Origin of the sequence: Pleomorphomonas carboxyditropha, assembly GCF_002770725.1 — a bacterium.
Classification (GTDB): Bacteria; Pseudomonadota; Alphaproteobacteria; order Rhizobiales; family Pleomorphomonadaceae; genus Pleomorphomonas; species Pleomorphomonas carboxyditropha.
In genome coordinates, this window is sequence record NZ_NQVN01000020.1 from 1 (window position 1) to 103575 (window position 103575).

The 103575-nt window shown below is 65.8% G+C and carries 80 protein-coding genes, 1 tRNA gene and 1 pseudogene; 40 read left to right on the top strand and 42 right to left on the bottom strand.

Going from position 1 to position 103575, the window contains the following annotated elements; genetic code table 11:
- From CJ014_RS21305 to CJ014_RS21325, 6 genes are all read left to right on the top strand, one after another.
- Window positions 1-406 (top strand): NAD-dependent epimerase/dehydratase family protein (locus CJ014_RS21305; RefSeq protein ID WP_118847938.1); only part of this gene is annotated, 406 nt, incomplete at its 5' end.
- Between the two features lie 173 nt (window positions 407-579).
- Entirely contained in the window at window positions 580-1725 is a 1146-nt protein-coding gene (locus CJ014_RS21310) for a glycosyltransferase (protein WP_100082521.1), read from the top strand.
- 3 nt (window positions 1726-1728) lie between these two features.
- A complete protein-coding gene (locus tag CJ014_RS21315) occupies window positions 1729-2826 on the top strand; it encodes a glycosyltransferase family 4 protein (protein WP_100082522.1) in 1098 nt (365 codons plus the stop codon).
- Window positions 2826-3884, top strand: a complete 1059-nt coding sequence (locus tag CJ014_RS21320) for a glycosyltransferase family 4 protein (protein ID WP_165790930.1) — start codon at window positions 2826-2828, stop codon at window positions 3882-3884. Before CJ014_RS21315 ends, CJ014_RS21320 begins: the two co-directional genes overlap by 1 nt.
- A gap of 1 nt (window position 3885) precedes the next feature.
- Window positions 3886-5157 carry an MATE family efflux transporter gene (locus CJ014_RS27615; RefSeq protein WP_133121902.1) on the top strand — a complete coding sequence of 424 codons (1272 nt, stop codon included), beginning with the start codon at window positions 3886-3888 and terminating at the stop codon, window positions 5155-5157.
- 132 nt (window positions 5158-5289) lie between these two features.
- Window positions 5290-6489 carry an O-antigen ligase family protein gene (locus CJ014_RS21325; RefSeq protein ID WP_165790931.1) on the top strand — a complete coding sequence of 400 codons (1200 nt, stop codon included), beginning with the start codon at window positions 5290-5292 and terminating at the stop codon, window positions 6487-6489.
- A gap of 642 nt (window positions 6490-7131) precedes the next feature.
- Here the strand turns inward: CJ014_RS21325 and CJ014_RS21330 are convergent.
- Complete coding sequence (locus CJ014_RS21330; protein WP_100082525.1) at window positions 7132-9843, bottom strand: tetratricopeptide repeat protein; 2712 nt, start codon at window positions 9841-9843, stop codon at window positions 7132-7134.
- Window positions 9844-10993: 1150 nt separating this feature from the next.
- On the opposite strand from CJ014_RS21330, the gene CJ014_RS21335 reads away from it, so the two are divergent.
- From CJ014_RS21335 to CJ014_RS21365, 7 genes are all read left to right on the top strand, one after another.
- Window positions 10994-12136, top strand: coding sequence for a transporter substrate-binding domain-containing protein (locus CJ014_RS21335; RefSeq protein ID WP_100082526.1), 1143 nt, complete (start codon window positions 10994-10996; stop codon window positions 12134-12136).
- Window positions 12133-12717 carry an ANTAR domain-containing response regulator gene (locus CJ014_RS21340; RefSeq protein WP_100082527.1) on the top strand — a complete coding sequence of 195 codons (585 nt, stop codon included), beginning with the start codon at window positions 12133-12135 and terminating at the stop codon, window positions 12715-12717. Before CJ014_RS21335 ends, CJ014_RS21340 begins: the two co-directional genes overlap by 4 nt.
- Window positions 12717-13565 carry an ABC transporter permease gene (locus CJ014_RS21345; RefSeq protein WP_100082528.1) on the top strand — a complete coding sequence of 283 codons (849 nt, stop codon included), beginning with the start codon at window positions 12717-12719 and terminating at the stop codon, window positions 13563-13565. Before CJ014_RS21340 ends, CJ014_RS21345 begins: the two co-directional genes overlap by 1 nt.
- Window position 13566: 1 nt before the next feature.
- Window positions 13567-14487, top strand: a complete 921-nt coding sequence (locus tag CJ014_RS21350; protein ID WP_100082529.1) for an ABC transporter permease — start codon at window positions 13567-13569, stop codon at window positions 14485-14487.
- Between the two features lie 104 nt (window positions 14488-14591).
- Entirely contained in the window at window positions 14592-16208 is a 1617-nt protein-coding gene (locus CJ014_RS21355; protein ID WP_100082530.1) for an ABC transporter substrate-binding protein, read from the top strand.
- 82 nt (window positions 16209-16290) lie between these two features.
- Window positions 16291-17235 carry an acetamidase/formamidase family protein gene (locus CJ014_RS21360; protein ID WP_100082531.1) on the top strand — a complete coding sequence of 315 codons (945 nt, stop codon included), beginning with the start codon at window positions 16291-16293 and terminating at the stop codon, window positions 17233-17235.
- Window positions 17232-18938, top strand: coding sequence for an ABC transporter ATP-binding protein (locus CJ014_RS21365; protein WP_100082532.1), 1707 nt, complete (start codon window positions 17232-17234; stop codon window positions 18936-18938). Before CJ014_RS21360 ends, CJ014_RS21365 begins: the two co-directional genes overlap by 4 nt.
- 33 nt (window positions 18939-18971) lie before the next feature.
- Here CJ014_RS21365 and CJ014_RS21370 read toward each other — a convergent pair whose 3' ends face one another.
- Window positions 18972-19841 carry a MurR/RpiR family transcriptional regulator gene (locus CJ014_RS21370; protein ID WP_100082533.1) on the bottom strand — a complete coding sequence of 290 codons (870 nt, stop codon included), beginning with the start codon at window positions 19839-19841 and terminating at the stop codon, window positions 18972-18974.
- 155 nt (window positions 19842-19996) lie between these two features.
- Here CJ014_RS21370 and CJ014_RS21375 point away from each other — a divergent pair, with 155 nt between their 5' ends.
- The 6 genes from CJ014_RS21375 (at window position 19997) to CJ014_RS21400 (ending at window position 28371) form a co-directional block, all read left to right on the top strand.
- Window positions 19997-20935, top strand: coding sequence for an ABC transporter substrate-binding protein (locus tag CJ014_RS21375; RefSeq protein ID WP_100082534.1), 939 nt, complete (start codon window positions 19997-19999; stop codon window positions 20933-20935).
- 237 nt (window positions 20936-21172) lie between these two features.
- Entirely contained in the window at window positions 21173-22063 is an 891-nt protein-coding gene (locus CJ014_RS21380; RefSeq protein ID WP_165790932.1) for a class II fructose-bisphosphate aldolase, read from the top strand.
- The gene (locus CJ014_RS21385; protein ID WP_100082536.1) at window positions 22060-23577 is read left to right on the top strand and encodes an FGGY-family carbohydrate kinase; all 1518 of its coding nucleotides are present in this window, start codon (window positions 22060-22062) and stop codon (window positions 23575-23577) included. Before CJ014_RS21380 ends, CJ014_RS21385 begins: the two co-directional genes overlap by 4 nt.
- Entirely contained in the window at window positions 23574-25103 is a 1530-nt protein-coding gene (locus CJ014_RS21390) for a sugar ABC transporter ATP-binding protein (protein WP_207765831.1), read from the top strand. Before CJ014_RS21385 ends, CJ014_RS21390 begins: the two co-directional genes overlap by 4 nt.
- On the top strand, window positions 25103-26110 hold the full coding sequence (locus CJ014_RS21395; RefSeq protein ID WP_100082537.1) for an ABC transporter permease subunit: 1008 nt from the start codon (window positions 25103-25105) through the stop codon (window positions 26108-26110). Before CJ014_RS21390 ends, CJ014_RS21395 begins: the two co-directional genes overlap by 1 nt.
- 377 nt (window positions 26111-26487) lie before the next feature.
- Window positions 26488-28371 carry a putative bifunctional diguanylate cyclase/phosphodiesterase gene (locus CJ014_RS21400; RefSeq protein WP_100082538.1) on the top strand — a complete coding sequence of 628 codons (1884 nt, stop codon included), beginning with the start codon at window positions 26488-26490 and terminating at the stop codon, window positions 28369-28371.
- 53 nt (window positions 28372-28424) lie between these two features.
- Here CJ014_RS21400 and CJ014_RS21405 read toward each other — a convergent pair whose 3' ends face one another.
- From CJ014_RS21405 to CJ014_RS21425, 5 genes are all read right to left on the bottom strand, one after another.
- Window positions 28425-29447, bottom strand: a complete 1023-nt coding sequence (locus tag CJ014_RS21405; RefSeq protein ID WP_425351948.1) for an ABC transporter permease — start codon at window positions 29445-29447, stop codon at window positions 28425-28427.
- Window positions 29431-31011 carry a sugar ABC transporter ATP-binding protein gene (locus CJ014_RS21410; RefSeq protein WP_100082539.1) on the bottom strand — a complete coding sequence of 527 codons (1581 nt, stop codon included), beginning with the start codon at window positions 31009-31011 and terminating at the stop codon, window positions 29431-29433. Before CJ014_RS21410 ends, CJ014_RS21405 begins: the two co-directional genes overlap by 17 nt.
- 89 nt (window positions 31012-31100) lie before the next feature.
- Entirely contained in the window at window positions 31101-32081 is a 981-nt protein-coding gene (locus CJ014_RS21415) for a sugar ABC transporter substrate-binding protein (RefSeq protein ID WP_100082540.1), read from the bottom strand.
- 204 nt (window positions 32082-32285) lie between these two features.
- Entirely contained in the window at window positions 32286-33287 is a 1002-nt protein-coding gene (locus CJ014_RS21420) for a LacI family DNA-binding transcriptional regulator (RefSeq protein WP_100082541.1), read from the bottom strand.
- Window positions 33288-33414: 127 nt separating this feature from the next.
- Window positions 33415-36510 (bottom strand): UvrD-helicase domain-containing protein, encoded by a 3096-nt coding sequence (locus CJ014_RS21425; RefSeq protein ID WP_100082542.1) that lies wholly within the window; start codon window positions 36508-36510, stop codon window positions 33415-33417.
- Window positions 36511-36790: 280 nt separating this feature from the next.
- On the opposite strand from CJ014_RS21425, the gene CJ014_RS21430 reads away from it, so the two are divergent.
- A complete protein-coding gene (locus tag CJ014_RS21430) occupies window positions 36791-37243 on the top strand; it encodes a DUF1801 domain-containing protein (protein ID WP_100082543.1) in 453 nt (150 codons plus the stop codon).
- Window positions 37240-37666 (top strand): annotated as a pseudogene (locus CJ014_RS21435) (SRPBCC family protein). The gene CJ014_RS21430 and the pseudogene CJ014_RS21435 overlap by 4 nt, the downstream one beginning before the upstream one ends.
- Before the next feature lie 419 nt (window positions 37667-38085).
- Here CJ014_RS21435 and CJ014_RS21440 read toward each other — a convergent pair.
- Window positions 38086-39048, bottom strand: a complete 963-nt coding sequence (locus CJ014_RS21440; RefSeq protein ID WP_100082544.1) for an AraC family transcriptional regulator — start codon at window positions 39046-39048, stop codon at window positions 38086-38088.
- A 95-nt stretch (window positions 39049-39143) separates the two neighbouring features.
- Here CJ014_RS21440 and CJ014_RS21445 point away from each other — a divergent pair, with 95 nt between their 5' ends.
- Both CJ014_RS21445 and CJ014_RS21450 read left to right on the top strand, forming a co-directional pair.
- Window positions 39144-40148, top strand: coding sequence for an SDR family NAD(P)-dependent oxidoreductase (locus CJ014_RS21445; protein WP_100082545.1), 1005 nt, complete (start codon window positions 39144-39146; stop codon window positions 40146-40148).
- Between the two features lie 68 nt (window positions 40149-40216).
- The gene (locus CJ014_RS21450; RefSeq protein WP_100082546.1) at window positions 40217-41230 is read left to right on the top strand and encodes an SDR family NAD(P)-dependent oxidoreductase; all 1014 of its coding nucleotides are present in this window, start codon (window positions 40217-40219) and stop codon (window positions 41228-41230) included.
- A gap of 721 nt (window positions 41231-41951) precedes the next feature.
- Here the strand turns inward: CJ014_RS21450 and CJ014_RS21460 are convergent.
- The 12 genes from CJ014_RS21460 to CJ014_RS21515 all read right to left on the bottom strand — a co-directional run bounded on the left by CJ014_RS21460 (window position 41952) and on the right by CJ014_RS21515 (window position 54545).
- Window positions 41952-42041 (bottom strand) — tRNA-Ser (locus CJ014_RS21460).
- 234 nt (window positions 42042-42275) lie between these two features.
- Complete coding sequence (locus tag CJ014_RS21465) at window positions 42276-42764, bottom strand: arsenate reductase/protein-tyrosine-phosphatase family protein (protein WP_165790933.1); 489 nt, start codon at window positions 42762-42764, stop codon at window positions 42276-42278.
- A 438-nt stretch (window positions 42765-43202) separates the two neighbouring features.
- Window positions 43203-43355 carry a hypothetical protein gene (locus tag CJ014_RS27900; RefSeq protein WP_165790934.1) on the bottom strand — a complete coding sequence of 51 codons (153 nt, stop codon included), beginning with the start codon at window positions 43353-43355 and terminating at the stop codon, window positions 43203-43205.
- A gap of 184 nt (window positions 43356-43539) precedes the next feature.
- A complete protein-coding gene (locus CJ014_RS21470) occupies window positions 43540-44319 on the bottom strand; it encodes a succinate dehydrogenase iron-sulfur subunit (protein ID WP_100082548.1) in 780 nt (259 codons plus the stop codon).
- A gap of 41 nt (window positions 44320-44360) precedes the next feature.
- Window positions 44361-44858, bottom strand: coding sequence for a hypothetical protein (locus CJ014_RS21475; RefSeq protein ID WP_133121903.1), 498 nt, complete (start codon window positions 44856-44858; stop codon window positions 44361-44363).
- Between the two features lie 435 nt (window positions 44859-45293).
- Window positions 45294-47135, bottom strand: coding sequence for a succinate dehydrogenase flavoprotein subunit (gene sdhA, locus CJ014_RS21485; protein ID WP_100082551.1), 1842 nt, complete (start codon window positions 47133-47135; stop codon window positions 45294-45296).
- 2 nt (window positions 47136-47137) lie between these two features.
- Complete coding sequence (sdhD, locus tag CJ014_RS21490; RefSeq protein ID WP_100082552.1) at window positions 47138-47530, bottom strand: succinate dehydrogenase, hydrophobic membrane anchor protein; 393 nt, start codon at window positions 47528-47530, stop codon at window positions 47138-47140.
- 8 nt (window positions 47531-47538) lie between these two features.
- Window positions 47539-47937: a succinate dehydrogenase, cytochrome b556 subunit gene (sdhC, locus tag CJ014_RS21495; protein ID WP_100082553.1), complete on the bottom strand. Its 399-nt coding sequence runs from the start codon at window positions 47935-47937 to the stop codon at window positions 47539-47541.
- Window positions 47938-48267: 330 nt separating this feature from the next.
- The gene (locus CJ014_RS21500; RefSeq protein ID WP_100082554.1) at window positions 48268-49056 is read right to left on the bottom strand and encodes an alpha/beta hydrolase; all 789 of its coding nucleotides are present in this window, start codon (window positions 49054-49056) and stop codon (window positions 48268-48270) included.
- Window positions 49053-50321: a glucoamylase family protein gene (locus tag CJ014_RS21505; protein ID WP_100082555.1), complete on the bottom strand. Its 1269-nt coding sequence runs from the start codon at window positions 50319-50321 to the stop codon at window positions 49053-49055. Before CJ014_RS21505 ends, CJ014_RS21500 begins: the two co-directional genes overlap by 4 nt.
- On the bottom strand, window positions 50318-52603 hold the full coding sequence (gene bglX / locus CJ014_RS21510) for a beta-glucosidase BglX (RefSeq protein ID WP_100082556.1): 2286 nt from the start codon (window positions 52601-52603) through the stop codon (window positions 50318-50320). Before bglX ends, CJ014_RS21505 begins: the two co-directional genes overlap by 4 nt.
- 37 nt (window positions 52604-52640) lie before the next feature.
- Window positions 52641-54545 carry an ABC transporter ATP-binding protein/permease gene (locus CJ014_RS21515; protein WP_245427526.1) on the bottom strand — a complete coding sequence of 635 codons (1905 nt, stop codon included), beginning with the start codon at window positions 54543-54545 and terminating at the stop codon, window positions 52641-52643.
- Window positions 54546-54767: 222 nt separating this feature from the next.
- On the opposite strand from CJ014_RS21515, the gene CJ014_RS21520 reads away from it, so the two are divergent.
- Window positions 54768-54974, top strand: a complete 207-nt coding sequence (locus CJ014_RS21520; RefSeq protein ID WP_100082558.1) for a DUF1737 domain-containing protein — start codon at window positions 54768-54770, stop codon at window positions 54972-54974.
- Between the two features lies 1 nt (window position 54975).
- A complete protein-coding gene (locus CJ014_RS21525) occupies window positions 54976-55434 on the top strand; it encodes a YbaK/EbsC family protein (protein WP_100082559.1) in 459 nt (152 codons plus the stop codon).
- A gap of 20 nt (window positions 55435-55454) precedes the next feature.
- Here CJ014_RS21525 and fhuB read toward each other — a convergent pair whose 3' ends face one another.
- The 5 genes from fhuB to CJ014_RS21550 form a co-directional block, all read right to left on the bottom strand.
- Window positions 55455-57407, bottom strand: coding sequence for a Fe(3+)-hydroxamate ABC transporter permease FhuB (gene fhuB / locus CJ014_RS21530; RefSeq protein ID WP_100082560.1), 1953 nt, complete (start codon window positions 57405-57407; stop codon window positions 55455-55457).
- The gene (locus tag CJ014_RS21535; RefSeq protein WP_100082561.1) at window positions 57404-58252 is read right to left on the bottom strand and encodes an ABC transporter substrate-binding protein; all 849 of its coding nucleotides are present in this window, start codon (window positions 58250-58252) and stop codon (window positions 57404-57406) included. The genes fhuB and CJ014_RS21535 overlap by 4 nt, the downstream gene beginning before the upstream one ends.
- 7 nt (window positions 58253-58259) lie before the next feature.
- Window positions 58260-59045 (bottom strand): ABC transporter ATP-binding protein, encoded by a 786-nt coding sequence (locus CJ014_RS21540; protein ID WP_245427529.1) that lies wholly within the window; start codon window positions 59043-59045, stop codon window positions 58260-58262.
- A 92-nt stretch (window positions 59046-59137) separates the two neighbouring features.
- Window positions 59138-61273, bottom strand: a complete 2136-nt coding sequence (locus CJ014_RS21545) for a TonB-dependent siderophore receptor (protein WP_100082563.1) — start codon at window positions 61271-61273, stop codon at window positions 59138-59140.
- Window positions 61274-61362: 89 nt separating this feature from the next.
- Window positions 61363-62346, bottom strand: coding sequence for a helix-turn-helix transcriptional regulator (locus tag CJ014_RS21550; RefSeq protein WP_100082564.1), 984 nt, complete (start codon window positions 62344-62346; stop codon window positions 61363-61365).
- 331 nt (window positions 62347-62677) lie between these two features.
- On the opposite strand from CJ014_RS21550, the gene CJ014_RS21555 reads away from it, so the two are divergent.
- The 9 genes from CJ014_RS21555 to CJ014_RS21595 all read left to right on the top strand — a co-directional run bounded on the left by CJ014_RS21555 (window position 62678) and on the right by CJ014_RS21595 (window position 73161).
- Window positions 62678-63106: a pseudoazurin gene (locus tag CJ014_RS21555; protein WP_100082565.1), complete on the top strand. Its 429-nt coding sequence runs from the start codon at window positions 62678-62680 to the stop codon at window positions 63104-63106.
- 1 nt (window position 63107) lies between these two features.
- Window positions 63108-64286, top strand: a complete 1179-nt coding sequence (locus tag CJ014_RS21560; RefSeq protein ID WP_100082566.1) for an NnrS family protein — start codon at window positions 63108-63110, stop codon at window positions 64284-64286.
- A gap of 100 nt (window positions 64287-64386) precedes the next feature.
- Window positions 64387-66636, top strand: coding sequence for a NosR/NirI family protein (locus CJ014_RS21565; protein WP_207765832.1), 2250 nt, complete (start codon window positions 64387-64389; stop codon window positions 66634-66636).
- A gap of 23 nt (window positions 66637-66659) precedes the next feature.
- Window positions 66660-68573 carry a TAT-dependent nitrous-oxide reductase gene (nosZ, locus tag CJ014_RS21570; RefSeq protein WP_100082568.1) on the top strand — a complete coding sequence of 638 codons (1914 nt, stop codon included), beginning with the start codon at window positions 66660-66662 and terminating at the stop codon, window positions 68571-68573.
- 9 nt (window positions 68574-68582) lie between these two features.
- The gene (locus tag CJ014_RS21575) at window positions 68583-69905 is read left to right on the top strand and encodes a nitrous oxide reductase family maturation protein NosD (RefSeq protein WP_100082569.1); all 1323 of its coding nucleotides are present in this window, start codon (window positions 68583-68585) and stop codon (window positions 69903-69905) included.
- Window position 69906: 1 nt separating this feature from the next.
- Window positions 69907-70821 carry an ABC transporter ATP-binding protein gene (locus tag CJ014_RS21580; RefSeq protein WP_207765833.1) on the top strand — a complete coding sequence of 305 codons (915 nt, stop codon included), beginning with the start codon at window positions 69907-69909 and terminating at the stop codon, window positions 70819-70821.
- Window positions 70818-71654, top strand: a complete 837-nt coding sequence (locus CJ014_RS21585) for an ABC transporter permease (protein WP_100082570.1) — start codon at window positions 70818-70820, stop codon at window positions 71652-71654. Before CJ014_RS21580 ends, CJ014_RS21585 begins: the two co-directional genes overlap by 4 nt.
- Window positions 71651-72190 (top strand): nitrous oxide reductase accessory protein NosL, encoded by a 540-nt coding sequence (locus CJ014_RS21590; RefSeq protein ID WP_100082571.1) that lies wholly within the window; start codon window positions 71651-71653, stop codon window positions 72188-72190. Before CJ014_RS21585 ends, CJ014_RS21590 begins: the two co-directional genes overlap by 4 nt.
- A gap of 8 nt (window positions 72191-72198) precedes the next feature.
- On the top strand, window positions 72199-73161 hold the full coding sequence (locus CJ014_RS21595) for an FAD:protein FMN transferase (protein WP_100082572.1): 963 nt from the start codon (window positions 72199-72201) through the stop codon (window positions 73159-73161).
- An 11-nt stretch (window positions 73162-73172) separates the two neighbouring features.
- On the opposite strand, the gene CJ014_RS21600 is transcribed toward CJ014_RS21595, so the two are convergent.
- Window positions 73173-73883, bottom strand: coding sequence for a class II aldolase/adducin family protein (locus tag CJ014_RS21600; RefSeq protein WP_100082573.1), 711 nt, complete (start codon window positions 73881-73883; stop codon window positions 73173-73175).
- A 147-nt stretch (window positions 73884-74030) separates the two neighbouring features.
- Between CJ014_RS21600 and CJ014_RS21605 the strand changes: the two genes are divergently transcribed.
- Complete coding sequence (locus CJ014_RS21605; protein WP_100082574.1) at window positions 74031-75053, top strand: sugar-binding transcriptional regulator; 1023 nt, start codon at window positions 74031-74033, stop codon at window positions 75051-75053.
- Between the two features lie 125 nt (window positions 75054-75178).
- On the opposite strand, the gene mtnA is transcribed toward CJ014_RS21605, so the two are convergent.
- Together mtnA and mtnK are read right to left on the bottom strand one after the other, a co-directional pair.
- Window positions 75179-76279 (bottom strand): S-methyl-5-thioribose-1-phosphate isomerase, encoded by a 1101-nt coding sequence (gene mtnA / locus CJ014_RS21610; RefSeq protein ID WP_100082575.1) that lies wholly within the window; start codon window positions 76277-76279, stop codon window positions 75179-75181.
- Between the two features lie 105 nt (window positions 76280-76384).
- On the bottom strand, window positions 76385-77674 hold the full coding sequence (mtnK, locus tag CJ014_RS21615) for an S-methyl-5-thioribose kinase (RefSeq protein ID WP_165790935.1): 1290 nt from the start codon (window positions 77672-77674) through the stop codon (window positions 76385-76387).
- Between the two features lie 205 nt (window positions 77675-77879).
- On the opposite strand from mtnK, the gene CJ014_RS21620 reads away from it, so the two are divergent.
- From CJ014_RS21620 to CJ014_RS21630, 3 genes are all read left to right on the top strand, one after another.
- Window positions 77880-79397 (top strand): sugar ABC transporter ATP-binding protein, encoded by a 1518-nt coding sequence (locus CJ014_RS21620; protein ID WP_100082597.1) that lies wholly within the window; start codon window positions 77880-77882, stop codon window positions 79395-79397.
- A gap of 27 nt (window positions 79398-79424) precedes the next feature.
- On the top strand, window positions 79425-80489 hold the full coding sequence (locus tag CJ014_RS21625) for an ABC transporter permease (RefSeq protein WP_100082577.1): 1065 nt from the start codon (window positions 79425-79427) through the stop codon (window positions 80487-80489).
- 101 nt (window positions 80490-80590) lie between these two features.
- On the top strand, window positions 80591-81652 hold the full coding sequence (locus CJ014_RS21630; RefSeq protein WP_100082578.1) for a substrate-binding domain-containing protein: 1062 nt from the start codon (window positions 80591-80593) through the stop codon (window positions 81650-81652).
- 304 nt (window positions 81653-81956) lie between these two features.
- Here the strand turns inward: CJ014_RS21630 and CJ014_RS21635 are convergent, their stop codons facing one another.
- On the bottom strand, window positions 81957-82220 hold the full coding sequence (locus tag CJ014_RS21635; protein ID WP_165790936.1) for a DUF3861 family protein: 264 nt from the start codon (window positions 82218-82220) through the stop codon (window positions 81957-81959).
- 219 nt (window positions 82221-82439) lie between these two features.
- Between CJ014_RS21635 and CJ014_RS21640 the strand changes: the two genes are divergently transcribed.
- Both CJ014_RS21640 and dmeF read left to right on the top strand, forming a co-directional pair.
- Window positions 82440-82712, top strand: coding sequence for a metal/formaldehyde-sensitive transcriptional repressor (locus CJ014_RS21640; RefSeq protein WP_100082580.1), 273 nt, complete (start codon window positions 82440-82442; stop codon window positions 82710-82712).
- A gap of 9 nt (window positions 82713-82721) precedes the next feature.
- Window positions 82722-83660 (top strand): CDF family Co(II)/Ni(II) efflux transporter DmeF, encoded by a 939-nt coding sequence (gene dmeF / locus CJ014_RS21645; RefSeq protein ID WP_100082581.1) that lies wholly within the window; start codon window positions 82722-82724, stop codon window positions 83658-83660.
- On the opposite strand, the gene CJ014_RS21650 is transcribed toward dmeF, so the two are convergent.
- The 13 genes from CJ014_RS21650 to CJ014_RS21710 all read right to left on the bottom strand — a co-directional run.
- On the bottom strand, window positions 83642-85351 hold the full coding sequence (locus CJ014_RS21650; RefSeq protein WP_100082582.1) for an ABC transporter ATP-binding protein: 1710 nt from the start codon (window positions 85349-85351) through the stop codon (window positions 83642-83644). The genes dmeF and CJ014_RS21650 overlap by 19 nt on opposite strands.
- Window positions 85352-85469: 118 nt before the next feature.
- Window positions 85470-86321 (bottom strand): aldo/keto reductase, encoded by an 852-nt coding sequence (locus tag CJ014_RS21655; RefSeq protein ID WP_100082583.1) that lies wholly within the window; start codon window positions 86319-86321, stop codon window positions 85470-85472.
- A 67-nt stretch (window positions 86322-86388) separates the two neighbouring features.
- On the bottom strand, window positions 86389-87318 hold the full coding sequence (locus CJ014_RS21660) for an aldo/keto reductase (RefSeq protein ID WP_100082584.1): 930 nt from the start codon (window positions 87316-87318) through the stop codon (window positions 86389-86391).
- 192 nt (window positions 87319-87510) lie between these two features.
- Entirely contained in the window at window positions 87511-91431 is a 3921-nt protein-coding gene (locus tag CJ014_RS21665) for a translocation/assembly module TamB domain-containing protein (protein ID WP_100082585.1), read from the bottom strand.
- Between the two features lie 12 nt (window positions 91432-91443).
- The gene (locus CJ014_RS21670; protein WP_100082586.1) at window positions 91444-93372 is read right to left on the bottom strand and encodes an autotransporter assembly complex protein TamA; all 1929 of its coding nucleotides are present in this window, start codon (window positions 93370-93372) and stop codon (window positions 91444-91446) included.
- Between the two features lie 203 nt (window positions 93373-93575).
- Window positions 93576-94643 carry an ABC transporter ATP-binding protein gene (locus CJ014_RS21675; protein WP_100082598.1) on the bottom strand — a complete coding sequence of 356 codons (1068 nt, stop codon included), beginning with the start codon at window positions 94641-94643 and terminating at the stop codon, window positions 93576-93578.
- Between the two features lie 5 nt (window positions 94644-94648).
- Complete coding sequence (locus CJ014_RS21680; RefSeq protein WP_100082587.1) at window positions 94649-96616, bottom strand: glycoside hydrolase family 127 protein; 1968 nt, start codon at window positions 96614-96616, stop codon at window positions 94649-94651.
- A 26-nt stretch (window positions 96617-96642) separates the two neighbouring features.
- Window positions 96643-97506: a carbohydrate ABC transporter permease gene (locus CJ014_RS21685; protein WP_100082588.1), complete on the bottom strand. Its 864-nt coding sequence runs from the start codon at window positions 97504-97506 to the stop codon at window positions 96643-96645.
- The gene (locus CJ014_RS21690; protein WP_100082589.1) at window positions 97503-98435 is read right to left on the bottom strand and encodes a carbohydrate ABC transporter permease; all 933 of its coding nucleotides are present in this window, start codon (window positions 98433-98435) and stop codon (window positions 97503-97505) included. The genes CJ014_RS21685 and CJ014_RS21690 overlap by 4 nt, the downstream gene beginning before the upstream one ends.
- A gap of 114 nt (window positions 98436-98549) precedes the next feature.
- Window positions 98550-99791 carry an ABC transporter substrate-binding protein gene (locus CJ014_RS21695; RefSeq protein ID WP_100082590.1) on the bottom strand — a complete coding sequence of 414 codons (1242 nt, stop codon included), beginning with the start codon at window positions 99789-99791 and terminating at the stop codon, window positions 98550-98552.
- Window positions 99792-99838: 47 nt separating this feature from the next.
- Entirely contained in the window at window positions 99839-100861 is a 1023-nt protein-coding gene (locus CJ014_RS21700) for a LacI family DNA-binding transcriptional regulator (RefSeq protein ID WP_100082591.1), read from the bottom strand.
- 332 nt (window positions 100862-101193) lie between these two features.
- Window positions 101194-102660 (bottom strand): FGGY family carbohydrate kinase, encoded by a 1467-nt coding sequence (locus CJ014_RS21705; protein WP_245427530.1) that lies wholly within the window; start codon window positions 102658-102660, stop codon window positions 101194-101196.
- A partial coding sequence (locus CJ014_RS21710; RefSeq protein WP_100082593.1) for a transketolase family protein occupies window positions 102657-103575 on the bottom strand: 919 nt, incomplete at its 5' end. The genes CJ014_RS21710 and CJ014_RS21705, both read right to left, overlap by 4 nt.

Genomic DNA, 103575 nt, shown 5'->3' on the forward strand with positions numbered 1-103575 from the left:
CCGGGGCGAGCCGATCGACGTCTACGGCGAAGGCCACATGCGGCGCGACTTCACCTATGTCGACGACCTCATCGAGGCGATCGTCCGGCTGGTGCCCGTCGCCCCGGGCGAGGACAACCGCGTCACCACCGAGGGCGTCACCGACACGCTGTCGCGCCAGGCGCCGTTCCGTGTCGTCAACATCGGCGGCGGCCAGCCGGTGGGGCTGCTCGACTTCATCGCGGCGATCGAGGCGGCGCTCGGCAAGCCGGCGGTCCGCAACCTGCTGCCGATGCAGAAGGGCGACGTGCCGCAGACCTATGCCGCCCCCGCCCTCCTCGAGGCCCTCACCGGCTACGTGCCCCAAACCGACGTGCCGACAGGCGTTAAAAACTTCGTCGAATGGTACAGGACCTGGAAGGACTGAAGGACGACGGGCAAGCGACCCGAAACGTGTCGCTTGCCCGTGAGTCGAGCCACCAATTCAGCCGGTCTCCAGCCTACTCGGCCATGTCTCAGGCGCGCTGGTAGATATCCACTCAAGCCTGCAATCAATTTGGCAGGAATGATGTAAATGTTTTCTGCTTGGATGATTATATCATGAAGGTTGCCATTGTACATTACTGGTTAGTCGGCATGCGGGGCGGCGAGCGTGTACTTGAAGTACTCGGCGATCTATATCCACAGGCGGTGATCATTACCCATGTTGTCGATCGAGAAAATCTGTCAGAAAGGATTTTGCGACATGAAATCCGGGAGACTTTTATATCCCGTCTCCCCGGAGCTAAAAAACATTATCAGAAGTATCTTCCGTTAATGCCTTTGGCACTTGAAATGATGGATATGCAGGAGTTCGACTTAGTGATTTCTAGCGAATCTGGACCTGCTAAAGGAATTATCCCGCGTCCGGATGCCCTGCATGTTTGCTACTGTCATTCGCCAATGCGCTACATCTGGGATCACTTCCATGTCTATCGCAATCGGGCGGGACTATTGACGCGCCTAATAATGCCGCTAATAGCACATTTACTACGCATTTGGGATGTGAGTAGTGCCGCTCGAGTTGATGCCTTTATCGCTAATTCTAATTTCGTTGCACAACGTATCAAGACCTATTATCGACGTGAAGCCCAAGTGATCGCTCCTCCCGTTGCCGTGCAAGAGTTTCTACCTATTCCGGTAGTAGAGGTAGGCGATCACTATTTGCTAGCAGGTGAACTGGTTAGCTATAAGCGTCCGGATTTAGCGATTTTAGCATTTACTCGTTCAGGACGTGAACTGCGGGTAATTGGAGATGGCGACCAACGCAAAGAGTTAGAAGCCATGGCCGGACCTAATGTGAAATTTTTAGGCAAACTGTCTTTTGAGCATCTCAGAGCTGAGTTTGCTCATGCTAAAGCACTAATTTTCCCCGGGGAGGAGGATTTTGGCATCATACCCGTTGAGGTCATGGCTGCTGGTCGGCCAGTAATTGCTTACGGCCGTGGCGGGATTCTCGATAGCGTGCTGCCGCAAGTCACAGGTCTCTTCTTTCACGAGCAAACTCCTGAGGCGTTGGAAGCAGCGGTAAAAGAGCTCGAAATTGATCTTCTACCTCGACTTAATGGAGTAAAACTCCGTGTCCATGCCGAGGGTTTCTCTCCGCAAATATTTGCAGAGAGGATGAAAGCTGCAGTTGAGGCTGCATGGAAGAATAGCGGCAAGTTTCGAGTAGTACAGCCCACCCTTGACGGACAAGAGGGCTAAGTTATGAGTAAAATTGCATTCGTGACAACCGAATACATACCTTATCCTGGTGGGGTGGCTACCTATGTTTTTAATGCCGCAAAAGCATTGCGTATACTTGGCCATGATGCGCAGGTTTACGTATTTGGGAGTCAAGGACCGGGAGAAGATCACAACTCCGAAGTGCCGTGCCATCAGTTAAGTCTACGAAAATATTCACCTAAAATGCTTCCGATTATGGCGCTAGAATTATTCAGGCTTATGGTACGCGAACAAATAGATCTATGGATCGCAGCTGATGTCCGTTGTGCCACTGTCATGGGACTGTTGCCTTCACATGCAAAAAAGGCGGCGATCCTTCACGGAACGGATGTAGTGGGTCGGCTCTTAGAAGGGCTAGATCGATTGTGGATCTATCGACCTTTGCGTCATTTCGATCTGCTAATCGCAAATTCGGAATTCACCAAGCGTCTTGCGATAGATAACCATCCCTATTTAGTAGGGCGGAATATTAGAACCTCACTGCTGGGCGTCAAAGAACAAAGGCTTCCTTGCAGATCCCGCCCACTAGGAGGAATGGTTTCAATCATTTCGGTTGGCCGGAAGGAGCCTCGCAAGGGATTGGAGTATGCAATCGCCGCAATGGATCTTCTCCCGGATAATTTACGAACGCGTGTAACCTATAGGATTATTGGTCGAACTGTGGATAAGGACTACTCCGATCTACTTGAACGTATGGCCGCCACTTCGAAGGCACGAGTTGAGATTATGGGTGCAGTTTCTGAGGCGGACTTATCCGCACTCTATGACACGGCTGATATTTTTCTTCACCCGTCAGTTCCAACGCCCCGTGCAATTGAAGGTTTTGGCCTCGTACTGCTAGAGGCGTCTGCGGCGGGGCTGACGGTGATTAGCACTTTAACGGATGCCATACCCGAGGTAGTCGCACATGGAAAGACCGGGCTTCTTGTCCCTCCGGCGGACCCTGAGGCTATTGCGGCTGCGTTGACCAATCTTCTTAACGACTCCAATTTAATGCGAAACATGGCTGCGGCTGGTGTCGAGCATGCATCCTGTTTTACGTGGGAAAACCACGTGCGTCCTCTCTTGGAGCTTCTATAGTGCGTGTTCTACATGTCATTCCGGACGGAACCTTGGGTGGAGGTAACGTAAATGTGGCTCGGCTAGCTAGCGTGCTGCCAGATAGTATCGAAAACCATTTCTTGATCCCCTCTGATAGTACTGAGGCGGTAAGAACGTTGTTTCCTTCAGAATTTATCCACGTAGGCGCCTATAATAGCCGAGGTAACCCATTAGCTATCGCTCGTGCAATAAGAGTTGAAGGAGCGGATCGGTTCCAACTAATCCACGCTCACGGTACGAGAGCGGCAACCGGCACGATGCTGGCAAGATATCTGGGAGTGAAAGCCTCGATCCTTTACACGGTAAGAGGGTACCACGGACTCTATAATCCTGGGTGCTTTGGGTTGAGGATTTATCTCGAGAGTTTACTCAGCCAGTACTTCGATATGGTTATCTTTGTTTCCGAGGCCGATCGAGCGATCGGTGAGGTGCGCCGGCTAAAATATCGTCAGACACGATTAATTCCCAACGGCATAAATCTAGGTGAAATCACTTCGAATTTGAGAGACATAGATGTGATTTTTGTTGGACGGCTGGTCTATCAGAAGAATCCAGAAGCTTTTATTGAGTCCGTTGCCATACTGGGTCCCATGAGTACGGTTCATCTGGTTGGCGATGGCGAGCTAGAGGAGCAGGTCGAGGCGCTGATTGAGGCAAAAGCATTGAGAGTTACTCGGCATGGTCAGCTTTCCCACCATGATACCATTGCTTTGATGGCACGAGCCCGAGTTTTGGTAATGACCTCACGTTGGGAGGGATTACCGACCACAGCGATAGAGGCGCCTTTGGCGGGGGCAGCTGTCGTGGGATTTGATATTCCTTCACTACGGGAAGTTTTGGGCGAGACGGCGAATGAGAGTCTAGTGCCGGGACGAGATACTGCAGCATTGGGTGAAAAAATTGCAAAACTGCTAAAAGGCCAGTTTGCTGAAAGGTTGGGAGAACTACAGAAAAAACGTATGGCCCAGGAATATAATCCCCGCCTGATGGCGGATCGATATGAAGATGCTTATATCACTTTAGCGGGCCAAGTATAGAATGAGCCTTTTACGTCATTCCAGCTATGCGGCGATAGGGTCTCTGATTTTCGGGCTGTCGCAATGGGTAATCACATTGATCATTGGACGAATACTTGGAGTTGAGGCGCTTGGACAATATGCTTATGCTATGGCAATTGTAATACCAACCTTTACTTTTGCTATGCTTGGCCTTCGGCCAATGTACATTAGCGAGAAAAAGGTTAATTTTGGTTCCTATTTCTCAGCTCGACTTTGGCTTATGCTGCTAGCACTGATGGGCGTGGCTATTTACGCCTTTTTTTTGGCTGACAGAAAAGCTATTTTCATGACTATCGTCGCGGCAGGTCTGGTTAAGCTAGTGGACGGTTTATCTGATGTAGTTTACGGTGGACAACAGCGCAGATTTGAATTTGGTTGGATCTTGTCGTCGCAAGTTACGCGCTCAGGGTTAATACTAATTGCAACTTTGTTTACAGCTCTTTTCGCCCCGAGCCTTCCAGTGGTGGTTTGGATCCAGGCTGGGGCCTCTTTCCTCGGATTTTTGCTGATTGATCGCTGCACACCTTCGATGCGTCTGGCTGGAGAGCCAGCTGGAAGCAGTTTAATTTGTCTCCCTAGTCGGAATACGGCATCGTTGATCCTGCAATCTCTGCCGCTCGGAATGTCGGCTGCCCTGATTGCGTTGATTGCATCCATTCCACGTCTATTTGCCTCGAATGCAGAGAAGGAACTTGGGGTTTTCTCCGCTGTCATTTATATCATACAAATCGGGGGGCTTATTGTCTTGAGTGTCGGGCAGGCTTTAAACCCGAGATTGGCAGAAGCTTGGCGCGAAGACCGCGCCGCGAAGTTTCTTAAGTTGATGGGTCAAGGCCTTGCGGTGGCTCTGGTAGTTGGGCTCGTCGCATGTTTTCTATGTGCATTGGCAGGTCCGCAGTTGCTAATGTTGCTTTACGGCGATGAATTTATTGTGGAGCGCGGGGTACTAATGCTTTTAGTTATCGGAGGCGGGGTATCTTATGTCAGCTATATTTTAGGTTACGCACTCACAAGCACGCAAATATATAAGCCGCAAGTGCCGCTCTTTGCCCTAATAGTACTAGCGACGCTTTTCTTGTCTTGGCTTTGGATTGGTCTTGCGGGTAAAATTCTGGTTATCTCATTGGCTTGGGTCTATTTAGCGTCAAATATCCTAACACTACTCCTTTCGGCAGCAACGCTGCTGTTTTTACGCGGAAAATGGCTGCGTTTAGAAGCTTTGCGCTACACAACACCAAGAGATGACAAGTAAATGCAAACAAAAAGCCGCAACTCAAAATTTTTTATATATACACTCATAACAATGAGTGTATATCAAATTTATATATTGAATATTGGTGATTATACACTTTCTGTATATCTGATACTATCGTTATTTTCTTTGATGTTGGCTGTTTCGATGGTGGACGTAAGGAATGTTCCTGCTACCGGTGTTCTTATTCCCTTCATCGTCATTATTATTATGAATGTGGTGTATATATTTCTCTCTCCAGACGTGGCGGAGGGGGGGAGGTCTTTAGTTTTCTCGCTTCCATTTGGTGCTATTTTTTATATCTCATATGTTTACATGAGTAAAAATCCAAATTTAATTGAAAACTTATTTACTTTTTATGCCTTGATGAGCGTGGTGCAGTCCATACTTACAATTTTATTTATAATTTCTCCAGATTTGGAAATGAAGTTTCTCTATTCCCAGATGGCCGGTATTTTTGTCAATCCAAATACACTTGCCCACCTCGCACTGACCGGATCCGGCAACGTGCTAGATGTTTATAAGGCGGGTGGATTTTTTGACAACGGAAATTTAGCCGCTGTTTATAATGAGATATCTGCCAGCACTGCAATTTGTGCGATGGCTATGGCGAGGAATAGAGGAAAGAAATTGAGGTCAACGCTTTTATTTATTCTTTTTCTTGTCCACTACGTATCCATATTTGCTACCGGTTCAAAATCTGGAGCGGTCATGGCGGTTAGTATGCCGTTTATGTGGATGATCGTAAGGTTCTTTATTCGAAATCAAAGACGGTTAGATAAGTTAGCGCTCGCAAGTTTGGCTCTATTTCTATTTTGTTTTGTAGTATATTATTTCTCTTCAGAAATTCTTACGAATGAAATTATAGATAATGGAGAAAGAAATGCTGCTAGGCGAATCGTTATATGGGACGCAGCACTAAAACTTTTCTTACAAAACCCGATCTCTGGTCTTGGTTATGGTGGATGGTATGAGAATTTTAAGGACTACGGAGCCAGCTTCTCATATATGCAGGTTTATGGGGATATGCCCGCGCATAATATGTTGATAATTATCTGGGCAGAAACAGGTCTTATACCTGCACTCATGATTCTTCTGTTGATGAAAGCCGTATTTACATACTCGAAAAAATTCGCGCAGATAGGGCGCGTTGAACTATTTATGGCTTCTGTGATCAGTTCAGTTTTTATTTGTATTTTCCTTCACTCGATGATCGATAACTTTATATTTTATCGGGAGGCTCGCTTACAGTTACCAAGCGCACTTCTTATCGCCTGGATGGCTTCATGGCAGTCAAGGCACATTTTTCTTAAAGCCGAGAAAGGTAACTAGAGTCGTCTTTTTTATCGAGTTCATATCCTGCGCTTGCGAAGTAGTTGGCGCATTCTTCGGACTGAAGAGCGGAATGGTGGCTCAGACGGCGTCTCACAGCGCCGTGCTGACGGTTCGTTCCAACTTACCCACCCCGCAGGGACTGCCTTCAGCTTGGCGAAGGCCTCTCCCTACGGGACTGAAGTCCGGGCGCAGTAGGGCGGCAAGTGGTGCAACTCGGGGCGGCGCTAGCTGTTCAATGGCCAGGCGGACACCTTCGGCTTTGTGAGCGAGCAGATTGTCCATCACGACGAGGTCGTTGGACGATTGTGTCAGAACGAGTAGTACTCGCTCGACGTAGGCAGGGCGATTTATGGTGCCATCAAGAAACCAGTGAGTGCCCGGGACGAACCGAGCTGTACTATCCGATTGTTTAGATAAGCGAGGTTGGTTCTGTCCGATCAGCTGCAAAGCACGGTGCTATTACATATTTTAAAATCTACTATGATAGGATGAGCCTAGTAAATCTATAGAATCCGACAACGCGTATGTATCGCCATTCAGTTTTAATTTGGGCCGACGCTAATGATGGCGCCGGCCCAATCCATTTGCTAACCGAACTCTTCCCGAGATAGAAGAGTCAAATTTCACCAGATAAAATTTTCACATACCTGCCGCTTGGATCGAAAGTACTCTAACCGCCGCTCCGTTTAGTGGACCTAGTCTGCAGCGATCACTAGCTGGTCCTTGATTGCAAAGAGCGGCTAGGGATCTAATAGTTGCAGAAGTTAGCAAGCCATTGAGCGGCCCTTTGTACAGGCCCGCAGCTTTCATTTTGTCTTGGAGTGCGTAAACGAACGCATTTTCATTAGCTGAGCGCATTCCAGTTAATAGACCAAACTGCAGCGAAACTGGAGCTTCCCATAAAAGTTTTGATACTCTGTGATAGTTTGCCGGGGTAGTTGCTGCGGAAGCCTCGATCAGAATCCTCTCCTGCAATAAGCTATTGGGATCGTAAAAAGCAGAATAGCGCTCCAGTAAGCGGGCAGCTATCGCGGGTGATTTTCGGATTAAATCGCCGCGCCCGCTCCGATAAATTGCAACCAAGGTTTGGGCCGCTTGACGATTTCCAGATTCTGCGGCGTCTTTTAAAATCTTAACGCCCTTTTGGGGAGCTTTCTCAAGTCCTCCTCGGCCGTAAATGTAAACATTAGCGAGAGCTGGCGCCGCTCCTTCGATTCCAAGTGTTTCAGCTTTGCGGAGCGATACTAGGCCGAGCTTCGCGTTGGACGCCGAGCCAAACCTCCCACTAAGATGTCCATCCGCCAAGGCTAGCAGGCTTTGGCCATGACCAGCTTTGGAGTTTTGCTCAAGCAGTGTAATGGCTTGTTTGGGATTCTTCGCAATTCCCTGCCCGCCGTCACGATATATCAAAGCCAATCGATAGCGCGCCGTTGTGTTCCCCTGATCGGCAGCTTGTTGATAAAGCTGCAACGCGCGTTTCGGATCAGTTTCTACATATTCTCCATTGTAAAGAACATCGGCGAGCTTCAGGATCGCCCCCATGTCTCCATGGGCTACGCCACTCTCCAACAGCGCTATAGCTTTGCTGGTATCCCGCGGTTGACCGATTCCTTGAAACGCTGCATCTGCAAGATTGACTAATGATGCCTTTGATCCCGCATCGGCTGCCTTCTGAAAATAGTTGGCCGCCTTTACGCCGTCGGCGGGCACCACTGCGCCGTCGCGATAAAGCTCTCCGAGACGAATATAGGCCGTCGCATTGCCGGCGTCGGCTGACTTCTGGAGGAGATCGACCGCCTTTGGTCCATCGATCGGAACCGGACCGCCACGGGTATAAAGATCACCCAGTTGATAAAGCGCATTGGCGTTACCGGTATCGGCGATCTGCTGAACGAAGGAGAGACCCTTCTCTACATCGGCAGAAATTCCCTGACCTTTTGCCAGCAACAAACCAAGGCTGAGCTTGCCTGATGGATTACCCGCATCGGCTGCCTTCTGAAAATAGTTGGCCGCCTTTACGCCGTCGGCGGGCACCACTGCGCCGTCGCGATAAAGCTCTCCGAGACGAATATAGGCCGTCGCATTGCCGGCGTCGGCTGACTTCTGGAGGAGATCGACCGCCTTTGGTCCATCGATCGGAACCGGACCGCCACGGGTATAGAGATCACCCAGTTGATAAAGCGCATTGGCGTTACCGGTATCGGCGATCTGCTGAACGAGGGAGAGACCCTTCTCTACATCGGCAGGGACGCCCTGACTTTTTGCCAGCAACAAACCGAGGCTGAGCTTGCCTGATGGATTACCCGCATCGGCTGCCTTCTGAAAATAGTCGGCCGCCTTTACGCCGTCGGCGGTCACCACTGCGCCGTCGCGATAAAGCTCTCCGAGACGAATATAGGCCGTCGCATTGCCGGCATCAGCTGACTTCTGGAGGAGATCGACCGCCTTTGGTCCATCGATCGGAACCGGACCGCCACGGGTATAGAGATCACCCAGTTGATAAAGCGCATTGGCGTTACCGGTATCGGCGATCTGCTGAACGAGGGAGAGACCCTTCTCTACATCGGCAGGGACACCCTGACCCCTAATCAACATTAGGCCCAGATTGAGCTTGCCAGATGTTTGTCCCGCATCGGCCGCCTTCTGAAAATAGTCGGCCGCCTTTACGCTATCGCCGGGCACCACTGCGCCATCGCGATAGAGTTCTCCGAGACGATTGAGTGCCCAAGCATTGCCGGCATCAGCTGACTTCTGGAGGAGATCGACCGCCTTTGGTCCATCGATCGGAACCGGACCGCCACGGGTATAGAGATCACCCAGTTGATAAAGCGCACTGGCGTCACCGGTATCGGCGATCTGCTGAACGAGGGAGAGGCCCTTCTCTACATCGGCAGGGACACCCTGACCCCTAATCAACATTAGGCCCAGATTGAGCTTGCCAGATGTTTGTCCCACATCGGCCGCCTTCTGAAAATAGTCGGCCGCCTTTACGCTATCGCCGGGCACTATTGCGCCATCGCGATAAAGCTCTCCAAGACGATTGAGTGCCCAAGCATTGCCGGCGTCGGCCGACTTCTGGAGGAGATCGACCGCCTTTGGTCCATCGATCGGAACCGGACCGCCACGGGTATAGAGATCACCTAGTTGATAAAGCGCATTGGTGTCACCACTATTGGCCGCTTGCTCAAGCTGTTGTAACGCGGCCTTCGCGTCTGGCGACGCTGGAGAAGCCTTTATCGCATCAGTTAAGGATCTGACGTCAATCTTGGCCGGGGAGCTAGCGCTTTCCTGCGCCAATCCGCTCGTTGCGAAAACAAGAGACGATACAAGGAGAATTCCAAAGCTGCGCATGTCACCTCCAAATGCAAATTTTACAAGCACATTGCTCCAAAAGGTATATAGCTAGACATATTATTTCGAGGGTCTTGGGCCATACCTAAAAGTGAAATTTGATCCAAACTTTCGATACAAATATAGTCGACGCCCATTATCAAAGACTGCACTATAGATATACCCACTCGCCTGTCCAGTCATAAGCCGAGTAACTTTATGACCGTTATATTCATTGGGGCATTCTGTCTTAGATCCAATGAGAACAGCTTTTGATGGCTCGCTTTTAAAGGGTTCTAATATTGGCTGCCCATTTTTTGCATCCAGCAATATCTGGCACTGCCCGTTCCCAACTGGAGCGTAGGCAAACCCGCCCCCTATATCGGTCAGTGCAGCGGCAGATAGGGTGCCGGTGGCGCCGAGGGTAAAAAGAGCTGCGACGAGAATGGCCTTCATCATGTTACTCCGGGCGTTGCTGTGTCTTTGCAGGGCACCTGAGCGGCCTCTGCCGTCAGGCGCCGGCTGGAAAATAGCCCCGCGACAAAACGGAATTGCCCCGCTCGACCATTCGTTGGAAGGCCCTGGGGGCGTCGGCAAAATGCCGACATCCGGCGCGGACGATGTGAAGGCAGAACACTCTGCCCTTCATCCGGAGCGGCGCTTTCGAAACAACACTGCCACACCCTTTCCAACCTGCGTCCGATGTGTCGCTCGCCCCAGTATGCGTAAAAACCGTAACACATCAAACGCACCGATGCGACCCTGGAAGTCCGTCAACTTTGGCTGATCGACGGGCAGTCGCGCCTTTTGGCGGGAAAAGCGCCGCCTGCCGGGCTGTCGGCGTGGGAAAAAGGGGCGCGTATCGCTGGGCGTCCGCCGGGTTCGCGCCGGTCGGCCCGTTGACGATCGCCAGGGCTGCGGCGCGATCTGGCGTAAAAAACAGCAGCCAAAGCCCCACCGCCGCTCGAATCAAGGCGTCCTCCATCTTGACAGGAGCAAAACAGCTCAGTTAGCATTCATGCCTAACAAATGAGCGCCTAGGCGGGGCGTTCGAAATAGGGCTCTTCCAGAGCAGCGGGCAGCGTGGCCCCATGACCTTCCGGCGATCGTGCGATCGGGCCGGACTGTGTCGTGGGGCTTTTTGCGTTTGCCGCCGCATCGAGGGTTTGCGATGGCCGACACCGTCAAGGTCGGGGTTCTGTTCTCCTGCACCGGCCCCTATGCCGCCATCGGGCGCGACTGCCGCGACGGCGCGGCGCTCGCCTTCGAGGAGGCCGCCCGGGGGGACGGCGGCGCGGTGTCCTTCGTGCCGGTCCACGCCGATCCCGAGGGAGAGCCGCGCGCCTATCTGGAGCAGGCGCGCGCCATGCTGCGCGAGGCGGGCTGCCGCCACATCATCGGCACCATCACCTCGCTCGCCCGCAAGGAAGTCATCCCGCTGGTCGAAAAGCACGACGGCCTGCTCTGGTACATCTGCCCCTACGAGGGCTTCGAGGCCAACGAGAACGTCATCTACACCGGCCCCTGCCCCAACCAGCACCTGATGCCGCTGTTCGACCATCTGCTGCCGCGCCAGGGGCGGCGGGTCTATCTCATCGGCGCCAACTACGTCTGGGGCTGGGAGATGAACCGCATCGCCCGCGATCTGCTGCGCGACGCCGGCGGCGAGGTGGTGGGCGAGCGCTACCTGCCCATCGACGAGACCGACGTCGGCCGGCTGATCGCCGACATTCGCCACCACCGGCCCGACTTCATCCTCAACAACCTGATCGGCCCGTCGAGCCACGCCTTCCTGCGCGCCTACAGGGCGCTCGGCGACGCCGACCCCGCCTTCCGGCCGGAGGTGCGGCCGGTGGTGAGCTGCGATCTCACCGAGGCGGAGATCGGCGAGATCGGCCTCGGCCTCTCCACCGGCCACCTGGCGGCGGCGAGCTATTTCGGCACGCTGGCGACGCCGGAGAACGAGCGCTTCCGCGCCCGCGCCGCCGCCGCCTTCGGGCCGGACCACCGGCTCTCCGCCTTCGTCGAGGGCGCCTATGTCGCCGTCCACATGCTGATGGACGCCGTGCGGTCCGCCGGCTCCGACGAACCGGCCGCCGTGCGCGCGGCGGTTCACGCCCGCCTGTTCGAAACGCCGCACGGCCCGATGCGCATCGATCCGCGCACCAATCACGCCGCTCTGCCGTTCCATCTCGGCCGCATCCGCGACGACGGCAATTTCGACATCATCGCCAGCCGCCCCGCCATCGCCGCCGATCCCTACATGACGGCGCCGCGCGACGGCGGCCGCTCCAGCCTGAGGGTGGTGTCATGACGGCGATCCCCGATCTCGTCGGCCGCCGGGCCGTCATCCTCCACCGCCCCGACGACGGCACGCAGCGCCTCGTCCGCCAGCTCGGCCTGCTCGGCCTTAACGCCCACGTGCAATGGGCACCGCTCGACCTTCAGGCGACGCCGGCCGACATCGTGCTGGTCGATGCCGATCAGGGCTGGCCGGGGCTGCTGCCCTGGTCGGGCCGGCCGGCCTCCGTGCCGCTGGTGGCGCTGCTGCAATCGGAAGCGCCGGGCCGCGTTGCCTGGGCCATTGCCGAGGGCGCGCTCGCCATCCTGCCCAAGCCGGTGGCGCCCTCGGCGGTCTATCCGGCGCTGGTGCTCGCCGTCACCGCCCATGCCCGCGCCGTCGAGACGGCCGTGCGCATGGAGCGCCTCGAGGAGCGGCTTCGCATGCGGCCGCTGGTGCATGCCGCCGTCCGCGCCATCGAGAGGGCCGCGCGCTGCGACGAGGAGGCCGCCTACGCCGCGCTGCGCCGGGCGGCCATGAAGCGCCGCATCACCATCGAGCAGACCGCCGCCGAAATGCTGGCCGGCGTCATCCCGCTGTCGGAGGCCGGCTGATGCGCATCGTCCACGAGTTCCTGCGCCGGCCCACCGCCGTCTTCGGCCTTGCCGTGGTGCTGCTGGTGTTGATCGGCGCGCTGGCGGCGCCGCTGGTCGCGCCCTATGCGCCCGACGAGCAACTGTTCGACGGCCTCACCCTGGAAGGCGCGCCGATCGGCCCCAATGGCGCCTTCCTGCTCGGCACCGACACGCTCGGCCGCGATCTCCTGACCCGGCTGCTGTTCGGCGCCCGCACCTCGCTGATCATCGGCGTGGTCGCCAACGGCACCGCCGTCGCCATCGGCCTCGGCGTCGGCATGCTGGCCGGTTACCTGCGCGGCCCGGCCGGCAACGCGCTGATGCGCTTCACCGACCTGATGATGGCCTTCCCGGCGCTGCTGCTCGCCATCGTGCTGGCGGCGCTGTTCCACCCGAGCCTCTGGATCGTCGCCATGGTGATCGCCATGGTCAACTGGGTGCAGGTGGCGCGCATCGTCTACACCGAGACGCGCGGCCTGGTGGAGCGCGACTTCATCCTGGCCGAGCGCTCGCTTGGCGCCGGCCACGGCCGCATCGTCTTCCGCCACATCCTGCCGCACCTGATGCCGACGGCCATCGTCTGGGGCACGCTCGGCATCGCCACCACCGTGCTGCTCGAGGCGACGCTGTCCTTCCTCGGCGTCGGCGTGCAGCCGCCCGAGCCTTCCTGGGGCAACATCATCTTCGAAAGCCAGAGCTTTTTCACCTCGGCGCCCTGGCTGGTGGTCTTCCCCGGGATCGCCATCCTGCTGACGGCGCTGTCCTTCAACCTGGTCGGCGACGCGCTGCGCGACATCCTCGACCCCACCCAGCGCGGGAGGATGTGAGATGATCGAGCTGATCCTGCGCCGGCTCGGCGGCGCGCTGATGATCCTGTTCGGCGTCGCGGCCATCACCTTCGTGCTGCTCTATGCATTGCCGGCCGATCCGGCCGTGCAGCTCGCCGGCCGCTCCGCCACCGCCCAGACGGTCGCCAACATCCGTCACGAGCTCGGCCTCGACCAGCCGCTCATCGTCCAGTTCGTCCACTATCTCGGCAACCTCGTGCAGGGCGACCTCGGCCGCTCCTACACCCAGAAGACCGAGGTGATGACGCTGATCCTCGCCCGGCTGCCGGCGACGCTGATCCTGATGGTCTCCGGCATCCTGGTCGAGGTGGCGATCGGCCTGACGCTCGGCACCATCGCCGCGTTGAGCCGCGGCGGCGCCGTCGACCGGCTGGTGATGACGGCGTCCTTCGTCGGCGTGTCGGCGCCGCAGTTCGTCGTCGCCCTGCTGCTGCTCTACGTCTTCGCGGCGACGCTGCAATGGTTCCCGATGTCCGGCTTCGGCACCGTCAGCCACGTCGTGCTGCCGGCGCTGACCCTCGGCGTGCTCGGCGCCGGCTGGTACGCCCGCATGGTCCGCTCGGCGATGATCGACGTCCTCAATCAGGACTATATCCGCACCGCCCGCGCCAAGGGCGTCGCCGAGCGCACCGTCGTGCTGCGCCACGCCGTGCCCAACGCGCTGTTGCCGATCGTCGCCATGATCGGCATCGACATCGGCCAGTTCATGGGCGGCGTCGTGGTGGTCGAAGCGGTCTACGGCTGGCCGGGTATCGGCCAGCTCGCCTGGCAGGCCATCCAGCAGGTCGACATACCCATCATCATGGGCGTCACGCTGATCTCCTCGCTCGCCATCGTCGTCGGCAACCTTATCGCCGATCTCGTCGCTCCGCTGATCGATCCCAGAATCCGGGCGCGGTAGGCCCGGGAAAAAAGAATCCGGGCCCGCTGACGGCCCCGATGACGCCGGGCTTTCGGGCTCGGCCAACGACAACAACAACCGTTCGAACGAAAAGGGGAACCCGCATGACACATTGGCTGCAAAGAACCGCGCTGGCCGGCCTGATCACGCTGACGCCGCTCGCCGCACTCGCTGAGGAGACGCCGGCCAAGGGCGCCAACATCGTCGTCACCTACAAGGACGACATCGCCACCCTCGATCCGGCCATCGGCTACGACTGGCAGAACTGGTCGATGATCAAGAGCCTGTTCTCCCGCCTGATGGAATACACCCCCGGCACGGCCGATCTGGTGCCGTCGCTGGCCGAGAGCTTCGAGATCACGTCGGACGGCCTCGCCTACACCTTCAAGCTGCGCAAGGGCGTCAAGTTCTCCAACGGCCGCGAGGTGGTGGCCTCCGACGTCAAGTATTCCATCGAGCGCGCCGTCAACCCGAAGACGCAGGGCCCCGGCGCCGGCTTCTTCGGTGCCATCGTCGGCTTCGACGATCTTTCGGGCGGCAAGGCCGAGGGCCTTTCCGGCATCGAGACGCCCGACGACCATACCGTCGTCTTCAAGCTCGGCCGGCCCGACGCCACCTTCCTGCACGTGCTCGCCATCAACTTCGCCTCGATCGTGCCGAAGGAAGTCGTCGAGGCGGAAGGCCAGGACTTCGGCAAGAAGCCGGTCGGCTCCGGCGCCTTCGTTTTGAAGGACTGGGTGATCGGCCAGAAGCTGGTGTTCGAGAAGAACCCCAACTTCTACGTTGCCGACACGCCGAAGATCGACGGCTTCACCGTCGAGGTCGGCCAGGAGCCGCTGGTGGCGCTCCTGCGCCTGCAGCAGGGCGAGGTGGACATCGCCGGCGACGGCATCCCGCCATCGAAGTTCCTGGAGATCAAGAACGGCCCGGATGCCGCCGACATCATCGTCGACGGCGAGCAGCTCCAGACCGGCTACGTGGCGATCAACACCCGCGTCAAGCCGCTCGACGACGTCAAGGTGCGCCAGGCCCTCAACATGGCCGTCAACAAGGAGCGCATCACCCGCATCGTCAACGGCCGCGCCACGCCGGCCAACCAGCCGCTGCCGCCGCTGATGCCAGGCTACGACAAGGACTTCAAGGGCTACGCCTACGACATCGACAAGGCCAAGGCGCTGCTCGCCGAGGCCGGCTATCCCGACGGCTTCGAGACGGCGCTCTACGCCTCCTCGACCGATCCCAACCCGCGCATCGCCCAGGCGCTGCAGCAGGACTTCGCCGCCATCGGCGTCAAGGCGGAGATCAAGGCGCTGGCCAACGCCAACGTCATCGCCGCCGGCGGCACCGAGGGCGAGGCGCCGATGATCTGGTCGGGCGGCATGGCCTGGATCGCCGACTTCCCCGATCCCTCCAACTTCTACGGACCGATCCTCGGCTGCGCCGGCGCCGTCCAGGGCGGCTGGAACTGGGCCTGGTATTGCAACAAGGACCTCGACGCCCGCGCCATCGAGGCCGATTCGATGTCCGATCCGGCCAGGAAGGACGAGCGCGCCAAGCTCTGGGGTTCGGTGTTCACCGACCTGATGGCCGACGCGCCGTGGATCCCGGTGTTCAACGAGCGCCGCGTCGTCGCCAAGTCCAAGCGCATGGGCGGGCCGGGCAACATCTACATCGATCCGACCCGCGTCATCAACTACGACGCCGTCTACGTAAAGCAATAACAAGGGCTTGACCGCAAGTCCGCGCCAGCGCGGGGGAGGGGAAATCCTCCCCCGTCCAACGGCGACAGGGAGATGAACCGCCATGTGCCTTGCCTGCGACTACACCATCCATCGCCGCGACCATCACTACGGCTGGAGCCGCGACTTCGCGCCCGCCGCGGTGGCCAAATCCGGCTCGACCATCCATTTCGAATGCCTCGACAGCTCCGGCGGCCAGCTCGGCACGGGGTCGACGGTGGCCGACGTCGTCGCCCTCGATTTCGCCAGGGTCAATCCGGTCACCGGTCCGGTCTATGTGGAGGGCGCCGAACCGGGCGACGTGCTGAAGGTCGAGATCCGCGAATTCGTGCCGTCGGGCATCGGGTGGACGGCGGTGATCCCCGGCTTCGGCCTGCTCGCCGACCAGTTCGCCGACCCGGCGCTGCATATCTGGACATATGACAAGAACACGCTGGCACCGTCGCTGTTCGGCCCGGGCGGCAGCGTGCCGCTGAAGCCTTTCGCCGGCACCATCGGCGTCGCGCCGGCCGAGCCGGGCGTCCATTCGGTCGTGCCGCCGCGCCGGGTCGGCGGCAATCTCGACATCCGCGACCTCGCGGCCGGCGTCACGCTCTACCTGCCGATCGAGGTGGAAGGCGCGCTGTTCTCGGTGGGCGACACCCACGCCGCCCAGGGGGACGGCGAAGTCTGTGGCACCGCCATCGAAAGCGCCATGAACGTGACGCTGAAGCTGGACGTGCTGAAGGGGCAGACGCTCGAAAGCCCGCGCTTCACGACGCCCGGTCCGGTGACGCGCCATCTCGACGCCGCCGGCTACGAGGTGACCACCGGCGTCGGGCCCGATCTGATGACGGCGGCGCGCGAAGCGCTCAGCCGGATGATCGACCTGCTCGCCGCCGCGCACGGCTACAGCCCGGCCGACGCCTACATGCTGTGCTCGGTCGCCGGCGATCTCCGCATTTCCGAAATCGTCGACATGCCCAACGTGGTGGTGAGCTTCTACTTCCCGAGGATCGTGCTGTCGTGACCGATGCGAGCGGAGACTTCGGGAGGACGGATGCGCCGGTGCTCAGCGTCGACGGGCTCACCGTCGATGCGTTGACAGAGCGCGGCGCGAAACGGGTGCTCGACGCCGTCAGCTTCGATCTCGGGGCGGGGGAGACGCTCTGCCTTGCCGGCGAGAGCGGCTCCGGCAAGTCGGTGACCTCGCTGTCGGTGATGCGCCTCCTGCCGCGTGCCTCGCTGCGCATCGTCTCCGGCTCGATCCGGCTCGGCGATCGCGATCTCACCGGCCTGAGCGAGCGGACGATGCGCGAGGTGCGCGGCCGCGACGTCGCCATGATCTTCCAGGAGCCGATGACCTCGCTCAATCCGGTGATGACCGTCGGCAAGCAGCTTCTGGAGCCGATCCTGATCCATCAGGGCGGCGACGAGGCCTCCGCCCGCGCCCAGGCGCTCCGCATGCTGGAGGCAGTGCAGATCACCGAGCCGGTCCGGCGGCTCGGCCAATATCCGCACGAGCTGTCGGGCGGCATGCGCCAGCGGGTGATGATCGCCATGGCGCTGTCCTGCCGGCCGAAGGTGCTGATCGCCGACGAGCCGACCACCGCCCTCGACGTCACCGTGCAGGCGCAGATCCTGAAATTGATGCGCGAGCTGAAGGGCGAATTCGGCACCTCGATCATCCTGATCACCCACGACATGGGCGTCGTCGCCGAGATGGCCGACCGCGTCGCGGTCATGAAGGACGGCCGCCTCGTCGAAATCGGCTCGGCGGTCGACGTGTTCGAGCGGCCGGCCCAGAGCTACACGCGCGAGCTGATCGCCGCCGTGCCGCGCATCGGCGCCCGCGCCGGCACCGACGGCCCGCCGGTCGTCACGGCGGCGGCGAAGGCGGCGCCGGCGGCCGAAAAATCGCTGGAGCCGGTGCTGGCGGTTCAGAACCTCACCGTCGCCTACGGCGCTCGCGCCGGCTTGTTCGGTCGCAAGGCCGGGCAGACCGCGGTCGACGGCGTTTCCTTCGAGCTTCGGGCCGGCCGCACCCTCGGCCTCGTCGGCGAGAGCGGCTCGGGCAAGTCGACCACCGGCAAGGCCGTCCTCGGCCTCATCCCCTACCAGGGCTATGTCGCCATCGGCGGCGAGGAGCTGATGGATTTCTCGGTCAAGGCGATGAGGCCGGTGCGCCGCCTCGCCCAGATGATCTTCCAGGACCCCTATGCCTCGCTCGACAGCCGCATGACGGTCGGCGCCGCCATCGCCGAGCCGATGGCGATCCACGGCATCGGCGACCGGGTGGATCGCGCCGACCGGGTCGCCGAGCTGCTGCGCCGCGTCGGCCTGACGCCGGACGTGGCGAGCCGCTACCCGCACGAGTTCTCCGGCGGCCAGCGGCAGCGCATCTGCATTGCCCGCGCCCTGTCGCTGAAGCCGAAGCTGATCGTCGCCGACGAGAGCGTCGCCGCCCTCGACGTGTCGGTGCGCGCCAAGGTGCTCGATCTGATGTTGGAGCTGCAGGAGACCGAAGGGCTCGCCTATCTGTTCATCTCGCACGACATGGCGGTCATCGAGCGCATGTCGCACGATGTGGCGGTGATGAACGGCGGCAGGATCGTCGAATACGGCTCGCGGCGCGCCGTCTTCGAAAATTCCGAACAGGACTATACCCGCCGGCTGATCGCCGCCGTGCCGATCCCCGACCCGACCCGGCGACGCCTCGCCATGGCGGGCTGAGGGCGGGCGCCCTCCGGGCCTTGCCGAGATGAGTCAGATGCGGTCCTCGTTGAAGGCGTCGTCGATGCGCACCGATGTCGAGCGCATGTCGGGCCGGCGGGCCGCGAGACACTCGAAGGCGACCTGGGCAAGGGCGATGGCGACGATGCGATCGAGCACTTCGGTGCTGCCGGGCAGCGGGCCGGTCGGCAGTTGCAGAAACAGGTCGGCCTTGCGGGCCAGCGGCGAGTTGGCGATGCCGCCGATCACCGCCAGGCGCGCGCCGTTGGCCTTGGCGATCGTGGCCGCCCGAATGATCGACTTGGTGCCGCCGGAATGCGATATGGCGATCGCCACATCCTGCGGCCCCATCAGCGAGGCGCGCGTCACCTGGGTGTGATACTCGGGGGTGAACAGGATCGGCAGGCCGAGCCGGACAAGGCGCGCCTCGAAGGCGGCGCAGACCACGGCCGACTCGCCGGCGCCGAACATGTGGATCGCCCGCGCGGTCGTAAGCCATTCGATCATCTGGTCGAAGGTATGCGATTCGGCGATCAGCCTGACCATCACCTCGCTGTGCGTCGACAAGGCCGCCATGACGCGGCGGGCGATATCCTCGGCCGAATTGCCCCGGCTTTCTCCGGAGGACGACGGTTCGTCCCGCTCCGCCTGCTCGAGCAGCAGCGATCGGCGCATGTCCTTGAGGCCCTGATAGCCGAGCTTGCGCGACAGGCGGTCGATGCTCGACCGGCTGGCTCCCGATTTTTCCGACAGGTCGGACGAGGTCATGGCCCCGAGCTCATAGCTCGGGATGGCCAGCAACTGTTCGACGATCCGCCGTTCGGTCGGAAAGAGGCTGACGGTCGTCGCCCTCAGCCGCAGCGGGCGATGGTCGTCGGATGTGCCACCGATGTCAGCTACCATGATGCATCCTGTTTCTCATGACACGAAATACGTCATGGAAAAAAGAAAAAAGACCTGCTTGCGCTACATTATGTCCCGTAGTATGGGTTGTCCGTCGACGAAATGGCCATCCGACCACACCCATAAGGCCACGACATATTGGAGGAAACATCACCATGAAACGTTTTGTGTCAAGCCTTTTAGCTTGCGGCGTCGCGTTGTCGCTGGCTCCGGCCGTGGCCACCGCCAAGGATCTCAAGCTGGTCGGCGTCACGGTCGTCGACCTCGGCAACCCGTTCTTCGGCGCCATTGCCAAGAGCATCGAGGCAAAGGTCAAGGAAGTCGGCGGTGCCGACGCCAGGACTTTGGTGATGTCGGGCGACTATGACCTCGGCAAGCAGTCGACCCAGTTCGACAACTTCATCCAGGCCGGTGTCGATCTGATCGTCGTGTCGGCGGTCGATTCCAAGGCGGTGGGCGCCGCCGTCAAGCGGGCCCAGGCGGCCGGCATTCCGGTCGTCGCCATCGACAATACCGCCGATAATGCCCAGGCCACGATCACCACCGACAACGTCACGGCCGGCAAGCAGGCCTGCCAGTACATCGCCGACAAGCTGGGCGGCAAGGGCAACCTGATCATCGTCAACGGACCGCCGGTCTCCGGCGTGATCGACCGGGTCAACGGCTGCAAGCAGGTGATGGCCGACCATCCGGACATCAAGATCCTGTCCGACAACCAGAACGGCATCGGCACGCGCGAGGGCGGCCTCAACGTCACCACCGCGCTGCTTACCGCCCACGATGACGTCGATGCCATCTTCACCATCAACGATCCGTCGGCCATCGGCGCCGATCTCGCCGCCAAGCAGTTGAGGCGCACGGGCATCGTCATCACCACCGTGGACGGCTCGCCGGACATCGAGGCGGCCCTCAAGGAGAAGACGCAGATCGAGGCGTCTTCCGCCCAGTTGCCGTCGGAACTGGCAAATGCCGCCATCGACGCCGGTGCAAAGCTTCTCAATGGCGAAACGCTCGCCGAGCCGTCGATCCTCGTCGCCCCGTCCCTGATCACCCGCGACAATGTCGGCGACTACAAGGGCTGGAACGCCCAGTAAGGCGCCGGGCCAACAACAAACAGGCAAATGAGCCAGCAATGAAGATCGCCCCGGTCAGTCATCGGGACGATCCCACCCGGCCGCTCGCGGATGCGTTCCGCGCCCCCGGCGGGTTCGTGCGACGCACCGGCTGCCGTCTTCCCGGCAGCCTGCCTTCCTCCCATGTCGCACGGACGCTCCGCGAGCGTGCCGCCTCGCCCCTTTCAAGCCTTCACATCTCCCACCAAGGAAAGCGTCATGCCGATCGTCCCGCTATCGAAACTCCTCAAGCACGCCTCTGACAACCACTACGCGGTCGGCGCCTTCCTATCGATGAACGTCGAGGTGATGCAGGCGACCATCGCCGCCGCCGAGGCCAAGCGCTCGCCGGTGGTGATCCGCATCCATCCGACCGTCCGGGCCGCCACCCGCTTCGACACGCTCGGCACCGTCGCCCGCCATCTCGCCGCCGAGGCCACCGTGCCGGTCGGCCTCAGCCTCGACCACGGCGAGACGCTCGGCGACACCATCGACGCGATCCGCGCCGGCTGCACCGCCGTCATGCTCGACGGCGCCGAAATGTCGCTCGACGACAACATCCGCGCCGTGCGCGAGGTGGTGACGGCCGCCGCGCCGCTCGGCGTGATGGTCGAGGCGGCGATCGGCAACATGGAACACGGCGCCGTGCAGACCGAGGACGATCTCGCCAATGTCGCCGATTCGGTGCGCCTCATCCGCGAGAGCGGCGCCACCATTCTCGCCCCGGCCATCGGCAACGTGCACGGCGTTGCCCATGGCGGCGGCGCCAAGGCCAAGCCCAATCTCGCCATCGAGCGGATCGCCGAACTCCGCAAGGCCACCGGCGTGCCGATCTGCATGCACGGTGGCTCGGGCACCCCGCCCGAGCAGATGAAGGCGGCAACGCGGGCCGGCGTGGCCATGGTCATCATGTTCACCGACATCGTCACCGCCTTCAACCGGGCGCTCAAGGCGGTCCTCAACGCCAACGCCGACGGCATCGACATCATCAATGCGCTGGTGCCGGCCCAGAAGGCGGCGCAGGCGGTGATCGAAGGCAAGATGGAAGATCTCGGCTCGGCCGGGCAATCCGACTCCTTCCTCGACTGGTACAACGGAAAGACGTCATGATATCCGCCTCCGGCCCGGTGCTGATCGGTGTCGACATCGGCACCACCAACCTGAAGGTCGTCGCCATCCGGCCCGACGGGACGACCCTTTCCGTCGTCCGCCGCGGCATGCGGATCGATCATCCCGGACCGGGGGCAGCGGAATTCGACCTCGATCAATTGGAGACCGATCTGGTCTCTTCCTTGGGCGAGACGGTCGAGCGGCTCGCTTCGGCCGGTCACACGGCGGCGGATATTTCGGCGATCGGCATCTGCAGCATCGGCGAAAGCTTTGTTGGCCTCGACGCCGAAGGCCGGCGCGTGACGCCCTGTCCGACCTGGTTCGACCGGCGAACCGCCAATCTCCGGTCGGACTGGGGTCTATCGGCGCATGACTGGTACGACCGTACCGGCATGGTCGACGATGACATCTACACGGTGCATCGCCTCGGATACGCGCGGCGGACCGGGGCCGACTGGTTCGGCCGGGCCAGCCGCTGGGCCATGGTGGCCGATTACGCCATGTGGTGTCTTACCGGCAGGCTGGCGTCCAACCCGTCGCTGGCCGCCCGCAGCGGCCTCGCCGACCGTCGATCCGGCGCCTGGGATGCCGAGCTCGTCCGCACCACCGGCCTCGATCCGGCCGTTCTGCCCGAGCTCAGGCCCCAGGGCGAAGGACGGGCGGCGCTTACCGCCGCCGTCGCCTCGCTCACCGGACTTGCCGCCGGCACGCCGGTGGTCAATGCCGGACATGATCATCCCTGCGCCGGCCTTGCCTGCCGGATGACCGACCCGGGGCCGGTGATCGATTCCACCGGCACCTCGGAGGCGCTGAAGACGGTGGTCGACCGTCCCCTCGGTTACGACGAGGTGGGCGGCGGACTCTACGATTGCTATCCTTACGTCATCCCTGGCCGCTTCATCCTGTCCGGCCACATTCCGGCCTCCGGCGCGCTGCTCGACTGGCTCGAGCGGCTGCTCGCCGGCCCGGACGGCGGCCGGCCGGCCATCGACCGGCTGTGGCAGGCGGCGGCGGAAGCGCCGGCCGGCGCCGACGGCGTGCGCGTGCTGCCCTACCTGCGGGGCACCGGCGCGCCCTGGAACCAGCGCGGGCGGCGGGCCGAAATCATCGGTCTCGGCGAGGAAGCGTCGGCCGGAACGCTGTTGCGGGCCGCCGTCGAGGGCCTGGCCGCCTGGCTGCTGCTCAATCTCGACCGCTTCGCCGCCATCACCGGCGACAGGCCGGCGGAACTGATCCTCGCCGGTGGCGGCGCCCGCAATGCGTTCGTCGACGCCGTCAAGGCCGCATTCATCGATCGGCCGCTGGTGATGCCGATGGTGGACGAGGCGGCCGGCATCGGCGCGGCATTGGTCGGCGGGCTGGCGGTCGGCGTGTTCGGCGACGCCGCCGAGGCCGTCCGCCTCGGCGCGATCGGCACCGCCCGGATCGACGTCGATCCCGCGTTGGCCGCCACCTACGCGCCGCTGGTGCCCGAATTGGTCGGCCGCCTAGAACGCGCCGGGGGTCCGTCATGAGCGCGGCCGCTCCCCTTCTCGAGATGCGCGGCATCAGCAAGACCTTCGGCGCGGTGCGGGCGCTCCGGGGCGTCGATCTGACGGTCTGGCCGGGCGAGATCCACGCGCTGATGGGCGAGAACGGCGCCGGCAAGTCGACGCTGATGAAGATCCTGTCCGGCGCCTATCACGCCGATCCCGGTGGCCGCCTGATGGTCGACGGCCGCGAGGTCTCGATCGCCTCGCCGCTCGATGCCCTGCAGCTCGGCGTTGCCATCATCTACCAGGAGCTGTCGCTGGCGCCCAATCTTTCGGTGCAGCAGAACGTCTGCCTCGGTCGCGAGGCGGCGCGCGCCGGCATTCTCGACAAGGCGGCGATGCGCCGGCAGTGCGCCGACATCCTGAAGAGGCTCGGCGCCGACTTCCGGCCGGATACCCGGGTATCGCGGCTGTCGCTGGCCCAGCAGCAGATGGTGGAGATCGCCCGGGCGCTGTCGGTCGACGCCCGCATCCTGGTGATGGACGAGCCCACCGCCTCGCTGTCGTCGCGCGAGACCGACAAGCTGTTCGGCCTGATCCGCGCGCTGCGCGCCGACGGCCTCGCCATCATCTACATCTCCCACCGGATGGCCGAGGTCTATGAGCTGGCCGACCGCTGCTCGGTGCTGCGCGACGGCGCCTATGTCGGCACGCTCAAGCGCGAGGACCTCGGCGAAGCCCGGCTCATCCAGATGATGGTCGGCCGCGATCTCTCGGACTTCTACAAGAAGGACCAGGGCGAGGGACGCAGCTTCGGAGCCCAGGTGCTGAAGGTCGAGGACCTGACGGACGGCCGCCGCATCGGGCCGGCCAGCCTCGACGTCCGGGCCGGCGAGGTGGTCGGCCTGTCCGGCCTGGTGGGAGCCGGCCGCACCGAGCTTGCCCGGATGATCTTCGGCGCCGAGCCGGCGCGCGGCGGCCGCATCCTGCTTGACGGCCAACCGCTGGCCGCGCGCCATCCGGCCGAGGCGATCGCCGCCGGCATCGTCTACCTTTCGGAGGATCGCAAGGGGCTCGGGTTGTTCTTCGACATGACCATCGAGGACAACGTCAACCTGGCGGTGGCCGCCCGGGACGCCTATCCGTTCGGCATCCGGCGGCTGGCCCTCGCGGCCCGCCGCGGCGTGGATGCCCTGAAGCGCCTGTCGATCCGGGCCAGATCGGCCCAGTCGACCGTTCGCGCGCTATCGGGCGGCAATCAGCAGAAGGTGCTGTTCGCCCGCCTGCTGGCCACCGCGCCCAAGCTCCTGATCCTCGACGAACCGACGCGCGGCGTCGACATCGGCGCCAAGTCCGACATCTACAAGCTGATCGACAAGCTGGCCCGGTCCGGCGCGGCGATCCTGATCATCTCCAGCGAGTTGCCGGAGGTCATCGGCATCGCCGACCGGGTTTTCGTCATGCGCGATGGCCAGATCGCCGGCGTCGTGACCGGCGCCGATATCACGCAGGAACGGATCATGGCCATTGCCACTGCGAACAACGACAAGCCCGTGGGAGAGCACTGATGTCCGGAACACCCAGCAATGCGTCGCAGGTCGACGATCTGTCCCTGAGCGTCGGCCGGGCCGAGGCCACGCGATCGCTTGTCCGGGCGCTCGGCATGCTGCCGGTGCTGTTGCTGCTCTGCATCGCCTTCTCGCTTGCCACCGGCAAGTTCGCCACCGTGCAGAACCTGATCATCATCGTTCAGCAGGCCTCGATCAACCTGGTGCTGGCGAGCGGCATGACCTTCGTCATCCTGACCGGCGGCATCGACCTGTCGATCGGTTCGGTATTGGCGGCCGCTGCCATGGCGGCGCTGATCGTGTCGCTCGACCCGACCTGGGCCGTGATGGCCATTCCGGTGGCGCTGCTGGTCGGTGTCGCTTTCGGAACCCTCAACGGCAGCCTGATCGCCTTGGTGCCGCTGCCGCCGTTCATCGTCACCCTCGGCGCGCTGACGGCCATTCGCGGCAGCGCCCGCCTGCTCGGCAACGACACCACGGTGTTCAACTCCGATCTCGGCTATGCCGTCATCGGCGAAGGGGATCTGTTCGGCATTCCCTGGCTAACGGTGATCGCGCTCGGCGTGGTGGTGATCTCCTGGTTCGTGCTGACCAAGACGGTGCTCGGCCTCTACATATACGCCATCGGCGGCAATCCCGATGCCGCCCGGCTCACCGGCATCAAGGTCAAGCGCGTGCTGATCCTCGTCTATGCGCTGTCCGGCCTGACCGCCGGCCTCGGCGGTGTCATGGCCTCCGCCCGGCTTTATGCCGCCAACGGTCTCCAGCTCGGCCAGGCCTACGAACTCGATGCCATCGCGGCGGTCATCCTCGGCGGCACGTCGTTCCTCGGCGGCATCGGCTCGGTCTGGGGCACCGTGGTCGGAGCGCTGATGATCGCCGTCCTGTCGAATGGCCTGATCCTGACCGGCGTGCCGGACGTCTGGCAGTCGATCGTCAAGGGCTTGATCATCATCGGCGCCGTCGCCCTCGATCGCTTCAGGACCGGCGCCGAGAAGGCGTCATGACCAGAGCGGCTTCGCGGCCTCCCTTTGTCTCGAGGACAACTTCGGCCGGCGATCGGCGGGCGTGAGCTCGTCGAAGCCGTCGCCTTGACGCCGCGGCGCATCGGTCGGCTGCCCCGATCCCCACATCTGCCCGGCCGCCTGACCCTCGCGGATAACGCGGGGGCATCCGCTGTCGCGCGCTATGGCCCCAGCGACGGATGAACCATTCGTTGACAAAGAGACGGCAATAATACCTTCGCGCGCCTTGAGGGACGGCCGATGTTTTCTCGGCATGGGATCGGCCGTTGGAAGTCCGAGGCGGACGCGCGCGATGCATCACGGCGGCAAAGTCGCGCGGGAATGATGCTTTCTCACGGATACGCTCGGGAGCGGGGTCTATGAAGTGTCCTCCGGTATTGCCGACAGAAGTGGAACGACTGAAAGCGCTATCGGAATACGGGCTGGCCGATGAACGGCCGCTGCCCAGCCTGGACTCGGTGGTCCGGATCGCGGCGCGCATGTTCGACATGCCCGTCGCCGCGGTGAACATGATCGGCAACGATCATGTCTTCTTCGCCGCCAGCACCGGTGTCGGCGAAGTCGACATGAGCCGCGATGTGTCCTTCTGCGCGCACGCCATTACCCAGGACGGCGTGATGGTCGTCCCGGACGCCACCACGGACGAGCGTTTCCACGACAATCCCCTGGTCACCGGCTCGGCCGGCCTGCGGTTCTACGCCGGCGTTCCGCTGCTGTCCGCCAACGGCTTGCCTTTGGGCGCGCTCTGCGTGATCGACCACAAGCCGCACGAGGATTTCTCCCAGGACGACAGGAGCCGCCTGCGGGAATTGGCCAACATGGCGGCGGACCGGCTGGAGCTGCGGCGCATCGAGGTCTCGGCCGAGCGGGCCGTCCGGCTGGACGTCTCGCAGGATGTGGCGGCCTGTCAGGACGAGGCCAAGGAACTCTACAGGCTGGCCAATTTCGACATTCTCACCGGGCTTGCCAATCGCGGCCGGTTCTTCCGTCAGGTGGAGGAAGCCCTGGCGCGGCCCCTCCCCGTTGCGGCCGTCATGATCGATCTCGAGAGCTTCAAGGACGTCAACGATACCCTCGGGCACGCGGTGGGCGACTACATCCTGCAAGAGGTGGCCCATCGGCTGGAGACGTCCGTCAGGGACACCGGCATCGCGGCGAGGATCGGCGGCGACGAGTTTGCCATATTGCTCTACGACGTCACCGATCCGCAGCGGGCATCGGAAATTTCCAACGCGGTGAACGACGCCATCGCCAGGCCGATCATCATCGATGATCAGGAGATCCGGATCGCGGCAAGCTGCGGCGTCGCGCTTGCCCCTCTTCATACCGGCAATCCCGTCGAACTGCTCGGCAATGCCGATCTCGCCCTGTTCCGGGCCAAGACGAACGGACGCGGCCGGTCGCTCGTCTTCGAGCCGTCGCTGCGCATGGAGGCCGCGGCGCGACGGCTCTATGGCATGGAAATCCACCGGGCGGTCAAGGAGGGCGAGTTCCTGCTCGTCTATCAGCCGCAGATTCGCCTGAGCGACGGGGCGCTGACCGGCGCCGAGGCCTTGATCCGCTGGCGGCATCCGATCCGCGGGCTGTTGACCCCGGCGGCCTTTCTGCCGGCCCTCGAACGCGGTCCCCTGGCCGCCACCGTCGGATCGTGGGTGCTCGACGAAGCCTGTGCCCAGGCGGCCCTCTGGCGGCGCAACGGCATGGAAACCTTCCGCATGGGGGTCAATCTGTTCGCCGCCCAGCTCCGGGGCAGCGACTTTGCCACGGAGGTGATCGACACCCTCGAAAAGCACGGGCTGCCCCCGAGCTCTCTCGAACTCGAGATCACCGAAAACATCGTGCTCGATCACGACGACGTCGTGCTGGAGAAATTGCGCGACCTCAGGGCGTATGGCATCGGCATCGCCTTCGACGATTTCGGCACCGGTTACGCGTCGCTCAGCCTGCTGAAGCGCTACCCGCTCACCCGCATCAAGATCGACCGCTCCTTCGTCGACGGCATGCTGGTGTCCGAGAAGGACGCCTCGGTGGTCCGGGCCATTCTCGACATCGCCAGGGCCTTCGATCTGGAGACGATCGCCGAGGGCATAGAGAGGGAGCCGCAGCGCGACGGCCTGTTGCACCAGGGCTGTACCGAAGGCCAGGGCTACCTGATCGGCAAGCCGATGCTGGCGCCGCACTTCGCCGAGGCCTTCGATATCGCCCCGCCCCTGCCGATGAAGCGGGCCGTCATGACCGGTTGAGACGTGAAGGCGCCGCCGCGTCGCTGGGTTGGCGCCGCTGCCCGACCCCCCGGTCAGCGCGACTCGAGGTTACGCAGCAGGCGGTTGCGGTAGGTGTCGAGCACCACGGCGAGGACGATCACCGTGCCGATGACGATCGGCTTGACGTTGTCCTCGGCGCCGAGCAGTTGCAGGCCCGTCGCCAGGACCTGAAGGATGCAGGCGCCGACCAGCGTGCCGATGATCGAGCCCTTGCCGCCGGACAGCGACGTGCCGCCGATGATCACCGCCGCGATGGCATTCAGCTCGTAGCCGATACCGGCGATCGGGCTGCCGACGTTGAGACGCAGCAGGAACACCATGGCGGCAATGCCGGCGGTCAGCCCGCTCAGCGTGAATACGGCGATCTTGAAGATGCGCGGGTTATGGCCTGAAAGGCGCACCGCCTCCTCGTTGGTGCCGATGGCGAACACGAAGCGGCCGAACACGGTGAAGCGCAGGATGAACCAGCCGATCAGGATGACGACGATCGCGATCAGGAAGATCGAGGGAAAGACGCCGAAATAGATCTGGTTGCCGAAGTCGACGAACGGCTGCGGCAGGCCGGTGATGGTCGAGTTGTCGGAAACCACCCGGGCGAGACCGCTCGCCACGTTGAGCATGCCGAGGGTGACGATGAAGGACGGCAGCTTCCATTTCTCGCAGACCCAGCCGTTGATGGCGCCGCAGGCCGCGCCGGTCGCCATGCAGGCGACAAGCGCCAACGGGATCGACATCCAGGGCGACAGATCCTCATTGACCATGATGGTGGCGCCGACCACCGTGCACAGCGCCAGAACCGAGCCGACCGACAGGTCGATGCCGCCGGTCAGGATGACGAAGGTCATGCCGGCGGCCAGCACCGTGTTGATGGCGATCTGCACGAAGATCTTCAGGAAATTCTCGGGCGTCGCGAAATAGGGCGCGGTCGCCGAGAAGAACAGCACGATGATCACCAGCGCAATGGCGACGCCCGCCTCGCGCATCGAGACGCGCAGGAAATTGTCCCATACGGAGCCGGCCTTGCGTTCGCCGGCGCGTTCAGTTCCCTCGGGCACGTCCATACTCCTCATAGGCAAGCGAGAGAATGCGGTTCTGGTCGAACGCGGCGCGCGGCACCTCGCCGGCGATGCGCCCCTTGGAGAACACCAGGATGCGATGGCAGATGGACATCAGCTCCGGCAGGTCGGAGGACACCACCAGGATGCCCTTGCCCTCGGCGGCGAGACGCCCCATCAGGTCATAGATTTCGGCCTTGGCGCCCACGTCGATGCCGCGGGTCGGCTCGTCGCAGATCAGCGCGCTCGATCCGCGATAGAGCCACTTGGCGATCACCACCTTCTGCTGATTGCCGCCCGAGAACGTGCCGACCTTGTGGAAGATGGTCGGCGTCTTGACGCGCAGGCCGGCGACCAGCTTTTCCGACGCGGCGTTTTCCATGGCGCGGTCGAGCAGTCCCCGGCGCGACAGGCGCTTCAGATCGGTGATGGTGATGTTCTCCGCGCAGCTCATGTCGAGCAGCAGGCCCTGCTGCTTGCGGTCCTCGGTCATCAGGCAGATGCCGGCGGCGACCGCGTCCTTCGGCGAGGTGATGGCGACGGGGTGGCCATTGACGCGGATGGTGCCGGCCGCCCTGGGATCGGCGCCGAAGATGGCCCGCACCGCCTCGGTGCGGCCGCTGCCGACCAGGCCGGCAATGCCGACGATCTCGCCCTTGCGCACCGAAAAGCTGATCGGTGGGCTCGCCTCGGTCAGGCGAAGGTCGTCGACGGCGAGCGCCTCGCCGGAAGGCTGGATGTCCTCGCGGAACACGCCCTGATCGGCGATGGTGCGGCCGACCATCAGGCGGACGATGTCGGGGATGCCGAGGTCCTGGAGCGGGCGCGTCGTCACGTGCTGGCCGTCACGCAGCACGGTGACGCGATCACCCACCTCGTAGATCTCCTGCAGGCGGTGCGAGATGTAGAGCGTGGTGACCTTGCGTTGCTTGAGGCGGCGCAGGATCTCGAACAGGCGGTCGACCTCCTTGGAGGTCAGCGTGGCCGTCGGCTCGTCGAGCACCAGCAACTTGCTTTCGTGGGCGAGCGCCTTGGCGATCTCCACCAGTTGCATCTGGGCGACGCCGAGCCGGCTCACCAGCGTCGACGGCGAGATGTCGAGGCCGACCTCAGCCAGGAGTTCGGCGGCGCGGCGATTCATCTCGCGGAAATTGACGAGGCCGCGCCGGCTGGGCAGATGCTCGAACAGCAGGTTCTCGGCCACCGTCAGGTTGGAGAGAAGATTGAGTTCCTGGTGGACGACGCGGATGCCCTTGGAGAAGGCTTCGAACGGCGAGGCGGGACGATAGGGAGAGCCGTTGAACCAGATGCTTCCCTCGTCGGGCGGGAACAGGCCGCCGAGCAGATTGATGAGCGTCGATTTGCCGGCGCCGTTTTCGCCGAGCAGCACATGGCCTTCGCCGCGTTCGACCTCGAAGGTGACGTTGCGCAAGGCGACCACGCCGGGAAAGCGCTTACCGACGCCCTGAAGCTTCAGGATCGGCCCGGCCTCGCGGTCCTGATCGCGCCGCGCGGTGGTGGCGGGATCGACGACCGGCGCCGTTTCCTTGAAGTCCGTGGTCATGGAAGAATTACCCTGAATGCGCGGCAGGGGCAGATGATCCGGCGCGGGTTGCCCCGTGCCGGATCGAGGGTCGAGACGACGGCGGCCGGTCAGAGATCGGCGGCGGTGATCAGCTTGATGTCGGTCTTCACCCAGCCGGTGAACGTCTCGCCGGCCATTTGGCGCAGGCCGTACTCGATGCCCATGGCGGCCATTTGCGCGCCATACTGCTCGACGGTGGCCAGCATCTTGTCGGCCTTGATCAGCGGTTGCACGGCCGGGATGTTGTCGAAGCCGACCACCTTGATCTTGCCGGAGAGACCGGCGCTGTCGAGCGCCTTGACGACGCCGAGGGCCATGGAGTCGTTGGCCGCCATCACGCCCTGGATGTCATTGTACTTGGTCAGGAAGTTGGTCATCAGCGTGTTGGCTTCCTCGGTTTCCCAATGGGCCGTCTTGCTGTCGAGCAACTGAAGCTTGCCGGCCGCGACGGCGTCGTCGAAGCCCTTCTTGCGCTGCTGGGCGTTGTCGGCCTCCGGGTTGCCCTCGAGGATGACCACCTTGCCGCCTTCGCCGAGCGCCTTGGCCAGCGCGTCGCCGGCAAGGCGGGCGCCTTCGCGGTTGTCGGGGCCGAAGAAGGCGAGGTCGATGCCGGCCTTCTTCTTGGTTTCCTGGTCGAGCTCGACGTCGATGTTGATGACGGCGACGCCGGCCTTCACCGCCTTGGTGAGCGGGGTGACCATGGCCTTGGAATCGGCCGGGGCGACGACGATGATGTCATACTTCTGCGTGACGAAATTCTCGACCGCGTCGACCTGGGCGGCAAAGTCGCGCTCGTCCTTCATGCCGACGGCCTTGAAGTCGAACTTGTCCTTGTTTTCCTCCGCGTATTTCTCGGCGCCGGCCTGCATCTGCTTGAAGAACTCGTTGGCGAGCGACTTCATGACCAAGCCGACCTTGGGCTTCTTGTCCGCGGCGAACACCGGGGCGACGCCCGAGACCACAACCAGCGAACCGGCGGCGCCGGCCAACAGCAGTTGGCGGCGGCTTATGCCGGACGCAATCCGACCGTCCGAAGAAAATGAAGTCATTATGCCCTCCCAAGCGAACGTTTTCTTTGAGCCGGACCCGATGTACCGGCCCGATGAAACGTTTCCAAATGACGCTATCAGTATAGCATAGCCGCTTCAAGGCGAGAGACCGCATTCCGACCAAAGTTGGGGGGTGGTCAAAAATACGAAGTATTTACAAGGGGGTGATTGGTCAAGCGGCCTGGCCGAGAGCTGATGACCGCCTCAAAGCGGCGGTGCGCACGTCTCGCGCAGCACCATCGCGCAGGGAAAGATGTGGCTCGCCGCGGCGTCGAGCGGCTCGCCGCCGATCAGCAGGTCGGTGGCGCAATTGGCGATCGCGGCGAGAGGCTGGGCGGCGGTTGTCAGGCGCGGTGCCACCAGATCGGAAATCAGGATGTCGTCGAAGCCGACGACCGACAGCCGATCCGGTACGGTGATGCGGCGGTCAAAGGCGGTTCGCAACACGCCGATCGCCTGCTGGTCCGAGCAGGCGAACACCGCCGTCGGTCTCGGGCCGTCGTCGGCGAGCAGCGCCTTGGCCGCCTCGCGTCCGCCTTCATAGTCGAAGGGCGCGGAGATTATGCAGGAGGCGGGATCGAGGCCGGCTTCGGCGAGGCGGGGCGCCATCACGTCCATGAAGCCGGCGAGGCGCTCGCGGGCGACGAAGGAATTCTCCGGGCCGGACAGGCAGGCGATGCGCCGGTGACCGAGCGATACCAGGTATTCCGCGGCCATCCGCGCCCCGGCCCGGTGGTCGGCGGCGACGAACGGGTGGCCGGCAATGCGGCGGTCGACGACGACCAGGCGTACGCCGTCGGGATTGGCGATCCTTTCGGCGCGGTTGCTCGGCACTAGGACCACGCCCTCGACCTTGCGGCGCGCGAGGTTGGCGATCAGCTCCGCCTCGCTATCGGCCTGTTCGTCGGAGCTGGCGAACAACACGCTGTAGCCGCGCTCCTTGGCGCGCAGCTCGATGTGTTGCATCAGTTCGGCGAAGAATGGATTGCGCAGGTCGGGGATGACCACGCCGAGCGTGCGATTGGTGCCTCGCCGCAAGCTCTGCGCGGCGGCGTCCGGCCGGAAACCCAGTTCGGCGATGACTTGCAGGACGGCGCGCTTCTTGGCCTCGGTAACCGATGGATGGCCGTTGACGACCCGTGACACCGTCCCAACGGACACGCCGGCTTTCCTGGCAACGTCGCGGATTGTCGTGCGCGGTTTCACGTTGGGCTCGGGGTTCGATTGCGCCGCTTATGCATAGCCCGACGGCCGGTGAATTCAACGGGATTTTCTCGGGAAAGGCCAAACGGAGCAAGGGGAGTTGCTTCCGGCGGGAAAGCCGGTGGAGGCGTCAGAACAGGTTGAGCTGCTGCGCCTGTTTACGTTTTCGTCCGGCGCCGGCGTCGCTGGCCATAAGGTCCGCGCCGATTTCCTTCAGGAAGGGCGAAGCCGGCAGCGCGCGCACTGCGCCGCGCCAGAACCGCTCCATGGCGCGGGTCAGGAACAGCCTGTCCTTGGCGCGGGTCATGGCGACGTAGAACAGCCGCCGCTCCTCGGCTTGCGTCGCCTCTTCCTCCGGCGTCGCGGCGCCCCATGAAAACGGCACCAGTCCCGCCTCCATGCCCACCACGAACACCACCGGAAATTCCAGGCCCTTGGCCGCGTGCATGGTCATGAGCGAGACGCGGTCGGCGCGCATATCGCGGAAATCGGCCTCGGTGGCCAGGGCCGCCGCCTCGGCGAGCCGGGCCGGATCGCCGGCCACCTGGTCCGATCCGGCGAGAACGGCCAGCCAGCCTCGCGCCTCGGCGAGCGAGGCCGCGTCGGTCCTTTCCGCCCGGCGGGCGTCTTCCGCCGCTTGCCCGACGCGTGCGGCAAGGTCCGGCCCCGCCGCCGTGCCCAGCCCTTCGAGGATCGCAATCACCCCGGGATGGCCGGCGATGGGAGCGGGCGAGCTTTTCATGAACGGGATGCCGGCGCGGTCGAAGGCGGTCCTGAGCGCCGCCGCCTGCGCGTCGGTGCGGTAGAGCACGGCGCAATCGGCAAAGCCGAGCGGCCGGCCGGCCGGCGCCTCACCACCCTTTCGATTGGCCGCGAGCATGTCGTGGCCGCCGAGCAGGTTCTCGATGGTCGCCGCGACGAAGTCCGCCTCCGCCGCCTCGCTTGCCGCCGCATGGGTCATGATCGGTTCGCCCATGGGGCGGGTCGGGGCTGCCGGGGGCGCGCCGATGAAGCCCGAGGCCGCCGTCACGATGGTGCCGGTCGAGCGGTAGTTGCGCGCGAGCCGAAGGGTCGCGGCGGCGGGAAAGTCGCGGCCGAAGCGCGTAAAGCAGGCGGCGTCGGCGCCGCGGAAGCCGTAGATCGCCTGGTCGGGATCGCCGATGACGCAGAAATTGCCGCTTTCTCCGGTCAGCAGCCGCAGCAGGCGATACTGCTGCTCGTCCACGTCCTGAAACTCGTCGGCGACGATATGCGGAAAGCGCGTCTGCCATGCGGCGGCGATTTCCGCGTCCTTGTCGAGAAGATCGGCCGACAACAGGACGAGATCGTCGAAATCGACCCATCCCTGCGCCCGCCCGATCCGGTCGAGCACGGCGCGGGCCGCCGCTTCCTCGTCCGTGCCTTGTGCGCCGCTGCGCTTGAGCACCGACACGGCCTTGAGCAGGCGGCCGGCGCGCGCGTCGCTGACGCCGAGCGCCTCGGCCAGTGCCGTCGTGCGCTCCGCCTCGTTGGCGATGCGGAAGTCCGCGGCGAGACCGGCGCGGTCGGCATGCGCGTGCAGGATGGCAAGGCCCAGCGAATGGAAGCTGTGCACCGCCACGGCGCCCGCCGTCTCGCCGAGAAGTCCGGCGAGCCGGGCGCGCAATTCCTCCGTCGCCTTGCGCGTGAAGGTGACGGCGAGGCAGGCGCCGGCCGGCACGCCGCGCTCCAGCACCAGATGGGCGATGCGGTGGGTGAGCATGCGCGTCTTGCCGGAGCCGGGCCCGGCGATCACCAGGAGCGGCCCGTCGACGGCCTCGGCGGCGCGCGCCTGGTCGGAGTCGAGCCCGGCGAGAACGCCGCTGCGGCCCGATGGCTGGATCGCGGCAGGGGCTTCAGGGGAGGCCGGCGCTTGCCCCGGCGCCTCGCCCTTCGCGGCCGGTTTCGCCTGGCGGGCGCGGCTGAGGAGCGGCGCCTCGAACAGGAGCTGGCTTCCGGCGAGGCGGTCCAGTTCCCCGTCCTCGAACAGCCGGATGACGCCATATTCGCCGTCGTAGCCGGCTTGCCGGATGACCTCGCCGGAGCGCAGCCGCGTCACGGCCTCGCCGAGCAGCGGATGCACCTTCGCCACATCCTCGGCCGGTAGCTCCTCCAGCAGGGCAAGCTCCGGCCCGAGCGCGGCAATCGTCCGGTCGTAGGTGTGGGACACGGCTTTCGAGGCGACGCCGCTGCCGACGATCTCCGACAGGGGCACCAGGCTCGCCACGGCGCCCGCCGTTGCCGGCGGCACCACTTCGGCCTCGCTGCGGTCGGCGAGCGCCTCGATGCGATGGGCCACGCCAATGGTGAGGGGCCGCCCGCAGACCGGGCAGCGGCCGCCCATCGCGATGGTTTCCCTGGGGTCGAGCCGCACACCGCAGGCGCGGTGGCCGTCCATATGGTACTTGCCCTCTTCGGGGAAGAATTCGACCGTGCCGACATAGCCCTCGCCGGTCTCCAGCGCGCGGCGGATGGCGAAATAGTCCGGCTCGCAGGAAAAGCGCGTCGCTTCGCGGCCGAGCTTGCCGGGCGAATGGGCGTCGGAATTGGAGATGAGGCGGAAGCGGTCGAGCGAGGAAATACGCCAGTTCATGGCCGGATCGGACGACAGTCCCGTCTCCACCGCGAAAATATGCCCGGCGAGGTCGCCATAGCACTCATCGATCGAGTCGAAGCCCGATTGCGAGCCGAGCGCCGCGAACCATGGCGTCCAGATATGGGCGGGGACGAGATAGGACTCCGGTCCCGATTCCAGCGCGATCTCCAGAAGGTCGCGCGAGTCGAGGCCGAGGATCGGGCGGCCGTCCGAGGCGATGTTGCCGATGCGCGCCAGGCTCGCCGCCAGCCGGTCGGCGGCGTCGAGATCGGCGGCATAGATCAGATGGTGGATCTTCCGGGTTTTGTCGCCTTTCTTGTAGATGGTCGAGATCTCGGTGCACAGCATGAAGGAGACCGGCCGCCGGCAGGCGGGCGGCAGCGTTTCCCACAGCGCCGCTTCGATTTCCGGCCTGAGGCGAAACAGCCCGTTGCCCTCGGGCACCAGCTTGTCCTTGATCTCGGCGAGCCAGACCGGGTGTACGCAGTCGCCGGTGCCGACCACCCGCACGCCCTTGCGCGCCGCCCACCAGAACAGACGCTCTAGATCGAGATCCCGGCTCGTCGCCCGGGAATATTTCGAGTGGATATGCAGATCGGCGTGGAAAGTCATGGGGCAGCGTCATTCATCTTGCGAAGGGCGGGAACAAATCCACGTCATGAAGAACGTTGCCACGGTGCATCCCTCCTCCTGACGACTCGGAATGAATAATGCACCATTGCAGGCCATCGACAACCCGCTCGCCACGAAGTCGGTCCCAAGCGTCCAGGCTGGGCGGGACCATTATGCGGGCCGAGAACGACTCGGAGAGCTGCGTTTGGGCCGTAGCCTTACGAAATGACGCCTGAAATCGGCCGAAACTTCATGAAATTACAACGAGGCGGGTCCCGTCATGAAAAAGAAAACCATCGAGGAAACTCCAAGAGGCGAGCTCTCCGCCGACCAGCCGCTCGATGCGGCGATCAAGAGGCACGCCGATTGGCGTGGCGCGACGCTCGCCAAAATCCGCAGCCTCATCAGGGAGGCCGACCCCGAGGTGGTCGAGGATGTGAAGTGGCGCAAGCCGTCGAACGACATGCGTGGCGTTCCGGTGTGGGAGCACGACGGCCTCGTCTGCACCGGCGAGACCTACAAGACGGCGGTGAAACTGACCTTCGCCAGAGGGGCGGCGCTCGACGACCCGTCCCGCCTGTTCAACGCCGGTCTCGATGGCGGCACGCGCCGCGCCATCGACATCCATGAGGGCGAGGAGATCGACGAGGCGGCGTTCAAGGCGCTGATCCGCGCCGCGGTGGCGGAGAACAAGGAAGTTGGCGCTCGCAAGAAGTCGAAGGCAAAGCGATGAGCGACGGTGAAATCCGCTCCGTCGTCGTCGACGCGACATCCCGCATCCGCCGGAAAAGGTCTGGCGCGCGCTCACCCAGCCGCACTTGATCGCCGAGTGGCTGATGGACAACGACTTCGTGCTCGCCGTCGGCCACCGCTTCAACCTGCGGGGCGAATGGGGCGGCGTGCTGGACTGCGAGGCTCTCGCCGTCGGGCCGCCCGGGACGCTGTCCTACACCTGGAACCACGCGCACAGCGACCCGGCTTTCGGCCTAACCAGCGTGGTGACCTTCACGCTCACGCTGACACGCACCGGCACGCACCTGCGCATGGAGCAAAAGGGATTTTCCGCCCCGATCAGCGCCAAGCCTTTGGTTGGGCCAGGCAGGGCTGGCAGGCCTTTCTCGGCAAGTTGGAGCAGGTTGCTTCGCAGCTCGACTAAGGCGCGTTGCGGTGTGCAATCAGCGGTTTATGGCGGGCTGAAGACGAGGAATCGGAGAACTGCATCTCCGCTATAGCCCTCCAGAATTGAGGCAAGGGCGAATAGCTTCCATTGATGGGAAGCTGTCGGTCTGCTCCCGGCCCTAAGCTGCCGATCGTATCAAGCGGCAGCTAAGGTCCGGAGGCAAGCCTATAGCGGGCAACCCCCTGTAACTTTAGGTCAAGGCTGCCACCCGCTACGCATGACGCAGAAATCTCTTTTGAAACCAGCTTGTTGATCTATGCTTCAGCGCCTACCTTCGGCCGCGTTCCGCGCCTTCATTGACTTTTTCAAGGCACGCGCAGGGGCTGAGGCTGCGCAAAGGATGGCATGAGGGACCGATGCATCTCCACTGGACACTTTGCGCATGAGGGGTGCGACTACGCTTCATCTAGATGAGGTTCAACATCGCTTTCGGCGAAGGTCTGACGGATGGCCACGCGATAGCGTTTAGGTGCCCTTCCCGTCACACGCTTGAACGCGGCACTGAATGCATTCTCCGAGGTATAGCCTACAGACGAGGCAACCGCCGCGAGCGGCTTGTTGCTTTCCTTGAGCGCGCGTTCGGCCAGTCGCATCCGCCATTCCGTCAGATAGGTCAGCGGCGGGACGCCGGCGACAGACTTGAAATAGACCGCGAACACCGTCCGCGACATGCCCGCCGCCTTCGCCAGCTCGGCCAGGTGCCAATCTCGGCGAGGGTCGCCGTGGATCAGTTTGATGGCCGGGGCAATGCGGGGATCACAGATGGCCCGCAGCCGGCCAACCGCCATTTCGTCCTTTCCCCCAACATAGACGCGCAGGATTTCGAGGAACATGAGCTGCGCCAGTTGCGCCGTGGCGAAGTGCGCGCCGAGCCGTCCCTGTTGATGTTCCCTCACAAGCTGCTCTATCAGCCATTCCAGCGTGCCAGCTTCGGGCATGTTGGCGGGAAGGTGGACTGTAGGCGGCAAGCTGTCGAGCAGAAGCCGCCCGGCCTCATTGTCGATCAGCACATGCCCGCCCAAGAACAGGAAATCATCGCCATCGGCTATGTTGATGATTTCGCATGTCCCGCTCGCGAAAACCTGTTCGGCATCGAGCATGGGAGCAGACAGGTCGCTTGCGAGCACGAACGGCCGTTGGGTGGCGAGCAGGAACACATCACCCTGTCGTAGCCGGATAGGCTCGCCCATGCCGTCGATCACCAGCCAACATTCACCCTTGGCGGGAATGAAAAACTTGATCTTGTCTGGACGCGGAAAGCGGATCGCCCATTTGCCGCCAGCGGTGAAGCCACCCGAGGTGGCGGAGCGGACGCGCACGAGGGATAGAATGCTCGAGAAAGGATCGTCTTCGCTCATTTTCGAACTATCGCGTTGCTATTGCGGACGGTCAAGCATTCTCCGTTCGTACTCGCAAGGCTATCTCCGTCCGAAACGGCCACAGGAGATAGACTATGAGCCAGCAGAAGCCGCTCGGAACCGGATTCGGCCGAGCATCCACGACCGCCGATGTTATCAAGGGCATCGACCTTTCCGGAAAAACCATCATCGTGACCGGCGCGAACGCCGGTCTCGGCCAGCAAACAGCGAGGACGCTGGCCGGCGCTGGCGCGCATGTGGTCGCCGTCGCGCGGAACCCGGACAAGGCGTGCGCCGCGCTGGAAGGTGTCGCCAATGTTGAGTTCGACACGCTCGACCTATCGGACTCGGCATCGATACACGCATTTGCCGACCGCTTTCTCGCCTCGGGGCGACCGCTGCATGTGCTCATCAACAACGCCGGCATCTTCTGCCGCCCGTTCGCGCTCGACGGACGCGGGATCGAATCCCACTTCGCGATCAATCATCTTGGGCATTATGAGCTGACCGTGCGCCTCTGGCCGGCTCTTAAAAAGGCCGGCGGCGCGCGCGTCGTCACGGTCAGCTCGCTCGCGCACCGCATTACAGGCGTGGACTTTGAAGACATTAATTTCGAGAAGCGCGAGTATCAGCCGATCCTAGGCTATGCGCAGTCGAAGACGGCCAATGTTCTGTTCGCCGTCGAACTGGACCGGCTCGGCCAATCCGACAATATCCGTTCCTTCGCCATTCATCCCGGCGTGGTCGTTCAGACGGACATCATCAATCACTTCAGCGAGGAAGAACGCCGGGGCGTCGGGGAATGGACCGAGGACGGCCGCCCGGTGGTCAATGCGGAACAGGGCTACAAGTCGATCCCGCAAGGTGCCGCAACATCGGTTTGGGCGGCCACGAGTCCGCAGCTCCACGGCTTGGGCGGCGTCTATTGCGAAAGTTCCGATATAACTCCGGTCCTGACGCCCGAACAGGTCGCAAGCTGGGGCGGCATTGCCGCCGATCCCTCCCACCCTGCCGGGGTGATGGATTTCGCGATTGATCCCGAGGCCGCAGGGCGCTTGTGGGCACTCAGCGAGAACCTGACTGGCACCCGCCTTTCCTAACGCAGCATCTTGGCCGCCCGAAGCTGGAGGCCAATCACCTATTCGCAACCCGGAACGGAGACCTAGACATGACCACTCCCCAAACCCCAATCAATTCCGGCTTCACGGCATGGTCCACAACCTCGCACGTCATCAAGGGCATCGACCTCGTTGGCAAGGTGGCGATCGTCACTGGCGGCTATTCCGGACTCGGCCGCGAAGCCGCTCGCACCTTCCTGTCGGCCGGTGCGCGCGTCATCGTGCCGGCGCGTGACGTAGAGCGCGCCCGCAAGGCGCTCGACGGCCTACCCGGCGTCGAGATCGAGGAAATGGACCTGCTCGACCCCGCCTCGATAGACGCTTTCGCCAAGCGGTTCCTCGATTCCGGCCTGCCTCTCGACATGCTGGTCAACAGCGCCGGCATCATGGCGCTTCCCGAACGCACGCTCGACGCGCGCGGCTACGAGCTGCAATTCGCCACCAACCATCTCGGCCATTTCCAGCTTACCGCCCGGCTCTGGCCGGCGCTGAAGGCCACGCCGGGCGCTCGCGTCGTGTCGGTGTCCTCAATGGGGCATCGGTTCTCGCCGGTCATCTTCGACGATCTCACTTTCGAGAACCGCCCCTATGAGCCGTGGTCGGGCTACGGCCAGTCGAAAACCGCCAACATTCTGTTCGCGGTCGAGCTGGACGCGCGCGGCCAGACCGACGATGTGCGGGCCTTCTCCCTGCATCCGGGCGGCATCCCCGGAACCGGCCTCGAAAAGCATGTGCCGCGCGCCGACCTGATCGCCGCAGGCGTCATTGACGAGAACGGCGTCCCTCAGATCAACCCGGCCAAAGACCTCAAATCGTTCCCGCAGGGCGCGGCCACCCATGTCTGGTGCGCGACCAGCCCGCAGCTCGACGGCAAGGGCGGCGTGTTCTGCGTCGATTCTGAAATTGCGCCGCTGATGGATGCCGCTCCCGAGAACTTCTCTATGGCAGAGAGCCAGTCCGGGCACCGAGATAACGGCGTCGCCCCGTATGCCGTCGATCGCGAGGCCGCAAAGCGGCTTTGGGAAGTCAGCGAGCAGTTGACCGGCGTGCAGTTCGCGATTTGATCGCTCGGCTGACTCCGACTGCTGGCCGGGGTGCCGCCAGCGCATAGACGCAAATGCGGCACGCTACAGACCGCCGACTGCCCTCCATGGTTCGCTTAATTCCGGGGCCTTGAGTGCCCCGGAATCCACCCGAACCACGGAGGATTCCATGTGTGCGGCGCCGACGAATCCACGCCAGACGGCCGGGAACGCCGCAGGTCGCCGCACCTATATCGGCGAGCATCGATTCAATCGCCGCTCCAACAAGAGTGAGGTGAAGCCCGAGGAAGAAGTCGTCACCGTCGCGGTGCCGCCGCTGATCGACCTTGAGACCTTCGCTCGCCTCGCTACTGGCTCGTCGGCAGGAGAGCATCGAGCGGCGCAGCCAGCACATCGCCGAATTGAACCAGCGCGCGACCGAGGCCGACAACCGCCTCAAGTGGCTCTACGACGCGATTGAGGCCGGTTCGCTCGGACCGGCGGAATCCGCCCTCGGCGAGCGGATCGCGGACCTTACCGCGTTACGGGATCAGGCGCGGGCAGACGCGGCAAGGACCGAGGCCATGCTGAAAAGCTCGGTCCATCAGGGCCTCACAGGGGCGGCCGTGCGGGAACTGACGAGCGTCGAGGTCGCGGACGACGCGATCTACATCAAAGGCAGCAAAAGCACCCTGTTGAGGACGCTGATAGCCACTAATGGAGGGAAATCGGCGGGAACGGCGTTCCCGGTTTTATATCAAAGTGGCGGAGAAGGAGGGATTCGAACCCTCGATAGGGTTGCCCCTATACACGCGTTCCAGGCGTGCGCCTTAAACCACTCGGCCACCTCTCCGTACGGCCGGCGCCCCGGCTCGTGGCCGCGCACTATAGCGATGTTCGTTGGGAGCGCAAGAGGGGGAAGCCGCTCTTGGAAAAACTTCGCCCGGCAAGGTGGAGATTCAGTGCCAACTCTTTGTTTTTATAAGCTCACTTGCGCCGGAAAGGAGGGTCGAAAAGCCGCCGCCCATCACTTGGAGGGACGTGTCGGCCGGTCCCCAAGCGCTGCGGCACCGGCCCGGCCGGGCCTTTATGCCCAAAGCCGCGAAGCCGGCGGATTCTCGCCGTCGATCGCCTGCCGCACGCTGTCGATGCGCCGCATCAGCTCGCCGGATATGCGCGTCTGCAGGGCGTTGAGCACGGTCTCGGCGACGGCGCGGCGATCGGCCTTCCGCTCGATCAGCGCCGGGTCGCGCAGCGGCCAGCGCAGCGTCACGTATTCGGCGAGGCGAGCGCAGTCGGACTCGGTCCAGGTGACGGTGGCGAGGTCGACGACGATATGCGGCCGCAGCCCGCCCGGCAGGGCGAAGATCGTCCACGACTTCGGCTCGAGGCCATCGGTGGGAATGGCGCGCTGGGTGAGCGCCTGCGCGGCTTCCGGCAGCAGGGCGGCGGCCGGCCGGCTGCCGGCGCTGAAGGCGCGGATGCGCGTGTCGCCGCGCTGATTGAGCAACGCCTCGGCCATCAAGCTGGTCGCGCTGTTGGTTTCGCACAGAAACAGCACATCGACGGTTTGCATCCTGAACAAGCCCCTGACGCTCGAAGGTGTCGCCAAAGCCATCGTCCCGCCTCTCTTCGTCACGCCCTGCGAGGGCGCCACCAACCCGTTCGGGCGGCGGTGCCCCAAGCACTCCTCTGCGCCTTGCCGATGGAGTCTCCATGACGTTTCCGAGACAGGCCGATGACGCGCCTCTCGGAAAACGCAAATGCATAAAGCGCGCCACCAAGCCGCATTTTTCGGACAAGCGGCCTAGACTAAAGTCCAAGCCATTCATCTTTAAAGCGGAATCGGCGCGACACCGGCTGGCGAAAGGGGAGGTATTATCTCCGGAGGGCGGCTTCAAGCCCGCCGAAGGGCGAAGTGCGTCTGTCGCTTCGCCCGGCCTGGCGCCGTTGCCGGCGATATATCGCCGCCACCTTTGATGGCTTTCTGGGCAACGGGTGGCCGCAAAGGCGGTCAGGAGGCCGGCATTTCCAAAGCCGAGGCCACGGTTCCCACCGTCGTCGTCGCGGCGGCATTTTCCACAGCGGCATGCTCGGCAAGGGCGGCGAGAGCCTCGGCGAAGAGGGCGGCGAAGACCAGGCTGACGAAAAGTTTACGAACGAACATATTCCAGGCTTCCAGGGCCGCCGGACAATCCGGCGGTGATGGTCTTCAGACCATGGGAAGCCGCCGCCAATGCGGTGGAAAGGGGACGGAAGCAGGTCGCGGACAAGGTGTTGTCGCGGCGACGGCAAAAAGGCGGCGCCGGCATGGGCCGGGCCGCCTTTCAGGCCATAGGGTGAGCCGAGGGTCAGATCTGCCGCTCGACCAGCATCTTCTTGATCTCGGCGATGGCCTTCGCCGGATTGAGTCCCTTGGGGCAGGTCTGGGTACAGTTCATGATGGTGTGGCAGCGATAGAGGCGGAACGGGTCCTCGAGATTGTCGAGACGTTCGCCGGTCGCCTCGTCGCGGCTGTCGATCAGCCAGCGATAGGCCTGCAGCAGGATGGCCGGGCCGAGATAGCGGTCGCCGTTCCACCAGTAGCTCGGGCAGGAGGTGGAGCAGCAGGCGCAGAGAATGCACTCGTAGAGGCCGTCGAGCTTCTGCCGGTCGTCATGGCTCTGCAGCCATTCGGTCTCCGGCGTCGGCGACGAGGTGTGCAGCCACGGCTCGATCGACTTGTGCTGGGCATAGAAATGGGTGAGATCGGGCACCAGGTCCTTCACCACGTTCATGTGCGGCAGCGGGTAGACCTTGATCGGCCCGGAAATCTCGTCCATGCCCTTGGTGCAGGCGAGCGTGTTCATGCCGTCGATGTTCATGGCGCAGGAGCCGCAGATGCCCTCGCGGCAGGACCGGCGGAGCGCCAGCGTCGGATCGATCTTGTTCTTGATCCAGAGCAGCGCGTCGAGCACCATCGGGCCGCAGTCGTCGAGATCGACGAAGAAGGTGTCGAGCCGCGGGTTGCGGCCGTCCTCCGGGTCCCAGCGGTAGATGCGGAACTCGCGGACGTGCGTCGCACCCTCCGGCTTCGGCCAGACCTTGCCGGCCTTGATCTTCGAGTTCTTCGGCAGCGTGAGCTGAACCATGGGATCATCCTGCGTTCTTGGGTCTGTGGTCAACGTAAAATCTAGAAATTTTTCCCCATCTCTAGATAATACTTGTCGGATGGATCTCGGATCAGAAAGGTTGTTGTTTTTTCTTTATCATCATTCAAGAAGTACATGATTTTTATTTTGTCTTTTGAGATAAAGAAAAGATCGAAATCCTGTTTGCCCCATGCGACGTCGTATTGGTCTAACTTGAGAGCGCCCTTGCGAGGAACGCTGTATCTTCCCCCGCCGTCTAGACCTTCATCGCCATACCATACAACGTGCAAGAAGCGCCCTTCGCCATCGAAACAAACCTTATCGCCATAAGGACGCTGGACCCCTTCGCCAGGCTCAGCAATCAGCGCCCCGCCAAAGTCGCCGTAGTAGATATTCGTCCAGCACCCCACCAGATGGGCCTTATTGGCTTGGCTGACAGGAATTCCAGGAACATCCGCATCGGCTTTTGCCGCGGCGGGTAGAGGTGAGGGCTGGTTTGGCGTGGTGCAGCCAGCAGTCGCGATTGTCGCCGACAGCATGCATACAGTTCCGAAACTCAGCCTCGCCCTTGGCATTTGAACTTTCCAATCGCCCGGCCATCAATCTCACAGGTGCACGTCGCCGAGCATCTCAATCCTTCGATAGGAACTCTGCCTTTACGTATCCGCTACAGCTAACGGCCAAGCCGCCGTAAACGTCGACCTCGGCGATATCTCCTTGCCGCCCAACAACTCGCACCTTTGCGCCTGGCTTGGCGAGGCAGTTAACGTGCTGCCAGTCTTCGGTGGAAGCTGTACCCATGGACGATTCGGCGTGCCGCGCAAACTGGGGCGTTTCCCAAACGCCAACCTCGTTGAGCATCCGTGTCAAATGGTCGCCGGGCGACCGAAGACGGAACTCTTCGCCGGGGCGGTTGGCACAGGAAGCGAGCAGTAGGCTAACTAAGCCGAGAGCGATGAGAGCGATCTTTGTCATCAGTACACGCGCGCCTTCGGCTTGATGTAGTCGATCTCGGAGGTCATCGTGTAGGCGTGCACCGGTCGGTAATCGAGGCCGACGGTCCTCGCGCCGACATCGATCGAGGCCAGCGTGTGCTTCATCCACTCGCCGTCGTCGCGGTTGGGATAGTCCTCGCGGGCGTGGGCGCCACGGCTTTCCTTGCGGTTGAGCGCGCCTTCCATGGTGACGACGGCCTGGACGATCAGGTTTTCGTATTCCAGCGCCTCGGTCAGGTCGGTGTTCCAGATCAGCGAGCGGTCGGTGGTCTTGAGATCGTCGCCGGCCGCCCAGCAGCCGTGGATCAGCTTGACGCCTTCCTCCAGCACCTCGCCGGTGCGGAACACGGCACAGTTCGACTGCATGGTCTTCTGCATCGACAGCCGGAGCTCGGCGGTCGGCGTCGAGCCTGAGGCGTGGCGCACGCGGTCGAGCCGCTCGAGGGCATTGAGCCCGGCGTCCTTCGGCAGGTCGGCGATGCGGCCGCCCTTGTCGATCGTCTCGGCGCAGCGGTGGCCGACGGCGCGGCCGAACACCACGAGGTCGATCAGCGAGTTGGAGCCGAGGCGGTTGGCGCCGTGCACCGACACGCAGGCCGCCTCGCCGACCGCCATCAGGCCCGGCACGATTCGGTCCGGGTCACCGTCCACCTTGGCCAGCACCTCGCCGTGATAGTTCGTCGGGATGCCGCCCATGTTGTAGTGAACGGTCGGCAGCACCGGGATCGGCTCGCGCGTCACGTCGACGCCGGCGAAGATCTTGGCGCTCTCCGAGATGCCCGGCAGGCGCTCGGCCAGGATCGCCGGGTCGAGATGGTCGAGGTGCAGGTAGATGTGGTCCTTGAGCTTGCCGACGCCGCGTCCCTCGCGGATCTCCATGGTCATCGACCGCGAGACGACGTCGCGGCTGGCAAGGTCCTTGGCCGACGGCGCATAGCGCTCCATGAAGCGCTCGCCCTCGGAATTGGTCAGATAGCCGCCTTCGCCGCGCGAGCCCTCGGTGATCAGGCAGCCGGCGCCGTAGATGCCGGTCGGGTGGAACTGCACGAATTCCATGTCCTGCAGGGCCAGCCCGGCGCGCAGCACCATGGCGTTGCCGTCGCCGGTGCAGGTATGGGCCGAGGTGCAGGAGAAATAGGCGCGGCCGTAGCCGCCGGTCGCCAGCACCGTCTGGTGGGCGCGGAAGCGGTGGATCGCGCCGGTTTCCATGTCGAGGGCGACCACGCCGCGGCAGGCGCCGTTCTCCATGATCAGGTCGATGGCGAAATACTCGATGAAGAACTCGGCCGAATGCCGGAGCGCCTGGCCGTACATGGTGTGCAGCATGGCGTGGCCGGTGCGGTCGGCGGCGGCGCAGGTGCGCTGGGCGATGCCCTCGCCGAAGTTGGTGGTCATGCCGCCGAACGGCCGCTGGTAGATCTTGCCTTCCTCGGTGCGCGAGAAGGGCACGCCCCAATGCTCCAGCTCGTAGACGGCGGCCGGCGCGTTGCGCACCAGATACTCGATGGCATCCTGGTCGCCCAGCCAGTCGGAGCCCTTGACGGTGTCGTACATGTGCCAGCGCCAGTCGTCCGGCCCCATGTTGCCGAGCGAGGCGGCGACGCCGCCCTGGGCGGCCACGGTGTGCGAGCGGGTGGGGAACACCTTGGTGATGCAGGCGGTGGAAAGGCCCGCCTCCGAGGCGCCGACCACCGCCCGGAGGCCGGCGCCGCCGGCGCCGACCACCACCACGTCGAAGGTATGGTCGATGAACTGATAGGCGCGGCCGCCGACGTTGAAGGCGGTCTGCTTGCCGCCGGCATTCTCTGAGGCAACGGCCATGGTCAGGCTCCGAAGGTGATCTTGATGAGCGCCACGGCCGAGGCGATGCCGACCAGCGCCGAGAAGAAGGAATTGGCCATCAGCGCCAGGACCCGCAGCAGCGGTTGGTTGACGTAGTCCTCGATGATCACCTGCATGCCGATCTTCATGTGCCAGACGCTGACGCCCAGGAAGGCGAGCATCAGCACGGCGACGAAGGGATTGCCGAGCGTGGCGATCACCGCGCCGTAGTCGTCGCCCTGCAGCTTGACGAGCAGCACGACGTAGACGAGCGCCAGCAGCAGCGCGGCGACGCCGGTCACCCGCTGCTGCCAGAAATGCCCGGTGCCGGACTTGCCCGAGCCGAAGCCGCGGGCGTGCTTCAGCGACGTCTGGAAGCGGAAGGACTTGCTCATGGCGGACCTCAGGCGAAGATGAAGGCGGCGACGGCGACGACACCCGTCAGCAGAAGGCCGGCCACGAGGTTGAACAGGGCCATGCGGTCGGCGGTCTTCTTGTCGAAGCCGTAGCCGAGGTCCCAGATGAAATGGCGGACGCCGCCGATGGCGTGATGGATCAGCGACCAAACGAGCCCCAGCAGGATCAGGCGGCCGAGCCAGCTCTGATAAAGGCCGTCGACGCGGGCGAACCACTCCGGCCCGCTCGCCGCCGCCACCAGCCAGACGGCGACGAACACCGTGCCGACGTAGAGGAAGCCGCCGGTCATGCGGTGGACGATCGACATCGCCATGGTCAGGATGAAGCGGAAGACCTGGAGATGCGGCGAGAGCGGGCGGGAAGCCGCCAGGCGGGCGTCGGCCATCGGATGATGTTCCCTCATGAGACGGGAGACGGACGCTCCCTTGGCGCGGCCTCCTGACGCTAACGTCAACGTCAAGAGGCAGCAAAGGCCTGAGTCGTAAGTACCTTCTCGGAGGGGAGGCGTCAAAGCCAAATCGCCGGCCCGCCGATGCAAAACGATAAAGTCCGGGCCGTTTCCGGCGAGCCCGCCCGGCGGCTTTGCCGAAATCGCGGCAGAATGATCAATCAGCGTGTTTCGGCTGTTTGTCAAAAAGCGAAATGTCCTAGGTGTAAATACGACTATATGCCTAGGACTGTTCGCCATTCCGGCACGCCGGCCGGATCGAAAGTTCTAGACGGAAGGCGCCGGGTTCCCGGCCGCGGCGTCGAGCCGGTCGATGGTGTCGACAAGCTCGGTCCGGTAGTCGCCGCCCTCCAGGCAGTGCGAGGCTTCCGGCAGCAGGCGATAGAGCGGTGGCGACGGCAGCCGCTCGACGAATTCCCGGACGTTCTCCGGCGGCGCCACGATGTCCCTGGCGCCGGCGAACACGGCGACCGGCAGCGCCAGCCGATCGATCACCGTGAAGATGTCGTGGCGGGGCCATTCGTCGAGGGCGCGCGGCACCTCGCGCCGGAGGTTGGCGATGCCGTCCGGATGGTATTTTGCGCGCGCCTCGATCTGGCGGGCGCCGGAGGTGAAGGGCGAGACCAGCAGCAGGTGAGCGACCCGCCCGGCATATTCCCCGGCGGCGAGACGGGCGACGGCATAGGCGCCCATCGAATGGCCGCAGAGGGCGAGGTGGGCGCCGCTCCAGCCCAAAGTGGCGGCATTGGCGAGAGCCCAGTCGATGGTGCGGCGCACGTCGCGCACATGGTTTTCCAGGAAGAAATCGGCCTCGCCGCCGGCGCTGCCGTTCCAGGCCGAGGCGCAGCAGTCGGGCGACACGACGATGTAGCCGCGCGTCCGGTAGGCGTCGATCAGCTTCTGCATGTGCGGCGCCTGCGCCGCGCCGTTGCGGCCGTGGGCGGTGATCGCCAGGCGGGGAGAGGGCGCGTCGGCGCGCCACAGTTCGAGGCTCATGCGGGCGTCGGCGGCGTCGGGGTCATCCGACGCACCGAGCGGAACGATGTCCGGCGTCATGCGACGGCGGCCTTGTCGATGTGCGGGCTCGCGAAGCCGAGCCGCGCCAGGCCGGCCAGCACTTCCGGCGCCGACATGAACAGCGTCCAGATGAGCGCGGACCGGTGGTTCTCGATCATCACCACGATCGGTCCCTGGTCGATGGCGAGATGGCTCGCCGCCACCCAGTTCCGGCCGGGCGAGAAGGCGTCGGCAAAGCCGCGCGGCCCGAACAGCCGTCCGTCCATGGCCGTCAGGAATCCCCGCAGCGCCGCCATCGCCTCCCTGGGCACGTAAGGGACGGAAGCGAGGGCCGCCGTCGGCGTGATCACGCCGGTGTCGTTGGTCGGCGAATGGGCGTTGTAGCCGTCGAACGTGTCCGACGCCGTCAGCCCCCAGCAGTCCGGGCCATAGCCTTCGAAGCCGCCGGGATTGGTGATGCAATGGGCGCGATTGACCAGTGCATGCGCCGTATTCTGGGCGAAATAATCGGCATAGGCGTCGGAAAGGCCGCGCGGATCGAGGCCCAGGAAGGAATAGTGGGCGAAGAACAGCGGCCCGCCGTAGTCGGGACCAAGTGGTAATGTGACGCCGCCGTAGTTGCGGCCGTTCAGGAAGTCGCGTCCCTTGGCCCAGGACTGGTGATAGGTGGAGACCGGCACCGGATGCGTCGGCGAGGCGGCGGCCAGCAGATGGGTGATCAGGCACTCGTTCCAGCCGGTGATCGGATGGTTCATGGCAAAGCCATGGACGGGGCTCCAGTGCCAGAGCAGGGCGCCGTCGGCCCGGAGGTGATGGCTCCATTGCACGCCGCGCCACAGCCGGTCGATGCGGGCGGCCAGGTCGGGCCGCGTCGGGATCAGCCACTGGCGCGCCGTCAGGAGGCCGGCCATCAGGAAGGACGTTTCGACGAGATCGCCGCCGTCGTCCCTTTCGCCGAAAGGAATGGCCTTGCCGGTTTCCCCGTTCATGAAATGCGGGAAGACGCCGTGGAACCGGTCCGCCCCGTCGAGGAAATCGACGATCCTGCCAATGCGCCCGACGACCTCCTCCCGGACGAGAAAGCCGCGCTCGGTGCCGGCGATCAATGCCATGACGCCGAAGCCGGTGCCGCCGGTGGTGACCGTGTTGTCGGGGGAATAGCCGAAGGCGTCGTTGTCGCGCTCGCGCGCCATGCCGCTGACGGGATGGCCGTACTCCCAGAAATAGCTCAGCGTTGCCTGCTGCACGAGGTCCATCAGGGCGTCGTCGCTCATCGCCGCGACGCTAGCGGGCGAGTGGGTCATGACCGTCTTCCCCCGGACTGTGGCCGGTCCCAGGTGACGCGCACCGCCTGGGTCTCGCGGGAATTGGGGCCGACGTGGATATCGAAGGCGCCGCTCTCCGAGCGCCGGCGCGTATCGGTGACCGTCTCGGCCACCGAGAAATCGAGATCGTCGGCGGTGACGGTGAAGCCGACCGTCTCGGCGGCGCGGGCGGCGAGCGCTATCTTGCGGAACGCCTTCAGCTCTTTGACCGGCCGGCTGAGGCTTGCCACGGGATCGCCGATGTAGAGCTGCACCGTCTCCAGCGTCGGGCGATCGCCGAGGTTGGTGACGGTGAGCGTCACGGCGAGCCGGTCGTCGCCGGTGAGCTGCGTCCGGTCGGCGCGCGGCGCGCCATAGGCCACCTTGCCGTAGCCGAGGCCGAAGCCGAACGGGTAGAGCCCGTCGTTCTGCGCCACGTCGTCGGGCAGGTCGACATAGCCGGAGGTGAACTTCTGGAAGCGGCCGGGCGTCGGCCGGCCGGTCGGCCGGTGGGCGTAGGTGACCGGCACCTGGCCGACGGAGTAGGGAAAGGTCGCCGGCAGGCGGCCGGACGGTTCGGTCTTGCCGAACAGCACGTCGGCGAGGCCATGGCCGACCTCGGTGCCGCCGAACCAGGCGACGAGCAGCGCATCGGCGAGCAGCGCCTCCTCGGCGAGCGCCAGCGGCCGGCCGGTCATGACGACGACGATGAGCGGCTTGCCCGTCGCCTTCAGGGCCCGCAGCAGCTTCTTCTGCGGCTCGGGGATGGAAAGGTCGGTGCGCGAGGAGGATTCGCCGGAATACTCCCGCGCCTCGCCGACCACGGCCACCGTGACGTCGGCCTCCGAAGCGACGGCGACCGCCTCGGCGATCATCGCCTCGGGTGACCGAACGTCGACGACGACCGACAGATCCTTCCAGTCGTGGACGTTGAGGCGGCTGGCGAGCCAGGGCTCGTCGACGATGTTGGCGCCCTTGGCGGTCCTGATGCTGACCGCGTCGCCCGCCGCCTCGCGCAGCCCGTCGGCGATGGGAACGACGGTGTTGGGCGAGCCGGCGACCGCCCAGGTGCCGTTCATGTTGACGCGGTCGAGGGCGAAGGGGCCGATCAGGGCGATGGCGCCGATCCTGCCGCTCTCTGGCGCCGGCAGCGGCAGAAGGTCGCCGTCGTTCTTGAGGACGACCGTGGCGGCGGCCACCGCCGCGCGGGCGAGCTGCCGGTTGCCGGCGGTCAGGATGGGTTGCGAGGCGCGGCCCCAGTCGAGCCGGTGGTAGGGATCGTCGAACAGGCCGAGCTTCAGCTTGGCTTCGAGCACGCGGCGGCAGGCGGCCGTTATCTCGCTCTCCTCGATCAGCTCGGCCCTGACGCTGTCCTCCAGCGTTTCGAGATAGGTCTCCGACACCATGTCCATGTCGACGCCGGCCGAAAGACCGAGGCGGGCGGCGTCGGCCCGGTCGGCCGCGACGCCGTGGGCGATCAGCTCGAGGATGCCGGTATAGTCGGCGACGACCAGGCCGCCATAGCCGAGCTGGTGGCGGAACAGCTCGGTGATGACGGCGCGGTTGGCGTGCATCGGCATGCCGTTCAGCGTGTTGAAGGAGGCCATGACCGAGCCGGCGCCGGCCCGCATGCCGGCGATGAAGGGCGGCAGCACCACGTCGTGCAGCGCGGCGGGGGAGAGGTCGACCGCGTCGTAATCCCGGCCGCCCATGCCGCCGCCATAGCCGCAGAAATGCTTGAGGCAGGCCATCACCGCATCGGGGCGCGAAAGATCGTCGCCCTGGTACCCCTCGACCATCGCCTCGGCGAAGCGGCTGGCGAGGAACGGGTCTTCGCCGGGGCTTTCGGCAATCCGCCCCCAGCGGGGATCGCGGCAGACGTCGACCATCGGCGAATAGACCTGGTCGATGCCGATCGACGCCGCCTCCCGGGCGGCGACGCGGGCGGTGGCGCGGACGAGATCCATGTCCCAACTGGCGGCGAGCGCCAGCGGCAGCGGGAATATGGTTTTCTGGCCGTGGATCACGTCCTCGGCGAACATCAGCGGGATCTTCAGGCGCGTTTCCTGCGCGAGATCCTGGAACACGCGCACCGCCTCGGCCGATTTCACGCCGAAGATGCCGCCGATGCGTCCCGTTCTGATCTTCTCGGCGACGTCGGTGTTGACGACGGTGCCGGTCAGCGTCTCGCCGCCGGGAGTGACGAGGTTGAGCTGACCGATCTTTTCCGAAAGGGTCATCCGGCCGAGCAGGCCGTCGATGAAATCCTTGTCCTTTTTCATGTCCGGATGTCCGCGTTTGGTCCCCGTCCCTCCGGGGTCATGGGCGATGGCGCATCACCGACAGCATGGAACGAAGGCCGCCGCGCGTGTCGCGGACCGGCGGTGGCGCTGGCACCACCACCGGCTCGAGGCCGGCGCGTCCGTTCTCGATGTTGAGGATGGCATGGTAGAAGGGGCGGCCGAGGCTGTCGGTGGGCGGCGTCTGCTCGTGCATCACCGACAGCACCGTCGCCTTCGGGCAATATTGCCGGACGAGGCGGTGGAACTCGGTGCGCGCCTCGGGGTCGAGGGCGGCGGTCGCCTCGTCGAGGAACAGCACGTCCGGCGTATGCAGCAGGATGCGGGCGAGCACCACCTTCTGCTTCTGGCCGCCGGACAGCACGTCGTCCCAGCGCCGGCCGCGATAATAGGGGTTGCCCATCGAGGGAATGAAGTCGCCGAGCCCGACCGCGCTCATGATCGCCGCCACCTCGAGGTCGCGGTGCTCGTGCTCGTCCTCGGGCATGGCGATCAGTTGCTTGAGGCTGGCCTGCGGCAGGCGCGTATCCTGGCAGGCGTAGAGCGCCTTCATGCCCTCGGGCATGATCACCCGGCCGCGCCCGTAGGGCCACAAGCCGTTGAGCGCCTTGACGAGGCAGGATTTTCCCGAGCCCGAGGGGCCGCGCACGAAGATCCACTGGCCCGGCTTGATCGACAGGCGGGCGACGCGCAGGAAGGGTTGCGCCTCCTTGCCGGCGAACATCAGCTCGAGGCCCTGAACGGAGAGGCCGCGCTCCGGCGCCTGCTGCTCGTAGCGGAACTCCGAGATGCCGGTTTCGCGGTAGAAGGCCTGGGCATCCTGCACGCGCTCGATGGCGTCGGCCAGCTCGACCACGCGATTGACGTTGGCGCGGAGGTTGGCGATGTCCGGCATCACCTGGATCACCCACGAGCAATCGCTGATCAGCTCGCTGGCCAGCTCCGAGCCGGTGACGTAGGTGCGGAAGGAGATGCCGCCCTGCATATAGGCGGGCATGTTCGGCAGGTAGGCCACCACCTTCTGGGTGATGTAGGTGTAGCTGCCGTTGAAGGCGAGGAAGATGGCCGAAATCTTGTTCTGAACGCTCCAGGTGCGGTCGATCGCTTGATATTGCCGGCGATGGATCGATGCCTGCACCTGTTCGCCGCGGGCGGCGGCGATCGGCAGCACGCGGCGCACCAGCATCGACAGCTCGGCGCGATAGCTGCCCTCGTAGCGCAGCATGGCCACGTTGAGCGCCTCGATGGCGCGGCCGATCCTGAGGGCGATCGCCGTCGACACCGGCACGTAGGTGACGGCGAGGGCGAATACCAGCACCGCGCTGGCATAGGACCCCAGGAAGTCGAGGCCGTGGATGGCGACCGAGGTCGACAGCAGCATTTCGCCGACGAAATAGACCGACGTCACCACCGAAATGAGGCCCATGGCCATGCCGAGCGCGTTGCCGGTCATCGCCTTGATCGATTCCTGGATGCGCTGGTCGATGTTGTCGGGGACGTTGGATCCCTCGTCGGAGGAGCCCATCACCAGAAGATGGTAATAGGGCCGGTGGTCGGACAGCAGCGCCGCGTTGAAGCGGCCGTCGAGCCACTGGCGCCACTTGCGGTGCAGCGTGGTCGAGAAATAGTGGCGGAAGCCGAGGAACACCGCGAATTTCAACAAGGCGAGGCCGACCAGAACGCCGGCCGCCGTCAGCACGTCGGCGATGGCCGAGGCGCCCAGGTCGTGAAAGGAGGCGATGGTGGCGATGAAGGTGCCGGAGGCCTGCGCCAGCCAGACGCCGCTTTTGCTGGCCGCCGCCGACAGCAGCGCCACGGCGATGGTCAGCGCCCAGGCCTCGCGCCATTTCTCCGAGACCCAATAGGCCCCGAGCAGCCCCCAGAAGCTTCGCATGGAGGAAACAGGGGTAGCCAGCGCTTTCACTCCCGCGTCGGCCGCCAAGGCGGACCGGACCTTCCGATGATCAAAACCTGCCTCTCAAACTTTAACGCTCCTTTAAGCCTGTCGGCCAGCGCAATCACCAAAAGGAATGCCGGAGGGAACGAGGGACAAAAGCGTACCCGGGCGGCACCGCCTTGCCTTGACAAGCCCGCGGCGGACGGAGCTATTCCGGGCGATCCGCTCGTTCCTCAAGGATGACATCCGATGAAACTCTATCGTTTCCTGACCGGTCCTGACGACGCGACCTTTTGCCATCGCGTCACCGAGGCGCTCAACAAGGGCTGGCAGCTCGCCGGCTCGCCGGCGCTCACCTTCGATGCCGTGCAGGGACGCGTCATTTGCGGCCAGCCGGTGGTCAAGGAGGTCGACGGCGTCGACTATACGCCCGACATCAAGCTCGGCGAGTGGTGAGATGAGTCTTGCCAGCGTCAAGGCCTTCTTCGCCGAGAAGGCGCCCGATATCGCGGTGATCGAGACGGACGCGTCGTCGGCCACCGTCGCCGAGGCCGCCGCCGCCCATGGCGTCGATCCGGCCGAGATCGCCAAGACCATCTGTCTCAGGGTCGGCGACCAGGCCATGCTGCTGGTGGCCGGCGGCACCGCCCGGCTCGACAACCGCAAGGCCCGGGAGGCCTTCGGCGGCAAGGCGCGCATGCTCGGCCTCGACGAGGTGGTGGAACTGACCGGCCACCCGATCGGCGGCGTCTGTCCCTTCGGCCTGAAATCGCCGCTGCCGGTCTACTGCGACCTGTCGCTCCGCCGCTTTGCCGAGGTGCTGCCGGCCGCCGGCGCCACCAACGCGGCGGTGCGCATCGGCACCGAGCGCCTGGCCGAACTCATCGGCGCCACCTGGGTCGACGTCTGCCAATAGAGGCAGACACATTGAAGCCTTCATGCGCCGCCGCGCGCGCCACGGGCGAAGCGGACGGCCAGATAGCCGCCGCCGATCAGCGCCGCGAACAAACCGAGCGGCAATTGGTAGGGGAAGGCGATCATGCGCGCCAGCCAGTCGGCGGCGATGGTGAGCGCCGCGCCGGCCAGCATGGCGCCGGCGAGATGGGCGAGCGGCCGCCCGAGGCCGAGCGAGCGGGCAAGATGCGGCGCGATCAGGCCGATGAACGACATCGGGCCGATGGACAGCGTCGAGGCGGCGGTGGCGGCGCCGGCGATCAGCACCAGGCCGGCGCGCGTCCGGGCGGTGGCGAGGCCGAGCGAGCGGGCCGCCGTCTCGCCGAGCGGCAGGATGGCGAGCGCCCTGGCATTGAGGATGACGAGCGGCGTCAGGCCGGCCAGGATGGCCGCGGTGCCGGTGGCCATGCTCCAGGATGGCTCGATCAGCGCGCCGCTGACCCAGCCGAGCAGCAGGAATCCGGCCGGGCTGCCGGTGGCGATCACCGAGGTCAGCACCGACGACAGCAGCGCGCCGAGGGCGATGCCGGCGATCAGCAGCCGCTCGGCGCCGAAGCCGTGTCGGCGGACGAAGGCGAGAAGGGCAAACAGCGTCAGAACCGCGCCGGCCAGCATGCCGGCCGCCTGCATGCCCAGGCCGGCAACGGGAACGGCGACGAGCACGGCCGCCAGACCGGCGCCCGCTCCGACGCCGACGCCCAGCACCTCGGGACTGGCCATCGGATTGCCGGTCAGCCGCTGAACCACCGTTCCGGCCATGCCGACCAGGGCGCCGGCGGCGGCGAGCAGGCCGACGCGGGCGAGCCGCCAGTCGGCGTTGGCGGCATCGACGTGCCAGCCGTCGACGCCTCGGCCCGCCGTCAGCGCCAGAGCGACGGTGGCGACAAGGACGACGGCGAGGGCGGCGAGCACCGGACCGGCCGGCCGGCGCGACAGGAAGGCGGCGGCCGGCAGCACGTCGGGGCGGGTCAGATTGACGATGCGCGGCACCAGCGCGAGGATCAGCGGTCCGCCGATCAGTGCCGTCGCGGCGCCGGTCGGGATGCGCAGGCCGGTGAGATGGCCGGTCAGTTGCACCGCGCCGTCGGCGAGCGACAGCAGCAGCGCGCCGGCCAACGGCGCCGCCACCAGCCGGCCGGTCGATGAGCGGACGCCGATCAGCCGGGCAATCAGCGGCGCCGCAAGGCCGATGAAGCCGACGATGCCGATTTCCGCCGTGGTGGCGGCGGCCAGCCAGACCGCCAGCGCGATGACGGCGAGCCGGAGCGTGCCGGTCGCCAGCCCGGCGGCCTTCGCCTCGGCGTCGCCGAGCGTCAGCAGGGCCAGCGGCCGCAGCGCCAGGAGGGTGCCGCAGCCGGCGGCGACCAAGATGGCGGCGAGCCGCAGCGTCGGCGTCCAGCCGTCCTGGGTGAGGTCGCCGCCGCCCCAGATGAACAGTCCGGTCATGTAGTCGCCGCTCGCCAGGATGACGGCGGCGGCGCCGGCGGTGGCGGTGAGCGACACCATCATGCCCGTCAGGATCACCGACAGCGGCTCGAAGCGGCGCCGGGCGGTGGCCGCCAGCACGAGGACGGCCGCGGCGGCGGCGCCGGCGAAGGCAACGGCCGTCGGATAGGCCATGGCCGCCGGCAGCACGACGGTGGCGGCGACCATGGCAAGCTGGGCGCCGGCCGAAAGGCCGAGCGTCGCCGGCTCGGCGAGAGGGTTGCGCAGCACGCGCTGCAACAGGGCGGAGGACAGGCCCAGGGCGGCGCCGGCCACCAGCGCCATGGCGAGGCGGGGCAGCTCGGCGCGGACGACGAAGACGGCGGCGAACGCCCGATTGCCGGCCTCGGTCGACACGGCGTCGAGCAGCAGGGCGTGGTTGACGACGGCGAGGGCGACGACGACGGCAACGATTGCCATAACAAGCCAGAAACGCGGGAATGGCTTCATCGGGCCGGCACCCCCTCGGCGATCAGCGCGGCGAAGCGCGTCGCCGTCGGCAGGCCGCCGAAATGGTCGAGCGCCGGCATGAGCCGGACGCGGCCCGCCGTCACCTGCGGCAGCGCCTGCCAGAGGGCGTTGCCGGCCAGCGCCTCGGTGCCTCCCGGTGGCAGCGGCCCGATCACGAACAGCTCGGCTTCCGCCTCGCGCGCCAGCGCCTCGATGCCGGCCGGCGCCGTCATGGAATAGCGGGTGTCGGCAAAGGCGTTGCGGTAGCCGGCCGCCGTCAGCACGCCGCCGAACAACGTGTCGTCGCCGAACAACCGGACATGCCGCCGATCGCCGAGGTTGACCGCCATGGCCGGCCGGCCGTCGGGGTGCCGGATCCGCCGCACCGCTTCGATGCCGGCTTCGAGCGCGCCGACGAGATCCTCCGCCCGGCGAGGCTGCCCGAGGCGGCGGCCAAGCTCCAGCGTCGAACGGCGCAGCAGCGGCAGGCAGGGCTCGCCGGCGAGATAGACCGGCAGGGACAGCACCTCGGCGATCCGCTCGAAGGCAGCGCGGCGGTATTCGTAGAAGTTGGAGATGACGATCAGCCCGGGCGCGAGGCTCGACAGCAGTTCGAGGTTGGGATTGCCGCGCAGGCCGATGTCGACCACGCCCGGCGGCACCGCCGGCTCGCCGACCACCCGGGCATATTGCCGGAGCTCGGCCGCCGCCGCCGGCACGACGCCGAGGGCGAGCATCGTTTCGAGGAGCGCCCAGTCGATCACGGCGATACCGCCGGCGGCGCGCGCGGGGCGGGCGGCAAGCAGGGCGGTCAGCGCGAGAAACTGGCGGCGGTTCGGCTGCATCCGGGCCTCAGCGCAGATAGGCGAGGGCGGGGTGCGGCCCCTCGGCGGGCAGCACGTCGACGCGCGGGCCGAACAGCGGCTTCAGCACCTCCGGCCGCATGACGTCGGCCGGGTCGCCGCGGAAGACGAGATTGCCGCCGTCGAGCGCCAGGATTTCGTCGGCGACGCGGGCGGCCATGTTGATGTCGTGCAGCACGGCGACCACGCCGACGCCGCGTTCGCGGGTCAGCGCGGCGATCAGATCGAGGATATCCGCCTGATGGCCGACGTCGAGCGCCGAGGTCGCCTCGTCGAGCAGCAGCCAGCGGCTCTCCTGGGCCAGCATCATGGCGATCCAGGCGCGCTGGCGTTCGCCGCCGGACAGCTCGTCGACCGACCGCCGGGCGAAGGCGACGAGGTCGCAACGCTCGATCGCCGCCTCCACCGCCGCCCGGTCGCGCGGCGAGCTGCGCCCCAGCGCGCCGTGCCAGGCGAAACGGCCGAGCGCCACCAGCTCCTTCACCGTCATGCCGTCGGTCGCCGGCGTGAATTGCGGCATGAAAGCCACCTCGCGGGCGAAGGCGCGCGATCCGAAGTCCGGGAGAGGACGGTCGCCGAGCCGGATGGCGCCGGCGTCGGGCAGGAGCTGGCGGGCGAGAAGCTTCAGGAAGGTGCTCTTGCCCGAGCCGTTGGGACCGACCAGGGCATGGAGGCGGCCGGCCGCAAGGCGGAGGCTCAGCCGGCGAAGGATCGGCCGGCCGCCGGCCGAGAAGCCGGCGCCATCGAGAGCGAAGTCCGGTCCGTTGTCATCCACGCCCGATCGCCTTTCGTGCAATGCATCGCCCGCAGACCCCGGCTGGCCGGGATCTGCGGGCATCTGTCGCCGGTCCGGTCAGGGACCCTGATTCACCAGCTGAAGTGGCCGGTGAGCTTGATCACCCGCCCCTCGCCGTAGCCGCAGGAATAGGCGGTCTGGCAGGAGGCGACGTAATCGGTGTCGAAGATGTTGTTGACGTTGAGGTCGACGCCCCAGTTGTCGCGGCTGTAGCCGATCCTGGCGTCGGCCAGCAAGACGTCGGGCACTTTCAGCGTATTTTCGTTGTCGGCCCAGGCCGAGCCGACGTACCGCAGGCCGCCGCCCACCACGAAGCCCTCGAAGGTGCCGGTGGAGAAGGTGTAGTCGAGCCAGGCCGAGGCCATCGTCTCGGGGATGACGTAGGGCGTCTTGCCGACGATGGCGGCGTCGGCGTCCTTGGTGATGTCGACGTCCATGAAGGTGGCCGACGCGGTGAGCTTCCAGTTCTCGGTGAGGTTGACCTTGGCCTCGAGCTCGACGCCCTGCGAGTTGACCTCGCCGAGCTGGGTCTGGGCGTAGGACGGACCGGTCAGCACGTTCTGCTTGGTCAGGTCGAACACCGAGAGGGTAAACAGGCCATCGATCCAGTCGGGCCGGTACTTGAGGCCGGCCTCGTACTGCTGGCCGGTCTCCGGCACGAACACGCCGCTGCCGTTGGCGCCGAGCACCGGGTTGAAGAAGGTCGAGACGCTGGCATAGGGCGTCAGGCCGTTGTCGAACTCGTAGGCGAGGCCGGCGCGGCCGCTCCATTCGCCGTCGTCGCCGGAATAGGCGGGCGTGCCGACGGCGTCGGTCCAGACGTGGTCGTAGCGGCCGTTCAGCGTGGCCAGCCAGCCGCCGCCGAAGGCGATCTGGTCCTGGACGTAGGCGCCGAGCTGATGCTGCCGCAGCGTCTGGTCGATGTAGGCGCTCGGCGTGGTCTGGGGTGAACCGTAGACCGGGTTGGTGGCCGAGATGTCGGTGCCGGAGGAGGACGCCTGTACCTGGTCGAGATCGAACAGGCGGTAATCGATGCCGAACAACAGCTTGTGGGCGAGCGGCCCGGTGTTCACCTCGCCCTCGATCCGGTTGTCGGTGTTGATGGCGAAGGTCTTGCTGTGGTGGGCGAAGTTGATTCGGGTGAGCGTGTCGGTGCCGGCGGCCGGCGAGGTCGCCCAGCCGGTATAGCCGTAAGGGTAAAGCGAGCTTTCTTCGACGTCACTGTAGGCGACCCGCGTCGCCTGCGTCGCCTTCCAGCCGTTGCCGAAGTTGTGCTTCAGCTCGTAGCCGAGCGATCCCTGCTCGCGCTCGTAATCGTCGATATCCGGCTCGGTGAAGTTGGCCTCCCGGTCGATGTAGCCGAACGGGGCGGCCACCACGGTACCGACGTAAGGCAGGAAGGCGCCGCCGTTGTGCACGCCGTCGAGGTGGGTGTAGTTGGCGAGCACCGTCAGTTCGGTGGTGTCGCTGAGGTCGATCTTGATCGACGGCGACACCGTGCCGCGGAAGTTTTCCTCGAAGTCGGTATAGCCGTCGCCGCCGGCGATGCGGCCGCTGACGCGGGCCGCCACGGTGTCGCTGAGCTTGTCGCCGATGTCGAAGCCGAACGAGGCGTAGCCGTTGTTGTCGATGCCGGTCTCGATCTTGCGGATGCGCTCGCCGGTCGGCCGCTTGGACACCAGGTTGACGAGGCCGCCTGGGTTGCTGCCGCCGTAGAGCACCGAGGAGGCGCCGCGCAGCGTCTCGATGCGTTCGAGATCGTTGCTGTCGATCAGGAAGCCGCCGAAGGCGTAGCTGTAGCTCTGCAGCCCGTCGAGATAGATGCCGCTCTGCGTCGCCTGGAAGCCGCGGATATACAGCCAGTTGGTGTCGCCGTCCGGCCCGAAGGGCTGTGCGAAGACGCCGGGCGTGTAGCGCAGCGCCTCGTCGACCTTGTCGGCGGCGCGGGCGTCGATCTCCTCGCGGCCCATCACCGACACCGACTGCGGCACCTTCTCGATCGGCGTATCGGTCTTGGCGCCGGTCGTGGTGGCCTTGGCGACGTAGCCCTTCACCGGCGCCGTGCCCGAGCCGCCTTCGCCCTGCACGACGATCTCGTCGAGCGTGACGGTCGGAGTCGTCGATTGAGCGTGGGCCGCGCCGGTGAGCGGCAGGGCGGCGAGCGTCAGCGTCAGGGCGCGGATGAGGGCAGTGCTGTCGGGCGGCATCGATCGGGTCTCCGGTGACGTCGACCGCAGCGCATGCTTCACCGGTCCGGCAAAAGGCGCCACGGTCGTTCCTGAGCCGACTCGATAGGTCAAGTCGCGATTTGCCGATTGAACGAAGCCGGGGCGTTTGGAATGAAAGCGGGATGAAGTGTCGCTCTTTCCACCAATGCCGCGTGAGCGAGGGCGTGCTGGATGCGCTGCTCGCGCCGCCAGAGAGCCGGCGTCTGGCCGGTCAGCCGGCGAAACACCCGCGTGAAATGCGCCTGGTCGGAAAAGCCGGTGTCGACGGCAATCGCCGACAGGGTGGCCTGTTCCCGGATCAGCATGTCCTTTGCCATTTCGACGCGGCAATGGAGCAGGAACTGATGCGGCGTCTTGCCGACCGCCGTCCGGAAGGCGACGCCAAAATGGTCCGGCGACAATCCCACCAGCGACGCCAGCTCGGCCAGCGACACGTTGCGGACGATGTTGGCCCGCACGTAGTCGACGACGCGATTCATCTGCCAGCGCGACAGGCCGGCGTCCGGCTGCGGCCCGGCGACCTGACGCAGGTCCAGCAGCTCGACCAGCAGCGCCAGCACCAGGCTTTCCCCGTAGAGGTCGTCGCGCCGCCCCTCGGCGCAGTCGTCGGCGATCAGCGAGGCGAGCGGCGATAGCCCGGGCGCCGAGAAGCCGATCCGGGGCGACAGGAACTGACAGGGATGGATGCGCCCGCCGGACTGGGCGGCCAGCGTGGCGATATCGAAATGCAGGTCGAGATGCCTGAGCTCGTCGAGCCGGTCGACGAAGCTCTCGATCGGGTAGCCGGCCGGCACGAAGCAGAACCGCCGGTCGCCGTCGAGCCGGTGCTGCCGGCCCGCCGCGTCCCGGATGTCGAGGCCGCCTTCGCCGACATCGCCGAGCAGGACGAACAGGCGCGGGGTCCGCGACACGTAGGCGCCGCGGGCGCCCGCCTCGCAGCTGACGTCCCAGAGGTCGGCAACGCAGCCGTTCCAGGCCCGCCAGCGGAGATCGTCCCGCACGGTGATGCCGGAAATGCTGCTGGTCATCTGTGGCCGAAAGTCGGTCGCCATGGCCTCTTCCCATTCGATAGTTGCCTGTCGACCAGACGCTAAAAAAGCTGAGTAACTAAATCAAGTTTATAAGTTCGAATACCTACGCGAATGAAACTTTCTGACATTGAGAGGCGCTTGCAATAAATGCGGCGCGGCAAGGCTGTCTTTGATGCAGATCAATCGGATAGCCATGCCAGGGGGCTCGGATGGCATCGCCGGGCAGGGATCGCCCGCGCCGGGCGGGCCTGTTCGGAAGGCGGAAGTCGATACAGGAGTTTGCGTTTTCGCAACGTACGAAGCGTACTACCCCTTATATTGAGCAACAGAATCCACATAACGAGGTTGAAGAATGAAGACGATCCTCCTGGCTGCCGCTGCCCTCGCGGTTGCCATTCTTCCTGCTACCGCCGCCGATTATCAGGTCAAGATGCTCAATAAAGGCGCCAAGGGTGTCATGGTATTCGAACCCGATCTGGTGAAGATCCAGCCGGGCGACACGGTTACCTTCGTCTCCACCGATGCCGGCCACGACGCCATGAGCATCCCCGGCATGCTGCCCGACGGGGCCCAGCCCTTCGAAGGCAAGATCGGCAAGGACGTCACCGTCACCTTCACCCAGCCGGGCGTCTACGGCGTCAAGTGCAAGCCGCACTACGTGATGGGCATGGTGGCCCTGGTGGTGGTCGGCGACCCGTCGTCCAACCTCGAAGCCGCCAAGAAGGTGAAGAATCCCGGCAAGGCCGGCAAGCTGTTCACCGAACTGCTGGGTAGCCTCTGACATGACCGGCATCGCGGGGTGGCGACGCCTGCTTTCGGGCGCCTTCCGGCCGTTCTTCCTGCTGGCCGCGTTCTGGATGGCCGGTTCGATCCTCGTCTGGGTGCCCCTTTACATGGGACACGCCGCGTTGCCCACCGCCTTCGCTCCGCGCGATTGGCACATCCACGCCATGCTGTTCGGCGGCGTGCCGGCGATCATTGCCGGCTTCACGCTGACCGCCGTTTCCAGTTGGACCGGCCGGCCGACCATTACCGGCCGGCCGCTGGCGGTCCTGGCGCTGATCTGGCTCGCCGGCCGGATCGCCGTTTCCGTGTCGGCGCTGACCGGGCCGGTCGCCGCCGCCCTCATCGACCTCGCCTTTCCCATCGCACTCGCCGTCATGCTCGGCCGCGAAGTGATGCTGGCCGGCAACTGGCGCAACCTGCGCGTCGTCGGCCTCGTTCTGCTTCTGGCGCTGGCCGATGCCGGCTTTCACGCCGAAGCGATGGAGAACGGGCTGGCCGACATCTCCGTCCGGGCCGCGCTGTCGGCGGTGCTGATGCTCATCCTGCTGATGGGCGGACGCATCACGCCCGCCTTTACCCGCAACTGGCTGAAGGCGCGCGGTGAAAGCCGTCTGCCGGCGCCCTTCGACCGTTTCGACGCCGTGGCCATGATCGCCGCGGGACTCGCCTTTATCGCCTGGACCGTGTCGCCGGCCTGGGTCGGCACGGCGGCGCTTCTCGGGCTCGCCGGCTTGCTGACGGCGGCCCGCCTGACGCGTTGGCGCGGCCTCGCCGCCCGAAGCGAGCCGCTCCTTCTCGTGCTGCATGTCGCCATCGCCACGGTTGCCGCCGGCTTCCTCGTCGAAGCGCTGGCCATCCTTTGGCCGGCCGGCGTCGACCCGGCCGCGGCGCTGCATCTCTGGACCGCCGGCAGCGTCGGCCTCACCGTGCTCGGCGTGATGACGCGGGTGAGCCGCGGCCACACCGGCCGACCGCTGACGGCCGGCCGGCTGGAACTCGCCATCTACGCCCTGGTGTCGGTCGGTGCGCTCCTGCGCATGGCGGCGCCCTACACGGGCGACGCCTATTTCCACGTCCTCGCCTGCGCCGGCCTCCTGTGGGCAGCCGCCTTCCTGGCGTTCGCCATCGGCTATGCCGGCATTCTCACCGGGCCGCGGGCCGACGGGCGGGCATGATCCAAATCAAATCGAGTTTGTGCCAGCGCAACGAAGGTTCATGTCCCGTCATGAAAACGTGGTGGCATACTTCATGTTGGGCTGAGTCCGGAGGGGCAGGATGAGACAAGCGGGAAAAACGACCCCCTGGCTTGCCAGGACGATGGTGGCGTTTTGCCTGGTGCTCGCCCTGGCCCTCGTCGCGGCGCCGTCGAGAGCGGCCAGTCTTGCCGATTTTCTTGGCAAGGCGGCGCCTTCCGACCTGGTGCCGGGAGCCGATGCCTTCGGCCCCATTCGCGCCGACATGCCGGCGGCGCCGGCCCTCAAGGGCGGGACCCGCGTCGGCTGGGTGTTCCTCAATACCGATTTCGTGCCGGCAACCGGCTATTCGGGCAAGCCGATCAACATTCTGATCGGCGTTGACGACAAGGCGGTGGTCACCGGCGCCCGCCTCGTCAAGCACTCCGAACCGATCGTGCTGGTCGGCATTCCCGAGGCCAAGATCAAGGCGATGATCGAGAAGTATACCGGCCTCGATCTGAAGCGCGAGGCGGCCGGCGCCCCCCACGATCTCGACATCGTCTCCGGCGCCACCGTCACCATCATGGTGATCGACGATTCGATCCGCCGGTCCGGCATCAAGGCGGCGCGCACCCTCGGGCTCGAAGGCTTCTCGGCCGGCGCCGGCCCGGTTGCCGACGTGAAGATGGTGGATCGCAGCAAGGACGCGGTCACCGACTGGACGACGCTTGCCGGCGACGGTTCGGTGCGCCGGTTCAGCCTGTCGGTGGGCGAGATCAATGCCGCCTTCGACAAGCAGGGCGATCCGCGCGCCGCCGCCCACCGCGAGGCCGGCGCCGACCCCGACCCCTACATCGACATCTACGTTGGGCTGGTCAGCCAACCGTCGATCGGCCGCACTCTCCTCGGCGACGCCGCCTATGCGAACCTGAAGAGCCGGCTCGGCGAAGGCGACGAGGCGATCTTCGTCGGCAGCACCGGCCGCTGGTCCTTCAAGGGCTCGGGCTACGTGCGCGGCGGCATCTTCGACCGCATCACGCTGCTGCAGGGCGAGGCCACCATCCGCTTCCGCGACAAGGATCACCTGCGCGTCGTCCGCATGGCGCCGGCCGACGCGCCGACCTTCAACGAGATGGACCTCTTCATCGTTCCCAAGGCGTCCGGCTTCGACGCGGCGGCGCCCTGGCGGCTGCAGCTCCTGGTGTCCAGGGCCGTCGGCGCCATCGATAAGCTGTTCCTGACCTACGACGTCGACTACACGCTGCCGCCCGCCTACCTCGCCGCGGCGCCGCAGCCGGCGCCGGCCGCCGTCGCGCCCGCCCCGACGCCGGCCCAGGCGGTCGCCGTCGACGACGAGGCGCCGGCCCGCGATCGCCTGTGGCTGCGCATCTGGGAGGTCAAGCGCACCGAGGTCGCCATTCTCGTCGCGGCGCTGGCCGCGCTGACCGGCATCTTCTTCTTCCAGACCTTCGCGACGAAGAACGAGCGGGTGTTCAAGATCATCCGCCTCGGCTATCTCGCCTTCACGCTGGTGTTCGTCGGCTGGTACGCCAACGCCCAGCTTTCGGTGGTCAACCTTCTCGCCGTGCTGTCGGCGCTGGTCAGCGATTTCCGTTGGGAAACCTTCCTGATGGATCCGCTGATCTTCATCCTGTGGTTCGCGGTGGCGGCGGCGCTGCTGTTCTGGGCGCGCGGCGCCTATTGCGGCTGGCTGTGCCCGTTCGGCGCCCTGCAGGAGTGGTCGAACCAGATCGCCCGCTGGCTGAGGGTGCCGCAGGTCCGCCTGCCCTGGGGGCTGCACGAACGCCTCTGGCCGATCAAGTACATGATCTTCCTCGGCCTTCTCGGCATCTCCTTCTACTCGCTCGACATGGCCGAGCATTACGCGGAGATCGAGCCGTTCAAGACGGCGATCATCCTGAAGTTCGACCGTCCCTGGCCCTACGTGCTGATTGCGCTCGCCGCGCTGACGCCGGGCCTGTTCATCGAGCGCTTCTACTGCCGCTATGTCTGCCCGCTCGGGGGTGGTCTCGCCATCCCGGCCCGGCTGCACATGTTCCGCTGGCTGAAGCGCTACCGCGAATGCGGCAATCCCTGCCAGACCTGCGCCCACGAGTGTCCGGTGCAGGCGATCCACCCGACCGGTGAGATCAACCCCAACGAATGCGTCTCCTGCCTGCATTGCCAGGTGCTCTACCGCAGCGCCGACCGCTGCCCGGTGGTGATTGGCAAGCTGCGCAAGCGGGAGCGCTTCGAGCGCCAGAACGGTCTCGTCCAGACGGGGGCGGCAGCGAACTCCGGGGGCATGACCGCCTCCCGGAGCGGGACGGACGGTTCGGTCCAAGCATGAGAAAGACAACCGAGGAGAGCATTATGAGTGAAGAGACGCACAACCTGTCACGCCGGTCGCTGTTGGGCGGCACGGCCAAGACGGCGGTATTCGCCGGCGTCGCGGCGAGCGCCGTCGGCGGCCTGATGGCAACGAGCGGCAGCAAGGCCGCCGAGCCGGCCAACAAGGCCGAGGTGAAGCCGGGCGAACTCGACGAATACTACGGCTTCTGGTCGTCCGGCCAGACCGGCGAGCTGCGCATTCTCGGCGTGCCGTCGATGCGCGAGCTGATGCGGGTGCCGGTGTTCAACCGTTGCTCGGCCACCGGCTGGGGCATGACCAACGAAAGCCTGAAGGTGCTGACCGAAGGCCTGCTGCCGCAGACCAAGGAGTTCCTGGCCAAGCGCGGTCTCCACACCTACCAGAACGGCGACCTGCATCATCCGCACATGTCGTTCACCGAAGGCACCTACGACGGTCGCTACCTGTTCATGAACGACAAGGCCAACACGCGCATCGCCCGCGTGCGCTGCGACGTCATGAAGTGCGACAAGATCATCGAGATCCCCAACGCTTCCGACATCCACGGCATGCGGCCGCAGAAGTATCCGCGTACCGGCTATATCTTCGCCAACGGCGAGCACGAGGCGCCGCTGGTCAACGACGGCAAGATCCTCGACGATCCCAAGCAGTACGTGAACATCTTCACCGCCGTCGACGGCGACAAGATGGAAGTGTCCTGGCAGGTCATCGTCTCGGGCAACCTCGACAACACCAACACCGACTACCAGGGCCGCTATGCCTTCTCCACCTCCTACAATTCGGAGATGGGCGTCAACCTCGCCGAGATGACCGCCAACGAGGTCGACCACGTCGTCATCTTCGACATCAAGGCGATCGAGGCGGGCGTTGCCGCCGGCGACTACCAGGAGCTCAACGGCGTCAAGGTGCTCGACGGCCGCAAGGGCAAGAACTCCAAGTACACCCGCTACGTGCCGATTCCCAACAGCCCGCATGGCGTCAACGCCACGCCGGACGGCAAGTACATCATGATCAACGGCAAGCTGTCGCCGACGGTGTCGATCATCGACGTCGACAAGGTGGAGCCGCTGTTCACCCAGAACGCCGACCCGCGGTCCTGCGTCGTCGGCGAGCCGGAGCTCGGCCTCGGCCCGCTCCACACCGCCTTCGACAATCGCGGCAACGCCTATACGACGCTGTTCCTCGACAGCCAGATCGTCAAGTGGGACATCGACAAGGCGATCCGCGCCTATGCGGGCGAGAAGGTCGATCCGATCCTGCAGAAGATCGACGTCGCCTATCAGCCCGGCCACAACTCGACCTCCATGGGCGAAACCAAGGACGCCGACGGCAAGTGGCTGGTGTCGATGAACAAGTTCTCCAAGGACCGCTATCTCAACGTCGGTCCGCTCAAGCCGGAGAACGAGCAGTTGATCGACATCACCGGCGACGAGATGAAGCTGGTGCACGACAGCCCGACCTTTGCCGAGCCGCACGACAGCATCCTGGTGCGCGCCGACATCGTCAACCCGCTGTCGGTGTGGAAGCGTGACGACCCGTTCTTCGCCGATGCCGTGGCGCAGGCCAAGGCCGACGGCGTCGACATCGAGGGCGACAGCACGGTCATCCGCGACGGCGATAAGGTGCGCGTCTACATGACGTCGGTGGCGCCGGCCTTCGGCCTCGAGAGCTTCGAGGTCAACGAGGGCGACGAGGTCACCGTCTACGTCACCAACCTCGACGACGTGGAGGACCTGACCCACGGCTTCACCATCTCCAACTACGGCATCGCCATGGAAGTGGCGCCGCAGGCCACGGCGTCGGTGACCTTCACCGCCGACCGGCCGGGCGTGCACTGGTACTATTGCCAGTGGTTCTGCCACGCCCTCCACATGGAGATGCGCGGCCGCATGATGGTGAAGCCCAAGGCTGTCTGAGGATAGGTCATGACGAGCGCGCTCCGTCTCCTTGTCGCTGTGCTTCTTGGTTGCACCGGTGCCGCCGGTGCCGCCGAGATCGCTGTCGGCAACGCGCCGGACGCGCTCCGCCAGGCCATCGAAACCGCCGCGCCGGGGGATGTCCTCCGGCTCGGCAATGCCCGCTACGACGGCCCCATCGTCATCGACCGGCCGCTGACGCTGATCGGCGATCGCGACAGCCGGATCGTCGGCAATGGCGAGGGCACCGTCATCTCCGTTCACGCCGACGACGTGACGCTGAAGAGGCTTTACATTACCGGCTCCGGCCGCCGGCTCGACCAGCTCGACAGCGGCATCGCGCTCGCCAAGGGAACCCGCCGCGCCCGCGTCGAGGGCAACCGCATCGTCATGAACCTGATCGGCGTCGACGTGCAGGGCGCCATCGACGCCACCGTCAGCGGCAACACCATCGTCGGCCGCACCGACCTCCACCGTGCCGAGATGGGCTCGGGCATCTACGTCTGGAACGCGCCGGGCCTGCTCGTCGAGCACAACGACATCCGCCGCGGCCGCGACGGCATCTTCGTCTCGACGTCCATGCAGGCGCGCTACCGCTTCAACCGCATGCAGGAGCTGCGCTTCGCCTTCCATTCGATGTACGCCAACGACATCGTCCTGGAGCACAACGTGTCGCGCGGCAACATGCTCGGCTTCGCCTTCATGTTCTCCCGCAACGTCACGGCCACCGACAATCTCTCCGTCGGCGACGCCACCCACGGCCTGTTCCTCAACTCGGTCAACACTTCGCGCCTCATCCACAACGAGGTGCGCGACGGCGGCGAGAAGTGCCTGTTCATCTACGGCGCGACGCGCAACCGCATCGAGGGCAATCGCCTCGAGGGCTGCGACATCGGCATCCACCTGACCGGCGGCGCGGCCGAAAACGTATTGACCGGCAACGCCGTCATCGGTAACCGCACCCAGGTCAAATACGTCGGCACCCGCTGGCTGGAATGGAGCGGTGCTCCCGACGAGGCTGATAAGACCAAAGCCGCGCGCGGCAACTTCTGGTCCGATCACGTCGCCTTCGACATCGACGGCGATGGCCTGGCCGACAGCCCCTACCGGCCCAACGACACGGTGGACGTGCTGACCTGGAGCCAGCCGATGACGCGCCTGCTCCTGGGCGCGCCGGCCGTGCAGCTCATCCGCTGGGCGCAGTCGCGCTTTCCCGGCCTGCTGCCCGGCGGGGTCGTCGACAGCCATCCGCTGATGTCGCCCGAAGGCGCCGGACCGCGCCCGCCCGCCACCCCTTTGACGGTCGGCTTCATCCCGGCCGGGGAGAATTGACATGACGGACGCCGCCATCCTCTCGGTCGAACAGTTGACCATCCGCTTCAGCGCCGTGACGGCGCTCGACGGCGTCAGCCTCGCCGTGGCGCCCGGCGAACGGGTGGCGCTGCTCGGCCACAACGGCGCCGGCAAGTCGACGCTGTTCAAGACCGTCCTCGGCTTCCTGAAGCCGGCCGGCGGTCATCTCTCCATCGCCGGCGCCGCTCCCGGCTCGGACGTGGCGCGCCGCGCCGTCAGCTACCTGCCCGAGCAGGTGGTGTTTCCCAAGGCGCTGACCGGCGCCGAGGTGCTCACCCATTTCGCCCGCCTCAAGGGCGTGGCGCCGAAGGCGGCGATGCCGCTTCTCGAAACCGTCGGCATCGCCGACGCCGCCGGCCGCGCCGTCGGCACTTATTCCAAGGGCATGCGCCAGCGCCTCGGCCTCGCCCAGGCGCTGATCGGCGCGCCGCGCCTCCTGCTGCTCGACGAGCCGACCTCCGGCCTCGATCCGGTCTCCCGGCGCGAGTTCTATGCCGTGCTGGAGGCGTCGGCCCGGGCCGGCACCGCGGTGCTTCTGTCGTCGCATTCGCTGTCGGAGATCGAAAACCGTATCGACCGCATCGCCATCCTGGCTAAGGGGAAGCTGCGTGCCGAAGGCTCGCTCGCCGACCTGTCGCGCCGGGCCGGCCTGCCGATCCGCATCCGCGTCGAGGCGGCCGAAGGCCGGGTCGAGGCCGTAGAGGCGCGCCTCGGCGGCGAACGGGTCAACGGCCGGTCTGTCGTGATTACCTGCCGGGCCGAGGAAAAGGTGGGCGCGCTCGCCCGCCTCGCCGAACTCGGCGCCGACGTCGCCGACATCGACATCGCCCTGCCGGATCTCGACGACGTCTACCGCCACTATTCCGGCACAACCGTTCAGGGAGCCGCCCAATGACCGGCATCGACCGCATGGCGGCGGTGGCCGCCACCGAGTTCCGCCTCGCCTTCCGCAATCGCTGGGTCCTGCTGTCGACGCTGGCCTTCACGCTGTTCGCGCTGGCGCTCGCCTTCCTCGGCTCCGGGCCGAGCGGCGCGCTGAAGGTCGACGCGCTGACGCTGACGGCGGCGAGCCTCTCCACGCTCACCGTCTATCTGGTGCCGCTGATGGCGCTGCTCGTTTCCTACGACAGCATCGCCGGCGAGATCGAGCGCGGCACGCTGGCGCTGGTGCTGGCGACGCCGCTGAAGCGCGGCGAACTGGTGCTGGCGAAATTCTGCGGCCATCTCGCCGTGCTGGCCCTGGCCATCGCCATCGGCTACGGCATTGCCGGCGCGGTGATCGCCGGCGTTCACGGCGCCGACGACGCCGGCCTCCTCGCCTGGGGGCGGCTTCTCGTCACCGCGATATTGCTCGGCGCCGTCTTCATCGCCTTGGGCATGGCCCTCTCCGGCCTGCCGCGCCAGACCGGCACCGCCGCGGCGCTGGCCATCGGCGCCTGGCTGATCCTGGTGGTGCTCTACGACCTTGCCCTCTTGGGCGCCGTCATCGTCGACCAGGGCGGCGTCTTCACCAAGACGGTGTTCCCGGCGCTCGTCCTCGCCAATCCCGGCGATGCCTTCCGCCTCTACAATCTGGCGCTGATCGAAGCGAACGCGCCGATCGCCGGCCTCGACGGCCTCGCCCACACCCTGCCTTTCCCGGTTTCCAGCGCGCTCGCCGTCCTCGTCCTGTGGCTTTTCGCGAGCCTTGCCGTCGCCTGGGCCCTCACCCGGAGAATCCGTCCATGATCAACCGCATCCTCTCCGCCCTGGTGCTCTCCGCCGCCCTGGCCCTGCCGCTCGCCGCCTGCAAGGAAGAAGCGGCGGTCAAGCCGGCCGCCGTCACCATGACCGACGAGGCGCTCGGCTACTATTGCCAGATGTATCTCGCCGACCACGGCGGCCCCAAGGCGCAGATCCACGAGAAGGGACAGGAGCATCCCCTGTGGTTCTCGCAGGTCAGCGACGCCGTCACCTATCTGCGCGGCGGCGAGAAGCGCGGCGACGTCACCGCCGTCTACGTCTCCGACATGGAAAAGGCGCCGAGCTGGGCCGAGCCCGGCCGCGACAACTGGATCGACGCCGACGCGGCGGTGTTCGTCGTCGGTAGCCGCCAGGCCGGCGCCATGGGCATGCCCGAGGCGATCCCCTTCGGCAGCCAGAAGGCGGCCGACGATTTCGTGGCGCGCGAAGGCGGCGCCATCGTCAAGCTCGCCGACATTCCCGACAGCTACCTCGGCCCGGCCAATGCCGAGCCATCGAGCCATTCCGACATGCAGATGTGAGGCCCGCCATGGCAGATCTCCTCGCCCGGCCGATCGCCCGGCGCCGCTTCATCCGCATCGGCGCGGCGCTCGCCGCCACGGCCTTCGTACCCGCCGCGCTCGCCGCGGCGCCCGTCCGCCGCTGGTCCGGGTCGGCGCTCGGCGCCCACGCCTCGATCGAGCTCGTCGGCGCCGACGCGAGGCTCGCCGATGCCACCTTCGTGGCGGTGGAACAGGAGATCATCCGCCTCGAGGCGCTGTTCAGCCTCTATCGCGCCGACAGCGCGCTGTCCCGCCTGAACGCCGCCGGCCGCCTCGACGCGCCGGAAGCCGATGTCCTGCGCCTCCTGGCGCTGGCGCGCGGCGTGCACAATGAGACGGGCGGCCTGTTCGATCCCACCGTGCAGCCGTTGTTCGCCGCCTACGCCGCCCATTTTGCCGGCGGACGGACCGACGCGCTGCCCGCCGCCGTGCTGGCCGACCGGCTGGCACTGGTCGGTTTCGATCGGGTGGCGTTCGATGAGGATGCGGTACGCTTCGCCCGGCCGGGCATGGCGATGACGCTGAACGGCGTCGCCCAGGGCTACATCACCGATCGCGTCGCCGATCTCCTGAAGGCGCGCGGCTTTGCCAACGTGCTGCTCGACATCGGCGAGATCCAGGCCCTCGGCGGCGGCCGCGACGGCGACGGCTGGAAGGTCGGCCTCGCCGCCGGCCCCAACAGCGACGCGCTGGCGGCGACGCTCCGCCTCAAGGACCGGGCCGTTGCCACCTCGATGATGGACGGCACCGTTCTCGACACCGCCGGCCGCATCGGCCACATCCTGCATCCGAGGAAAGGCGCCGTTCCCTCCGCTTTCTCGGCCGTCAGCATCCTGGCGCCGGAAGCCGCGCTCGCCGACGCGCTGTCGACGGCCGCCGTGCTGATGACCCCGGACGAGCTCTCCCGGTTCGATCGCCCCGGCGTCGAGATACGCGCGACGCCGGTCTGACGCTTCGAAGGTCAGGCGGCAGGCGCAATCGCGCCGCCGCAGCGGAGCTCGGGATCGGCGACGTCCTGCCGGCCGTAGACCTTGAACATGTCGAAGACGTTCTGCATCTCGGCGCTGTCGAGGATCACCGGCGTGCCGACGGCGAGCGCCCGCCAATACTGGGCGGCGATGGTCTCCACCTCGACCAGCAACGCGAGGGCCTTCCTGAGGTTGGCACCGAGCACGATCAATCCGTGATTGGCGAGCAGGCAGGCGAGACGGCCTTCCAGCGCCGTCAGCGCGTGGTCGGAGAGCGCCTGCGAGCCGAAGGTGGCGTAGTCGGCGCAGCGGATGTTCTCGCCACCGGCGGCGGCCACCATGTAGTGAACCGCCGGAATGTCGCGGCGCAGGCAGGAAATCACCGTCGAAAACATGGAATGGGTATGGATCACCGTATCGATGTCCGGCCGATGCAGCAGGATGTCGCGGTGAAAGCGCCATTCGCTGGTCGGCCGGCAGGGACCGTAATAGATGCCGTCGAACGTCATCTCGACGATCTGGTCCTCGGTCATGCCGGCATAGGGAATGCCGGTCGGAGTCACCAGGAAGCGCCCGTCGCCAATACGGACACTGACGTTGCCCGAGGTGCCCTGATTGACGCCCGAGGCATTCATTTCGCGGCAAGTCTCGATGATCTCGGTTCGGAGTGCGAGATGGGAAAGGGCGGAAAGGCTGGCAGGCATTCTGGGTGTCCTCGATGAGGGTCGGCATGGCGTGTTCGACACGCCGGACGAGCAATGGCACTTGGCGCGAATGGGTGCTTATGTTAACTCAGATTGTCAATTGTCGAGCCGGGGTGACGTGCTTCGGGCGATAGGGTTGGGAAGATCATGGCGCTACGCTCAAGGACGAAGGACAAGGCCGACCGGTCGGCGGCCACCGATGCGGACAACCGGATGCCGCTTCCACGGCCGGGGGAATATCTCGTCGATCCGCTGTTGTGGGCGTCCTGGCTCTACCATCACGACGAGATGACGCAGAGCCAGATCGCCGATCTGATGGGCGTGTCGCGGGCGACGGTGGTGAACTACCTGCAGCAGGCGCGTGACCTCCACTACGTCAAGGTGGTGGTGCGGCCGGAGCTCCTGAACTCCATCGATCTTGCCCAGCAGCTCAAGCAGGCCTTCGGCCTCACCGAATGCATGGTCATTCCCTTCGACGGCGGCATACGGCCGCCGAGCGAGCGCATCGGCCGGGCCGGCGCCCAGTATCTCGACCAGATCCTGATGAACGGCGACGTGCTGGGCGTCGCCTGGGGCCGTACGGTGCTGTCGCTGGCCGAGAACCTGCCGGAAAAGGCCATGCCGGACAGTTGCGTCGTGCAGGTGATCGGCAGCCAGCGCTCGGCTTACGACGGCTTCACGGCCGAGGAATGCGTCGCTTTCATTGCCCACCGGCTGCACGCCCGGTCGATCAACCTGCATGCGCCGGCTGCCCTGTCCAACGCGGCGCTGCGCGACGCGCTGATGCGCGAGCCGACCATTCAGGAACAGTTCGCCCGCATTCGCTCCTGCAACAAGCTGCTGTTCGGCGTCTGCACGGTAAAGGCCAACAGCCTGGTGTTCGCCTCGGGCCTGATCTCCGTCGACGAGAGCAAATATTACATCGCCAATGGCGCCGTCGGCGTCATTGCCGGCCGTTTCTACGACATCGACGGCAACTGGCTGCGTGGCACCATGGATGATCGCATGATCGGCATCACCCTCGATGACGTGCGTAGCGTGCCGACCCGCATCGCCGCCGCCGGCGGTCCCGACAAGACCGATGCCATTCTCGGCGCCCTGCGCGGCGGCTACGTCACCGCGCTGATCACCGACGAGCCGACCGCCCGCAACGTTCTTGGGCGGCTCTAGCCCTGCACGTAAGACGAGCGTCTTCCATACCGCAGCGAAAGCGGGAAAGGGAAGCGCCGGCTGGGGGGAGCCGGCGCACGCCCCTGCGCCGGCCCGGTTGTCCGATGCTGGGCAGGGGCGGGTTGTCATTTGGCCTTCTGCTCCGGGTAGAGCTTGAGGAGGCCGTTGCGGCTGGCGTTTGCGACGCCGCGCTCGGTGATCAGGCCGGTGACCAGACGGGCCGGCGTCACGTCGAAGCCGTAGTTGAGCGCCGGGCTGCCCTTGGGAAGAATGTCCACCGTCGCCAGCCGGCCGTCGGCGGTGCGGCCGGTGATATGGCTGAGCTCGCGGGCGTCGCGCTCCTCGATCGGGATTTCCTTGACGCCGTCCTCCAGCGTCCAGTCGATGGTGGTGAACGGCAGCGCCACGTAGAACGGCACGCCGTTGTCGTGGGCGGCGAGCGCCTTCAGGTAGGTGCCGATCTTGTTGCAGACGTCGCCGGTCGCCGTGGTGCGGTCGGTGCCGACGATCGCCAGGTCGACGAGGCCGTGCTGCATCAGGTGGCCCCCCTGGTTGTCGGCGATCACCGTATGATCGACGCCGTGCTGGCCGAGCTCGAAGGCGGTGAGGCTGGCGCCCTGGTTGCGCGGTCGCGTCTCGTCGACCCAGACATGGACGGGAATGCCCGCCTCGAAGGCCATGTAGATCGGGGCAAGCGCCGTGCCCCAGTCGATGCAGGCGAGCCAGCCGGCATTGCAGTGGGTGAGGACGTTGAAGCGCGGCGGCTTGCCCTTCTGCTCCCAGAGGTCGCGGATGATGGACAGGCCATGGCGGCCGATCGCCTTGCAGGTCTCGACGTCCTCGTCGCAGATCTCGGCGGCGCGGCGGTAGGCAAGGCCCATGCGCGCGGACGGCGCGACCTGGGTGAGGCGGCCCCTGAGGTCGTCGAGCGCCCAGCGCAGGTTGACGGCGGTCGGCCGGGTGGCGAGCAGCGCCGCATAGGCCCGCTCGAGGTTTTCGTCCGAGGAGTCCTCGCGCATGGCCAGTGCCAGGCCATAGGCGCCGGTGGCGCCGATCAAGGGCGCGCCGCGCACCACCATGTCGCGGATGGCGCTTGCCGCCTCCTGCCAGGAGCGCAGCGTGCGCGTCTCGACCTCGAACGGCAGCCTGGTCTGGTCGATGATCTCGACCCCCCAGCTATCCGCCGCAACCCAGATCGTCCGCATGGATTTGCCGTAGATTTTCATGAAAAGCCTCCGGTCGCCGTCGTGCGCCCGAGGCGCCCGACGGTCCGTTTGTGGCGGGCGGCACCTCACCGCCCTTGGGGTCAGTCGGATGCGGCCGGATGGCCGTCAGCGGGTAGCGTCGGCGGCAACCACGGCGGCTGCCACGGCGTCGATATTGGCAAAGCGCGCGCGGTTGACAACGAGATCACGGCCGAGCCGTAGCGCCCGACGTTCGCCGCTCGCCCGCACATCCTTGTCGGCGATGCTTTCGAAGTCGGCGACATGGGCAAGGCCGAGAATGCGGCGGATCATCTTGCAGCCGGCAAAGCCAAGCGTGTCCTCGAACAGCGCGCGCATGTAGCGGGCTTGTTCCTCGGCCAGAGCGGCCCGGCTTGCCGCGTCGGCGAACAGCTCGGCGGTGAAGGCGTCGCCCTTGCCCTCGGTCGACCACAGTTCGACGAAGCGGGCCGAGAACAGCGTCCAGACATCGACCATCTGCTTCAGGATCCAGGCGCGGTAGCCGTCGCGGCCGCCCTTCTCATCCTCGTGGCCGATCTGGCTGAGATAGGCAAGGATCAGGTTGCCGATCAGCGCGCCGACATCGAAGCCCATGGGCCCGAAGAAGGCGAATTCCGGATCGATGACGCGAACATCGGTGCTGGTCGCCATGATCGAGCCGGAATGCAGGTCGCCGTGCACCAGCGCCTCGGCGTGACAGAGAAACTTGAGCTTCATCGCCTGGGCAGCCGCCTTGAGCGGGCCGTCGGCGCGCAACTCGAGGGCAATGTCGTCGAGCTGCGGCGAGGTCCAGTGATTGAGCTTGGCTGCCCGGTAGGGGTCGGTGAACACCAGGTCCTCGGTGATCCGGCAGAGCTCGGTATTGGCGCAGAATACCGCCATCTGCTTCTTCTTCTCGGCGGCCGGCAGGTAAAGATCGGACGTCTTGAACAGCGATTGCGCCATGAACTCCGACAGCGTCGCCGCAAAGCGAGGAAATTCGACGCCGTCGATCAAACCCTTGCGCATGATGATGTGCGGCGTAAGGAATTCCATCACCACCAATGCCTGCATGGCGTCGAACAGTACGACCTTCGGCACAAGTCCCGGAGCGGCGGCGTCCTCGGTGATCAACGCCTGGCTCTCGAAGAAGGACCGGTCCAGCGGCAGCGGCCAGGCGTCGCCGACGAGGCGCACGTAGGGAAGGGCCTGCTTGACGATCAGCGCTCCCTTGGGGCCGCGCACGATGAACACCAGGTTGAGGTTGCCATCACCGACCTCGGTGACCTTCCAATCCTGCGGCACGCCGTCGAGGATCGCTGCGACTTCCGAAAAGCCGGCGAGATAGGGCGCCAGCGTGCTTTCGGTCATCGGCCGATAGTCGGCGCCGCCGGTGCGGGCGCTCCGAACGTCTGTCATGGGGTCTTCTCCATCCCTCGCTTTGCCGCCTCCACCACGACGATCTGTCGCTCCTCGATGCTGGCAGAGGTCGCCGGAAGCGGAAGTTGTTCCCGTTTTCATCATTTGTCAAGATCGATTGACAATTGACGTATGTGTGGCTAGGTTGACCGCCATCGGGTCTGGAGGGACCCCCTGCCAAGTATCCGTGGAGGCGGTTTTCGGCATGACAGAACCAGGGAGGGAGGTGATCCGCATCCGTGGCCTGAACAAGCGGTTCGGCAGCACGCATGCGGTCATCGATGTCGATCTTGACGTCCGGCGCGGCGAAGTGCTGGCGCTGATGGGCGCCAACGGCGCCGGCAAGTCGACGCTGATCAAGATTCTCTGCGGCGTGCATCCGGCCGATTCGGGAACGATGGAGATCGATGGCGAGACGGTCGCCTTCCGCTCGCCGCTCGAGGCCTGCGCCGCCGGCATCCACACCGTCCACCAGATCATCAACGACGGCGTTGTGCAGCAGCTTACCGTTGCCGAGAACCTGGCGCTCGACGAGATCTGCCGGCCCGAGGGGCCGGTGCTCCTCAGTCGTTCGGCCATCGCGGCGCGAGCCCGCGAGATTCAGGCGATCCTCGGTCTCGACCTGCCGCTCGGCAAGGCGATGAGCGAGCTCGGCCAGGCCGAACGACAACTGGTCGCCATCGCCCGCGCGCTGTCGCATGATCCCAAGGTGCTGATCCTCGACGAGCCGACCTCGTCGCTGTCGGAAGCGGAAGCCGCCCGGCTGTTCGCGCTGATCGAAGACCTCAGGGCGCGCGGCGTCGCCATCGTCTACATCAGCCATCGCATGTCTGACATCCGTCGCCTCGCCGATCGGGCCGTCGTCATGCGCGACGGTCGCACCCGCGCCGAATTTGCCCGTCCGCTCGATTTCGACGGCATCGTCCATGCCATGGTCGGTCATCGCGTCCGCGAGGGCGCCCACAGCGCCGTCGCCGGTAGCCGGACGGTGGTCGAAATCCGTGATTTCGCTCTCACGCCGACCTCGGCGCCCTTCGACCTCGACCTTCGGGAGGGCGAGGTGGTGGTGCTGACCGGCCTGATCGGCGCCGGCAAGACCGAGTTCGCCGAGTGTCTGTTCGGCACGGCGGCCGCGCACGCCGGCTCGGTGACCATCGATGGCAAGCCGCTCCGCGCCGCTTCGCCGCAGGCGGCGATCGCCGGGGGCGTATTCATGGCGCACGAAGATCGCGGCAACTCGTCGCTGGTCTCCGAATTCTCCGTGCTGCACAACATGACGCTGCCCTTCCTGCGGCATTTTTCCAAGCTGTCTCTGGTCGTGCCCGACCAGGAGCGGCGGGCGGCGACCGAGCAGGTCGCGGACCTCGCCATCAAGTGCCCGTCGATCGATGTGCCGATCGGTTCGCTGTCGGGCGGCAACCAGCAGAAGGTCGTGCTCGGACGCTGGCTGATCCAGCCCTGCCGGCTGCTCATCCTCGACGAGCCCTTCCAGGGCGTCGACATCGGTGCCCGCCAGGACATCGGCCGCCGGTTGCGCGAAACCGCGGCCGGCCGGGCGACGCTGGTCATCTGCGCCGATCTCGAGGAGGCGACCGAAATCGCCGACCGCATCATCGTGATGCGCGACTTCTCGGTGGTCGGCGGCCATTCGGTCGATGGGCTGTCGCTCGACGCCCTGGTCGCCGAGATCAGCGGCACCGGCACCCACGCAACTTTCGCCTGACGCTTTCAAAGACAAAAGGCTTCCATCATGAGCACCCCATCCTCGAATCCGGCTCCCAATCCGGCCGCGCCGGCCGCTGCCGTGCAAGCTGGCGCGGCGAAGTCCGCCCTCACGTTCAAGGACTTCGTCATCAAGTTCGGTCTTCTGATCATCCTCGGCGTGATGATCGTCGTCTTCTGGCGCCTCGAGCCGGCCTTCGCCAACGCCCGCAACATGTTCTCCATCCTGCAGGCGGTGTCGGTGACGGCGCTGTTGGCGCTCGGCGTCACCGTCACGCTGGCCATCGCCGGCTTCGACCTGTCCATCGGCTCGACGGCCGCCATGTCGCTGATGGCCTCGAGCTACGTGATGGTGATCCTGAACCAGGGCACGTTGCTCGCCGTCCTCGTCTGCCTGCTGCTCGGCGCCTTCATCGGCTTCCTCAACGGCGTGCTGATCGTCAAGGGGCGCATTCCCGATCTTCTGGCGACGCTCGGCATGATGTTCCTGCTGCTCGGCCTGCAGCTGATCCCGACCGGCGGCCGCTCGATCGCCAAGGGCATGACGCTGTCGGACGGCTCGGCGGCGACCGGCAGCTTCACCGACGCCTTCCTGGCGCTCGGCCGCTACCGTCTGTTCGACCTGATCCCGCTGCCGGTGATCATCATGCTGGTGGCCGCCGTCATCCTCTGGGTGTTCATGGAGCGCTCGCGCTATGGCCGCGTGCTCTACGCCATCGGCGGCAACGAGAAGGCCACCCGCCTCGCCGGTGCGCCGGTCGAGCGCTACAAGATCGCCGCCTACATGATCTCCGGCCTGTTCGCCTCGATCGGCGGCATCCTGCTCGCCGCCCGCGTCGGCCGCGGCGACGTCACCTCCGGTTCGTCGCTGCTGCTCGACTCGGTGGCCGCCGCGCTGATCGGCTACGCGGTGCTGGGCGCCAAGAAGCCCAACGTGTTCGGTACGGCCGTCGGCGCGCTGTTCGTCGGCACGCTGCTCAACGGCCTCACCATGCTCAACGCTCCCTACTACGCGCAGGACTTCGTCAAGGGTCTCGTCCTTGTCTTCGCCCTGCTGTTCACTTTCGGCTTCGCCTCCTCGCAGCGTCGCTGAGCCGGCTCCGGCCCCATCTGGAAAACGCGAGGTAATCCGCGGCGCGCGGAGGAGGCACGCCCGGAAAAGGTCAATGGAAACGTCATTTGAGGAGTGAGAAAATGACTACGATCGACAGAAGGACATTTCTTGCCGGCCTTGCCACCGCATCGGTTGCCAGCGCCCTGCCGCTTCGCGCCGCTTTCGCCGAAGGCATCGCCGGCGCTCCGGGCATCGTCGGCGAGCGCAAGATGAAGATTGCGCTGGTGCGCTATCTCTCCACCGGCGATTTCTTCCAGTTCTATCTCGCCGGCGTGACGCGCCAGGCCGAAGCGCTCGGCTTCGACCTGCACGTGCTCGACTCCCGCCAGGACGCGGCGCTGCAGGCGGAAATGTTGCAGCAGGCGATGAACCTCGGCGTCGACGGCATCATCCTGCAGCACGGCCTGACCGAGACGCTGAAGGATCCGGCCGCCCAGGCTGTGGAGGAAGGCTTCAAGGTCGTCGCCTTCGACGTCAACTGCGAGAACCCGGCCATTCCGCAGATCGAGCAGAACGACCGCGAGCTTGCCCGCCTCGCCCTTGAGCAGGCGATCGCCGACAATGGCGAGAGCTTCAAGGCCGGCTACGTCTACGTGCCCGGCATCGCGCCGCTCGACCGCCGCGACGAGACCTGGCAGGCCTTCAAGAAGAAATACCCCGGCATCCAGGAAGTGGCGCACTGGGGCACCATGAGCAACCCGATCGCCAACTCGGTCGCCGACCAGACGGCGGCGGTGCTGCGCGCCAATCCCGATATCACCGTCATCTTCGCCCCCTATGACGAATTCGCCAAGGGCGCCAAGACGGCCGTCGACGAGGCCGGCCTTAACGAGAAGATCAAGATCTACTCGGCCGACATCTCGACGCCGGACATCTCGGCGATGGTCGAAGACAACAGCGCCTGGGCGGCCTCGGCGGCCACCTCGTCGGCCTTGGTCGGCGAAGTCTGCGTGCGCACGTTGGCGCTGCAGCTCGCCGGCGTCGATACCGGTTCCCAGGTCGTGGTGCCACCGACGCTGATCACCCGGCAGATGCTCCTCGAGAAAGGCATCAAGAACATGGACGACCTCGCGGCCAAGCTGCCGCAGTTCTCCAAGGCCGATGTGTCGATGGCGCCCTGGATCGCCGAGCCGAAGCGTTAACCGGCCCTCAGGCGTAAAGGGACGCGATCATACCAAGAGGCATTGAAAATGCCTCTTGGTATTCCGCTTGTCGATTTCTCATGCCCATGATGCAGATGAGAAATCGGCAATGGCTTCAATGAGCGGATGCATCAGCATCTTCGCGAATTGGTATAACAGGGAAATAGACCAACGCTTGTGCTCGTCGGAGCACAGTCTGCTTCAGACCGCTCCTCCGCGATGACCGGCCCGAAATCGGGCTGGCCCACATAGGAATAAGCCGGCACTCCCCTGGGGATGCCGGTTTTCTTTTCATTGAGGGTGCTCAGTCCCGCCGTCCCTTGATCGCCTTCATCAGCTCGCCGAAATGCGGTCGGAAATCCTTGAAAAGCGGATCGTCGCGCCGGGCGAGCAGCGCCTCGCCGAACAGCTTGAGGCCGACGAGGAACAAGAGGTCGTCGTCGCCGGTTTTGCCGAGACGGTCGGCGAGGGCGATCAGGTCGTCGTGGCTGTCGAACTCGAAGCTGAGCGGCCGTTCGGCGGCCTCGGGAACGGCGTCGACGGTGACGCGGAAGCGGTGCTTGGCCAAGATGTTCTCCTTTGCATTTGGCAATGCCTAACCGATCCGGAGCGCATCCGCGAGCATTCGCTGGTGTCGGCATGTGTCCGGCGCGGCTGCGGCCGGCCCGCTTCCGGCAAAGGGATGCCTGCCATTCCGTCCTTGCCTATATCGGGGAACCGCCGAATTGTAGCGGAAATGGCCCTTGCCATCGGTTCCTATTAATATAGGATAGGGAGGTATCCTATCATGCATACCACGATAAACAAAAAGCCCTTGCTCGCGCGTGTCCGGCGCATTGCCGGGCAGATGGCCGCCATCGAAAAAGCGCTGGAGGACGAGGCGGACTGCGCCGTCGTCCTGCATCAGGTGGCCGGCGTCCGCGGCGCGGTGCTGGGGTTGATGGACGAGCTGATCGAGGGCCATCTGCGCGAGCACGTCGCCCGTCCCGGCATCGACGATGCCGCGCGATCGGCGGCGGCCGACGAACTGATGGCCGCCATCCGTCGCTACGGAAAATGAGGTCGAACCATGCAGCAGCCCGGCGTCGACGACCTGGTCCATGACCATGTTTTCCTCGGGCAGGACCACGACCGCAACACCCGTCGCGTGCTCTGGGTGGTCGCCCTGACGCTGGTCATGATGGTCGGCGAGATCGTGGCCGGTTTGCTGTTCAACTCGATGGCGTTGCTCGCCGACGGCTTCCACATGGCCACCCACGCCGGCGCGCTGGCGGTGGCCGCCGTCGCCTATCTCCTGGCCCGGCGCTATGCCGGCGAACGGCGCTTCACCTTCGGCACCGGCAAGATCGGCGATCTCGCCGGCTTCGCCTCGGCGCTGGTGCTCGGCCTCGTGGCGATCGGCATCGCAACCGAATCGCTGCTGCGTCTCATCGATCCTCGGCCGGTCGCCTTTGGCGAGGCGACGGCGATCGCCGTGCTCGGCCTCCTGGTCAACCTCATGAGCGCCGCGCTGCTCGGCCCGGACCATCATCACCGCCACGACCATGATACCCACGATCATGGCACGGCCGATCATCGCCACGACAACAACCTGCGCTCCGCCTACGTTCACGTGCTGGCCGACGCCCTGACCTCGGTGCTGGCCATCGCCGCGCTGCTCGGCGGCCGCTTTCTCGGCTGGACGTGGCTCGATCCGGCGATGGGGCTGGTCGGCGCCGCCGTCATCGCCGTCTGGTCGTGGTCGCTGATGCGCGCCTCTTCGGTGGTGCTGCTCGACATGGCCGATCCGCAGGTCGAGGCCGAAATCCGCGAGCTGGTCGAGGACGAGGAGGACGCCCGCATCGTCGACCTGCATCTCTGGCGCGTCGGCCCGGCCGGCTATGCCGCCATCGTGTCGGTGGCCGGCGGCAGTGCCGAAGGCATCCGCCGCCGGCTCCGGCCGGTTCACGAGATCGTCCACCTGACGGTGGAGGCGAGAGCAGCCGTTCCTCAGCCGCCCGCCGCGTAAAGGCGGGCATAACCGCCGCCCCGCTTGAGGAGATCGTCGTGGCTCCCCTGCTCGGCGATGCCCTCGGCGTCGACCACCACGATGCGGTCGGCGTTGCGGATGGTGCTGAGCCGGTGGGCGATGACCAGCGAGGTGCGGCCTTTGGCCAGTTCGGCCAGCGAGGCCTGGATTTCCCGCTCGGTCGCCGTGTCGAGCGCCGAGGTCGCCTCGTCGAGGATCAGGATCGGCGGATCCTTCAGGAACATGCGGGCGATGGCGATGCGCTGCTTCTGGCCGCCGCTGAGCTTGACGCCGCGCTCGCCGACGATGGTGTCGAGCCCGTCGGGCAGGTCGGACAGGAAATCGCCGAGCTGGGCGCGCGCCGCCGCCGCCGCGATGTCCGCCTCCGACGCGTCGAGCCGGCCGTAGGCGATGTTCTCGCGGATGGTGCCGCCGAACAGGAACACGTCCTGCTGCACGATGCCGATCTGCCGCCTCAGCGAGGCGACGGTCATGTCGCGGATGTCCATGCCGTCGATCGAGATGGCGCCTTCCGTCACCTCGTAGAAGCGCGGCACCAGCGAGCAAAGGGTGGTCTTGCCGACGCCGGACGGACCGACGAAGGCCACCGTCTCGCCGGCGGCGATGTCGAGGTCGATGCCCGAGAACAGCGGCCGGTCGCCGCCGTAGCCGAAGCCGACGCCCGAAAAGCGGACGTGGCCGCGGAAGGCCGGCGCGGCGACGGCGCCCGGCCGGTCGGCGATGTCCGGCTCGGTGGCCAGGAAGACGAGATAGCGGCGGAAGCCGGCGATGCCCTTCGGATAGGTCTCGATCACCGCGTTGATCTTCTCGACCGGCCGGAAGAACACGCCGGTGAGCAGCAGGAAGCCGACGAAGCCGCCGGCGGTGAGCTCGCCCATCAGCACCAGCCGGCTGCCGAAGATCAGCACGACGAGCTGCACCAGCCGCATCGACAGGAAGGACAGCGCGTTGGTGGCGGCCATCAGCCGGTAGGCGGCGAGCTTGGTGGTGCGGTAGGCGGAATTGTCGACGGCGAACAGCCGCCGCTCATGGTCCTCGTTGGCGAACGCCTGCACGACGCGCATGCCGCCGACGTTCTCCTCGATGCGCACGTTGAAGCCGGCGACGCGGCCATAGAGCTGATGCCAGTTCTCGGTCATCCGGCCGCCGTAGCGGGCGGTGATGAAGGCGACGGCCGGCACGATGGCGGCGGTGATCAGCGCCAGCTCGACGTTGACCGTCAGCATGAGGAGGAAGGCGCCGAGGAAGGTCATCACCGCGATGAACAGGTCTTCCGGCCCGTGATGGGCGATCTCGCCGATTTCTTCCAGATCTTTGGTCAGCCGGGCGACCAGATGGCCGGATTTGTGATTGTCGAAATAGCGGAAGGAAAGCTTCTGCAGGTGGTCGAAGCTGCGCCGCCTCAGCTCGGTCTCGATGTTGATGCCGAGCATGTGGCCGAAATAGACGACGATGGCGTTGAGGCCGGCGCTCAGGAGGTAGATGACGAGGAGGGCCAGCGCCGCGACGACGATCAGCGTCCAGTCCGACGACGGCAACAGCCGGTCGATGTAGATTTTGACCGCGAAGGGAAAGCCGAGCTCGAGAAGGCCGGCGACGACGGCGCAGCCGAAGTCGAGCAGGAACAGGCCGCGGTAAGGGCGATAATAGGAAAAGAAGGTTTTCAGCATGGGGCGGGAGAATGCCCCATCCCGCTCCGGAACGAAAGGCCCGGCGGCTGTTGATCCGAGGGCGGCAGCGATCCGTGTCGCCGCCGCATCGGTGGGGAAGCCGATACCGGGCCAGTCCTCATGCGGCGTCGAGTTCGGCGATCTCCGAAGCGGTGAGCGCGAGGCCGGCGGCGGCCACGTTCTCCTCGAGATGAGCGACGCTCGATGTGCCGGGGATCGGCAGCATCACCGGGCTGCGGGCCAACAGCCAGGCGAGCGCCACCTGCCCGGCCGTGGCGCCATGCGCCCCGGCGATGCGATCGACCAGGCCGCCCGGCCGGGCGAGCTTGCCGGCCGCCAGCGGGAACCAGGGAATGAAGCCGATGCCGTTGGCCTCGCAATAGGTGAGAACATCCTGGCTGGCGCGGTCGGTGAGGTTGTAGCGGTTCTGCACCGTGGCGACCGGAAACACCTGCCGCGCCGCCTCGATCTCGGCGACCGATACCTCGGACAGGCCGGCATGGGCGATGATGCCGTCGTCGATCAGCCGGCGCACCGCGCCGAACTGCTCGTCGCGCGGCACCTTCGGGTCGATGCGGTGCAACTGCCAGAGGTCGATCCGCTCGACACCGAGCTTGGCGAGGCTCTTCCTGGCCTGGCCGATCAGGTAGTCGGGCCGGCCGTTCGGCGTCCACTGGTCGGGGCCGCCACGGGTGAGGCCGCCCTTGGTGGCGATCAGCAGGCCCTTGTAGGGATGGAGAGCCTCGCGGATCAGCTCCTCGGAAACGTCGGGGCCGTAGCTGTCGGCGGTATCGATGAAGTCGACGCCGATCTCCGGCAGCCGCCTGAGCGTGGCCAGCGCCGCCGCGCGGTCGGCCGGCGGCCCCCAGATGCCCTTGCCGGTGATGCGCATGGCGCCGAAGCCGAGGCGGTTGACCGTCAGGTCGCCGATTTTGAACTGGCCGGACAGGCCGGCATCGATCGTGCTCATCCTCTTGTCCTTTCCGCGGGTGAAAGAGGTCGGCGGCGGAAAGGGAGCTTCCCGCCGCCAAAGGCCATCAGGGAACGATATAGCCGGCGGCCGTGAACAGCCGGTACCATTCCTCGCGCGACAGCGTCACGCCGGCGCCGGCCACGCATTCCTTGACGCGATCGGGGCGCGTCGTGCCGAGCACCACCTGCATTTTCGCCGGATGGCGGGTGATCCAGGCGACGGCGATGCCGGTCGGCGTCACGCCATGGGCGGCGGCGATCTCGTCGAGCGCGTCGTTGAGGGCGGCGCAGTTTTCACGGTCGCCGACGAAGGGGCCGTCGAAGAAGCCTCTCTGGAACGGCGACCAGGCCTGCAGCGTCATGCCTTCCTTGCGCGAATAGTCGAGAAGGCCGACGTTGCGGTCGACCGACTGCTCGAGGCCGGCCATGTTGATGGCGACGCCCTGGGCGATCAGCGGCGCGTGGGTGATGGAGAGCTGCACCTGGTTGACGAGGAGCGGCTGCTTCACCGCCGTCTTCAGGAGCTCGATCTGGCCCGGCGTCTGGTTGGAGACGCCGAAGTTCCGCACCTTGCCCGACGATTGCAGCTTGTCGAAGGCCGAGGCGACCTCCTCCGGCTCGACCAGCGCGTCGGGGCGGTGCAGCAGCAGCACGTCGAGATAGTCGGTCTTGAGCGCCTTCAGCGAGCCGTCGACGGCTTCGAGGAGATGCGCCTCGGAGAAGTCGAAGAAGCCCTTGCGGATGCCGGCCTTGCTCTGGATGACGATCTTCTCGCGCTGGGCCGGCGTCAGGTTCATCGCCTCGCCGAAGCGCTTCTCGCAGAGGTGCAGTTCGCCGCCGTAGATGTCGGCGTGGTCGATCATGTTGATGCCGGCGTCGATGGCGGTGTTGACCAGCGTGCGGATGTCGGCGTCGCTCATCTTGGCGATGCGCATCAGGCCGAGGATGACGGAGGAGACCGAAAGGTCGCTCTTGGGAATCTGATAGGTCTTCATGGCTTGCCTTCACTGTGGTGCGCGCCGGGGCCGGCTGACGGCGGTCGGACGGCGGCGGAAAGGAACGTGGCGGACGATGCGCCGCCTTCGGTCATTCGTCCAACAGATTGCGGAGATGCCATTGATCTCCGCGAGGAATGACGCGCGCGGATCGCGGAAAACGCGGGGGCGCGTGTCCGAGCTGTCTGGCGGTCAGTATTCCTTTTCGAAGTAGACGCCGACCTTCGACTGCTCCTGCGTCGCCTCGGCCCTGGCCTTGACGTCGTCGGTGATGTCGAGGTTGACCGACACGCCGGTCCGTCCGCCTTCGCCGGCGGTGACGCCCAGATAGACCCGCTCGCTGATGTAGCGGCCGGCCGTCACGGCCGCGTTGCCCTCGGAATCGGTGTTGACGTCGAGATCGTCGAGGCCGACCCCGGCGCGCAGTCGATCGAGAATGCCGTTGCCGTTGCCGCCGCCGGCGAGCTGGGTCACCGCCTCGGCCAGTTGGGCGATTTGCACGGCGGACAGGTCCGAGACCGAACGCTTGAACAGGAAGCGGGCGAGGATTTCGTCCTGCGGCAGTTCCGGCGTCGACGAGAGCACGATGCTGGGGTCGGAGGCATAGCCCTCGACGGTGGCAGTGACGGCAACCGAATCCGACGTGGTGGTCGCCGACAGCGACAGGTAGGGATTGAGATCGCCCTGAAGCGTCACGGTGCCTTCGTTGAAGGTGATGCGCTGGCCGATCACCAGCACGCGGCCACGGATCAGTTCGAAGCTGCCCACCGGCTGCACGTCGGCCAGCGTACCGCGCACCGTCAGGTGGCCGCCGAGTTCGGCGTCGATGCCGCGGCCGCGCACGAACAGCTGGCGCGGCGCATTGACGGCGACATCGAGCGCGACGGGGAGACCACCGCCGGTTCCTGTCCGGCCGCCGCCGGCTGCCTTGTCGATCCGCTTCAGCGTTGCGTTGACGTTGGCCGGCGTATTCCTGTGCTTGACGTCGATCAGCACCGGCGCGCCGCCGCCGCCCTCGGGCACGGTGATTTCGGCGCGGGCGACGTCCACCTTGCCGGTGACCGTGAGGCCGTTCGTCACCGATCCGCCGACGGCGAGCGACGCGCCGAGTTCGGCGGTGACGATCCTGCCGTCGGTAACACGGGTCCTTGCCGCGGTGATGCGGATATCCACGGGCAGGCCGTCGCCGATGCCGACGCGGCCTTCGGCCGATAGCTGGCCGCCGCCCCTGACAGTGGCGGTTGCCCTTTCGATGCGGATGCTGTCGCCGGACAACTGGAGCGCCACGTTGATGGCGTCGAGCCGCATGGTGGTCAGCGGATCGGTCACCGAGGCGCCGCTCACCGTCACCCGTCCGGACAGTTCGGGCGACGCCAGGCTGCCGGTGGCCTTCAGCGTTGCCTTCGCCGTGCCGGTAAGGCGGGTGCCGCGCGTCGCGACGAAGGATTGGGCCAGCGCGAGAGGCAGGTCGGCGCTGGCGTCCACGGTGAGCCCGCCGCCGGAAAGCGGGATGACGCCCTTCGCCTCGGCGCCGAAACCTGCGGGGCCGGTGAGTTTCGCCGAGGCGAGGTTCACCTTGTTGTCCTCCAGCCGGCCGGACGCGGTGGCGGAAAAGCCCGCGAGACCGGCTGCGGTCAGTTGCGGCGCGGCAATGCCGTCGGCCTTGACGGTGAAGGCGGTGGCGTTGCCGTCGCTCCTGGCCGTGCCGTCGATGCTGGCGACGCTTGCCGCTTGCGCCGCGAGGCCCTTGGCGGCAAAGCGGCCGTCGATCTTCGGCGCGCCGAGGAGATCGGCGATCGTCGCGTCGACGTCGGCGGAGGCGATGCGGTTGCCGGCGACCGCGAGATTGGTCGCCTTGATATTGGCCTTTGCCGTCTGCTTGCCGCCCTCCGGCAGAAGGCTCACATCGGCCGAAAGCCGGCCGGCGAGGTCGGCAAGAACCAGCGGCCCCAGTGCGGAGAGATCGGGCGAATCGACGGCGAGCCGGCCGGTCATCAGCCCCTCGCTGTCGAGCGCCACATCACCGGTCACCCGGCTGTCGGCAACGGCCAGCGCCAGGTCACGCAGACGGTTGCCGTCGGCGGTGTGGGACAGGCCGGCCGACAGCGTCAGCGGCTTGCCTTTCAGCCGGCCCTGGCCCTTCAGCGTTCCGTTGAAATCGGCTCCGTCGAGTTGGCCGGCGAGATCGACGCCCAGCGCTTCGAGGGCATTGTCGGCAAGGATCAGCCGATCGGAAGACAGCCGCGCCGTCACGTCGAGCGGCCCGCCGCTGCCCCGGAGCGACAGCATGGCGCCGGCCGCCCCCTTGGCCTTCGGCTCGATGCGGCCGACGTCGGGCAGCGTCAGCGTCGCCGTGAGGTCGGTGCGGTCGAGCGCGTGATCGCCATCGGCGGTCAGCGTCAGCGCCGGATTGGCGATCCTGAAGGCCTGAAGCTTGAGACCCGACGTGTCGCGGGCGACGCGGCCGGTCAGCTTCGTCTCGCCGGACAGCAGATTGTCGAGTTGGGCGATGCCGGCCGCAAGCGTGCCGGCATTGCCGTCGAGCGTCAGGTCGAAGGCGCCGGTCGTCGGGACGAGCGTCCCTTTGGCCGCCAGCTCGATGCTGCCTTGAAGCGGCCGGCCGGCCAGGGCGGAGAAAGGCGCGAGCGAGGCGGCCGATAGCGTCTGCTGGCCTTCGACGCGACCGTCTTCCACCTTGCCGACGAACGACGCCTGAGCGGTGGGCGTCGCCAGCTTCAGGAGATCGATGGCGAGCGGCACGCCGGCCGACCAGCGGCCGGAGCCGGAGAAGGCGAGCTCGCCGCCCACCGCCGCGCCGACGGCGGCATCCGTGAAGCTGAGGCCGCGCGAGCCGCCGGCGAGCGTAAAGTCGACGCTGCGCTTTTCGGCGTCGGCGAGATCGGTCGCGGCGCCATGGCCGCTGATTTCCAGCGCCCCGGCACCGAAGCTCGGCGTCGACAGGCCCTCGGCGGCGAGTTCGAGGCTCCAGGCGCCGCCATGGCCGAAGGAGAAGCGGAGCCGTCCCTCGCCGAGTCGCGTCGTGGCGCCTTCGCCGCCGAGCGGCAGCGCGCCGTCCTTGCCGGCGAGGCGGCCGTCGATGTCGATCGCCGTTGGAAAATGGTCGGCGGCGAGCGCCGCCGAACCCTGCAGCGTCAGCACCGGGGCGGCGAGCGCCAGCTTGTCGATGCTGATCGGGCCGGCGTCATCCGCCCGGCCGGAAAGCTCCAGCGTCGATCGGCCGGCGAGATAGAGGGCATAGTCGGGCTGCACCAGCGCCGCGAGATCGCCGGCAAAGGCCGAGCCGAAGCGATAGCCGTCGCCATCGCGGGCAATGGTGGTGCGGCCGGCAAGCCGGCTGACGCCATCGGTGGCGAGCTCGAGGTCGGCGGCGAAGTCGTCGAGCGGTCCGGCGCCCTTCAGCGTCAGGCTGACCGACGGCCGGCCGGGCAGGTTCATGAGGCCGGCCATGACGCCGCCGGCCGGCTCCTCGGCCTTCAGGTCGAGATCGAGCCTCTTGCCCTCGGCGGCATAGGCGGCCTTCAGCGTCACCTCGCCCGGCTTGCTGTCGGTGCGGCGAATGGCGAGGTCGGCGTCGAGCGAGCCGCCGGCGAGACTGGCGGCGGCGGTGACGGCGAGCCGCGCTTCCTCGCCGAGCACGGGCGCGCCGAGGACCACGTCGGGCGCCGAGAGGCGGCCAACCTTCACCTCGACCGGCAGGTCCGGCAGGCTGAAGCCCTCGCTCGCCGCCGGGTCGACGGTTTCGGCCGGCAGCGGCTTGCGGATCACCTCGATCTTCTCGGCGTCGAGACTGTCGACATCGAGCCTGCCCCTGAGCAGCGCCAGGCGGCTCCAGACGAGATGCACGCCCTCGATCCTGAGCCAGGCGCCCTCGCGGTCGGATATGGTGATCGAAGCGAGCCGGACGTCGGACGACAACGCGCCGTCGATGGCGCCGAGCTCGATCTTGCGGTCGGGCGTCGAAATCTTGTCCTCGACGAAGCGGACGAAGGCGCCCTTCTCGGCGCTGTCGTCCTCCTGGGCGCCGGCCAGCGTCAGCGCCAGCGGCCCGGCGGCGAGGACAGCGAGGGCGAGGAGAGCGGTTCTGATCTTCATGGGGTCGCCTCCTCAGAAGCTCTGGCCGAGGCCGATATAGACGCCGAAGGTCGAATCGCCCGGCTCGTGATCGAGCGGCAGCGCCACGTCGAGCCGCACCGGCCCGAGGCCGGTATAGTAGCGGATGCCGGCACCGGCGGCGAAGCGCAAACCGTCGGCGAAATCGGGATAGTTCGAGGCGAAGGCGTTGCCGGCGTCGACGAAGCCGACCACGCCGAAGCTCTCGCTGACCTTGGCGCGCAGTTCGACCGCGCCTTCGAGGCGCGACAGGCCGCCCGTCACCACGCCGTTGTCCTTGGGGCCGAGGCTGCGATAGGCGTAGCCGCGCACCGACGAGCCGCCGCCGGCATAATAGAGCCGGCCGTTGGGCATCTCGTCGATCGGCGCGCCCAGGATCGAGCCGGCGGCGAGCCGGCCGGCGATGACGAAACGGCCCTCGCGGTCGAGCGCCAGATAGGAGGCGACGGAAGCATCGGTGATGACGCCGGCGTTGCCGAAATTCGCCTCGTAGAACGGTTCGGCGCTGACCTTGGCGTTGAAGCCTTCGTGCGGGTCGGTCTTGTCGTCGCGGCTGTCGTAGGCAAGGCCGATCGGCAGGCCGGTGAGCAGGAACTTGTCGGTGCCCTGGGCGTCCTCGTCGCGCGACGCCGTGACGCCGAGGCCGACCGAGGCGGTGAGCTCGTCGGTGATGGCGTGGCTGAGCCCGACCTTGGCGGTGATCGCCGTCTCGGTATAGGTGTCCGGCGTCTCCCGCGTCGCTTCGAGCGCGGCGGTGAAGTCGGTGAACGGCGTTATGATGCCCGGCCGGGTGAAGGTGGCCGAGAGATCGTAGTTGAAGTCCTTGGGATCGACGCCGGCGATGCCGTTCACCGCGCCCGACAGCTTGAACGACTCGGCATGCCCAAAGAGGTTGCGGTGCTGCCAATAGGCCTCGATGCCGGCGCCGTCCTCCGTGGCGTAGCTGACGCCGCCGCCGAATACGTGCAGCGGCCGCTCGGCGACGTTGAGGGTCAGCGGCAACTGGCCGTTCGGGCCGAGCGCCTTGGCTTCCTCGATGCGCTGGCTGGAGAACACCTGCAGCCGGCGGAGGTTCTTCTGTCCACGCTCGATGACGGCGGGATCGTAAGGCGCGCCGGGCTCGATGCCGGTCATCCAGGCGGTGTACCGGGGATCCATGCGGCTGGTGCCGGTCACCGCCAGCGGCCCGAAGGTGGCGGCCGGCCCGGGGTCGACGGTGATCGCCACGTCGAGCGTCGAGCTATCGTGCTCCGCGATGGTGTCGCGCCTGACGATGCTGGCCAGCGGATGGCCGCGCCGCCGCCAGGCGTCGATCAGCAGCTTTTCCGAACCGGTGACGGCGCCGGCCCGCGCCGGCTCGCCGACGGCAAGGCCGATCTCGGCCGGCGTCGACTTCTTGAAGTCCGTGTCCTCCGGTCCGGGCGGCGGCGCGCCGGTGATCTCCACCTGGCCGAAGCGGAACAGCGGCCCCGGCGTGACGCGCATCGCCACCTTCACCGGCTGCGGCAGGACGGCGTCCGGCGCGATGGCGTCGGGATCCTGACCGCCGACCGTGATCTCGATGGTGCCGCCATAGCGCCCCTCCCGGTAGAGCGCGGCGGTAATGCGGCCGTATTCGGCATTGACGCGGGAAAGGAAAGCGGCGGTCGAGGGCGGCGGCGTGTCGTCGCGGCCGGTCCAGAGGGCGGAGGCGGCGAGCACGGCCGCATGCAGGTCGTCATCGGCGCCCACCGTGTCGATGGCCACGGTATAGCGCTGGGCATCCGGCGAAATGTCCGGGTCGGGCTCCGCCTCGAAGAAACGATGCCCGAACAGCTCGAAGGCAAAGGCCTCCTGCGCCAGCAGCGAAGCCCCGAGCAGCGACGCCGCGATGGCGACGAAGCGAGCGATTCCCGGGGGTATTTTCTTCCCTGTCGCCCGCATCAACGCCCCTTCCCACTCACGCAACGGATGGCGGCCGGTCCGGCTGCGGCGGCCCCTTCGAAGAGATTAGAGTAAATTGAGGTTACCGAACAGGAAAGATGCCGACGGCCGGTAATTCGTCCTGTCGGGCGGGGGCGGCAAGGAAAAGGCCCGCGTGGGGGAAAACGCGGGCCGAGTTGCCTCATGGGAAGCTGGAGGAGAGGTCAGCGGATGCGTAGCCCGCCTTCGTTGAATATGTAGCGCCGGTTCGGCGGACAGCCGAGCGTGATGGTGTCGCCGGGGCGGACGTCCGGCCCGTCCCGGTATTCGACGATCAGCGGCTGGCCATCGGTAAGCTGGCAGTAGAGGTAGCGCGTGCCGCCGAGATATTCGAGCACGTCGACGCGCGCCTCGATGCCGCCCGGAGCGCCGACGACGAGATGCTCCGGCCTCAGGCCGAAGGTCACCTTGTCGCCGGCAGCAAGGCCGTCACCGGCGATCGGCGCCGCTTCGGCCCGTCCGGCAAGCTCCACCTTGCCGTCGCCGCGCCAGACGGCGTCGAGAAGGTTCATGCGCGGCGAGCCGATGAAGCCGGCGACGAAGGCGTTGTCGGGATCCTCGTAGACGGTACGGGGCGAGCCCGATTGCTCGACGCGGCCGTCGCGCAGCACGACGATCACGTCGGCGAGCGTCATCGCCTCGGTCTGGTCGTGCGTCACGTAGATCATGGTGTTGCCGAGCTCGCGGTGCAGCCGGGCGATCTCGACGCGCATCGAGACGCGCAACTCGGCGTCGAGATTGCTGAGCGGCTCGTCGAACAGGAACACCTCCGGCTGGCGCACGATGGCCCGGCCGATGGCGACGCGCTGCCGCTGGCCGCCGGAGAGCTGGCCGGGGCGCCGGTCCATCAGCGGTTCGATCTTCAGGATGGCGGCGGCGGCGGCCACGCGCTCGTCGATCACCGCCTTTTCGGTGCGCTGCATCTTCAGCCCGAAGGCCAGATTGTCGCGCACCGTCATGTGCGGATAGAGCGCGTAGCTCTGGAACACCATGGCGATGCCGCGCTGCGACGGATCGACGTCGGTCACCTCGCGGCCCTTGATGGCGATCTCGCCGTCGGTCACCTCCTCCAGGCCGGCGATCATCCGCAACAGGGTCGACTTGCCGCAGCCCGACGGCCCGACGAACACCACGAAGGCGCCGTCGGGAATCGTCAGGTTGACGCCGTGGATGACTTCCATCGAGCCGAAGCTCTTGCGCACCTCGGTGAGCTGAACGCCGCTGTCGGACATGGCCATCACGCTCCGCTCTTCTTCGAGCCGCCGCGCATCCAGACCAGCATCTCGCCGGGCGCGCGGTTGTCCCAGAGGTGGTAGGGCACGAAGCGCGCCTTGACCGGTTCCGTCGCCGGCGGCGCCTCGCGGTAGAGCGAGCCGTCGAAGCCGGCGCTGAGGTCGCGCGTCGCCTCGATGTCGAGCGCGACGGCGCCGCCGAGCGCCGCCACCTCGCTCTCGCCGGCGCGCGCCGGATCGCCGGTGACGGTGAGCGCGTTGAGCCCTTCGCCGTTGTCGACGGCTTCCGTGCAGTAGACCAGCGGCCCGCGCATCAGCGCGAAACGGCCCGTGTCCTGGCGGACGCGCGGATCGGCCCAGAGGGCGCGCGGGATCAGCGGCAGCTCGAGGTCGATGACCTCGCCGCCGGTCCACTCGTGCTCGATGCGCGCGTAGCCATCCACCGTGACCGCGGCAAGGTCCACCGCGCCCCCGTCGATCGAAAGCCTGGCACCCTTCGCCCAGCCGGGAAGGCGCAGCGAGACGGCGAAGCGCGTCGGCTTCTCCACCTTCAGCGTCAGCCGCACCGCGCCATGCCAGGGATAGCGGGTGGCCTGGCTGAGCTCGATCCTGGTGCCGGCCACCTCGGCCTTCACCGAACTCTCGCCGTAGAGATGCACGGCGATCTCGTCGTCGGCGACGGCATACATGTAGGAGCCGATCGAGGCGACGAGGCGGGCGATGTTGGGCGGGCAGCAGGGGCAGCGATGCCAGATCCAGCGGTGATGCTTGCCGGCGCTTTCGAGCGGGTTCTCGTAGAAGAAGGTCTTGCCGTCGAGCGACAGGCCGCTGAGCGAGCCGTTGTAGAGCGCGATCTCCATGATGTCGGCGAAGCGGCGGTTGGGGCCGCGGCCGAGCATGCGGTTGGCCCAGAACACCAGGCCGACCGAGGCGCAGGTCTCGGCATAGGCGCTCTCGTTCGGCAGGTCGTAGTAGTCGGTGAAGCCCTCGTTGGCCGCCGACGGCCCGATACCGCCGGTGACGTACATCTGCTTGGTGACGAGATCGTCCCACAGCGTCTCGAGGGCGGCGGTCAGCGTGTCGTCGTTGTATTCGGTGGCGATGTCGGCCATGCCCGAATAGAGGTACATGGCGCGCACCGCGTGCCCTACCACCTTCGTCTGCTCGCGCACCGGCTGGTGCGACTGGTTGTAGTGGTAGGAGCCGAAGACGAAGTTCTGCGGGTCGCGGCCGTCGCGCCGGGCCTCGATGTCGAAATAGTGCGGCTCGGTGCCGCGCTCGTCGATGAAGTACTTGGAAAGATCCATGTATTTCTGCTCGCCGGTGGCGCGGGCGAGCTTGACGAGCGCCAGCTCGACCTCCTCGTGGCCGCAGTAGCCGGCGATCTGGTCCGGGCCGTGGCCGAACTTGCCGATGATGTGATCGACGTAGCGGCACATGACGTCCATCAGCTTGCGCTTGCCGGTCGCCTGATAGTAGGCGACGGCGCCCTCGATCAGATGGCCGGCGCAGTAGAGCTCATGGGTGTCGCGGAGGTTGGTCCACTCGCGGCCCGGCACCACCCGCAGATACCAGGAATTGAGATAGCCGTCCTCGCGCTGCAGCCTGCCGTAGAGGTCGACGATGGCGTCGACGCGCGCTTCGAGCTGCGGATTGGGCTTGCGGTAGAGCGAATAGGCCACCGTCTCGATCGACTTGCCGAGATCGCTGTCCCAGAACATCTGGGTCGAGACCATCGCCTTGTGCTCGGTGGCCGGCACGGTCGGGCTCATCGAGTGATAGGGGATGACGACGCCGGGGCTCGGCTGGTCGACGTCGATCGCCTTCAGCATGCCCGCCTCGACGCAACGGTCGAGCAGCGTTTCGGCGGTGGTGTCGCAGACGGCGTCCTGGCGGGCGCCGAACAGACCGCCGAGCACGACGGACGGCACGGGGACGGGACGGAACTGACGGTCTCTCTTGGTCTCGGTCATGATCGGATTTCCAGTGAGGGAAAGTGTCACTTCACGGCGCCGGCCATCAGGCCGCGCATGTAGTAGCGTTGCAGGAGCAGGAAGACGAACAGGCAGGGCACGCTCATCACCGTGACGCCGGCCTGGACGGCGCCCCAGTCGATGGCGCCGAGCCGGCCGGCGCGCACCGCCGAAATCAGGATCGGCAGCGTGAACTTGGAGTTGTCCGACAGGAGCACCAGGGCGGCCAGGAACTCGTTCCACGAATTGAGGAAGGCGAAGATCGCCACGGTGACGATGCCCGGAAGCACCAGCGGCAGCAGCACGCGGACGAGCAGCCCGAGGTCGCGGGCGCCGTCGATGCGGGCGGCTTCCTCGATCTCCTTGGGCACCGCGTCGAAGGCGTTCCTCATCATGAACACCGAGAAGGGCAGTTGCAGCGTCACGTAGACCAGCGTCAGGCCGATCAGCGAGTTGTTGAGGCCCAGCTTGGCGAGGATGATGAACAGCGGCGTCAGGATCGACTGGAACGGGATCATCAGCGTGGCGATGATCAGCACGAACAGCGCGTTCTTGAACACGAAGCGGTAGCGCGAGAAGCCGTAGCCGGCGAGCAGGCTCACTACCACGGTGAGAAGCGCCGTGCCCACCGCCACCGCCGCCGAGTTCAGCGTATGCTGCCAGACGCCGGCGCCGAAGCTGTCGAGATTGCGGTAGGCGTCGAGGCTGAAGCCGGTGGTCGGCCAGGGCGGGATCGGCGGCAGCCGCGCTTCCGTGCCGTGGCGGAACGATGAGAGGATGGTGATGGCGAACGGCGCCAGGAAGAACACGGCGAGCAGGATGCCGGTGCCGTGGTAGCCGCCGGCGCCGAGCATCGCCCGGCGGGCGCGCGCCTCTTTCTTGGTGGTCATGGCCGGTCCTCCCCGACGCGCAGCAGCCAGAGCTGGAAGATGCTGATCAGCACCAGGATGACGAGGAGCGCCAGCGACATGGCCGCGCCGTAGCCGAGGTTGAACGACACGAACGACTGGTTGAAGATGTAGTAGACCACCGAGATCATCTTGTTCTGCGGTCCGCCGGCCGTCATGATGTAGAACTGGTCGAAGGCGAGAATCGAGCCGGTCACCGACAGGATCAGCGACAGCGCCATGGTCTTGCGCATCAAGGGCAGCGTCACGTAGATGAAGCGCTTCCAGCGGTTGGCGCCGTCGATGCGCGCCGCCTCGCCGAGCTCGGTCGGGATTGCCTGCAGGCCGGTGAGCAGGATGATCATGGTGAAGCCGGCCACCTTCCAGACCACCATCAGGCAGATGACGAAGAAGGCGCTGTCGAAGCTGGCGAAGAAGTTGGTCTTGAGATCGACGATCCCGAGCCAGGCGAGCAGCGGATTGAGAAAGCCGCTGTCGACGTTGGCGAACCACACCCAGAGCAGCGACGCCGAGGCGAGGCCCACCACCACCGGCATGAAGATCGCCGTCCGGTAGACGCCGACCATCCGCCGCTGCCGCTCGACGAACATGGCGAGCGGAAAGGCGAGGGCGAAGATGGCGATGGTGATGATCACCGTATAGTAGGCGGTAAATCCGAGCGCCGCGTAGAAACGGCTGTCGGAGGCCATGCGGATGTAGTTGCCGAGGCCGATGAAGCGCGTGCCGCCGAGCAGCGGCCAGCGGTGCAGGCTCATCCAGAAGGTGAACAGCACCGGCAGGATGAAGAATACGATCACCAGCGCCATGGCGGGCGCGATGTAGAGGAAGCCCTTCCATTGCGACCGGCGTTGCGGTCGGCGTCTCGGCCGCGGCCGGCTGGAGGGGAGGGAAACGGTATCGGCGAGGGTCATCGCGGCCGCTCTTCTGGGCGCCCGTCCGGAGGCTCGGGCCTTGCCGGGGGCGCAGGAAATCGGGGAAAGGCCGGCCGGAAGCGGCGCTTCCGGCCGGATCGTCAGGTCAAGGCCTTACTGGGCGTTGTCGATGATGCTTTGCATCTCTTCCTGGGCGCTGGCGAAGGCGCCGTCGACGTCGTCGCCGAAGATGGCGGCGTTGGTGAACGAGGCCCACGGGCCGTTGGCGCTGTTGATCAGGTCGTTGAACTGCAGCGTATAGGGCGTCTTGCCGATGGCGATGGCGTCGACGCCGACCTGCATGCGCGGATCGAGATCCTTCAGCACCTCGGCGGCGATATCCGAACGGGTCGGCAGGCTGCCGTATGTCGCCATCACCTTTTGGCCTTCCGGCGAATAGGCGAATTCGAGGAAGTTCTTGGCGAGGGCGGCGCGCGGCGAGCCCTTGGTGATGACGAAGTTGTCGCCGCCGGCGAACGACGAGGTCTTGCCGTCGACGCTCGGGATCAGCGACACGCCGAAGTGGATGTCCGGATGCTCGGTGACCAGCGTGCCGATGGCGAAGGCGCCGAGGTTCTGCTGGCCGATCTTGCCGTTGGTGATCGACAGGAAGTTGGCGCCGGTGTCCGAGGCGGCGCCCGGCGGCACCACGCCCGCCTTGACCATGTCGCGATAATAGCCGACCGCCTTGCGCATCTCCGGCGTGTCGAGCGTCGCCGTCTTGCCGTCCTCCGACAGAATGTCGGCGCCGGCGCCCCAGACGAGCGGGGTGAAGGTGAAGATCATGCAGCCACCGCAGCCGCCGCCGGAGAAATAGAAGCCGTAGATGTCGTCGCCGAGCGCGCGGATCTTCTTGGCGTTGTCCGAGATCTCCTCCCAGGTGGTCGGCGCCTTGTCCGGATCGAGGCCGGCCTTCTGGTAGAGGTCCTTGTTCCAGGCGAACACCGAGGTTTCGACCAGGAGCGGCAGGCCGTAGATCTTGTCCTCGTAGGTGCCGAGCTTGACGTGGCTCGGCGACAGCGCGGCGAAATAGGGCAGGGCCTTCGCCCAGTCCGTCAGGTCCTCGAGCTGGCCGGCCGCCGCGAAGGCCGGGTTGTAGATCAGGTCGAGCGACAGCGCGTCCGGCGCCTGGCCGCCGGCAATGGCGGTGGCGTATTTCTGGACCAGCTCGGAGAACGGCACCTCCGTCATCTGGACCTTGTCGTCGTGGCTGGCGTTGTAGGCCTCGACCAGCTTGGTGAACGAGGCGCCGATGCCGCTGCGCACCCACATCTGCAGCGTTTCGGCTTGAGCCGCGCCGGCGGCGAAACAGAACGTGACGAGGCTGGCCGCGGCCAGCAGCTTGTTGATTTTCATGGTTCTCTCCTCCTAAACGGGTCCTCTTCCCGCAAAATCCATGGTTCTCAGGCCGGGACCTCCGCGCCCCGGCAAGACTGGCGGATCACCAGCGAGCACGGCAGCTTGCGAATGCCGGGCTGCACTTCGCGGCCTTCCGACATCGCCAGCACCAGCCGGCCGGCTTCCCGGCCGAGCGTCTTGAGGTTCATGTCCACGGTCGTCAGCGGCGGCCGCGTCTGCGCCGCCACGATGTCCCAATTGTCGAAGCCGACCACGGCCACGTCGTCCGGCACCCGGACGCCGCGCTCGCGCAAGCCGTCGACGACGCCGCGGGCGATCTGGTCGTTGCCGCAGAAGATGCCGTCGGGCTTTTGGCCGTCGCATTCCCACAGCCTGGCGACCGCCTCGTGCCCCCAGGCTTCCGACCAGACGCCATGCAGCACCTCCGGCGGGCCGTCGACCGCGGCGCGATAGGCGTTGGCGCGTTCGCCGACCGACAAGAAGCTCTTCGGGCCGGTGACGTGGACGATCCGCCGGCAGCCGGCGTCGATCAGGCAGCGGACGGCCAGCCGGGCGCCCTGCTCGTCGTCGGAGCGGAGCGTTACCCCGTCGGCCGGCCCCTTCGAGAAGGCGTAGACCACCGGCACGGCGAGGCCCGAGAGATCGACCGGCAACTGCCGGTCGAGGCGCTTGCCGGAGGCGATGATGCCGTCGACGCTCTTGTCCAGCATGGCGTCGACGTGGACGCGCGCCCGTTCCGGATCGTCCTCGATGGCGCACAGGAAGACCGACACGCCATGCCCCACCAGTTCCTCCGATACGCCGGCCATCACCGGCAGGGTGAAGCGGCCGTAGGTGTCGTTGGTGAGCAGGCCGATGGTGAAGCTGCGCTTGGTGATCAGGCCGCGCGCCAGCGCGTTCGGCCGGAAGCCGACCTCCTGCGCCACCCTCTTCACCCGCTCCCGCGTCTCCGCGCTCATCCGTCCGCTGCCGTTGAGCGCCTTGGAGGCGGTCGAGATCGACACGCCCGCCAATGCCGCCACGGTGTGGATGGTCAGCCGTCCACGCTTGCCACCGACGAGGTTCAGTTTTTCCTCCCTTGTCCGTTGTCGATGAAAAAACCTTTTCTCTTAGGCGAAGTCAACATGGGAAAACATTTTCTCAGATCGAGGCATGGGGAAGGGCTATTGTTGAACCGGCGGGCGGCCATGTATTTGACGATGCTGGATTTCACCTACCCTTGCCGTCTCGACGGGAAGCACCGGACGGCAGCAACGGGGCGACGACTAGACTAAAAGCTGACGTCGGAAATCCGCTTCGAGAGTCTCATGCTGAACCGGCGCGGCAACAAAAAGGGCGGCGGAACGATCCGTCGGGATCGCTCCGCCGCCTGTCGATACGCAATTGCCGACGACCGTGATCAGCTCAGCAAATGCCCGACGGCCTTGCGCCAGCCGGCGAGATGCGCCTCGCGCGCCTCGGTCGGCATGGTCGGCGTAAACAGCGTCTGCCCCTCGCCGCCATCGGTCATGGCAAGGCCGAGGCCGTGGAAGGCCACCGAAGCCGCGCCGAGGGCGCTCACCTCGGGGAACTTGCCGCGCCTGAGCGGCCGGCCGAGGATGTCGGCCTGGAACTGCATCAGGAAATCGTTGCGCGAGGCGCCGCCGTCGACCGACAGGCCGGAAAGCGGCGCGCCGATGTCGGCCTCCATCGCCGCGAACACGTCGGCCACCTGGAAGGCCACCGCCTCGACGGCGGCGCGCGCCAGATGCGCCGGCTGCGTGCCGAGCGTGAGGCCGGAAATCTCGCCGCGCACGTCGTTGCGCCAATGCGGCGCGCCGAGGCCGACCAGCGCCGGCACGAAGGTGATGCCATGGCTCGACGGCACGGTCATGGCGAGGTCGGCAAGGGCGGCGGCGTCCTTTAGGCCGATGAGCGAGGCCATGAAGGCGACGGTCTGGCCGGACACCGAGATGTTGCCTTCGAGGGCGTGCCACACCCGGTCGCCGAGGCTCCAGGCGATGGTGCCGGACAGGCCGTGGCGCGACCGGACGCGCTGCGGCACCAGCGACATCAGCGACGTGCCGGTGCCGTAGGTCGCCTTGACGGTGCCCGGCTCGCGCACGCCATGGCCGAACAGGGCGGCGTGCGAGTCGCCCATCATGCCGTGCACGGGAACGCCGGCGGGCAGCGCCGTGGCGCCGGCCGCCGTCTCGCCGAAACGGCTGTCGGAGGACCTGACCTCGGCCAGCATCGCCTTCGGCACGCCGAACAGGGCGCAGAGGTCGTCGCTCCAGGCGAGCGCCTCGGTGTCGTAGAGCTGGGTGCGGCTGGCGTTGGAATGGTCGGTGGCGTGCACCTGACCGCCGGTGAAGTTCCACAGCAGCCAGCTATCGACGGTGCCGGCCCGGATGGCGCCGGTCTCGGCGCGCGCCCGCCCGTCGGGAATGCGGTCGAGGATCCAGGCGATCTTGCTGGCCGGGAACAGCGGGTTGATGCCGAGGCCGGTCTTCGCCTCGACGAAGTCGCCATGACCGGCGGCGATCAGCGCCTCGCAGGCGTCGGCCGTGCGGCGGCACTGCCAGATGACGCAGGGCGCCAGCGGCTTTCCGGTGGCGGCGTCCCAGACGACGATCGATTCGCGCTGGTTGGAGACGGCGAGCGCCGCGATGTCGGCCGCCCTGGGATGGGCGGCGAGTTCGTCGATCACGGCTTTGACCGCCGCCCAGATGGCGTCGGCCGATTGCTCGGCCCAGCCGGGCTCGGGATAGTCGACGGTCATCGGCCGGGACGCCGACGCGATCACCGCTCCCGACCGGTCGACGAGCAGCGCCTTGGTGTTGGTGGTTCCCTGGTCGATCGCCAGGACGAGAGCCTTGTCCATCATCGCCCCTTGCGCCTGATCGCCTTGCGGGCTGCCTCGGCGATTCCGTCGGCCGTGAGGTTGAAATGTTCGAACAGGAAGTCGACGGTGCCGGTGGGGGCGAAGCCGGGGAAGCCCAGCATCTCCATCGGCACCGGCCGGTTAAGGGCCAGCGTCTCGGCGACGGCGCCGCCGAGGCCGCCGCGCACACTCGCCTCCTCGACGGTGACGACGGCGCCGGTCGCCGCCGCCTCGATGATCGCCGCGCTATCGAGCGGGTTCATCCAGGCCATGTTGACGACCCGCGCCGACACGCCCTCGGCCGCCAGCCGGTCGGCGGCGGCGATCGCCCGGTGCAGCATCACGCCGTTGGCGAGAATGGCGACGTCGTCGCCCTCGCGCATCACCTCCGCCTTGCCCGGTGCGATGCGGTCGATCCGGTGGTCGAGCGCCGGCACCGGATAGCGGCTGACGCGGATGAACACCGGACCCTCGTGGGCGGCGGCAAAGCGCATGGCCTCGGCGGTCTCCCAGGGGTCGGACGGCACGATGGTGATCAGGTTGGCGAGCGGCCGCAGCCAGGCCAGGTCCTCGATCGAGTGATGCGTCGGCCCGAGTTCGCCATAGCCGATGCCGGGCGACTGGCCGCATAATTTGACGTTGGTGTTGGAATAGGCGACGTCGGCCTTCACCTGTTCCAGCGCCCGGCCGGTCAGGAAGCAGGAGGCGCAGGAGACGAAGGGAATGCGGCCGCCGTTGGCGAGGCCGGCGCCGACGCCGACCATGTTCTGCTCGGCGATGCCGACGTTGACGAGCCGCTCCGGCCAGCGCGTCTTGAAGCCGCCGAGCTTGGACGAGCCGACGCTGTCGTTGACGACGGCGACCACCCGCTCGTCGGCCTCGGCCAGCGCCTCGAGCGTCCGGGAGAAGGCGTCGCGG

Excerpts from the sequence above, each read along its gene's own strand:
- CJ014_RS21555 (WP_100082565.1), top strand. The coding sequence starts at position 62,678 with ATGAAGACGATCCTCCTGGCTGCCGCTGCCCTCGCGGTTGCCATTCTT.
- CJ014_RS21550 (WP_100082564.1), bottom strand. The coding sequence starts at position 62,346 with ATGGCGACCGACTTTCGGCCACAGATGACCAGCAGCATTTCCGGCATC.
- CJ014_RS21390 (WP_207765831.1), top strand. The coding sequence starts at position 23,574 with ATGAGCGCGGCCGCTCCCCTTCTCGAGATGCGCGGCATCAGCAAGACC.
- CJ014_RS21325 (WP_165790931.1), top strand. The coding sequence starts at position 5,290 with ATGTTGGCTGTTTCGATGGTGGACGTAAGGAATGTTCCTGCTACCGGT.
- CJ014_RS21335 (WP_100082526.1), top strand. The coding sequence starts at position 10,994 with ATGGCCGACACCGTCAAGGTCGGGGTTCTGTTCTCCTGCACCGGCCCC.
- CJ014_RS21430 (WP_100082543.1), top strand. The coding sequence starts at position 36,791 with ATGAAAAAGAAAACCATCGAGGAAACTCCAAGAGGCGAGCTCTCCGCC.
- CJ014_RS21395 (WP_100082537.1), top strand. The coding sequence starts at position 25,103 with ATGTCCGGAACACCCAGCAATGCGTCGCAGGTCGACGATCTGTCCCTG.
- CJ014_RS21580 (WP_207765833.1), top strand. The coding sequence starts at position 69,907 with ATGACGGACGCCGCCATCCTCTCGGTCGAACAGTTGACCATCCGCTTC.
- CJ014_RS21665 (WP_100082585.1), bottom strand. The coding sequence starts at position 91,431 with ATGAAGATCAGAACCGCTCTCCTCGCCCTCGCTGTCCTCGCCGCCGGG.
- CJ014_RS21505 (WP_100082555.1), bottom strand. The coding sequence starts at position 50,321 with ATGACCCACTCGCCCGCTAGCGTCGCGGCGATGAGCGACGACGCCCTG.
- sdhD (WP_100082552.1), bottom strand. The coding sequence starts at position 47,530 with ATGAGCAAGTCCTTCCGCTTCCAGACGTCGCTGAAGCACGCCCGCGGC.
- CJ014_RS21350 (WP_100082529.1), top strand. The coding sequence starts at position 13,567 with ATGATCGAGCTGATCCTGCGCCGGCTCGGCGGCGCGCTGATGATCCTG.
- CJ014_RS21445 (WP_100082545.1), top strand. The coding sequence starts at position 39,144 with ATGAGCCAGCAGAAGCCGCTCGGAACCGGATTCGGCCGAGCATCCACG.
- CJ014_RS21345 (WP_100082528.1), top strand. The coding sequence starts at position 12,717 with ATGCGCATCGTCCACGAGTTCCTGCGCCGGCCCACCGCCGTCTTCGGC.
- CJ014_RS21425 (WP_100082542.1), bottom strand. The coding sequence starts at position 36,510 with ATGACTTTCCACGCCGATCTGCATATCCACTCGAAATATTCCCGGGCG.
- CJ014_RS21650 (WP_100082582.1), bottom strand. The coding sequence starts at position 85,351 with ATGCTGAAAACCTTCTTTTCCTATTATCGCCCTTACCGCGGCCTGTTC.
- CJ014_RS21470 (WP_100082548.1), bottom strand. The coding sequence starts at position 44,319 with ATGGTTCAGCTCACGCTGCCGAAGAACTCGAAGATCAAGGCCGGCAAG.
- CJ014_RS21415 (WP_100082540.1), bottom strand. The coding sequence starts at position 32,081 with ATGACTTCATTTTCTTCGGACGGTCGGATTGCGTCCGGCATAAGCCGC.
- CJ014_RS21400 (WP_100082538.1), top strand. The coding sequence starts at position 26,488 with ATGAAGTGTCCTCCGGTATTGCCGACAGAAGTGGAACGACTGAAAGCG.
- CJ014_RS21670 (WP_100082586.1), bottom strand. The coding sequence starts at position 93,372 with ATGCGGGCGACAGGGAAGAAAATACCCCCGGGAATCGCTCGCTTCGTC.
- CJ014_RS21705 (WP_245427530.1), bottom strand. The coding sequence starts at position 102,660 with ATGATGGACAAGGCTCTCGTCCTGGCGATCGACCAGGGAACCACCAAC.
- mtnK (WP_165790935.1), bottom strand. The coding sequence starts at position 77,674 with ATGACAGACGTTCGGAGCGCCCGCACCGGCGGCGCCGACTATCGGCCG.
- CJ014_RS21595 (WP_100082572.1), top strand. The coding sequence starts at position 72,199 with ATGGCAGATCTCCTCGCCCGGCCGATCGCCCGGCGCCGCTTCATCCGC.
- CJ014_RS21560 (WP_100082566.1), top strand. The coding sequence starts at position 63,108 with ATGACCGGCATCGCGGGGTGGCGACGCCTGCTTTCGGGCGCCTTCCGG.
- CJ014_RS21385 (WP_100082536.1), top strand. The coding sequence starts at position 22,060 with ATGATATCCGCCTCCGGCCCGGTGCTGATCGGTGTCGACATCGGCACC.
- CJ014_RS21375 (WP_100082534.1), top strand. The coding sequence starts at position 19,997 with ATGAAACGTTTTGTGTCAAGCCTTTTAGCTTGCGGCGTCGCGTTGTCG.
- dmeF (WP_100082581.1), top strand. The coding sequence starts at position 82,722 with ATGCAGCAGCCCGGCGTCGACGACCTGGTCCATGACCATGTTTTCCTC.
- CJ014_RS21340 (WP_100082527.1), top strand. The coding sequence starts at position 12,133 with ATGACGGCGATCCCCGATCTCGTCGGCCGCCGGGCCGTCATCCTCCAC.
- CJ014_RS21410 (WP_100082539.1), bottom strand. The coding sequence starts at position 31,011 with ATGACCACGGACTTCAAGGAAACGGCGCCGGTCGTCGATCCCGCCACC.
- CJ014_RS21640 (WP_100082580.1), top strand. The coding sequence starts at position 82,440 with ATGCATACCACGATAAACAAAAAGCCCTTGCTCGCGCGTGTCCGGCGC.
- CJ014_RS21680 (WP_100082587.1), bottom strand. The coding sequence starts at position 96,616 with ATGACCGAGACCAAGAGAGACCGTCAGTTCCGTCCCGTCCCCGTGCCG.
- CJ014_RS21600 (WP_100082573.1), bottom strand. The coding sequence starts at position 73,883 with ATGCCTGCCAGCCTTTCCGCCCTTTCCCATCTCGCACTCCGAACCGAG.
- CJ014_RS21565 (WP_207765832.1), top strand. The coding sequence starts at position 64,387 with ATGAGACAAGCGGGAAAAACGACCCCCTGGCTTGCCAGGACGATGGTG.
- CJ014_RS21520 (WP_100082558.1), top strand. The coding sequence starts at position 54,768 with ATGAAACTCTATCGTTTCCTGACCGGTCCTGACGACGCGACCTTTTGC.
- CJ014_RS21695 (WP_100082590.1), bottom strand. The coding sequence starts at position 99,791 with ATGAAAATCAACAAGCTGCTGGCCGCGGCCAGCCTCGTCACGTTCTGT.
- CJ014_RS21545 (WP_100082563.1), bottom strand. The coding sequence starts at position 61,273 with ATGCCGCCCGACAGCACTGCCCTCATCCGCGCCCTGACGCTGACGCTC.
- sdhC (WP_100082553.1), bottom strand. The coding sequence starts at position 47,937 with ATGGCCGACGCCCGCCTGGCGGCTTCCCGCCCGCTCTCGCCGCATCTC.
- CJ014_RS21690 (WP_100082589.1), bottom strand. The coding sequence starts at position 98,435 with ATGACCCTCGCCGATACCGTTTCCCTCCCCTCCAGCCGGCCGCGGCCG.
- CJ014_RS21685 (WP_100082588.1), bottom strand. The coding sequence starts at position 97,506 with ATGACCACCAAGAAAGAGGCGCGCGCCCGCCGGGCGATGCTCGGCGCC.
- nosZ (WP_100082568.1), top strand. The coding sequence starts at position 66,660 with ATGAGTGAAGAGACGCACAACCTGTCACGCCGGTCGCTGTTGGGCGGC.
- CJ014_RS21380 (WP_165790932.1), top strand. The coding sequence starts at position 21,173 with ATGCCGATCGTCCCGCTATCGAAACTCCTCAAGCACGCCTCTGACAAC.
- CJ014_RS21450 (WP_100082546.1), top strand. The coding sequence starts at position 40,217 with ATGACCACTCCCCAAACCCCAATCAATTCCGGCTTCACGGCATGGTCC.
- CJ014_RS21310 (WP_100082521.1), top strand. The coding sequence starts at position 580 with ATGAAGGTTGCCATTGTACATTACTGGTTAGTCGGCATGCGGGGCGGC.
- CJ014_RS21355 (WP_100082530.1), top strand. The coding sequence starts at position 14,592 with ATGACACATTGGCTGCAAAGAACCGCGCTGGCCGGCCTGATCACGCTG.
- CJ014_RS21585 (WP_100082570.1), top strand. The coding sequence starts at position 70,818 with ATGACCGGCATCGACCGCATGGCGGCGGTGGCCGCCACCGAGTTCCGC.
- mtnA (WP_100082575.1), bottom strand. The coding sequence starts at position 76,279 with ATGAAAATCTACGGCAAATCCATGCGGACGATCTGGGTTGCGGCGGAT.
- CJ014_RS21500 (WP_100082554.1), bottom strand. The coding sequence starts at position 49,056 with ATGACGCCGGACATCGTTCCGCTCGGTGCGTCGGATGACCCCGACGCC.
- fhuB (WP_100082560.1), bottom strand. The coding sequence starts at position 57,407 with ATGAAGCCATTCCCGCGTTTCTGGCTTGTTATGGCAATCGTTGCCGTC.
- sdhA (WP_100082551.1), bottom strand. The coding sequence starts at position 47,135 with ATGGCCGTTGCCTCAGAGAATGCCGGCGGCAAGCAGACCGCCTTCAAC.
- CJ014_RS21655 (WP_100082583.1), bottom strand. The coding sequence starts at position 86,321 with ATGAGCACGATCGATGCCGGCCTGTCCGGCCAGTTCAAAATCGGCGAC.
- CJ014_RS21315 (WP_100082522.1), top strand. The coding sequence starts at position 1,729 with ATGAGTAAAATTGCATTCGTGACAACCGAATACATACCTTATCCTGGT.
- CJ014_RS21525 (WP_100082559.1), top strand. The coding sequence starts at position 54,976 with ATGAGTCTTGCCAGCGTCAAGGCCTTCTTCGCCGAGAAGGCGCCCGAT.
- CJ014_RS21675 (WP_100082598.1), bottom strand. The coding sequence starts at position 94,643 with ATGTCCGACAGCGGCGTTCAGCTCACCGAGGTGCGCAAGAGCTTCGGC.
- CJ014_RS21620 (WP_100082597.1), top strand. The coding sequence starts at position 77,880 with ATGACAGAACCAGGGAGGGAGGTGATCCGCATCCGTGGCCTGAACAAG.
- CJ014_RS21575 (WP_100082569.1), top strand. The coding sequence starts at position 68,583 with ATGACGAGCGCGCTCCGTCTCCTTGTCGCTGTGCTTCTTGGTTGCACC.
- CJ014_RS21465 (WP_165790933.1), bottom strand. The coding sequence starts at position 42,764 with ATGCAAACCGTCGATGTGCTGTTTCTGTGCGAAACCAACAGCGCGACC.
- CJ014_RS21360 (WP_100082531.1), top strand. The coding sequence starts at position 16,291 with ATGTGCCTTGCCTGCGACTACACCATCCATCGCCGCGACCATCACTAC.
- CJ014_RS21630 (WP_100082578.1), top strand. The coding sequence starts at position 80,591 with ATGACTACGATCGACAGAAGGACATTTCTTGCCGGCCTTGCCACCGCA.
- CJ014_RS21330 (WP_100082525.1), bottom strand. The coding sequence starts at position 9,843 with ATGCGCAGCTTTGGAATTCTCCTTGTATCGTCTCTTGTTTTCGCAACG.
- CJ014_RS21535 (WP_100082561.1), bottom strand. The coding sequence starts at position 58,252 with ATGCAGCCGAACCGCCGCCAGTTTCTCGCGCTGACCGCCCTGCTTGCC.
- CJ014_RS21440 (WP_100082544.1), bottom strand. The coding sequence starts at position 39,048 with ATGAGCGAAGACGATCCTTTCTCGAGCATTCTATCCCTCGTGCGCGTC.
- CJ014_RS21475 (WP_133121903.1), bottom strand. The coding sequence starts at position 44,858 with ATGCTGTCGGCGACAATCGCGACTGCTGGCTGCACCACGCCAAACCAG.
- bglX (WP_100082556.1), bottom strand. The coding sequence starts at position 52,603 with ATGAAAAAGGACAAGGATTTCATCGACGGCCTGCTCGGCCGGATGACC.
- CJ014_RS27615 (WP_133121902.1), top strand. The coding sequence starts at position 3,886 with ATGAGCCTTTTACGTCATTCCAGCTATGCGGCGATAGGGTCTCTGATT.
- CJ014_RS21605 (WP_100082574.1), top strand. The coding sequence starts at position 74,031 with ATGGCGCTACGCTCAAGGACGAAGGACAAGGCCGACCGGTCGGCGGCC.
- CJ014_RS21370 (WP_100082533.1), bottom strand. The coding sequence starts at position 19,841 with ATGGTAGCTGACATCGGTGGCACATCCGACGACCATCGCCCGCTGCGG.
- CJ014_RS21590 (WP_100082571.1), top strand. The coding sequence starts at position 71,651 with ATGATCAACCGCATCCTCTCCGCCCTGGTGCTCTCCGCCGCCCTGGCC.
- CJ014_RS21660 (WP_100082584.1), bottom strand. The coding sequence starts at position 87,318 with ATGAAGACCTATCAGATTCCCAAGAGCGACCTTTCGGTCTCCTCCGTC.
- CJ014_RS27900 (WP_165790934.1), bottom strand. The coding sequence starts at position 43,355 with ATGTTCGTTCGTAAACTTTTCGTCAGCCTGGTCTTCGCCGCCCTCTTC.
- CJ014_RS21625 (WP_100082577.1), top strand. The coding sequence starts at position 79,425 with ATGAGCACCCCATCCTCGAATCCGGCTCCCAATCCGGCCGCGCCGGCC.